89 protein-coding genes (1 of these 89 running past the window's edge) are annotated in these 115343 nt (G+C 67.3%); 54 read left to right on the top strand and 35 right to left on the bottom strand.

Annotated features, from left to right (window positions below; genetic code table 11):
• The 4 genes from DFQ59_RS08180 to DFQ59_RS08165 all read left to right on the top strand — a co-directional run.
• Positions 1-452, top strand: partial view of a succinate dehydrogenase cytochrome b subunit gene (locus DFQ59_RS08180; RefSeq protein ID WP_170142086.1) — the 3' portion only. It extends 244 nt beyond the left edge of the window; 452 of the gene's 696 nt are visible here — the last part of the coding sequence; its start codon lies off the left edge, out of view; its stop codon occupies positions 450-452.
• Positions 449-2377, top strand: a complete 1929-nt coding sequence (locus tag DFQ59_RS08175) for a fumarate reductase/succinate dehydrogenase flavoprotein subunit (RefSeq protein ID WP_114279155.1) — start codon at positions 449-451, stop codon at positions 2375-2377. Before DFQ59_RS08180 ends, DFQ59_RS08175 begins: the two co-directional genes overlap by 4 nt.
• Before the next feature lie 221 nt (positions 2378-2598).
• Positions 2599-3384 (top strand): succinate dehydrogenase/fumarate reductase iron-sulfur subunit, encoded by a 786-nt coding sequence (locus DFQ59_RS08170; protein ID WP_114279154.1) that lies wholly within the window; start codon positions 2599-2601, stop codon positions 3382-3384.
• Between the two features lie 318 nt (positions 3385-3702).
• Positions 3703-4311 carry a LysE family translocator gene (locus DFQ59_RS08165; protein ID WP_114279153.1) on the top strand — a complete coding sequence of 203 codons (609 nt, stop codon included), beginning with the start codon at positions 3703-3705 and terminating at the stop codon, positions 4309-4311.
• Positions 4312-4394: 83 nt separating this feature from the next.
• On the opposite strand, the gene cydC is transcribed toward DFQ59_RS08165, so the two are convergent.
• Both cydC and cydD read right to left on the bottom strand, forming a co-directional pair.
• Positions 4395-6125, bottom strand: a complete 1731-nt coding sequence (cydC, locus tag DFQ59_RS08160; protein WP_114279152.1) for a thiol reductant ABC exporter subunit CydC — start codon at positions 6123-6125, stop codon at positions 4395-4397.
• Positions 6122-7876 carry a thiol reductant ABC exporter subunit CydD gene (cydD, locus tag DFQ59_RS08155; protein ID WP_114279151.1) on the bottom strand — a complete coding sequence of 585 codons (1755 nt, stop codon included), beginning with the start codon at positions 7874-7876 and terminating at the stop codon, positions 6122-6124. Before cydD ends, cydC begins: the two co-directional genes overlap by 4 nt.
• A gap of 126 nt (positions 7877-8002) precedes the next feature.
• Here cydD and DFQ59_RS08150 point away from each other — a divergent pair, with 126 nt between their 5' ends.
• Positions 8003-8863 carry a CoA transferase gene (locus DFQ59_RS08150; protein WP_211314830.1) on the top strand — a complete coding sequence of 287 codons (861 nt, stop codon included), beginning with the start codon at positions 8003-8005 and terminating at the stop codon, positions 8861-8863.
• A gap of 304 nt (positions 8864-9167) precedes the next feature.
• On the opposite strand, the gene DFQ59_RS08145 is transcribed toward DFQ59_RS08150, so the two are convergent.
• From DFQ59_RS08145 to DFQ59_RS08135, 3 genes are all read right to left on the bottom strand, one after another.
• Complete coding sequence (locus tag DFQ59_RS08145; protein ID WP_114279150.1) at positions 9168-9485, bottom strand: sulfur globule family protein; 318 nt, start codon at positions 9483-9485, stop codon at positions 9168-9170.
• 253 nt (positions 9486-9738) lie between these two features.
• Positions 9739-10680: an electron transfer flavoprotein subunit alpha/FixB family protein gene (locus tag DFQ59_RS08140; RefSeq protein WP_114279149.1), complete on the bottom strand. Its 942-nt coding sequence runs from the start codon at positions 10678-10680 to the stop codon at positions 9739-9741.
• Between the two features lie 2 nt (positions 10681-10682).
• Positions 10683-11432, bottom strand: a complete 750-nt coding sequence (locus tag DFQ59_RS08135) for an electron transfer flavoprotein subunit beta/FixA family protein (protein WP_114279148.1) — start codon at positions 11430-11432, stop codon at positions 10683-10685.
• A 186-nt stretch (positions 11433-11618) separates the two neighbouring features.
• Here DFQ59_RS08135 and DFQ59_RS08130 point away from each other — a divergent pair, with 186 nt between their 5' ends.
• Together DFQ59_RS08130 and DFQ59_RS08125 are read left to right on the top strand one after the other, a co-directional pair.
• Positions 11619-13253 (top strand): electron transfer flavoprotein-ubiquinone oxidoreductase, encoded by a 1635-nt coding sequence (locus DFQ59_RS08130; RefSeq protein ID WP_114279147.1) that lies wholly within the window; start codon positions 11619-11621, stop codon positions 13251-13253.
• Positions 13254-13481: 228 nt separating this feature from the next.
• Positions 13482-14351: an MBL fold metallo-hydrolase gene (locus tag DFQ59_RS08125; protein ID WP_114279146.1), complete on the top strand. Its 870-nt coding sequence runs from the start codon at positions 13482-13484 to the stop codon at positions 14349-14351.
• Positions 14352-14552: 201 nt separating this feature from the next.
• Here the strand turns inward: DFQ59_RS08125 and DFQ59_RS08120 are convergent, their stop codons facing one another.
• Positions 14553-15464 (bottom strand): LysR family transcriptional regulator, encoded by a 912-nt coding sequence (locus DFQ59_RS08120; RefSeq protein WP_114279145.1) that lies wholly within the window; start codon positions 15462-15464, stop codon positions 14553-14555.
• 171 nt (positions 15465-15635) lie between these two features.
• On the opposite strand from DFQ59_RS08120, the gene DFQ59_RS08115 reads away from it, so the two are divergent.
• A complete protein-coding gene (locus tag DFQ59_RS08115) occupies positions 15636-15863 on the top strand; it encodes a DUF1127 domain-containing protein (RefSeq protein WP_211314829.1) in 228 nt (75 codons plus the stop codon).
• A gap of 74 nt (positions 15864-15937) precedes the next feature.
• Here DFQ59_RS08115 and DFQ59_RS08110 read toward each other — a convergent pair whose 3' ends face one another.
• Together DFQ59_RS08110 and DFQ59_RS20045 are read right to left on the bottom strand one after the other, a co-directional pair.
• The gene (locus tag DFQ59_RS08110; protein WP_245937216.1) at positions 15938-16147 is read right to left on the bottom strand and encodes a PaaI family thioesterase; all 210 of its coding nucleotides are present in this window, start codon (positions 16145-16147) and stop codon (positions 15938-15940) included.
• Complete coding sequence (locus DFQ59_RS20045) at positions 16144-16629, bottom strand: PaaI family thioesterase (RefSeq protein WP_211314845.1); 486 nt, start codon at positions 16627-16629, stop codon at positions 16144-16146. The genes DFQ59_RS08110 and DFQ59_RS20045 overlap by 4 nt, the downstream gene beginning before the upstream one ends.
• Positions 16630-16775: 146 nt before the next feature.
• Between DFQ59_RS20045 and DFQ59_RS08100 the strand changes: the two genes are divergently transcribed.
• A complete protein-coding gene (locus DFQ59_RS08100; protein ID WP_114279142.1) occupies positions 16776-18563 on the top strand; it encodes an acyl-CoA dehydrogenase C-terminal domain-containing protein in 1788 nt (595 codons plus the stop codon).
• A gap of 221 nt (positions 18564-18784) precedes the next feature.
• On the opposite strand, the gene DFQ59_RS08095 is transcribed toward DFQ59_RS08100, so the two are convergent.
• From DFQ59_RS08095 to DFQ59_RS08050, 10 genes are all read right to left on the bottom strand, one after another.
• Positions 18785-19366 (bottom strand): DUF2889 domain-containing protein, encoded by a 582-nt coding sequence (locus DFQ59_RS08095; protein ID WP_114279141.1) that lies wholly within the window; start codon positions 19364-19366, stop codon positions 18785-18787.
• 317 nt (positions 19367-19683) lie between these two features.
• Complete coding sequence (locus DFQ59_RS08090; RefSeq protein ID WP_114279140.1) at positions 19684-20160, bottom strand: YbhB/YbcL family Raf kinase inhibitor-like protein; 477 nt, start codon at positions 20158-20160, stop codon at positions 19684-19686.
• A gap of 313 nt (positions 20161-20473) precedes the next feature.
• Positions 20474-21373, bottom strand: a complete 900-nt coding sequence (locus DFQ59_RS08085) for a hydroxymethylglutaryl-CoA lyase (protein ID WP_114279139.1) — start codon at positions 21371-21373, stop codon at positions 20474-20476.
• A complete protein-coding gene (locus DFQ59_RS08080; RefSeq protein WP_114279138.1) occupies positions 21360-23378 on the bottom strand; it encodes an acetyl/propionyl/methylcrotonyl-CoA carboxylase subunit alpha in 2019 nt (672 codons plus the stop codon). The genes DFQ59_RS08085 and DFQ59_RS08080 overlap by 14 nt, the downstream gene beginning before the upstream one ends.
• A 133-nt stretch (positions 23379-23511) precedes the next feature.
• Positions 23512-24300: an enoyl-CoA hydratase/isomerase family protein gene (locus tag DFQ59_RS08075; protein ID WP_114279137.1), complete on the bottom strand. Its 789-nt coding sequence runs from the start codon at positions 24298-24300 to the stop codon at positions 23512-23514.
• A gap of 239 nt (positions 24301-24539) precedes the next feature.
• Positions 24540-26147 carry a carboxyl transferase domain-containing protein gene (locus DFQ59_RS08070; protein WP_114279136.1) on the bottom strand — a complete coding sequence of 536 codons (1608 nt, stop codon included), beginning with the start codon at positions 26145-26147 and terminating at the stop codon, positions 24540-24542.
• A 188-nt stretch (positions 26148-26335) separates the two neighbouring features.
• The gene (locus DFQ59_RS08065; protein WP_114279135.1) at positions 26336-27472 is read right to left on the bottom strand and encodes an acyl-CoA dehydrogenase family protein; all 1137 of its coding nucleotides are present in this window, start codon (positions 27470-27472) and stop codon (positions 26336-26338) included.
• A gap of 210 nt (positions 27473-27682) precedes the next feature.
• Positions 27683-28867 carry an acetyl-CoA C-acetyltransferase gene (locus DFQ59_RS08060; RefSeq protein ID WP_114279231.1) on the bottom strand — a complete coding sequence of 395 codons (1185 nt, stop codon included), beginning with the start codon at positions 28865-28867 and terminating at the stop codon, positions 27683-27685.
• Positions 28868-29180: 313 nt separating this feature from the next.
• A complete protein-coding gene (locus DFQ59_RS08055) occupies positions 29181-30347 on the bottom strand; it encodes an isovaleryl-CoA dehydrogenase (protein ID WP_114279134.1) in 1167 nt (388 codons plus the stop codon).
• Positions 30348-30637: 290 nt separating this feature from the next.
• Complete coding sequence (locus DFQ59_RS08050) at positions 30638-31057, bottom strand: MerR family transcriptional regulator (RefSeq protein ID WP_211314827.1); 420 nt, start codon at positions 31055-31057, stop codon at positions 30638-30640.
• A 164-nt stretch (positions 31058-31221) separates the two neighbouring features.
• Here DFQ59_RS08050 and DFQ59_RS08045 point away from each other — a divergent pair, with 164 nt between their 5' ends.
• The 10 genes from DFQ59_RS08045 (at position 31222) to DFQ59_RS08000 (ending at position 43863) form a co-directional block, all read left to right on the top strand.
• Entirely contained in the window at positions 31222-32247 is a 1026-nt protein-coding gene (locus DFQ59_RS08045; RefSeq protein WP_114279132.1) for an MBL fold metallo-hydrolase, read from the top strand.
• 363 nt (positions 32248-32610) lie between these two features.
• Positions 32611-33228 carry a TetR/AcrR family transcriptional regulator gene (locus DFQ59_RS08040; RefSeq protein WP_114279131.1) on the top strand — a complete coding sequence of 206 codons (618 nt, stop codon included), beginning with the start codon at positions 32611-32613 and terminating at the stop codon, positions 33226-33228.
• A 211-nt stretch (positions 33229-33439) separates the two neighbouring features.
• Complete coding sequence (locus DFQ59_RS08035) at positions 33440-33700, top strand: hypothetical protein (protein WP_114279130.1); 261 nt, start codon at positions 33440-33442, stop codon at positions 33698-33700.
• A 304-nt stretch (positions 33701-34004) separates the two neighbouring features.
• On the top strand, positions 34005-36230 hold the full coding sequence (gene nosR / locus DFQ59_RS08030) for a transcriptional regulator NosR (protein ID WP_114279129.1): 2226 nt from the start codon (positions 34005-34007) through the stop codon (positions 36228-36230).
• A 79-nt stretch (positions 36231-36309) separates the two neighbouring features.
• Positions 36310-38181, top strand: a complete 1872-nt coding sequence (gene nosZ, locus DFQ59_RS08025; protein ID WP_114279128.1) for a TAT-dependent nitrous-oxide reductase — start codon at positions 36310-36312, stop codon at positions 38179-38181.
• Between the two features lie 29 nt (positions 38182-38210).
• Positions 38211-39533, top strand: a complete 1323-nt coding sequence (locus tag DFQ59_RS08020; protein ID WP_114279127.1) for a nitrous oxide reductase family maturation protein NosD — start codon at positions 38211-38213, stop codon at positions 39531-39533.
• Between the two features lies 1 nt (position 39534).
• Positions 39535-40473, top strand: a complete 939-nt coding sequence (locus DFQ59_RS08015; protein ID WP_114279126.1) for an ABC transporter ATP-binding protein — start codon at positions 39535-39537, stop codon at positions 40471-40473.
• Complete coding sequence (locus tag DFQ59_RS08010) at positions 40458-41288, top strand: ABC transporter permease (RefSeq protein ID WP_114279125.1); 831 nt, start codon at positions 40458-40460, stop codon at positions 41286-41288. The genes DFQ59_RS08015 and DFQ59_RS08010 overlap by 16 nt, the downstream gene beginning before the upstream one ends.
• 4 nt (positions 41289-41292) lie before the next feature.
• Positions 41293-41883 carry a nitrous oxide reductase accessory protein NosL gene (locus tag DFQ59_RS08005; RefSeq protein WP_114279124.1) on the top strand — a complete coding sequence of 197 codons (591 nt, stop codon included), beginning with the start codon at positions 41293-41295 and terminating at the stop codon, positions 41881-41883.
• A 186-nt stretch (positions 41884-42069) separates the two neighbouring features.
• The gene (locus tag DFQ59_RS08000) at positions 42070-43863 is read left to right on the top strand and encodes a PHA/PHB synthase family protein (RefSeq protein WP_114279123.1); all 1794 of its coding nucleotides are present in this window, start codon (positions 42070-42072) and stop codon (positions 43861-43863) included.
• Between the two features lie 353 nt (positions 43864-44216).
• On the opposite strand, the gene DFQ59_RS07995 is transcribed toward DFQ59_RS08000, so the two are convergent.
• The 6 genes from DFQ59_RS07995 to ectA form a co-directional block, all read right to left on the bottom strand.
• Complete coding sequence (locus tag DFQ59_RS07995) at positions 44217-44945, bottom strand: hypothetical protein (RefSeq protein WP_114279122.1); 729 nt, start codon at positions 44943-44945, stop codon at positions 44217-44219.
• A complete protein-coding gene (locus DFQ59_RS07990) occupies positions 44942-45754 on the bottom strand; it encodes a helical backbone metal receptor (protein ID WP_211314825.1) in 813 nt (270 codons plus the stop codon). Before DFQ59_RS07990 ends, DFQ59_RS07995 begins: the two co-directional genes overlap by 4 nt.
• A 182-nt stretch (positions 45755-45936) precedes the next feature.
• A complete protein-coding gene (locus DFQ59_RS07985) occupies positions 45937-46491 on the bottom strand; it encodes a cytochrome b (protein WP_170142085.1) in 555 nt (184 codons plus the stop codon).
• A gap of 386 nt (positions 46492-46877) precedes the next feature.
• Complete coding sequence (locus DFQ59_RS07980) at positions 46878-47276, bottom strand: ectoine synthase (RefSeq protein WP_114279120.1); 399 nt, start codon at positions 47274-47276, stop codon at positions 46878-46880.
• Positions 47273-48550 carry a diaminobutyrate--2-oxoglutarate transaminase gene (gene ectB / locus DFQ59_RS07975; protein WP_114279119.1) on the bottom strand — a complete coding sequence of 426 codons (1278 nt, stop codon included), beginning with the start codon at positions 48548-48550 and terminating at the stop codon, positions 47273-47275. The genes DFQ59_RS07980 and ectB overlap by 4 nt, the downstream gene beginning before the upstream one ends.
• Positions 48551-48700: 150 nt before the next feature.
• Complete coding sequence (ectA, locus tag DFQ59_RS07970; RefSeq protein ID WP_114279118.1) at positions 48701-49225, bottom strand: diaminobutyrate acetyltransferase; 525 nt, start codon at positions 49223-49225, stop codon at positions 48701-48703.
• 604 nt (positions 49226-49829) lie between these two features.
• Between ectA and icmF the strand changes: the two genes are divergently transcribed.
• The 13 genes from icmF (at position 49830) to DFQ59_RS07905 (ending at position 67948) form a co-directional block, all read left to right on the top strand.
• On the top strand, positions 49830-53099 hold the full coding sequence (icmF, locus tag DFQ59_RS07965; RefSeq protein ID WP_114279229.1) for a fused isobutyryl-CoA mutase/GTPase IcmF: 3270 nt from the start codon (positions 49830-49832) through the stop codon (positions 53097-53099).
• 232 nt (positions 53100-53331) lie between these two features.
• A complete protein-coding gene (locus DFQ59_RS07960; RefSeq protein ID WP_114279117.1) occupies positions 53332-54183 on the top strand; it encodes a 3-hydroxybutyryl-CoA dehydrogenase in 852 nt (283 codons plus the stop codon).
• A 264-nt stretch (positions 54184-54447) separates the two neighbouring features.
• Positions 54448-55233 (top strand): enoyl-CoA hydratase-related protein, encoded by a 786-nt coding sequence (locus DFQ59_RS07955; RefSeq protein ID WP_114279228.1) that lies wholly within the window; start codon positions 54448-54450, stop codon positions 55231-55233.
• A 262-nt stretch (positions 55234-55495) separates the two neighbouring features.
• A complete protein-coding gene (locus DFQ59_RS07950) occupies positions 55496-56317 on the top strand; it encodes a universal stress protein (protein WP_114279116.1) in 822 nt (273 codons plus the stop codon).
• Between the two features lie 298 nt (positions 56318-56615).
• On the top strand, positions 56616-57428 hold the full coding sequence (locus tag DFQ59_RS07945) for an ABC transporter ATP-binding protein (protein ID WP_114279115.1): 813 nt from the start codon (positions 56616-56618) through the stop codon (positions 57426-57428).
• Positions 57428-59395 (top strand): long-chain fatty acid--CoA ligase, encoded by a 1968-nt coding sequence (locus DFQ59_RS07940; RefSeq protein WP_114279114.1) that lies wholly within the window; start codon positions 57428-57430, stop codon positions 59393-59395. The genes DFQ59_RS07945 and DFQ59_RS07940 overlap by 1 nt, the downstream gene beginning before the upstream one ends.
• Before the next feature lie 101 nt (positions 59396-59496).
• Positions 59497-60390 (top strand): branched-chain amino acid ABC transporter permease, encoded by an 894-nt coding sequence (locus tag DFQ59_RS07935; protein ID WP_114279113.1) that lies wholly within the window; start codon positions 59497-59499, stop codon positions 60388-60390.
• Positions 60391-60393: 3 nt separating this feature from the next.
• Entirely contained in the window at positions 60394-61455 is a 1062-nt protein-coding gene (locus DFQ59_RS07930; protein ID WP_114279112.1) for a branched-chain amino acid ABC transporter permease, read from the top strand.
• Between the two features lie 114 nt (positions 61456-61569).
• Positions 61570-62811, top strand: coding sequence for an ABC transporter substrate-binding protein (locus DFQ59_RS07925; protein WP_114279227.1), 1242 nt, complete (start codon positions 61570-61572; stop codon positions 62809-62811).
• A gap of 301 nt (positions 62812-63112) precedes the next feature.
• Entirely contained in the window at positions 63113-63934 is an 822-nt protein-coding gene (locus tag DFQ59_RS07920; protein WP_114279111.1) for an ABC transporter ATP-binding protein, read from the top strand.
• Between the two features lie 163 nt (positions 63935-64097).
• Positions 64098-64472 carry a GxxExxY protein gene (locus DFQ59_RS07915; protein ID WP_211314823.1) on the top strand — a complete coding sequence of 125 codons (375 nt, stop codon included), beginning with the start codon at positions 64098-64100 and terminating at the stop codon, positions 64470-64472.
• Between the two features lie 35 nt (positions 64473-64507).
• Positions 64508-65743 carry a phenylacetate--CoA ligase family protein gene (locus DFQ59_RS07910; RefSeq protein WP_114279109.1) on the top strand — a complete coding sequence of 412 codons (1236 nt, stop codon included), beginning with the start codon at positions 64508-64510 and terminating at the stop codon, positions 65741-65743.
• A 252-nt stretch (positions 65744-65995) separates the two neighbouring features.
• A complete protein-coding gene (locus DFQ59_RS07905; protein WP_114279108.1) occupies positions 65996-67948 on the top strand; it encodes an acetoacetate--CoA ligase in 1953 nt (650 codons plus the stop codon).
• 118 nt (positions 67949-68066) lie between these two features.
• Here the strand turns inward: DFQ59_RS07905 and DFQ59_RS20640 are convergent, their stop codons facing one another.
• The 4 genes from DFQ59_RS20640 to DFQ59_RS07885 all read right to left on the bottom strand — a co-directional run bounded on the left by DFQ59_RS20640 (position 68067) and on the right by DFQ59_RS07885 (position 74568).
• Positions 68067-68339 carry a GxxExxY protein gene (locus DFQ59_RS20640; RefSeq protein WP_211314843.1) on the bottom strand — a complete coding sequence of 91 codons (273 nt, stop codon included), beginning with the start codon at positions 68337-68339 and terminating at the stop codon, positions 68067-68069.
• A 58-nt stretch (positions 68340-68397) separates the two neighbouring features.
• Entirely contained in the window at positions 68398-71265 is a 2868-nt protein-coding gene (locus DFQ59_RS07895) for a bifunctional diguanylate cyclase/phosphodiesterase (RefSeq protein WP_114279107.1), read from the bottom strand.
• Complete coding sequence (locus DFQ59_RS07890) at positions 71262-72299, bottom strand: sugar ABC transporter substrate-binding protein (protein ID WP_211314822.1); 1038 nt, start codon at positions 72297-72299, stop codon at positions 71262-71264. Before DFQ59_RS07890 ends, DFQ59_RS07895 begins: the two co-directional genes overlap by 4 nt.
• Positions 72300-72450: 151 nt before the next feature.
• A complete protein-coding gene (locus DFQ59_RS07885; protein ID WP_170142083.1) occupies positions 72451-74568 on the bottom strand; it encodes a M1 family metallopeptidase in 2118 nt (705 codons plus the stop codon).
• Positions 74569-74931: 363 nt separating this feature from the next.
• On the opposite strand from DFQ59_RS07885, the gene DFQ59_RS07880 reads away from it, so the two are divergent.
• From DFQ59_RS07880 to soxB, 5 genes are all read left to right on the top strand, one after another.
• Entirely contained in the window at positions 74932-76128 is a 1197-nt protein-coding gene (locus DFQ59_RS07880) for a ChaN family lipoprotein (RefSeq protein WP_170142082.1), read from the top strand.
• A gap of 242 nt (positions 76129-76370) precedes the next feature.
• A complete protein-coding gene (locus tag DFQ59_RS07875) occupies positions 76371-78320 on the top strand; it encodes a sensor histidine kinase (protein ID WP_114279105.1) in 1950 nt (649 codons plus the stop codon).
• The gene (locus DFQ59_RS07870) at positions 78313-79668 is read left to right on the top strand and encodes a sigma-54-dependent transcriptional regulator (RefSeq protein ID WP_114279104.1); all 1356 of its coding nucleotides are present in this window, start codon (positions 78313-78315) and stop codon (positions 79666-79668) included. Before DFQ59_RS07875 ends, DFQ59_RS07870 begins: the two co-directional genes overlap by 8 nt.
• A gap of 374 nt (positions 79669-80042) precedes the next feature.
• Positions 80043-80486 carry a DsrE family protein gene (locus DFQ59_RS07865; RefSeq protein WP_211314821.1) on the top strand — a complete coding sequence of 148 codons (444 nt, stop codon included), beginning with the start codon at positions 80043-80045 and terminating at the stop codon, positions 80484-80486.
• Positions 80487-80921: 435 nt separating this feature from the next.
• Positions 80922-82685 (top strand): thiosulfohydrolase SoxB, encoded by a 1764-nt coding sequence (soxB, locus tag DFQ59_RS07855; protein ID WP_114279102.1) that lies wholly within the window; start codon positions 80922-80924, stop codon positions 82683-82685.
• Positions 82686-83529: 844 nt separating this feature from the next.
• Here the strand turns inward: soxB and DFQ59_RS07850 are convergent.
• Entirely contained in the window at positions 83530-84666 is a 1137-nt protein-coding gene (locus DFQ59_RS07850) for a PilT/PilU family type 4a pilus ATPase (RefSeq protein ID WP_114279101.1), read from the bottom strand.
• A 223-nt stretch (positions 84667-84889) separates the two neighbouring features.
• Between DFQ59_RS07850 and DFQ59_RS07845 the strand changes: the two genes are divergently transcribed.
• From DFQ59_RS07845 to DFQ59_RS07795, 11 genes are all read left to right on the top strand, one after another.
• On the top strand, positions 84890-85354 hold the full coding sequence (locus tag DFQ59_RS07845) for an NUDIX domain-containing protein (RefSeq protein WP_114279100.1): 465 nt from the start codon (positions 84890-84892) through the stop codon (positions 85352-85354).
• 73 nt (positions 85355-85427) lie between these two features.
• Entirely contained in the window at positions 85428-86474 is a 1047-nt protein-coding gene (locus DFQ59_RS07840; protein WP_114279099.1) for an AAA family ATPase, read from the top strand.
• Positions 86475-86667: 193 nt separating this feature from the next.
• Complete coding sequence (locus DFQ59_RS07835) at positions 86668-87081, top strand: GxxExxY protein (RefSeq protein ID WP_114279098.1); 414 nt, start codon at positions 86668-86670, stop codon at positions 87079-87081.
• Positions 87082-87122: 41 nt separating this feature from the next.
• A complete protein-coding gene (locus DFQ59_RS07830) occupies positions 87123-88385 on the top strand; it encodes a vWA domain-containing protein (RefSeq protein WP_114279097.1) in 1263 nt (420 codons plus the stop codon).
• A 364-nt stretch (positions 88386-88749) separates the two neighbouring features.
• Positions 88750-89919 carry a sulfur reduction protein DsrS gene (locus DFQ59_RS07825; protein WP_342768432.1) on the top strand — a complete coding sequence of 390 codons (1170 nt, stop codon included), beginning with the start codon at positions 88750-88752 and terminating at the stop codon, positions 89917-89919.
• Positions 89920-90044: 125 nt separating this feature from the next.
• Positions 90045-90584 carry a hypothetical protein gene (locus tag DFQ59_RS07820; protein WP_114279096.1) on the top strand — a complete coding sequence of 180 codons (540 nt, stop codon included), beginning with the start codon at positions 90045-90047 and terminating at the stop codon, positions 90582-90584.
• A 334-nt stretch (positions 90585-90918) separates the two neighbouring features.
• Positions 90919-91269 carry a hypothetical protein gene (locus tag DFQ59_RS07815; RefSeq protein WP_114279095.1) on the top strand — a complete coding sequence of 117 codons (351 nt, stop codon included), beginning with the start codon at positions 90919-90921 and terminating at the stop codon, positions 91267-91269.
• A gap of 5 nt (positions 91270-91274) precedes the next feature.
• Positions 91275-92321 (top strand): NAD-dependent epimerase/dehydratase family protein, encoded by a 1047-nt coding sequence (locus DFQ59_RS07810; RefSeq protein ID WP_114279223.1) that lies wholly within the window; start codon positions 91275-91277, stop codon positions 92319-92321.
• Between the two features lie 31 nt (positions 92322-92352).
• Positions 92353-93810, top strand: a complete 1458-nt coding sequence (locus DFQ59_RS07805) for a UbiA family prenyltransferase (RefSeq protein ID WP_114279094.1) — start codon at positions 92353-92355, stop codon at positions 93808-93810.
• On the top strand, positions 93807-95630 hold the full coding sequence (locus tag DFQ59_RS07800; RefSeq protein ID WP_147275198.1) for a hypothetical protein: 1824 nt from the start codon (positions 93807-93809) through the stop codon (positions 95628-95630). Before DFQ59_RS07805 ends, DFQ59_RS07800 begins: the two co-directional genes overlap by 4 nt.
• A complete protein-coding gene (locus tag DFQ59_RS07795) occupies positions 95627-96640 on the top strand; it encodes an SUMF1/EgtB/PvdO family nonheme iron enzyme (protein ID WP_211314820.1) in 1014 nt (337 codons plus the stop codon). The genes DFQ59_RS07800 and DFQ59_RS07795 overlap by 4 nt, the downstream gene beginning before the upstream one ends.
• 250 nt (positions 96641-96890) lie before the next feature.
• On the opposite strand, the gene DFQ59_RS07790 is transcribed toward DFQ59_RS07795, so the two are convergent.
• Together DFQ59_RS07790 and pdxR are read right to left on the bottom strand one after the other, a co-directional pair.
• Positions 96891-97772, bottom strand: a complete 882-nt coding sequence (locus DFQ59_RS07790) for a hypothetical protein (RefSeq protein ID WP_114279092.1) — start codon at positions 97770-97772, stop codon at positions 96891-96893.
• A gap of 446 nt (positions 97773-98218) precedes the next feature.
• Positions 98219-99709, bottom strand: a complete 1491-nt coding sequence (gene pdxR / locus DFQ59_RS07785) for a MocR-like pyridoxine biosynthesis transcription factor PdxR (protein ID WP_114279091.1) — start codon at positions 99707-99709, stop codon at positions 98219-98221.
• 282 nt (positions 99710-99991) lie between these two features.
• Between pdxR and DFQ59_RS07780 the strand changes: the two genes are divergently transcribed.
• The 4 genes from DFQ59_RS07780 to DFQ59_RS07765 all read left to right on the top strand — a co-directional run bounded on the left by DFQ59_RS07780 (position 99992) and on the right by DFQ59_RS07765 (position 104333).
• Positions 99992-101710 carry a multiheme c-type cytochrome gene (locus DFQ59_RS07780; protein ID WP_114279090.1) on the top strand — a complete coding sequence of 573 codons (1719 nt, stop codon included), beginning with the start codon at positions 99992-99994 and terminating at the stop codon, positions 101708-101710.
• Positions 101710-102735, top strand: a complete 1026-nt coding sequence (gene haoB, locus DFQ59_RS07775) for a hydroxylamine oxidation protein HaoB (RefSeq protein ID WP_114279089.1) — start codon at positions 101710-101712, stop codon at positions 102733-102735. The genes DFQ59_RS07780 and haoB overlap by 1 nt, the downstream gene beginning before the upstream one ends.
• A 496-nt stretch (positions 102736-103231) precedes the next feature.
• Entirely contained in the window at positions 103232-103792 is a 561-nt protein-coding gene (locus DFQ59_RS07770; RefSeq protein WP_114279088.1) for an endonuclease dU, read from the top strand.
• A 67-nt stretch (positions 103793-103859) separates the two neighbouring features.
• Positions 103860-104333: a DUF302 domain-containing protein gene (locus DFQ59_RS07765; protein WP_114279087.1), complete on the top strand. Its 474-nt coding sequence runs from the start codon at positions 103860-103862 to the stop codon at positions 104331-104333.
• A 124-nt stretch (positions 104334-104457) separates the two neighbouring features.
• On the opposite strand, the gene DFQ59_RS07760 is transcribed toward DFQ59_RS07765, so the two are convergent.
• Together DFQ59_RS07760 and DFQ59_RS07755 are read right to left on the bottom strand one after the other, a co-directional pair.
• Positions 104458-105885 (bottom strand): O-antigen ligase family protein, encoded by a 1428-nt coding sequence (locus DFQ59_RS07760; protein WP_147275197.1) that lies wholly within the window; start codon positions 105883-105885, stop codon positions 104458-104460.
• Positions 105882-106583 (bottom strand): hypothetical protein, encoded by a 702-nt coding sequence (locus DFQ59_RS07755; protein WP_147275196.1) that lies wholly within the window; start codon positions 106581-106583, stop codon positions 105882-105884. Before DFQ59_RS07755 ends, DFQ59_RS07760 begins: the two co-directional genes overlap by 4 nt.
• A 679-nt stretch (positions 106584-107262) precedes the next feature.
• Here DFQ59_RS07755 and DFQ59_RS07750 point away from each other — a divergent pair.
• Positions 107263-112992, top strand: a complete 5730-nt coding sequence (locus DFQ59_RS07750; RefSeq protein ID WP_114279084.1) for an RHS repeat-associated core domain-containing protein — start codon at positions 107263-107265, stop codon at positions 112990-112992.
• Positions 112993-113092: 100 nt separating this feature from the next.
• Positions 113093-113533 (top strand): A-kinase anchor protein family protein, encoded by a 441-nt coding sequence (locus DFQ59_RS07745; protein WP_147275195.1) that lies wholly within the window; start codon positions 113093-113095, stop codon positions 113531-113533.
• Between the two features lie 164 nt (positions 113534-113697).
• Here DFQ59_RS07745 and DFQ59_RS07740 read toward each other — a convergent pair whose 3' ends face one another.
• Both DFQ59_RS07740 and DFQ59_RS07735 read right to left on the bottom strand, forming a co-directional pair.
• Positions 113698-114417 carry a tyrosine-protein phosphatase gene (locus DFQ59_RS07740; protein ID WP_114279082.1) on the bottom strand — a complete coding sequence of 240 codons (720 nt, stop codon included), beginning with the start codon at positions 114415-114417 and terminating at the stop codon, positions 113698-113700.
• A 373-nt stretch (positions 114418-114790) separates the two neighbouring features.
• On the bottom strand, positions 114791-115147 hold the full coding sequence (locus DFQ59_RS07735) for an endonuclease domain-containing protein (RefSeq protein WP_114279081.1): 357 nt from the start codon (positions 115145-115147) through the stop codon (positions 114791-114793).
• Positions 115148-115343 lie beyond the last annotated feature (196 nt).

Below are 115343 nucleotides of genomic sequence, written 5' to 3'. Positions count from 1 at the left end.
TGGAGAACCGGGAGGCCCGGCCCGCGGGCTACCGGCGCCGCCAGCTCCGCGAGGCCGGCTACGCCTCCCGGACCATGATCCTGAGCGGAGGGCTGGTGCTCGCCTTCCTCGCCTTTCACCTGCTGCACCTCACCCTGGGCGTGGTGGAGCCGGAGGCCTTCCGGGCCGTTGATCCCAGCGGGCGCGCCGATGTCTACGGCCGCGTCATCCACGCCTTCGGCCAGTTCTGGCTGGTGCTTCTCTACCTGGCGGGCCTCGCCCTGCTCGGACTGCACCTGCGCCATGCCATCGGCAGCCTGTTCCAGACCCTGGGCTTCAACCACGAGAGCTATGAAACGCTGCTGTGCCTGTTCTCGGGACTGCTGGCGCTGATCATCGTGGCGGCCTTCGCCACCATCCCCCTGGCCGTGGCGGCCGGGTGGGTGGGTGGCGCGCCGGGAGGCGCCGGATGAGCGCGGGGCGCGGCACACTGGACGCCCGGGTACCATCCGGTCCCCTGGTGGAGAAGTGGGACCGCCACCGCGACGTGCTGCGCCTGGTGAGTCCGGCCAACAAGCGCCGTTACCGGGTCGTGGTGGTGGGCAGCGGGCTGGCGGGCGCCTCGGCCGCGGCCAGCCTGGGCGAGCTGGGCTACCAGGTGGAGTGCCTGTTCTTCCACGACACCCCGCGCCGCGCCCACTCCGTGGCCGCCCAGGGCGGCATCAACGCCGCCAAGGACTACCAGAACGACGGCGACAGTGTCTGGCGGCTGTTCCACGACACCATCAAGGGCGGCGACTTCCGCGCCCGCGAGGCGAACGTCTACCGCCTGGCCCAGCTCAGCAACAACATCATCGACCAGTGCGTGGCCCAGGGCGTGCCCTTCTCGCGGGAGTACGGCGGCCTGCTGGACAACCGCTCCTTCGGCGGGGCGCAGGTCTCGCGCACCTTCTACTGCCGCGGCCAGACCGGCCAGCAGCTGCTGCTGGGCGCCTACGGGGCGTTGATGCGCCAGGTGCAGGCGGGCACCGTGCGGCTCCATTCCCGCACCGAGATGCTCGACCTGGTGGTGGAGGAGGGGCGCGCGGTGGGGGTCATCAGCCGCAACCTGGTCAGCGGGGCGGTGCGCCGCCACGCCGCCCATGCCGTGGTGCTCGCCACCGGCGGCTACAGCAACCTCTACTACCTCTCCACCAACGCGCTGGCCTCCAACGTCACCGCCACCTTCCGGGCCTGGCGCCGGGGGGCGTTCTTCGCCAACCCCTGCTTCACCCAGATTCACCCCACCTGCATCCCGGCCGGCCACGCCAACCAGCGCAAGCTCACCCTGATGTCCGAGTCGCTGCGCAACGACGGCCGCATCTGGGTGCCGCAGGCGGGCGGCGACACCCGTCCGCCGGGCCGCATTCCCGAGGCCGAGCGGGACTACTACCTGGAACGCCGCTACCCGGCCTTCGGCAATCTCACCCCGCGCGACATCGCCTCCCGGGCCGCCAAGCAGGTGTGCGACGAGGGACGCGGCGTCGGCCGCACCGGCCGCGGCGTCTACCTGGATTTCGCCGAGGCCATCGGACGCCTGGGGCGCGACAGGATCGCCAGCCGCTACGGCAACCTCTTCACCATGTACCGGCAGATCACCGGCGAGGATCCCTGGTCGGTGCCCATGCGCATCTACCCGGCCGCCCACTACACCATGGGCGGGCTGTGGGTGGACTACGACCTGATGAGCACGGTCCCGGGCCTGTTCGTCATCGGCGAGGCCAATTTCTCCGACCACGGCGCCAACCGGCTCGGGGCGAGCGCCCTGATGCAGGGGCTGGCAGACGGTTATTTCATCGTGCCCAGGACCCTGGGCCACTACCTGGCGGCCGTCTCCCGCGATCCGCCCCGCGACGACGGGGACGCCTTCGCCGCGGCCGAGGAGCGGGCGCAGGGCCGCATCCAGCGCCTGGTGAAGACCTGCGGTAGGCGGTCGGTGGAATCCTTCCACCGGGAACTGGGCGAAATCATGTGGGAGCACTGCGGCATGTCCCGCAGCGCCGCCGGCCTGCGCGAGGCCCTGGAGCGCATCCCGCCGCTGCGGGAGCAGTTCTGGGAGACGGTGGGGGTCTGCGGCAGCAGCCTCGAGTTCAACACATCCCTGGAGAAGGCCGGCCGGGTGGCGGACTTCCTGGAGTTCGCCGAGCTGGTCTGCCGCGACGCCCTGGCCCGGGAGGAGTCCTGCGGCGGCCACTTCCGCGAGGAGCACCAGACCGCCGAGGGTGAGGCCATGCGCGACGACAGCCGTTTCCGGCACGTGGCAGCCTGGGAGTGGGCGGGTACGGACAGGGAGCCGGTCCGGCACACGGAGCCGCTGGAGTTCGAGGCGGTCAAGCCATCGGAAAGATCATATAAATGAAGGTATTGGGTATTAGGTTTTATGTATTACTCAAGCATGTTGGCTGTGGCATCACGCGACGGCAGGGCGTTTCTGGATAAGGGATAAGGGATAAGGGATAAAGGATAAAGGATAAAGGATAAAGGTATTCGTTGCCGTACAGGCGGTTACACTGTTTATTAACCATTAACCATTAACCATTAACCATTAACCATTAACCATTAACCATTAACCAACGCCCAATGAACGTCATCCTCCACATCTGGCGCCAGGCGGGGCCCGCCACGCCGGGGCGGTTCGAGACCTACCCGGTGGCGGACCTGAGTCCGGACATGTCCTTCCTGGAGATGCTGGACGTGCTCAACGAGACGCTCGTGGCGCGGGGGGAGGAGCCCATCGCCTTCGACTCCGACTGCCGCGAAGGGATCTGCGGGGCCTGCTCGCTGGTCATCGACGGGATTCCCCACGGACCGGTCCCGGAGACCACCACCTGCCAGCTCTACCTGCGCCACTTCCCGGACGGGGCCGAGATCACCGTGGAGCCGTTCCGGGCACGGGCGTTTCCGGTCATCCGCGACCTGGTGGTGGACCGCGGCGCGCTGGACCGGGTGCTGCAGACGGGCGGCTACGCATCGGTGAACACGGGTTCCGCCCCCGACGCCAACACCCACCTGGTGGCGAAGGAGGACGCGGAGACGGCGCTGGACGCGGCCGCCTGCCTTGGCTGCGGCGCCTGCGTGGCCGCCTGTCCCAACGCCTCGGCGATGCTGTTCGTGGCCGCCAAGATCACCCACTTCAGCCTCCTGCCCCAGGGGCAGCCCGAGCGCATCCATCGGGCCATCGCCCTGGTGGAGGCCATGGACCGGGAGGGATTCGGCGCCTGCAGCAACCACTACGAGTGCGGCGCCGCCTGCCCCGAGGGCATCCCGGTGCGCTTCATCGCCCGCCTCAACCGCGACTACCTCCGCGCCGCGCTCACCTCGCGGGAGTTCACCGAGGCGCCGGGGACGCGGGCCCACGTGGAGTGACTGCAAGGATCGGAATAGACAGGATTTTCAGGATGAAAGGACAGGACCTGTTATCCGCAGATTACGCCGATCGCGCAGATTGTCCCTGCCCGCGGACAGGCCCATGCCAATTGCTGTCACTGCGGAGCGAAGAGGCGTGCGAGGAACGGCGCCACTGAGTCGCATTGCCGGGAACCCGGTCCTGCTTTCAAGTCAGGCTCTCCCAATCCGCACGAGAATCGTCTTCATCTGCCGCGCAATCTGCGGATAGATTCCGGTTTTTTTCATCCTGCCCGTCTGGGATCGCTTTCCAGACACTTGTCGGAGGCTGGTGCGGACATGGATGCGTTCATATTGTTCGTTGGCCTGATGGCGCCGCTCGCCTTCAGTCCGGGACCGGCCAATCTCGCGCTGGCGGGTTCCGCCTCGCTATTCGGGCTCCGGGGCGCCCTGCGGTTCTACGGGGGAATCCTCAGTTCGGCGCTGCTGATCGTAGGCTTTTCCGGGTACGGGTTGTATGAAATGCTACTCCGGCACGAGCTTTTGCATCGTTCGATCCGCCTGGCCGGACTCGCCTATATCTTCTACCTCGCGTTCAGGCTCTACCGAGCTACGGTCGAGCGTATGGAGAGACCGGAGCAGTGCCCGGGATTCACGGCAGGCTTCCTGCTCAACATGCTGAACGTGAAATTCTATCTGATGGTTGCGGCGGTTCTCGCCCAATTCCCGGACAGGACCGGGCATGGCTTTCCCCTCTTCATGGCCTGGTTCATGGCGATCAACATCACGGCGAACATCGGCTGGCTGGCGCTGGGGCGCGTAGCGGGTCGGGTTCTCGCATCCCGGCGGTCGATGAGGGTCCAGGGAATGCTGTTCTCGGCTACCCTGGCCGGAACCGGCCTCTATCTGCTGGCGGCGGAGCTGTCATCGGCGCTGGGCGCCGGGTGAGTCCCGACGGGCGGGGGCTTGCGCCGTACCGGATAAATCCCGTCAATCCTGTGAATCCTGTCTATTGGATTATTGGGTTTGACTCACTCCCCCAGCCGCGCGTGCATGCCGGCGTAGACGCCGCCGGCGGCGAGCAATCCGGCGTGGGTGCCCCGTTCAATCACCCGGCCGCGGTCGAGGACGAGGATCTCGTCCATCCGCTCCAGGCCCACCAGGCGGTGGGTGATGAGGAGCACGCTGCGGCCCTCCATGAGACGGTAGAGGGCTTCCATGAGGGCCTGCTCGGTGGGGGCGTCCAGACCCTCGGTGGGCTCGTCCAGGAGCAGGACGGGGGCGTCCTTGAGCAGCGCCCGGGCAATGGCCACGCGCCGCGCCTGGCCGCCGGAGAGAGTCAGCCCCGCCTCGCCCACCCAGGTGTCGAGTCCCTCGGCCCGGGTGCGGGCGAACTCCAGCAGCTGGGCCGTCTCCAGGGCCGCCTCCATGGCGCCGTCGGAGGCCGCCGGGGCGGCCACCCGCAGGTTCTCCCGCAGGGTGGTGGTGAACAGGTGGGTGCCCTGGGAGACCACGGCGAAATGGCGGCGCAGCGCCTCGCCGGGGTAGGCGCGCAGGTCGTGGCCGCCGAACCGGATGCTGCCCGCCTGGTAGTCCCAGAAGCGCAGCAGGAGGTTGACCAGGGTGCTCTTGCCCGAGCCGGTGGCGCCTACCACCGCCACCCGCCGGCCCGGGGGCAGGTCCAGGTCGAGGCCGCTGAGGGCCGGCGGAGAATCGGACCCGTAGCGCATCTCCACGCCCGCCAGCTCCAGGCCGTGGTGGGCCGGGATCGGCGCCGGCCCCCCCGGCTCCGCCACCTGGGGCCGGGCGTCGACGATCTCGAAGATGCGCCGGGCGGCGGCCAGCGTCTGGCCCAGCATCTGGAACGCCTGGGGCAGGGGCATGACCGCCTCGAAGCTGGCCAGGGCGAACAGCACCAGCATGGCGAGCTCGGGCGGCTGCAGCGTCCCGCTCCCCACCAGGGGGACGGCGATGAGGGCCACCAGCCACATGGCCAGGTTGGCGCACAGACCCAGCGCCGCCTGGGAGAGCCCGGACAGGCGGCTCATGCGCGCCTGGGCCGCGGTCAGCTCCCGGCTCAGCCCGTCCAGGCGCTCCGCCTGGGCGCCGGCGGCGCCGAACACGGTCAGCTCCGCCAGCCCCTGCAGTCCGTCCACCGCCGCGGCGCGCAGCTCGGCTCCGGTCCGCACCTGGGTCTCCCCGGGCTCGCGGCCCAGCCGGGTCACCAGCCACGGGACCGCCACCCCCGCCGCCAGCAGCAGCGCCAGGTTGGCCAGGGCCAGCCGCGGTTCGTAGCGCCACAGGAAGATGCCCGCCGCCGCCAGCCCCAGGGCGCCCACCGCCACCGGCACCAGGATGCGCAGGTAGAGGTTGTCGAGGGTGTCGATGTCGGCGCGGATGCGGCTCAGCAGGTCCCCGCTGCGGAATGACTGCAGCCGTGCCGGGGCCAGGGGCTCCAGGTGCTCGTAGAACCACACCCGCAGCCGGGCCAGGACCCGGAAGGTGGCCTCGTGGGTCACCAGCCGCTCGGCGTAGCGCCCCACGGTGCGGACGATGGCGAAGGCGCGGATGGTGGCGGCGGGGGAGAAGTAGTTCATGCTCGCGCCCGCCAGTCCGGCCAGGGCCATGGCGGCGATGAACCAGCCCGAGAGGGTCATCAGGCCGACGTTGGCCAGCAGGGTGACGAAGGAGACGAGCACCCCGAGGAGCATCCATTTCCAGTAGGGGCCGATCAGGCGGCCCAGGCGCAGCACCGTTTTCATGCCGTCCCCCCGTAGGCGGTCACCATGCGCCGGTAGAGGCCGCCAGCGGCCATGAGCTCCCGGTGGGCGCCGCTCTCCACCACCCGGCCGCCGTCCAGGACCACGATGCGGTCGGCGCCGCGCACGGTGGCCAGGCGGTGGGCCACCACCAGCAGGGTGCGGCCCACCGCCAGCCGCTCGATGGCCGCCTGCACCAGCGCCTCGCTGTCCGGGTCGAGGCTCGCGGTGGGCTCGTCCAGCACCACCAGCGGGGCATCCTTGAGAAAGGCCCGCGCCAGCGCTAGGCGCTGGATCTGGCCACCGGACAGTCCCTGCCCCCCCTCGCCCACGGGGGTCGCGTAGCCCTGGGGCAGCCGGTCGATGAACTCCCCGGCCCGCGCCAGGCGGGCGGCCTCCCGCACGGCCGCCGGATCGGCGTCCGGCCGGCCCAGGCGGATGTTGTCGAGCAGCGTGCCGTGGAAGACCCGCGGCCGTTGGGGCACGAACGCCACCTCCCGCAGCCAGGCCTCCCGTTCCAGCCCGGCCAGGTCGACGCCGTTGACGAGAATCCGCCCCGCGTCCGGGCGCAGGAAGCCGAGCAGCAGGTTCACCACCGTGCTCTTGCCGGCCCCGCTCGGGCCCACCAGGGCCACCCGCTCGCCGGGGGCCAGGTCCAGATCCACCGCCTCCAGCGCGGTCCGGCCGCCGGGGTAGGCGAACCCCACGCCCTCGTAGCGCACCCCCAGTGGGCGTTCCGGGGGCAGCGCCAGGGGCGCCCCGGGCGCCGGCGGGAGCGGGGTCTCCAGCACCTCCACCAGCCGTTCGGCCGCCGCGATGGCTTCCATGCGCGCATGGTAGTGGGTGCCGAGGGTGCGCAGCGGGAGGTAGAACTCCGGCGCCAGCAGCAGCACGAAGAAGCCGTGGAGGAATGCCATCTCCCCCCACAGCAGGCGGAAGCCGATGAGCACCGCCACCACGGCGATGCTCACCGTGGAGAAGAACTCCAGCACCAGGGCGGAGAGGAAGGCGACCCGCAGCACGCTCATGGTACTGCGGCGGTGGGCCTCGGAGACCGCGGCGATGACCTCCGCCTCGCGGCGGCTGGCGTTGAACAGCTTGAGGGTGGTGAGGCCCTGGATGACATCGAGGAAGTGGGCGCTCATGCGCGCCAGCTGCCGCCACTGGCGCTGGTTGAGCCGCTCGGCGCCCTTGCCGATCAGGATCATGAACAGGGGGATGAGCGGCGCGGTGCCCAGCATCACCAGGCCCGAGATCCAGTCCAGCGGAAAGACGAAGGCGAGGATGGCCAGCGGCACCAGGGCGGTGAGGGCCATGTGGGGCAGGAAGCGGGCGTAGTAGGCCTCCAGCTTCTCCACCCCGTCGGCCACCAGGTTGGTGAGCTCGCCGCTGCGCTCGCCGGAGAGATAGGCGGGGCCGAGGGCCTGCAGGTGGCGATAGAGCCGATCCCGCAGGGCCACCTTCACCCGGGCCGCGGCGGTGAAGGAGACCTGCTCGGCACTCCAGGCGATGGCCGCCCGCAGCAGGAAGATCGCCGGCAGGGCCAGCAGCAAGGGCCAGAGCGTCTCCAGCGGCGCCCTGTCCACCACCACTCCGTTCACCACCCGCGCCAGCAGGTGGGCCTGCCAGATGAGGAGCAGCCCGCCGACGAGGCCGAGTCCCACGGCCAGGTTCAGGGCCGTGCCGGCGAGGTGGCGCTGGCCTGCCAGCCAGCGGCCCGGGGTGGGTTCCTGTTCCTTGTCGGAAGACGCCATGGGAGTCCCGGTATGATCGATGCCTGAAGTCGCCGGGCGGAGGCTGGTCGACTGGCTGCCCGGCGCCCAACTATACCAAGGGAAGTGCAGGTCGCGTCCTGACAAATCTCAAACACGGGAGTCCACATGGAACTGCTGACGAATGGTGGCGAGGCGCTGCGTCCCCTGGCGGGCGTGCGGGTGATCAATCTCGCGGTGAACGTGCCCGGCCCGGTGGCGGCCCGGCGCCTGCAGGCGCTCGGGGCGGAGGTGATCAAGGTGGAGCCGCCGGCGGGGGATCCCCTGGAGAGCTACAGCCGCGCCTGGTACGAGGCGCTGCTGAGCGGACAGGCGCTGCTGACCCTGGACCTGAAGGCCGAGGGCGGGTGGCTGCAGCTGGAGGAGCTGCTGACGGAGGCGGACCTGCTCATCACCGCCAGCCGTCCGGCGGCGCTGGCGCGCCTGCAGCTGACCCCGGGCGCCGTGGCCGCGCGTTTTCCGCGGCTGTGCTGGGTGGCGGTCATCGGCTACGCCGGATCCCGTGCCGACGAGGCGGGACACGATCTCACCTACCAGGCCGTCGAAGGCCTGCTCACACCGCCGCACCTGCCGCGCACCCTGCTGGCGGACCTGGCGGGTGCCGCCACCGCGGTGACCGCGGCGCTGGCCCTGCTGCTGGGCCGGACGAACACCGGCGCGGGCGGGTACGCGGAGGTGCCGCTGTCCGAGGCGGTGGCCGGGTTCGGCGATCCCTTCCGCTTCGGGCTCACCGCGGCCGGCGGGCTGCTGGCGGGCGCGCTGCCTGAATACGGCCTCTATGCCGCGCGCACCGGCTGGGTGGCGGTGGCGGCGCTGGAGCCCCATTTCCGGGCCCGCCTGCAGGCACAGCTGGGGCTGGCGGAGCTGACCCGGGAGGGGCTGGAGCAGGCGTTCAGGGCCCGTGACGCCGAGTCCTGGCAGGCCTGGGCGGTGGAGCGGGATCTGCCCTTGGTCGGGTTTCGGGAATAGACGGAGTGGAAAGATGAATAGACAGGATTTACAGTATTAACATGATGTTGTGCGCGAGACTTTATGTGGCAGGCCATAAGGTCTGGGTGGCCGGATGGACCCCCGTCCCGGCATCGGAATGGGCGAGGACCGGCTTCGAATATCTTTGGGTAAAGCCTGAGTTCTTCGAAAGAACGTGAAATTTAAAACCTGACACTCTCGGAAATCCAGTTAATCCAGTTAATCCTGTAAATCCTGTCTGACAAACAAAAAAGGGGGTGGCCGAAGCCACCCCCTTTCGCTACCGGATGGACCGGTACGGGTCTTACTTGGTTTCGGCCTGCGGGGCCTGCGGGGCCACAGCGACCGGGGCGCCGTAGGGAGCGCCGTAAGGGGCGGCACCGTAAGGGGCGGCGCCGTACGGGGCATAACCGTAGGGGGCGTAGCCGTAGTAGGGGTTGTTGTAGCCGTAGCCGTTGCCGCGGGCGTTGCCACGCATGCTGAAGGAGAAGTCGCCGTCGCCGTAACCGTTGCCGTTGCCGAAGAACGGGTTGCCGCCCCACCAGGCGCTGGCGGAGGTGGCGGTCAGGGAAGAGGCGCCCAGGACGGCGGCGATGGCGATGGCCTTGGTCAGCTTGTTCATGGTCTATCTCCAGTTGTTGTCTGTCGGTTTGGTGTGCAACTGGGAAGAGAGACTATCAGTAATAACTAATATTAGCAACCGCTAAATTATTTATTTTTTCGTACTGCCTGGTGGTTTGCCAAACCCGGCACCAGGTGCCGCTACCCCAGCCCTGGGACAGGCGTCGGCCTGCCGGCCTCGTCCAGGGCCACCATCACGAAGTGACCCTGCGTGCAGAGCCGCCGCTCCCCGCCCCATCGGCGGCCGCCAGGGGTCAGCCGTCGCCGGCCAGCGCCGCATCGAGCTCCGGCAGGGCCTGGAACAGATCGGCTACCAGCCCGTAGTCGGCCACCTGGAAGATGGGCGCCTCCTCGTCCTTGTTGATGGCGACGATCACCTTGCTGTCCTTCATGCCGGCCAGATGCTGGATGGCGCCGGAGATGCCCACCGCGATGTAGAGTTCCGGGGCCACCACCTTGCCGGTCTGGCCCACCTGGCAGTCGTTGGGCACGAAGCCGGCGTCCACTGCCGCCCGCGAGGCGCCGATGGCGGCGTTGAGGTGGTCGGCCAGCGACTCCAGGAGCCGGAAATTCTCCCCGCTGCCCATGCCGCGCCCGCCGGAGACCACGACCCGGGCGCTGGTCAGCTCCGGGCGCCCGGAGACGGTCAGCTCCTGGCGGACGTAGCGGGAGACGCCCGCCGCCGGCGGTACCTCCAGGTACTCCAGGGGTGCGCTGCCGCCGCTGGCCGGCGCCGGGTCGAAGGCGGTGGTGCGCACGGTCATGACCTTCACCGGGTCGTCCGAGCGGACGGTGGCCAGGGCGTTGCCGGCATAGATGGGACGCACGAAGGTGTCGGGAGACTCGATGGACACCACCTCGGAGATCTGCGCCACGTCCAGCAGCGCCGCGACCCGGGGCAGGAAGTTCTTGCCGAAGGTGGTGGCCGGGGCGAGCAGGTGGGTGTGACCCCCGGCCGCGGCGACGGTCACGGCCGCCAGGTCCTCCGCCAGGGGATGGTCCAGGTGCGGGGCGTCCGCCACCAGGACGCGGCTGACGCCCGTCACGGCGGCGGCGGACTCGGCCAGGGCGCCGCAGTCGCGCCCGGCGACGAGCACCGTCACCTCCCCGCACACGCGGCGGGCGGCGGTGATCGTATTCAGGGTGGAGGGCCGGAGGACCCGGTTGTCGTGTTCGGCGATGACGAGGGCACGCATGATCAGATCACCTTCGCTTCGTTGCGCAGCTTGTCCACCAGCTCGGCGACGCTGGCCACCCTGGTTCCGCCCTGGCGCTTCGGCGGCTCGGCCACCTTCAGGGTGGCGAGGCGGGGGGCGATGTCCACGCCCAGCTCATCGGGCGTCAGGCGATCGAGGGGCTTGCGCTTGGCCTTCATGATCTCCGGCAGCTTGGCGTAGCGGGGCTCGTTCAGGCGCAGATCGGTGGTGATGACCGCCGGCAGGTCGAGCGCCAGGGTCTCGAGGCCGCCGTCCACCTCGCGGGTGACCTCCACGCCGTTCTCGCCGAGGGCGACCCCGGAGGCGAAGGTGCCCTGGGGCCAGCCGAGGAGGGCGGCCAGCATCTGCCCGGTCTGGTTGCTGTCGTCATCGATGGCCTGCTTGCCGAGAATGACCAGCCCGGGCTGCTCCCGCTCCACCAGCGTCTTCAGCAGCTTGGCCACCGCCAGGGGCTGGAGCTCGGCGTCGGTTTCCACCAGCAGGCCGCGATCGGCGCCCAGGGCCATGGCCGTGCGCAGGGTCTCCTGGCACTGGGCCGGTCCGAGGGAGGCGACGATGACCTCCCCGGCCTTGCCGGCCTCCTTCAGGCGCACCGCCTCCTCGACGGCGATCTCGTCGAAGGGATTCATGGACATCTTGACGTTGGCGGTCTCCACGCCGCTCTGGTCCGCTTTCACCCGGACCTTGACGTTGTAGTCCACCACGCGCTTGACTGGGACGAGTATTTTCATGCTGCGGGCTCGCTCTGGCATAGGGGGCGGGGGTGCCGCAGGGAGTGTTGCCGGCGCAGTCCCTGGCCGGGCCCCGTCAGGTTGCATTGACAGCAGGTGTTGGCCAGTATAATGACGTTAACGTAAACGTCAATCAAGCGCCGGGTCCGGCGTTTCGGCCGCCGGCCAGTGGCAGAGGAGGAGTGCGTGGAGCGGGACGTGATGGAGTTCGACGTGGTGATCGTGGGCGCCGGTCCCGCCGGCCTGGCCGCCGCGATCCGGCTGCGCCAGCTGGCTGCGGAGCAGGAGAGCGCGCTCTCGGTCTGCATCCTCGAGAAGGGTTCCGAGGTCGGTGCCCATATCCTCTCCGGCGCGGTGCTGGAGCCGCGGGCGCTCGACGAGCTGCTGCCCGACTGGCGCGAGCGCGGCGCGCCGCTGAACACCCCGGCCGGGCACGACAGCTTCCTCTACCTGACCCGGGAGCGGGCCGTACGCCTGCCCACCCCGCCGCAGATGCACAATCGCGGCAACTATATCATCAGTCTCGGCAACTTGTGCCGCTGGCTGGCGGAGCAGGCCGAGGCGCTGGGGGTGGAGATCTTTCCCGGCTTCGCCGCGGCCGAGGTGCTCTACGCCGGTGACGGCAGCGTGCGCGGGGTGGCCACCGGCGACATGGGGCGCACCCGTGACGGCGAGCCCGGTCCCAACTTCCAGCCGGGCGTGGAGCTGCATGCCCGGCAGACACTGTTCGCGGAGGGTTGCCGCGGCTCACTGACCCGCGAGCTGGAGGCGCGGTTCGGCCTTCGCGAGGACGCTGGGCCCCAGACCTACGGCATCGGCATCAAGGAATTGTGGGAAGTGGCTCCGGAGCGCCACCGGCCCGGCACCGTGATCCACACCGTCGGCTGGCCCCTCGACATCCGCACCTACGGCGGCTCCTTCCTCTATCACCTGGAGGAGAACCTGGTGGCGGTGGGGTTCGTGGTGGGGCTCGACTACGAGAATCCCCACCTCAGCCCCTTCGAGGAGTTCCAGCGGTTCAAGACCCACCCGGCCATCCGCGACACCTTCGCCGGCGGGCGCCGCGTCAGCTACGGCGCCCGCGCGCTGTCGGAAGGCGGGCTGCAGTCGATTCCGAAGCTCGCCTTCCCGGGCGGGGCGCTGGCGGGGGACGGCGCCGGCTTTCTCAATGTGGCCAAGATCAAGGGCATCCACACGGCGATGAAATCGGGCATGGTGGCCGCCGAGGCGCTGTTCGACGCGCTTTGCGGCGACGCCGGCGGCGGCGCCGAGATCGGGGACTATCCCGAACGTCTGCGCGGAACCTGGGTCTGGGAGGAGCTGAACCGGGTGCGCAACATCCGCCCCGCCTTCCGCTGGGGGCTGTGGGGCGGCATCGCCTACAGCGCCCTGGATACCTGGCTGTTCCGTGGCCGCGCCCCCTGGACCCTGCGCCACCACGGCGCGGATCATGCCCGGCTGAGGCGCGCCGCCGGGATGCCCGTCATCGAATACCCGAAACCCGACGGGGTCCTCACCTTCGATCGCCTCTCCTCGGTCTACCTGGCCAACACCGCCCACGAGGAGTCCCAGCCGGATCACCTCCGGCTCCGGGACCCGGAGGCGGCCATCCGGGTCAACCTGGCCGAGTACGGTGCGCCGGAGCAGCGCTACTGCCCGGCCGGCGTCTACGAAATCGTGGACGATGAGAGCGGCCCCCGGCTGCAGATCAACGCCGCCAACTGCGTCCACTGCAAGACCTGCGACATCAAGGACCCCACCCAGAACATCCTCTGGACCGTCCCCGAGGGCGGCAGCGGCCCCAACTACCCGAACATGTGAGGGTGATTATTATCCGCAGATTACGCAGATTACGCAGATTACACAGATTGACTTCAGATAGGGCCAGGGTGCATTGAAATCATCTGCGTGAGGTGACCTGCCTGGAAACAGCCGTATTGAATGGTGCTCGTGAAGCGGAAGAACGTCAGGTGAACCTTACCCGGCAGTTCAAAGTATCAAAATAATCTGCGTAATCTGCGTAATCTGCGGACAAATCAAAACTGATCAATGAACCAGCGCACGTTGACATCACTGGAAGGGAACCGGCAGCGGCTCGACGGCGGGGCGATGTTCGGCAACGCGGCGCGGGGGCAGTGGAGCCGCTGGTACGCCCCGGACGGGGAGAACCGGGTGGAGCTGGCCTGCCGCGCGCTGCTGGTGCGGGAGGGGGGGCGCAACATCCTGCTGGAGACCGGCATCGGGGCCTTCTTCGAGCCGCGGCTGCGGGAGCGCTACGGCGTGATCGAGGCCCGGCACGTGCTGCTCGACTCGCTGGCCGAAGCCGGCCTTACCCACGACGGGATCGACGCGGTGGTGCTCTCCCACCTGCACTTCGACCATGCCGGCGGCCTGCTGGCGCCGTGGGCGGAGGGGGAGCCGCACCGGCTGCTCTTTCCCAACGCCACCTACGTGGTGGGCGCGCGGGCCTGGGAGCGGGCGCTGGCGCCCCATCCCCGCGATCGGGCCTCCTTCATCCCCGAACTCGCCGGGCTGCTCGCCGCGAGCGGGCGCCTGGAGGTGGTGAGCGGGGAGGGCACCGAAACCCTGGGACCGGGATTCCGTTTCCGCACCAGCGACGGCCACACGCCCGGCATGCTGCTCACCGAAATCGACATGCCCGCCGGCCCGGTGGTGTTCGCCGCCGACCTCGTCCCCGGCACCCCCTGGGTCCACCTGCCCGTGACCATGGGCTACGACCGCTTCCCCGAACGGGTCATCGACGAGAAGCAGGCGCTGTTCGCAGAGCTCCAGGAGCGCGGCGGCCGGATCTTCTACACCCACGACCCGGAGATCGCCCTCTCCGGCCTCGCCCGCGACGAACGCGGCCGCTACGCGCCCGCCGACCCCATCCCACGCCTCGAGAGTCTCGCCCAGTAAGGGGAAGGGACTGGTTAACCGCAGATTGACGTTGATTTGCGTTGATTGTTGAACCAAATCTGAAGCCTTCTCATATCGCTGCCGTGAACGGAGAGAGCGAGGGATCCAGTTTTCAAGTGGCGATCAGATGCCCGGATCGAACCATCAGGTCCGGGAATAATCCACGTCAATCGACGTCAATCTGCGGTTAATAAAGAAGGCTCAAACCGCATCGGTGGCGGCCGGCACGTCCGCCTCCAGGTTCCAGGTGGTGCGGACGGCATCCACCAGGGCGCGGGTCAGGGGATCGCCGGCACGGCGGGCGGGGTAGCCGAAGCACAGCGGGAGCGTGTAGACGTGCCCTTCCAGCAACAGGAGGCTGCCGTCGGCCAGCCCCTCGTCCGCCTCGTCTTCGCGGATGAGGGTGAGCCCGGCGCCGGAGCGGACGAGAGTGTTCATGGCCGATTCCCCGGAAGCCACCACCACCTTGCAGGGCTGCGGTCCCCCGGCGGGAAACAGGGATCGCATCAGGTCGATGTAGGGACACTGCTCGGTGGGGAAGATCCAGGGCAGTGTGGCCAGTGCCTCCCAGTCGGCGTCCAGCACGCGGTCGCGCCAGGCGGCGGGCGCCGCGATGCGCAGGCGGGCCTCCCGCAGCTTCAGCGTGGTGATGTCGCCGGCGGCGGGCAAACCGAAGAAAAATCCGGCCTCCAGCCTGCCGCCGCGGATGTCCTCCACGATGCAGCCGGAGATGTTCTGGATCAGCTCCAGGACCAGGTCGGGATGTTCCCCGGCCAGGCCGCCGTGGAGCTCGGGGACGCGCAGGTAGCGTGAGTCGGTGTTGAGACCGATGCGGGCGGTGCCGAGCACCTTGCCCTGGATGGAGCGCGCCGTCTGGCTCACCCGCCCCAGGGCGTCCAGCGCGTCCCGCGCCTGCGCCAGCAGCCGCTCCCCGCCGCGGGTGAGCACCATCCCCCTGGGGGTCCGTTCGAACAGCGTAACGCCGAGCTCCTCCTCGAGCGCCTTGATATGGGCGCTGATGGCGGGTTGGCTGGTGAACAGCCGTTCGGAGGCGCGGGTGAGATTGCCTTCCTCGGCCACCGCAACGAACGTCCGCAGGTGATGGAAATCCATGGCTGCCTGACCGGTCGGAAAGAGGGGACAGTCCGGAATATGGCACAGGAATCGCGGAAGCGGCAATCACGATTCCTGAAGGGTGGGTTCCTGAAAAACGATTGGATCGGATCGGGCGTGCCGCCCTAGCGTAGGCCTCGAACGCAACACGGACACAGCGAGGTAGACGCCATGAACGTTCGAGTCCTGGAAATGCAGTCCCGCCGGGGGTGGTGGTCGGGCGCGGCGGAATCCGCCACGCGAGTCCTGCATCGGGGGATCGTCCTGCTGCTGGAATGGAACCAGCGCGCCCGCCAGCGCCGCCAGCTGGCCCGCCTCGACGATTATCTCCTGCGCGACATCGGCCTCAGCCGTGTCGACGCCGAGCAGGAGGCCCGCAAGCCGTTCTGGCGGGGGTGATTGTTCATTTGACCGCAGATTAACGTGAATTAACGTCAATCTGCGGTTGAAAGTGTTCCGTGTACACGTGTGGATCAGGAAGGCGGCAGCGCGTAGGTGCCGGTGACGTGGGCGACGGGGTCGGGGCGGCCCACGGAGTAGAGGCTCACCTCCATCACCGCCAGGCGGCGGCCGAGCTTGAGCACCTGGCCCTCGGCGAGCAGGTCCACGGCCGCGGGTTTCTGCAGGAAGTTGATGGTCAGGCTGGTGGTGACGGCGCCCGCGGCGTCGGGCAGTCGGCTCAACTGGTGTACTGTTTCACCCTTGACGGTGCTTTCAGAGCCCCCCAGGAACGCCAAGGCAAGGCGCAGTCCGCAGGCAATGGCGCGCCCTTGGCAAGGACTGCAACGCAGCATTGGCGTTCCTGGGGGGCTCCCTTCGGGCGAGCCGCTGGCCGGACATCTGCGGCGTTGCGCTCTCTTGAAAGGGACCTGCCATTCCTGCGCGAGCGCGCCTTGCATCTGACCAGCCAGAGACTCGCTGAAAGCGCCGCCAAGGGTGAAACAGTACACCAAAGCCCGTACATGGCGGTATCGGCGAGCCCCATCATCGCCGGTCCGGAGATGGTGCCGCCCGGGCGCAGGGCGTTGTCGCGGCAGGGCATGCGCAGGGTGATGTTGCCCGGGGACAGGTGCACCACCTCCATCTCCATGTCGCTGGCGAAGGGCAGCGCCTCGTCGATGATGCGCTGGAAGGTCGCCGCGTTCATCCCGTCTTCCACGCTCATGGGGCACCTTTCTCCGGGGGTTTGCGTTCGGACACCCGGGTGGCGGCGACCGGGTGAGGCGTCGGGCTTGCTACATTGACGTTAACGTAAACGTAATGGAAAATCGGGCCTGATGCAATGCGACACGGCCGCACAAGGAGATGCCCATGCCCACCTATCGTGCCCCCCTGCGCGATATGCGCTTCGTCTACACCGAACTGCTGGAGGCCGACCGGCGGCTGACCGCGCTCGAGCCCTTCGCCGAGGCGAGCGCCGACCTGGTGGAGGCGGTGCTGGAAGAGGGGGCGAAGGTCTGCGAGGGGGTGCTGTTTCCCCTCAACCAGGCCGGTGACGTCGAGGGCTGCCGGCTCGAGGAGGGCGCGGTGCGCACGCCGGCGGGCTTCCCGGAGGCCTACCGGACCTGGTGCGGGGGGGGCTGGACCGGGCTCGCCTGCGATCCCGACTACGGCGGCCAGGGCCTGCCCGAGACCCTGGGCTTCATGGTGGAGGAGATGCTCTGTTCGGCCAACGTCTCCTTCAGCCTCTACCCGGGCCTGACCCGGGGCGCCTACCATGCCCTGCGCGCCCATGGCCCCGAGGCGCTCCGCCGGCTCTACCTGCCGCGCCTGGTGAGCGGGGAGTGGAGCGGCACCATGTGCCTCACAGAGCCCCATGCGGGCACCGATCTCGGCTTGCTTCGCACCCGTGCGGAACCGGCGGAGGACGGCGCCTGGCGCATCACCGGCACCAAGATCTTCATCACCAGCGGCGAGCACGACCTGGCGGAGAACATCGTCCACCTGGTGCTGGCGCGGCTGCCCGACGCCCCGCCCGGCATCAAGGGGCTGAGCCTGTTCCTGGTGCCGAAGTTCCTGCCCGACGGCGACGGCAATCCGGGGGAGCGCAACGCCGTGGCCTGCGGGGCGCTGGAGCACAAGATGGGCATCCGCGCCTCCAGCACCTGCGTGATGAACTTCGACGGCGCCACCGGCTGGCTGGTGGGCGAGCCCCACAAGGGCGTGGCCTGCATGTTCACCATGATGAACACCGAGCGCCTGGCCATCGGCATCCAGGGGCTGGGGCTGGCCGAGGTGGCCTACCAGAACGCCGCCGCATACGCCCGCGAGCGGCTGCAGAGCCGGGCGCTGTCCGGGCCGAGGCAGCCGGAGCAGGCGGCCGACTCCATTCTCGTCCACCCGGACGTGCGGCGCATGCTGCTCACGGCGCGGGCCTGCAACGAGGGAGCGCGGGCCCTGGCCGGCTGGACGGCGATGCAGATCGATCTCTCCCGCCACCACCCGGAGCCGGAGGCGCGGGAGGCGGCGGAGGACCTGGTGGCGCTGGTCACGCCCGTGGTGAAGGCCTTCTTCACCGACTACGGCTTCGAGGCCGCCAACCACTGCCTGCAGGTGCTGGGCGGCCACGGCTACATCCGCGAGTGGGGCATGGAGCAGTACGTGCGCGACGCCCGCATCGCCTCCATCTACGAGGGCACCAACGGCATCCAGGCGCTGGACCTGGTGCGGCGCAAGCTCTACCTGCACGACGGCCGGCTGCCGGAGCGGCTCTTCGCCCTCATGGAGGAGACGGTGTCCGCCCACCTCGAGGAGGCGGCGCTGGCGGAGTTCGTCGGGCCGCTGGCGGCGGAGGTGGCGCGCCTGCGCGCGCTCACGGACTGGCTCAGGACGCGGGCCGGAGAGAACCCCGAGGAGCTGGGCGCCGCCGCGGTGGACTACCTGCGCCTCACCGCCCTGACCATCCTCGCCTGGCTCTGGACCCGCATGGCCGCGGTCGCCGTCAACAAGCAGGACGGGGAGGAGGGTGGCTTCTACCGCGCCAAGCTCGCCACCGGCCGCTTCTACATGCAGCGCATCCTGCCCCAGAACCTGGCGCTGGATGCCGCCATCCGCGCCGGCGCCGCCCCCCTCATGGCCCACGACGAGAGTTGGTTCTGAGCTCAGACAGTTATGGATTTATCCGCAGATTACGCTGATTAGACCGAAAGAGCGGCAAAACTCTGACCGTGATCAAGCACGCCAGGCCACAGCCACCAGCCTTCCTGGAAGGGTTGTATCGGGGACAACTCCCCGTGAGCCGGACACCCGGAAAGTTGCACGAAGGTCTCAGGTTGCCGGAAAAAGAATCTGCGTAATCCGCGTAATCTGCGGATAAACAATCAGGAAGCGGCCTGGTCGGGCTCCCCGGAGGGGCGGTAGAGCTCGGGCCAGTGGAGCTTGACCACGGGGCCGTCGCTGCGCAGGGCGTGGCAGGTGTCGAGGATGGCCTTCCGGTTGCCGCGCACCTTGCTGCCCTCCTCGCGCTTTTCCCGGGCGGGCCAGAGGGTCTGGTAGGCGGTGGTGGCGAGCGGGCCCAGGAGCTCGGTGACGTGGGTGCAGCCCTCGGCGCCGCCGAGCCGCTCCTTGACCTTGCGGTTCCAGCCCGGGCCGATGCGCAGTCCCACGATGCGCTGGAAGGTCGCCGTCGCCTCGGGGCAGATCCGGTAGGGGGAGGCATCCGTCACCGCCACCGCGTCATGGACATGCAGGTCGAGATCGATGGTGAGCCGCACCCACATCTCGTGGATCGCCTCCCCGGCGTTGATGCGCCCGCCCCGATCCCGGTTGGGGAAGGAGAAGGGCTTGGTGTCCACCAGGTGTCCCTCGATATCCCACAGCCCGTCCTCCCGCTCGTAGCCGCGGCAGGTGACGGTGCGGGTGTGGGCGAGCTTGCGCGGGCTGGGCGGGGAGGGCAGCGGCATGGTTCGATTCCTGCGGTGAACAAGACAGATTATTGCACCGCAAAATTCTACACCCGGACCACTCGGGAATCCACACAACCGGAAGCATTGTGCATGTATCGGCTTCCGCTGATGCACTTTGTTATATCCGCAGATTACGCAGATTACGCAGATTAACCTGAAAGGCGGGGAAGCGTCCCGTCGACAATACCACGCGCCAATTCGGCGAATGCCATAGGCAGTTTCATCGACGCAGTGGTCAGGATTTTCACGCGATCCCGTCAACTGGCAAACAGATAAATCTGCGTAATCTGCGTAATCTGCGGATAAAAAAAGTTCTACCGTGATTTTTCGTAAGTGCCCATGAGCTCGGCCTTGCCGAGGATGTGGCCCTGCATGGCGCCCTCCAGCTTGGTCTTGGTGGGGGTGCCGAGATCGGGCAGGGTGACGTCCAGGGCGTAGAGCTTGTGGAAATAGCGGTGGCGTCCCACTGGCGGGCAGGGTCCGCCGTAGCCGGTGCGCTTCCAGTCGTTGAGCCCCTGGCCGGTGTGGTTGGGCAGGGTCTCCTCGTCGACGGCCTCCGGCAGTTCCGTCAGGCGGGTGGAGAGGTTGTAGATCAGCCAGTGAACCCAGGTCATCCGCGGCGCCTTCGGATCGGGGGCGTCCGGGTCGTCCACGATGAGCACCAGGCTGGCCGTTCCCTCGGGCAGATCCGACCAGGCCAGGGGCGGGGAGACATCCTCGCCGTCGCAGGTATAGCGGACCGGGATCGCCTCTCCGTGGGTAAAAGCGGTGGAAGAGAGCGTGAAGGTCATCGTCGTACCTCCCTCGGGTGCGATGGCCTGCCCGGCGCCGGCCGCAACGGGCAGCAGCAGGGCGCACAGGCAGGCGCAAACCGGGCTTCGCAGGGTCGCCATGGACGCGGCTCCCGCTGTTGGCTATCTGTGGCCAGGCGGACTGTGGCCCGTCGACGGATTCAGGGAGACCCCCGGTCGTGCAATGCCTGCAGCCGCCCAACTGCGAAATGTCGGGTTGCCAGTCACCGGTTGCCGGTGATCAATGGCACACTAACTGTAGCACTACCGGGAGGGGAGGGTGTGAATGTTCCGTGGCAGCTGCGGGGTGCCTTCACTCCGTGCGCCAGGCGCGGGCCACGCGGGAGGCGGGCGGGCGGTCGAGGTGACCGCTGATGAAGCGGGCGGTCGCCACCACCGCGCCCAGGTCCACGCCCGTGGCGATGCCGAGTCCGTCGAGCATGTAGACCACGTCCTCGGTGGCCACGTTGCCGGAGGCACCCCGGGCATAGGGACAGCCGCCGAGCCCACCCACCGAACTGTCGATGACCGAAACCCCGAGCTCGAGCACGGCGAACAGGTTGGCGAGCGCCTGGCCGTAGGTGTCGTGGAAATGGACCGCCAGCCGTTCCAGTGGCACCCGCTGCGCCACCGCCTCCACCATCTGCCGGGCCCGCAGCGGCGTGCCCACGCCGATGGTGTCCCCGAGGGAGATCTCGTAGCAGCCGAGCTGCGCCAGGTCGGCGGCCACCCGGGCCACGACGGCGGGGTCCACGTAACCCTCGTAGGGACAGCCGAGCACGCAGGAGACATAGCCGCGGACCCGCAGCCCCCGCTGCCTGGCCGTGTCACACACCGGCGCGAAGCGCTCCAGGCTCTCGGCGATGGAGCAGTTGATGTTCTTGCGCGAGAAAGTCTCGGAGGCGGCCGCGAAAACGGCAATCTCCTCCGCTCCGGCCGCCAGCGCCGCCTCCAGCCCCCGGGCGTTGGGCACCAGCACCGGGTAGGCGGTGCCGGGCCGGCGGGTGATGCCCGCCAGCACCCGGTCGGTGTCGGCCATCTGCGGCACCCACCGGGGTGAGACGAAGCTGCCCGCCTCCACCGCCGGCAGACCGGCCGCGCTGAGACGGTCCACCAGCTCCACCCGGACCGCGACCGGGACCGCCCCGGGCTCGTTCTGCAGGCCGTCCCGCGGCCCCACCTCGACGATGCGCACCCGTTCAGGCAGGTTCATCGGTCGCCTCCCCGGTCTCCAGCACCAGCAGCTCGGCCCCCTCCTGCACCTGGTCGCCGACCGCGAAGCGGATGACGCCCACCACCCCGTCGGTCTCGGCGGTGATGGTGTGTTCCATCTTCATCGCCTCCATCACCAGCAGCGGTGCGCCCCGGCGCACCGGTTCGCCGGTCTCGACCAGCACCGCGATGATCGTCCCGGGCATGGGCGCGGTGAGTCCACCGCCCCCGCCCTCGGCGGGCAGGGCCGCCGCCACCGGATCATGAACCCGCAGCCGATGGCTGGCCCCGTTGCAGAGGATGTCCAGGGTCTCTCCCACCCGGACCACGCCGGCGCGTAGGCGCACCCCGTCCAGGTCGGCGAGCACCGCGCCGTCGCCGGTCGCCTCTCCGCGCACCGCCATGGGGCCGCCCGGGAGCTCGAGCAGGAAATGGCCGGGGCGGAAATGGGCGTTCACCGTCACCTCGTGCTCGCCGTCCAGGAAGGCGAGGGTGTGGTGGTTGTCATCGTTGAGTCGCCAGCCGGTCACCGCGTGCCAGGGCGACCAGGGGTCCCGGGACAGCGCCTGGCAGGCCCCGGCCCGGGCTTCCACCCGCAGCAGCTCGGCCAGCGCGGCGATGGCCAGCACCCGGTCCGGGACCGGCGCGGAGGGCTGGAACAGCTCGGTGCGGTGGCGGTCGATGAAGCCGGTGTCGAGCTCGCCCCGGGCGAAGGCGGGGTGGGCGGCGAGGTCGCGGAGGAAGCCCAGGTTGGTGGTGACGCCCACGGCGTGGCTTTCGCCCAGGGCGCGCCGCAGCCGCCGCAGGGCGTCGTCGCGGTCCTCGCCCCAGACGATGAGCTTGGCCAGCATGGGATCGTAGTGGGGGGAGATGGTGTCGCCGCTGCGCACCCCGGTGTCCAGGCGCACGTGGGCATCCTCCGCGGGCAGCTGCAGGTGATCGAGGGTGCCGGTGGCGGGAAGGAAGTCGCGGGCCGGGTCCTCGGCGTAGATGCGCGCCTCGAAGGCGTGGCCGTTGATCTCCAGCGCCTCCTGGGCGGCGGGCAGCGGCTCGCCGGCGGCCACCCGCAGCTGCCACTCCACCAGGTCCTGGCCGGTGACGAACTCGGTCACCGGGTGCTCCACCTGCAGCCGGGTGTTCATCTCCATGAAATGGAAGCTGCCCGCCGGGTCGGCGATGAACTCCACCGTGCCCGCGCCCACGTAGCCGATGGCGCGGGCCGCGGCGCAGGCCGCCGCGCCCATCTCCCGGCGTCGCGCCGGCGCCATGCCCGGGGCCGGGGCCTCCTCCACCACCTTCTGGTGGCGGCGCTGCACCGAGCAGTCGCGCTCGAACAGGTGCACCACGCCGCCGTGGGTGTCGGCGAACACCTGTACCTCGATGTGGCGCGGCCGCTCCAGGTAGCGCTCCACCAGCAGCCGGTCGTCGCCGAAGGCCGCGCGGGCCTCGCGCCGCGCCGAGGCGGCCGCCGCTTCCAGCTCCGCGGCGTCGCGCACGATGCGCATGCCCTTGCCGCCGCCGCCTGCGGACGCCTTCAGCAACACCGGGTAGCCGAGGGCGGCGGCCTCCCGCGCCAGGACCGCGGGCGACTGGTCCTCGCCGTGGTAGCCCGGCACCAGCGGCACGCCGGCCCGCTCCATGAGGGCCTTGGCGCGGCTCTTGTCACCCATGGCGCGGATGGCCGCGGCCGGCGGGCCGATGAAGACGACGCCGGCCGCGGCGCAGGCCTCGGCGAACTCGGCATTCTCCGACAGGAAGCCGTAGCCGGGATGGATGGCCTCCGCGCCGCTGGCCCGGGCCACGGCCAGGATGCGCCCGGCGTCCAGGTAGCTCTCGCGCGCCGCGGGCGGGCCGATGAGGTGGGCCTCGTCGCACAGCGCCACGTGCAGCGCGCCGGCGTCGGCCTCCGAGTAGACGCCCACCGTGCGGATGCCGAGGCGCCGCGCGGTGCGGGCGATGCGGCAGGCGATCTCGCCGCGATTTGCGATCAGGATGGTGTGGAACATTGGGTGTCCCTGTGGCTGTGGACTCGTGCCTGTCGGTGGCGTACGGCCGATCTCATCACCCCTGCTGCGATCCCCGGGATATACCGGTGGAGCGGATATGCGCGCCGCGGAGGGCACCGGCGCCTGCCGCGATTCACTCCGGGAACCACCGTGGTTTCCGCTTCTCCAGGAACGCGCCCACCCCCTCGCGCGCCTCCTCGCCGGCACGGATGTCGGCGATGCGCCGGGCGGTGTCCGCCATGAGCGCCGTGTCCACCGGCCGGCCGGCCACGGCGGCCACCAGGTTCTTGGCCGCGCCGATGGCCCCCGGGCCGCCGCGCAGGAGCTCCGTGGCGATGGCCGTCACCCGCGCCTCCAGCGCCTCCGGCGTCGTCACCTCGTGCACCAGCCCCAAGCGCCGCGCCTCCCCGGCGTCGAACCGCTCGGCGGTGAGAAAGTAGCGCCGCGCCTGGCGTGCGCCGATGGCCGCCACCACATAGGGGCTGATGACCGCGGGGATGAGGCCGAGGCGGACCTCCGACAGGCTGAAGGCGGCCGTTTCGGCGGCCACGGCGATGTCGCAGGCGGCCACCAGTCCCACGCCGCCGCCGAAGGCCGCGCCGTGGACGGCCGCGATGGTGGGGCGGGGGAGGGTGTCCAGCGTGTGCAGCAGCTGCGCCAGCCCCATGGCATCGGCCAGGTTCTGGGTGCGCGAGTAGCCGGCCATGCGCTGCATCCAGTTGAGATCCGCCCCGGCGGAGAAGCTCTTGCCGGCCCCGCGCAGCACCACCACCCGCACCCCGGGATCCTCCCCGACCTCGCGCAGCGCCTCGGTGAGCCGGGCGATGAGGGCGTCGTCGAAGGCGTTGTGCACCGCCGGGCGGTTCAGCGTCACCGACGCCACCCCCTTCTCCACCGCCACCTTCACCGTCTCTTCGCTCATCTCCACCCCTCACTTCGTTTCTGATTATCCGCAGATTACGCGGATTACGCAGATTCTGTTTTGTACCGTTTGGACCTGTCCGGTGGAAATCAGGATCCCGTGGTCGTCCGACGCGGACATGGCCCTTGACGTCTCAGGTGACTCCTTGCCGGTGCATCCATTCGGGTTTTCCGATAACAATCTGCGTAATCCGCGTAATCTGCGGACAGTTGATAAACGTCCCCGGACGTGCGTGCACGCTACATCCGGAACACGCCGAAGCGGGTCGGCTCGATGGGGGCGTTGAGGGCGGCGGACAGGCCCAGGGCCAGGACGGTGCGGGTCTCGGCGGGGTCGATGATGCCGTCGTCCCAGAGCCTCGCGCTGGCGTAGTAGGGATGGCCCTGGGTTTCGTACCGGGCCCGGATCGGCGCCTTGAAGGACTCCTCGTCCTCGGGCGACCACTGCTCTCCGCGCGCTTCCATGCTGTCCCGGCGCACCTGGGCGAGCACGTTGGCGGCCTGGTCGCCGCCCATCACCGAGATGCGGGCGTTGGGCCACATCCACAGGAAGCGGGGATCGTAGGCGCGGCCGCACATGCCGTAGTTGCCGGCGCCGAAGCTGCCGCCGACGATGACCGTGAACTTGGGCACCCGGGTGGCGGACACGGCGGTGACCATCTTCGCCCCGTCCTTGGCGATGCCACCGGCCTCGTACTTGCGCCCCACCATGAAGCCGGTGATGTTCTGCAGGAACACCAGCGGGATGCCGCGCTGGCTGCACAGCTCGATGAAGTGGGCGCCCTTGAGCGCCGACTCGGAAAACAGGATGCCGTTGTTGGCCACGATGCCGACCGGGTAGCCGTGGATGCGGGCGAAACCGGTGACCAGGGTGGCTCCGTAGAGAGGCTTGAACTCGTCGAGCTCGCTGCCGTCGACGATGCGCGCGATGATCTCGCGGGCGTCGTAGGGCTTGCGCGGGTCGGCGGGCACCACGCCGTAGATCTCCCGCGGGTCGTAGTTCGGCGCCACCGGCTCGCGCAGGTCGATCTGCGGGGCCTTGACGGTGTTGAAGTGGCTGACGATGCCGCGGGTCAGCTCCAGCGCGTGGAGATCGTTCAGGGCGTAGTGATCGGTCACGCCGGAGACCTTCGCATGGACATCGGCCCCGCCCAGTTCCTCCGCGGTCACCACCTCGCCGGTGGCCGCCTTCACCAGCGGCGGGCCGCCGAGGAAGATGGTGCCCTGGCCCTTCACGATGACACTCTCGTCGGACATGGCCGGCACGTAGGCGCCGCCGGCGGTGCAGGAGCCCATCACCACCGCCACCTGGGGAATGCCCTGGGCGGAGAGGTTGGCCTGGTTGAAGAAGATGCGCCCGAAGTGGTCGCGGTCGGGGAACACCTCGTCCTGCAACGGCAGGTAGGCTCCCCCCGAGTCCACCAGGTAGATGCAGGGCAGGCGGCAGGCCTCGGCGATGGCCTGGGCGCGCAGGTGCTTCTTGGCGGTCATGGGGTAGTAGGTGCCGCCCTTCACCGTGGCGTCGTTGGCCACCACCATGCACTCGCGGCCCATGATGCGGCCCACGCCGGTGATGATGCCCGCGCCGGGCACCTCGTTGCCGTACATGTCCCAGGCGGCGAGCTGGGAGAGCTCCAGGAACGGCGACCCCACGTCCAGCAGCCGCCGCACCCGCTCATGGGGCAGCAGCTTGCCCCGGGCCAGGTGCTTCTCCCGCGCCCGCTCCCCGCCGCCGAGCTTCACCTGCGCCACCTTCGCGCGCAGGTCCGCCACTAGCGCCTCCATCGCCGCCGCGTTGCCCCGGAACGCCTCCGAGCGGGTATCCACCTTGCTCTGCAGAACTGTCATTGATGATGACCTTTTTTATTAACCGCAGATTGACGTTGATTGACGTTGATTGACGTTGATTCCCCGGATGGCCTGGGCAGAACGCTTGGCATCGCCTGCAGCCAGAGCAGGCGCCTCCTGTATGCTGATCGCTTCGTCCCTGAAAAATCAGTGTTAATAATGCAAATCTGCGGTTAACTGGTTTTAACTCACTCGTCCGCCAAAGCACGGGCGATGACCAGGCGCTGGACGTCGCTGGTGCCTTCGTAGATCTGGGTCACGCGCACGTCGCGCCAGATGCGCTCCACGGGGAAGTCGCGCAGGTAGCCGTAGCCGCCGTGCACCTGGATGGCGGCGGAGCAGACCTGCTCGGCCATCTCCGAGGCGAACAGCTTGGCCATGGAGGCCTCCTTGAGGCAGGGCGCGCCGGCATCGCGCAGCGCCGCGGCGTGCAGCACCAGCTGCCGGGCCGCCTCGATGCGGGTGGCCATGTCCGCGAGGCGGAAGGCCACGGCCTGGTGCCCGATGATGGGCCGCCCGAAGGCCTCCCGCTCGCGGGCGTAGGTGAGCGCCGCCTCCAGGGCCGCGCGGGCCATGCCCACCGACTGGGCGGCGATGCCGATGCGGCCGCTCTCCAGGTTGGCGAGCGCGATGCGGTAGCCCTGGCCTTCCGCGCCGAGGCGCAGTGCGCCTGGCAGGCGCAGGTCCTCGAAAATCACCTGGCAGGTGTCGGAGGCGTGCTGGCCGCTCTTCTCCTCCACCCGCGCCACCTGGTAGCCGGGGGTGTCGGTGGGGATCACGAAGGCGCTGATGCCCTTCTTGCCGGCGGCCGGGTCGGTGACGGCGAAGGCGATGGCCACGTCCGCATGCTTCCCGGAGGTGATGAACTGCTTCACCCCGTTGAGGACGTAGTGGTCGCCGTCGCGCACGGCCCGGGTGCGCAGCGCGGCGGCGTCGGAGCCCGCCTGGGGCTCGGTGAGGCAGAAGCAGCCGAGCTGCTCGCCGCGGGCGAGCGGACGCAGGAAGCGTGCCTTCTGCTCCTCGCTGCCGAACTTCAGCAGCGGGCCGCAGACCACCGAGTTCTGCACGCTGACGATGGTGGAGCAGGCCCCGTCGCCGGCGGCGATCTCTTCCAGCGCCAGGGCCAGGGAGACGAAATCGGCCCCGGCCCCGTCCCACTCCGGCGGCACGACCATGCCCATGAACCCGAGCTCACCCATCTCCCGCAGCGCCCCGGCCGGGAACTCGCCCGTGCGGTCCCACTCCGGCGCGAAGGGCGCCAGCCGGTCCCGCGCGAACTCCCGCGCCATGTCCCGGATCATCCGCTGCTCTTCGGTCAGGATCATTTTCGGATTTCCTGTATCGATTAACCGCAGATTGACGTTGATTTACGTGAATGTCCTCTGTCCGCATGAGCGTAGTGCAATCGATGCGGAAGGGACTGAAAACCTGACACAGTGCACGGGGCGTCCCGGTTGTCGCTACGGGAACGCACGGGTCTTCGAAATCCAGTCAACGCCAATCCACGCAAATCTGCGGTTCATTGGGTTCTCCGGTCAAAACCGCTCGATGGCGATGGCGGTGGCTTCGCCGCCGCCGATGCAGAGGCTGGCCATGCCGCGCTTCAGGTCGTACTTTTCCAGGGCCGCCAGCAGGGTGACCATGATGCGGGCGCCGCTGGCGCCGATGGGGTGGCCCAGGGCGCAGGCGCCGCCGTGGACGTTGACCTTGTCGTGGGGGAGGGCGAGCTCCTCCATGGCGGCCATGGTGACCACGGCGAAGGCCTCGTTCACCTCGTAGAGATCCACCTCGGCGGGGCTCCAGCCGGTGCGTTCGAGCAGCTTGCCCATGGCGAACACCGGGGCGGTGGTGAACCAGGCCGGCTCCTGGGCGTGGGTGGCGTGACCGAGGATGCGCGCCAGCGGGGCCAGGCCGCGGCGCTCCGCCTCGGACTGGCGCATCAGCACCAGCGCCGCGCCGCCGTCGGAGATGGAGCTGGAGTTGGCGGCGGTGACCGTGCCGTCCCTGCGGAAGGCCGGCCGCAGGGTGGGGATCTTCTCGATGCGCGCCTTGAAGGGCTGCTCGTCCCGCTCCATCACCACCTCGCCCTGGCGGGTGGCCAGCGTCACCGGGGTGATCTCACGCTCGAAGCTGCCGTCCTCGATGGCCTGCTGGGCCCGCTTCAGGGAGGTGATGGCGAAGTTGTCCTGCTGCTCGCGGGTGAAGCCGTACTTGTCGGCGCACTCCTCGGCGAAGGTGCCCATCAGCCGGCCCTTGTCGTAGGCGTCCTCGAGTCCGTCGAGGAACATGTGATCCTTCACCTCGCCGTGGCCCATGCGCAGCCCGGCCCGGGCCTTGGGCAGCAGGTAGGGGGCGTTGCTCATGCTCTCCATGCCGCCGGCCACCATCACCGCGGCGCTGCCGGCGAGCAGCAGGTCGTGGGCCAGCATGGCCGCCTTCATCCCCGAGCCGCACATCTTGTTGACCGTGGTGCAGCCGGTGCCCAGCGGCAGGCCGGCGCCCAGGCTCGCCTGCCGCGCGGGCGCCTGGCCCATGCCGGCCGGCAGCACGCAGCCCATGATCACCTCGTCCACCGCGCCGGGCTGGATCCCCGCGCGCTCCACCGCGGCGCGGATGGACGCGGCCCCGAGATCGGGCGCCGTCAGCGGCGCCAGCTCGCCCTGGAAGCCGCCCATGGGCGTGCGGGCGTAGCCGACAATCACCACCGGGTCGTTCTGCATCATTCCGCTCCTTGTCCGGTTCTAAAACTTTTCACCACGAAGGCACGAAGGACACGAAGAAAGACTTAAAAACTATCAACCGCAGATTGGCGTTGATTGACGTTGATTTCAGGTCAGGCATCGAGTGCTGTTTGCCGGAGTTACCGGCTGGAGCCGGCGAGTTGTTCCCCTCCGGCAGTGCCTTCCCGGCAAGGTCGGCACAATAAACGTAAATCACCGTCAATCTGCGGTTTGTCAGGTTCTTTTCTTCGTGTCCTTCGTGCCTTCGTGGTGAGATTTTTTACACGTTAACCTCCCGACCGGGGAAAATCCCTCAGGCCGTTTCGTTGAACAGTTCGCGGCCGATGAGCATGCGGCGGATCTCGGAGGTGCCGGCGCCGATCTCGTAGAGCTTGGCGTCCCGCAGCAGGCGGCCGGTGGGATACTCGTTGATGTAGCCGTTGCCGCCGAGGCACTGGATCGCCTCCAGGGCCATCCAGGTGGCCTTCTCGGCGGAGTAGAGGATGGCCCCGGCGGCGTCCTTGCGGGTGGTCTCGCCGCGGTCGCAGGCGGCGCCCACGGCGTAGACGTAGGCGCGGCAGGCGTTCAGGGTGGTGTACATGTCGGCGAGCTTGCCCTGCATCAGCTGGAAGGTGCCGATGGCCTGGCCGAACTGCTCCCGCTCGTGCAGGTAGGGCAGCACCGTGTCCATGCAGGACTGCATGATCCCGAGCGGACCTCCCGCCAGCACGGCCCGCTCGTAGTCGAGTCCCGACATGAGCACCCGCACGCCCTTGTTCAGCTCCCCGAGGACGTTCCCCTCCGGAACCTCGCAATCCTCGAATACCAGCTCGCAGGTGTTCGAGCCGCGCATGCCGAGCTTGTCCAGCTTCTGCGCGGTGGAGAAGCCCGGGAACCCCTTTTCGACCAGGAACGCGGTGATGCCCCGCGGCCCGGCCTCGGGGTCGGTCTTGGCGTAGACCACCAGCACGTCGGCGTCGGGGCCGTTGGTGATCCACATCTTGTTGCCGTTGAGCACGAAGCGATCGCCCTTTCTCTCCGCCCGCAGGCGCATCCCCACCACGTCCGATCCGGCGCCCGGCTCGCTCATGGCCAATGCGCCCACGAGCTCGCCGGTGACCAGCCCCGGCAGGTAACGGGCTTTCTGATCGTCCGTGCCGTTGCGGCGGATCTGGTTCACGCAGAGGTTGGAGTGGGCGCCGTAGGACAGCCCCACCGAGGCCGAGGCCCGGCTGATCTCCTCCATGGCGACGATATGGGCCAGGTAGCCCATGGCACTGCCGCCGTACTCCTCCTCCACGGTCACGCCCAGCAGGCCCATGTCGCCGAGCTTGCGCCAGAGATCGGCGGGAAACTCGTTGGCGCGATCGATGTCCGCGGCGCGCGGGGCGATCTCCTCGGTGGCGAAGGACTGCACCGCGTCACGCAGCATGTCCGCCGTCTCGCCAAGACCGAAGTTGAGGCTGGGGTACTGGATCATGTCACTCTCTCTTCTCGACCGGGTGGGCGTGGCGGTGCCACCATTTCCGCTAAAATTATATGACGTTTACGTAAACGTCAATACAAGGGGAGGGAGATTCCCCGCGGCTTGCGGGTCCGGTGTTGCGCTTGCGCGGGATGTGGGGGGAGAGGTGTCTGGCCGGTGCTTCCGGGGCGGTTCCCGATGGCGTCCCGGACCCCCGGGCCGGGCGGTCTCATCCGCAGGCGTCGACGGTCATGGAGCCGCGCCCGGTGCCATGTCGGGGCGGCCGCTGCCTGCCCGTCCGCGGTTCAGGCCTTGGCGGTCTTGCGGTGGCGGGCGGCCGACGCCTTCTCCTTTTCACTGAGCAGGTCGCGGCACTGGCGCTCCACGGCGGTGATCTCCTGCAGCACCACCTCGATGTCCTGTTTCTGCTGCTCCAGGATATCCTTGCGCTCGCCGAGGATGTTGATGAAGCGCTGCAGCTGCGGTATCTCGCTCGGGGCGTTGTCGTAGAGATCGAACAGCTCCTTGATCTCGCCCAGACTGAAGCCCAGGCGCTTGCCGCGCAGTATCAGCTTCAGCCGCACGCGGTCCCGTTTGCGGTACACTCGCCGGCGGCCCTCGCGCAGCGGCGTGAGCAGACCCTGGTCCTCGTAGAAGCGGATGGCCCGGGTGGTGACGTCGAACTCCTTGGCCAGTTCGGTAATGGTATAGGTGGTTTTTTCCATGATTTTGTTGTGATTGACCCCGACAATCATTATTTTTACCTGCCCGTCGCCTTGCCGTTTGCATCCGCTTCGCAGGCGGGCACTCCAAGACTACTTCCTCTTTACGTAAACGTAAATCCCGGATATGGTTCCTGACCCACCCAGCGGAGCAGGGATTCAGGGTCATGCCGTCCATCGATTACCCCTTTGCGACAACGCCCGAGCACGGCGGCGTACTGGAAGTGGCTCCCGGTGTGTACTGGGTCCGCATGCCGCTTCCCTTCGTGCTGGACCACATCAACCTGTGGCTGCTGCGCGACGGCGACGGGTGGACCCTGGTCGATACCGGCATCGGCGGCGGGGAGGTGATGGCCCACTGGGAGGCGCTGTTCGATTCGGTGATGGAAGGGCGGCCGCTGAAACGGGTCATCGTCACCCACTTCCATCCGGACCATGTGGGGCTGGCCGACTGGCTGACGGAGCGCTTCGGTGCCCCCCTGTACATGTCCCAGGCCGAATACCTGACCGCCAGCCTGGCGCGCAACGACCTGGGGCCCGGGAACCGGGCGGAGCTGGCGCGCTTCTTCGCCCGGCACGGCCTGGATTCGGAGCGGGAAGCCGCCTTCGTCGCCCGGGGCAACACCTATGCCCGCGGCGTGCGCGGTCTGCCCGGGGGCTACATCCGGCTGCAGGCGGGCGATCGGATCGGGATCGACGGTCGGGAGTGGCTGCTGCGGGTCTGCCGGGGCCATGCCCCGGAGCACCTGACGCTGTACTGTCCGGAACTCGGCGTACTCATCTCCGGCGACCAGGTTCTGCCCCGCATCTCCACCAATGTGAGCGTCTGGCACTTCGAGCCCGAGGCCAACCCCCTGCGGCAGTTCATGGATTCCCTGGAGTCGTTCCGTGAACTGCCCGGGGAGACCCTGGTGCTGCCTTCCCACGGCCGGGTGTTTCGCGGCCTCCATACCCGCCTGGACGAGTACGCCGCCCACCACGACGAACGTCTCGAGCAGGTGCTGGCGGCCTGCGGCGAGCCGGTGAGCGCCTGTGGCCTGCTGGAGCGCCTCTTCCCGCGCCAGTTGGATCTCCACCAGCTCATGTTCGCCATGGGCGAGGCCATCGCCCACCTCAACTATCTCCACGCCGAGGGCCGCCTGGTCCGGGCGGCGGGCGGCGACGGCGTCTACCGCTTCGTCCGGGTTGAATAGGGTCTCCAGGAGCACTCGGCAGAGACGCCCATGACTCAGTTTTTCTGAATCAACCGCAGACTTACGCCAGGCCCTGGGCAGGGGTCCGGAGGCCCCTCATGGCAGGAGGGACTCCAGCGCATCGGACGAATCAACGAAAATCAACGCCAATCCGCGGTTACCGGCCGGGCAGAATTCCCGCGTGCACGGTAACGGGTTCTCAACGGGCCTCGCCGAATCCAGGCGGGCGAATCTGCGTCATCCGCGTAATCTGCGGATAAACCCGCACCTCGGACACATGGCCGCGGTACTGCCGCCACCCGTCGCCGGGGAGGGTGGTATCATGCCGGGGTTTCCGTTGTTCCGATCGTGGAGCTCTCCCTGATGTCCGCAGCCGCCAGTCCCTCTCCCGCCGGGCGCGAGACCATCCTCGCCGCCGCCGCCGAACTCTTCGCCGCCAAGGGTTTTGCGGGGGTTTCCGTACGCGAGGTGGCGGAGCGGGCAGGGGTATCCAAGGCCAACGTCTTCCACCATTTCAGCTCCAAGGACACCCTCTACCTGGCGGTCCTGCGCAGTGCCGTGTCCCGCTTCGAGGCACTGCTGGACGACTATGCCGGGGAGCGCGACGGCTACGAGGCCCGGCTGCGCGGCATCTCCCGGGAACACCTGCAGAACATCCTGGCCAACGAGGGGGTCTCGAGGCTCATCATCCGTGAAGTGCTGGAGAGCGACCTGCGCCGGGGCCAGGAACTCACCGAGCGGGTGCTGGGCGACGGCTTCACCCGGCTGGTGGAGGTTATCCGGGAAGGGCAGTCACGCAGTGAACTGCGCACCGACGTCGACCCGGTCCTCATCGCGAGCCTGATGGTTGCCGCCAATGTCCACTTCTTCCAGTCCCGAACGGTGATGCGGGCCCTGTCCGGGGTCGCTTACGCCGATGACCCTGAGAGTTATTCGGTGCAGGTGATGGATATCCTGCTGAACGGCATCGCCTCCCGCTGAGACCGGCGTGCAGGTCCGAAGGTGAGGGAGGCCGGTGGAGCGCTGCCGGGGAAAGGTGTCCTGGCAATAGCTGTCTCCTACCAGAACGAATCCATAGTCCTCCAGTTGCCTATCCCACACGAATCGTCCTAGATTCTAATTTGATGGCTCGGATATCAATGACGCCTAGCTACCCGTTCCGCCGACGGGAATGACAGACGGGGAGATAACAATGTTGACCTTTGAAGACTGCCTGGGACTGTGCGACCTGACCGAAGAGGAGGTGGATGCCATCGCCGAGCATGAGCATGTCCCGGAGATGGTGGCAATGGAGCTGGGCAACTACCTCGTGCATACGGAGAAGGGGGTGCCCCGGATCAGCCGCATCATCGTCGAGGACATCGAGCTGGCCGAGTCCCGGGGGGATCGGGACCGGGTCCTGCGGCTCAAGCTGGTACTGAAGCACTTTGTCGAGACACACCCCGTGGTCTGAACTACCAGGAGACGAACTGTTCGGCCGCTGACCGCGCCGGAACGCATCGTTCCAGCGGCTGCCCGTCCCAACAGTACGGCAGTCTCCACCCGGATCAGGTCCCTGCTCCGGACGGTAAATCGCGCTACCATGCGCTGTCCTATTTTCATCCCGCCACCTCGCTGAGACGATGATCCCGGCCTAGACTTGTAGAGGGCGCGAAGGCTTGCACCCGAAAAGGGTTTTCTGGCTCTGAAAAGCCGCCGTCTGCAGTTTTTCAGATATCCGGCAACGTCCAGCACGGTCTTTTCAGCAGCCGTCGGCTATGTATTCAGGGCACCTGAAATTGCCTGACCGGGAGAAACCGAGCCGCATCATTCGCGGTGTCATCATTTGGGGCCTGTTGTTCATCCTCCCGCCGTCCTGCCTCTTCGCGGCACTTCCCGCTTCGGGGATCGAAGCCCGATACCCCCAGGTCCGACAGTTCTTTCCCGATGCCGACCGGTTTGGTCCTGTGGAGGGTGAAGCGCCCGCGGCGCCGGTTTACCGGAACGGAGCGATCGTGGGGTACGTACTGCGTACCCAGGACATCGCCCCGATACCCGCCTACTCGGGCAAGCCGGTCAATGTGCTGGTCGGAATCGACCTGGAGGGCAGGATTACCGGCGCCGAGGTCATCGAACACCATGAACCCATCCTGCTGGTGGGCATCCCGGAGCAGCGCCTGTTCGACTTCACCCGCCAGCACGTGGGGAAGTCAATCACCGATCGCATCGAGGTGGGCGGAAGGGAGGCGGAAGGCAGCGTCAGCCTCGATGCGATCTCCGGCGCCACGGTCACGGTGAAGGTGGTCAACCGCAGCATCATGCGCGCGGCTCGGCGCGTGGCCGAGGAGCGTGGAATTCTCGAGACCGGAGCCGACACCGCCGCGGTCCAGGCACGGGTCCGGGAGGAACTGTACCAGCCCGCCGACTGGGTGCAGCTGACCGGGGACGGGTCCATCCGCCGATTGCTGATCGAGCGCGAGGAGGTGGAGGCGGCCTTCGGGGGGACGGCGGGCGAGGGACGCGGCATCTCCACAGGTCAGCCGGAGTGCCTGCCGGGTGAGCCCTGCGGGACGTTCATCGACCTCTACTACACCTATCTCAATCCGCCCATGGTGGGGCGCAACCTGCTGGGCCAGCGGGAGTATGAGCGGCTCATGGCGGATCTCGGGGAGGGTGGACACGCCATCGCATTGATGGCCAACGGGATCTACTCCTTCAAGGGCTCCGGCTATGTCCGCGGCGGCATCTTCGACCGCATCCAGGTGGTGCAGGGGGATCAGACCATCCTGTTTCGGGATACCGACTACCAGCGCCTTATGGACCCCGAGCTGGAAGGAATGCCGGAATTCGGAGAGAAGGAGATTTTCATCATCCGCGAGGGTTACGACTTCGACCCGGGCCGGCCCTGGCAGCTGGAGCTGCTGGTGCGACGCCAGGTGGGCGCGCTGGAGAGCGTGTTCACCACCTTCACTGCCGAGTATGAAACGCCGGAGGCGTATATCGTGCGGCCCGCCCCGGCCGGGCCCGCACCGGAGGCCGGGATCTGGCAGTCCATCTGGGCGGATCGGGCGCTCGACATCGCCATCCTGGGCGTGCTTCTCGCCGGCCTGACCCTGATCCTGATCTTCCAGGACGCGCTGGCGCGTCGCGCGCGGCTGCTCGTCGTCCTGCGCACGGGGTTCCTGCTGCTGACCCTGCTGGTCATCGGCTGGCTCTTCCGGGGCCAGCTCTCGGTGGTGAACACCTTCACCTTCGTGAACGCGCTGCGGGGCGAGTTCCGCTGGGAGACGTTTCTCACCGACCCCGTCCTATTCATCCTCTGGACCTACGTGGCCGCCACGCTGCTGCTCTGGGGGCGCGGGGTCTACTGCGGGTGGCTGTGCCCCTTCGGTGCCATGCAGAAGCTGGCTAACATGGCGGCCCAGCGGCTCCATGTGCCTCAGCTCAAGCTGCCGGCCGCGGTCCACGAGCGCCTGTGGGCGGTGAAGTACCTCATTCTCCTGGGGCTGTTCGGGATCTCCCTGCAGTCCCTGGCCACCGCCGAGGTCTATGCCGAGGTGGAGCCGTTCAAGACCGCCGTGACCCTGCGCTTCCAGCGGGAGTGGACCTACATCGCCTACGCCCTGGCGCTGGTGCTCATCTCCGCCTTCAACTGCAAGTTCTACTGCAAGTATCTATGCCCGCTGGGGGCGGCGCTGGCGGTGCCTGCGCGCCTGCGCATTTTCGACTGGCTGAAGCGCCACAAGGAGTGCGGCCGGCCCTGCCAGGTGTGTGCCAACGAGTGCGAAATTCAGGCCATCGATCCCATCGGCCGCATCAACGTCAACGAATGCCACTACTGTCTCGACTGCCAGGTCACCTACTGGGATGCGCACAAGTGTCCGCCCATGGTGGAGCGGCGCAAGCGGCGGGAAAAGGCCCCGGAGGCCCGGGCGGCAGCGGAGCGCATGGAGGCGGCGCTGGGGGGCGTCCGCCCCGTGACGATGGGGAAGGAATCCTCGTAAGGCCATCATTGGAACCGGGGATGCCGGCGAGCAACGGGCCGTCGACCGGCGCACTGAACTGAACGAGGAGGGGACTGTCATGTCACAGGACAAGAAAGATCGAGTCGGTTTCACCCGACGCACCTTCCTGGGCGCCGGTGCTGCGGTTGCGGGTGCCGCCGGGGTCGGCTATGCGAGCAGCCTGTTCCGGACGGTGGCGGATGTCCGGGCGGAGACGGAGGGGGCTCCCAAAACCCACGTGGCGCCGGGCGAACTGGACGAGTACTACGGATTCTGGAGCGGTGGACAGACCGGGGAGCTGCGCATCTACGGGATTCCGTCCATGCGCGAGCTGAACCGCATCCCGGTGTTCAACTTCGACGGCGCCATCGGCTGGGGCATCACCAACGAGAGCCGGCGGGTGCTGGGGGAGAATTTCCCCCTCAACGGCGATGCCCACCACCCCCACATGAGCCAGATCGACGGCCATTACGACGGGCGCTACATCTACATCCAGGACAAGGCCAACACCCGGGTGGCGCGCATCCGCTGCGACATCATGCGCACCGACCGGATCGTCACCATCCCGAACGTCACCGCGCTGCACGGCCTGCGGGTGCAGCGGGTGCCGAAGACCGGCTACATCTTCGTGAACGCCGAGTTCCGGGTGCCCCAGCCCAATGACGGGCGCGACCTGGAAAATCCCGAGAAGTACGGCACCCTGTTCACGGCCATCGACGGCGAGACCATGGAGATCGCCTGGCAGGTCCAGGTGGACGGCAACCTGGACAATACCGACGCCGACTACTATGGCCGCTATGCCGCCTCCTGCTGCTACAACTCGGAAGGCGGGACGGTCCTGGCGGAGATGATGCGCAACGAGCGCGACTGGGTGGTCATCTTCAATACCGAGCGGATCGAGGCGGCGGTGAAGGCGGGCAACTACACCACTATCGGGGATTCCGAGGTGCCGGTGGTGGACGGCCGCCACGGCTCCGATCTGACCCTGTACGTTCCCACCCCGAAAAGCCCCCACGGCCTGAACACCTCGCCGGACGGGAAGTACTTCTGCGCCAACGGCAAGCTTTCGCCCACCTGCACGCTCATCGATATCGACCGGGTGGACGAGTGGTTCGCGGGCAAGCTGAAGGAGCCCCGGGACGTGGTGGTGGCGGAGCCCGAGCTGGGCCTCGGCCCGCTCCACACCGCCTATGACGGCCGCGGCAACGCCTACACCACCCTGTTCATCGACAGCCAGATCGTGAAGTGGAACATCGCCGACGCCATCCGCGCCTACAACGGGGAGCCGGTGGACTATATCCGCCAGAAACTGGACGTCCACTACCAGCCCGGCCACAACCACACCACCCTCGGCGAGACCCGGGACGCCGACGGCAAGTGGCTCGTGTCGCTGAACAAGTTCTCCAAGGACCGCTTCCTGGCCACTGGCCCCCTGCACCCGGAGAACGATCAGCTCATCGACATCTCTGGCGAGACCATGGAACTGGTCCACGACGGGCCCGCCTACGTGGAACCCCACGACGCCGTCCTGGTCCACCGCAGCATGGTGCGTCCCCTGCGCCGCTGGCGGCGCGACGATCCCTACTTCGCTGAGACCGTGGCCATGGCCGCGCGCGACGGGATCGAGCCCACCCGCGACAACAAGGTGATCCGCGACGGCAACCGGGTCCGCGTCTACATGACCACCGTCGCGCCGGTCTACGGCCTCACGGAGTTCAGGGTGCGCAAGGGCGACGAGGTGACCGTGGTGGTCACCAACGTCGACCAGGTGGAGGACCTGACCCACGGCTTCTGCCTCACCAATCACGGCGTCAACATGGAGATCGGGCCGCAGCAGACCTCCTCGGTCACCTTCGTTGCCGACAAGCCCGGGGTGCACTGGTACTACTGCACCTGGTTCTGCCACGCCCTGCACATGGAGATGCGTGGCCGCATGCTGGTGGAGGTCTGAGGGGCGTGACGTTGCGGCCCGCATCCGATATGACCCCCAGCCGGCCCGCCGTGGGCGGTTGGCGCCGGCTCTGCCTCGCCCCGTTGCTGGCCTGTCTCGCCGGGAGCCTGCCGGCGGCGCAGTGGGTGATACCCGGCGGGGACGCGGCGGCGCTGGAGGCGGCCCTGCAGGACGCTGCGCCGGGCGATACGGTGCTGCTGGACCCGGGCACCTTCACGGTCAATCTCAGGGTTGACCGGCCGCTGGTGCTGGAGGGCCGTCCGGGCGCCGTGCTCGACGGCGACCGCCGGGGCCGGGTGGTGACCATCGCGGCGCCGGAAGTCACCCTGCGCGGCCTGGAGATTCGGCGCTCGGGCATCGATCTGACCGCCATGGACGCGGGTGTCTTCGTGGAGCGGGCCGGTGCGGGGGCGCGCATCCTGGACAATACGCTCGCGCGCTCCCTGTTCGGCATCTGGGTGGATGGCGCGCCCGGCGTGCTTGTGCGCGGCAACCGCATCCAGGGGGAGCCGGAGCTGCGCTCCCAGGATCGCGGCAACGGGATCCACCTCTTCAATACCCGCGACAGCCGGGTCGAGGGAAACGAGATATGGGAGGCCCGCGACGGCATCTACATCGACAACAGCGCCGACTGCATACTGGAGCGCAACCGCATCCATCACCTGCGCTACGGCATCCACTACATGTACTCCCACGACAATACCGTGCGCGACAACCTGACCTGGGAGACGCGCACGGGCTACGCGCTGATGCAGTCCCGTTCCCTGACGGTCACGGGCAACCGCTCCGAGGGCGACACCAACTACGGCATCCTGATGAACTTCATCACCTACAGCGAGATCGCCGGGAACCGGGTGCAGAGCGTGGCCCGGGGACAGGCCTACATCACCGGGGGATCCGACGTGCCCGGGGCCGAGGGCAAGGGCATCTTCATCTACAACTCCCTCTACAACGAGATCCGGAACAACCGTTTCGCCGATGGCGACATCGGCATCCACCTCACCGCCGGATCGGAGGACAATCACCTGTACGGCAACGACTTTGTCAACAACCGCGTCCAGGTCAAGTACGTGGCCAGCCGCGAGCAGGAGTGGTCCCACGAGGGGCACGGCAACTTCTGGAGCGACTATCTCGGCTGGGATCTCGACGCCGACGGGGTGGGTGACCGCCACTACGAGCCCAACGACGCCGTGGACAAGCTGCTGTGGAAATACCCCCTGGCGCGACTGCTCATGAACAGCCCCGCGGTGCAGGCCCTGCGCTGGGTGCAGCGGGAGTTTCCGGTATTCCGTTCGCCGGGGGTTCGAGACAGTCATCCGCTGATGATGCCGGCCGGACTACCGGAGCATTGAGATGCCAGTCCCCGTCAAACTGGAGAACCTCCACAAGCGTTACGGCCGGGTCCAGGCCCTGGACGGGGTGAGTCTTTCCGCCCGCGAGGGCGAGGTCCTGGGCCTGCTGGGTCACAACGGAGCGGGCAAGACCACCATCATGAAACTGGTGCTGGGGCTCACCCGGCCCGATTCGGGGAGGGTGGAGGTGCTGGGACGCGATCCCTGCGGCAGGGACGTGCGCCGGCTTCGGCACCGGCTCGGCTACCTGCCGGAGAGCGTGGTCTTCTACGGCGAACTGACGGGGCGGGAAGTGTTGCGCTACTTCGCCCGCCTGAAGGGGATCGGCCGCGGTGCATCGGAACCGCTGCTCGAGCGCCTGGGCTTGGCCCAGGCGGCCGACCGGCCCGTGAAGGGCTATTCGAACGGAATGCGCCAGCGCCTCGGGCTGGCCCAGGCGCTGCTGGGAGAACCCGCCCTGCTGCTGCTCGACGAGCCCACGGCGGGCCTCGACCCCGACGCCACCCGAGATGTCTATTCCATGCTTGACGAATTGCGGCGGCGGGGGGCGACGGTAATGCTCTCCTCCCATGTCCTCGCCGGCATCGAGCGGCACATCGACCGGGCCGCCATCATCGGCGCGGGCCGGCTGCTGGTGTCCGGAAACCTGGAAGAGCTGGGACGGCGGGCGGGCCTGGGCGTGACCATCCGGGCCGGGGGCGACTGGGCCGACGAAAAACGGGTGGATAGGGTGATCGAGCGGGGGGCGGTGGTGCACCGCAGAAGCGCCACGGAGCTGGAGCTCAGGGTCCCCGGCGCGGCCAAGCTGGACGTTCTGCGCGTCCTGCTCGCGGTCGATGGAATCCGTGACGTGGCGGTGGAGCCGCCGTCGCTGGAGATGCTCTACGATCACTTCGGCCCGTCGACTCGTCCGGCGGAGGCCCCATGCACAGCATCCTGATCGTCGCCGGCAAGGAGTTCCACGACGGGTTGCGCAACCGCTGGGTGCTGGCCATCACCGTCGTGTTCGCCCTGCTGGCCGTGGGCCTGGCCTACTTCGGCTCAGCCGCATCCGGCTTCGTGGGTGTCACCTCCCTGGCCACCACGCTGGTCAGTCTCGCGAGCCTGGCGGTATTCCTGATCCCGCTCATCGCCCTGCTGCTCGCCTACGACACGGTGGTGGGTGAGCGGGAGCGCGGGACACTGGATCTGCTTCTCTCCTATCCGCTCTCCCGCTCCCAGCTGCTGACCGGCAAGCTGCTCGGTCACGGCCTGATCCTCGCCGTCTCGACCGCTGTCGGTTTCGGCAGCGCCGGTGTTCTGGTGACCCTGGTGGCGCGTGAGAGTGCGAACCTGCAGCTGCTGTTCTCATTCGCCTATTTCATTCTCTCGGCCACCCTACTGGGGCTCGCCTTCGTGGCAATCGCCCACCTCATCAGTGTCACCGTGGATGAGAAGTCCCGGGCGGCGGGCGCGGCGCTGGTGGTCTGGTTCCTCTTCGTGCTGGTGTTCGATCTCCTCCTGCTGGGTGGGCTGGTGGCAACCGGAGGGGCGGTGGGCAAATCGGTCTTTCCCTACCTGCTGCTGCTCAATCCCACCGACGTGTTCCGGCTCGCCAACCTGGGGGGATTCGAGCCGGTGAAAACCTATGCGGGGCTCGCATCCATCGTTGTCGAGGGGACCTTCACGCCCGCCCGGCTGCTGCTGGTGCTGGGACTTTGGGTGGCCGTCCCCTTCGGACTGGCCCTGTGGCGGTTCCAGGGACGGGAGCTCTGAGAGGATGCGGGCAACACCGCTTGCTGCACGACGCCGACGGGTCCTCGGGGCCCTGGTGGGGGTGTTCCTGCTGACGGCGTGCGACCCGCAGGTCGATAGCCGGGCTCCGGGCGGGCCCCGGCCCATCGAGGCCGGGGATGAGTGTCACGTCTGCGGCATGATACTCGCCCGTTTCCCCGGACCGATGGGAGAGGTCATTGCCGATGGGCAGCCACGGGCGCTCAAGTTCTGCTCCACCCGGGATCTTTTCGCCTACCTGTTGCAGCCCGAGGCGGGTGCGGTGGTGCGCGAGGTGTATGTCCATGACATGGCGGGTGGACGCTGGGATCTTCCGCTGGATGCCCCCCTGGTGGATGCACGCAGGGCATGGTACGTGGCCGGCCATCCCCTGCGTGGGGCCATGGGTCCCACCCTGGCCTCTTTCCGCGAGCGGGAGGACGCCGAGGTTTTCGCCCGCCGGTTCGGCGGACAGATCCTCGCCTTCGACCAGATCACCCTGGAGCTGGTCGGACACCTCGGCTACGGGGAGGGGCAAGCGGGGGAGGGCGGGGCTGACCGGCCCGCGTCGCCACCGTCCCGGTCCGGTCTCGAATAGACCGTCCGCGCTGCCCACGGTCCCGGGCCGGGGGTCTGCAGGTTCTCCGTAAGCCCCCATTCCGGCTCGCATTCGTGCGCCGTTCATACTAGAATGCTGCATAGCACAATAATGGCCGGGCACGCCTCCGAAGCGTCCCGGCACACAGGCCAAGAAGTGCCGGAACCCAGCGGAGATACCAGATCCATGAGCGAGCAGACGGCCGGTGCCCAGAGCGCGCCCAATCCCATCGAGTTGTCCCAGAACCTGATGCGCATGTCGCTGCTGAGCCAGCAGTTCTACGGCAAGTGGCTGAGCCAGCAGCTGCAGCAGCGCAAGACCCTGCCCATGGACGACAGCCTGGGGCTGGGGCGGGCCTTTTCCCAGCTGGCCATGAGCCTGGCCGCCAATCCCGCCGCGCTGGCGGGGACCCAGGTGAGCTTCTGGCAGGACGCCTTCAGCCTCTGGCAGCAGGCCGGCATGCGCATGCTCGGCGCAAGTTCCGAGTCGGTGATCCAGCCGGCCCGCGACGATCGCCGGTTCAAGGACGAGGCCTGGCAGGACAACCCGCTGTTCGACTTCATCAAGCAGGCCTACCTGCTCACCGCCAAGTGGATGCTGGCGGTGGTCCGCGGCGCCGAGGGGCTCGAACCCCAGACCGCCCGGAAGGTCGATTTCTTCACCCGCCAGTTCCTCGACGCCCTCGCGCCCACCAACTTCCTGGCTACGAACCCGGAAGTCCTGCGCACGACCCTCGAGAGCAACGGCGGCAACCTGGTGCGGGGCATGGAGCACCTGCTCAACGATCTGCAGGACGGCCAGCTGCGCACCCGCATGACCGATCTCGAGGCCTTCACCCTGGGCCAGAACATCGCCGTGACCCCGGGCAAGGTGGTGTTCCAGAACGAGCTCATGCAGCTGCTCCAGTACACCCCCACCACGGAAAAGGTGCGCAAGCGCCCCCTGCTCATCGTGCCGCCGTGGATCAACAAGTTCTATATCCTCGACCTGCGGGAGAAGAACTCCTTCATCCGCTGGGCCGTCGCCCAGGGGCACACGGTGTTCGTCATCTCCTGGGTCAACCCGGATGCCCGGCTGGCGGAAAAGAACTTCGACGACTACCTCACCGAGGGTCCCCTGGCGGCCCTGGACGCCATCGAGAAGGCGACCGGCGAGCGCCAGGTGAACGCCGTGGGCTACTGCCTGGGCGGCACCCTGCTGGCCTCGACCCTGGCCTGGCTGGCGGCCCGCCGCAGCAAGCGCATCGCCAGCGCCACCTTCCTCACCACCATGCTCGATTTCTCCGACCCGGGCGAGCTGGGCGTGTTCATCGACGAGGATCAGCTGGTGGCCCTGGAGGAGCGCATGGACGCGGCAGGCTATCTGGACGGCCGCGCCATGGCCACCACCTTCAACATGCTGCGGGCCAATGACCTCATCTGGTCGTTCGCCATCAACAACTACCTGCTGGGCAAGGAACCCTTCCCCTTCGACCTCCTGTACTGGAACTCCGATTCCACCCGCATGCCGGCGCGGATGCACAGCTTCTACCTGCGCAAGATGTACCAGGAGAACCTGCTGAAGGAGCCGGGCGCGCTGAAGCTGGCCGGCAGCCGCATCGACCTGGGACGGGTCCAGGTGCCGGTCTACTTCCTCTCCACCCGCGAGGACCATATCGCCCCCTGGCAGGCCACCTACCGCGGCACCCGGCTCTTCTCCGGCCCGGTCCGGTTCGTGCTGGGCGCCTCCGGCCACATCGCCGGCGTCATCAATCCCCCGGTGGCCAACAAGTACGGTTACTGGACCGGCACGGAGCTGCCGGAGGAGTCCGACGCCTGGCTCGAGGGCGCCGAGCGGCACGACGGCTCCTGGTGGAGCGACTGGGACGGCTGGGTGGGCGAGTTCGCCGCGGGCGAGGTGGAGGCCCGTGAGCCCGGCAAGGGCTTGGCGGTGCTGGAGGATGCCCCCGGCAGCTACGTGGCCGTGCGCGCCGGCGACTGAGCGGGCTGCGTGACCGGTCCGGAGAGTCCGGACCGGTCAGTCCCGTCCTGTTCGGCACAAGAATCCTTCACCACGAAAATCCTACACCAGAAAAATCCTTCACCACGAAGGCACGAAGGGCACGAAGTTTGTCCTGGTCCGACGGGGCCGGTCCTGCTGCCGTAACGAAACCCGGTGTTGGGGATAACCTGCATCCTGCCGGCGCATACCGCCGGCGCCTTTGGTGCGCACGGCGCACTCTACGCCGCGCGCCGGGAAGGGGGCGGGCGGTCCAGCCGTAGGGTGCGCCGCGCGCACCGCATGGACCGCCTCCCAAACCAGCCCCTCCGTGAACTCCGCGCCTCCGTGGTGAATCAGTCCCTCCACCCCTCCAGGAACCGCCGCGAGACACCGTAGTGATAGGCCCTGACCTCGACCGGGTAGCGGAACGCCGCGCCCACGGGGCAGGCGACCCGTGCCGGGCAATCCCGCGTACAGGCGGATCCGGCCTCCAGCCGGTAGGTCGTGCAGCGTCTCCAGTCCCAGCCCCCCGGGCCGACCGCGCCGGCCGGGCAGGCGCGGGTGCAGGGACGAGCACAGCCCGGGCAGGGGTCCGCACCGAGCGGTTCGGCCACGGTGTCGGGAATCATCGCCCCGGCGCCGGCATCCACCGCGATGAGCGCACGTACGGCCCACCAGCTGCCGAAGCGCCGGTGCAGCGCCTGCATCAGGGGCGAGGGCCGGTGCAGGCCGGCGGCCCCCAGGATTGCGACCAGGGACGCCTGCGGCTCTTCCGCCGCCCGCGGGTACAGAAAACGGTGCCCGCGGTCCCCCAGCAAGCCGCCGAGTTCGGCCCGGCAGAAGTCATCCAGGGGGCCGCAGGAGCCGGGAGCCGGATCCGCGCCGGCCGACGCCAGGGATTCGGGATCGCGGCCCGCGAGCCAGCGCCGCTGCACCCGGGCGCCGGTATTGCACACCAGCCACAGGTGGCTGAATCCCCCCGCCTCCTCGCACCCTTCAGGGAGGCATGCGGACGACAGCAGGGCCTGCAGCCCGTAGCCGAGCCGCCCGGCGTCCACGAAGACCCGAGCCAGGCCGCTCATGCCTCCGCCACCCTTCGCGCGAGCTCCGCCAGGTAGTCGAGACCGCGGATGGCGCGGCTGCCGTACCAGGAAACCATCTCCGCATCGAGCCGCAGCAGGCGGGCGCCGCACAGCGGGTGGTCGGCCCGGAACTCCTCCAGGTCCCGCTCGCCGAAGGCGTAGGGTTCGCTGGCGAACAGCACCAGTTCGGCTGCGGCCAGCAGGCGCGCGTCCAGTTCCACCACCGGATAACGGCTGGCCGGATCATCACCCAGGGTTTCCCATCCCACCAGCGCCAGGGTGCGGGCGATATAGGTATCCCGGGAGACGGTCATCCAGGGCGCCTTCCAGATGAGGTAGAGGACCCGCCGCGGCGGAAGATCCATGGCAACCCCGCGCAACCGCTCCAGGGCGGCGTCGAAGCGTTCGCACAGCGCCTCCGCCGCCGGTTCGCGGTGGAAGATGTGACCGAGCAGCCGGTAGAGCGCGGGGTTGTCGCCCGGGGCGTTGGGGTGGGTGACGATGACATGGGGGATCGAGCCGGCCAGGGACTCCACCAGTTCCCGCGGGTTTTCGTCCACGTTCACCAGCAGGTGGCTGGGGCGCAGTTCGAGCAGGCGGGAGCGGTTGACCTTCTTGGTGCCGCCGACGGCGGGAACCGCTTCAACCGCCGGCTGGGGATGAACGCAATAGCGGGTGCGGCCCACCACCTGCCCGCCCAGCCCCAGGTCGAACAGCAGCTCGGTGAGGCTCGGGACCAGGGAGACGATGCGCACCTCGCCCGCGGCGGGTGGATGGGCGATCCCCAGTGCATCGGTGGGGGTGGCCAAAAAAAGTCCTCCGGCACAGGCTGGAGGACTCATCATACCGCCGTCCGTGGCAAACCGTGTCACAGCGAAGCGGAGACCCGAGCGGGTCTCCAGGGAACCACCGCGGGATCCTGGCGGATGCCTCGGTGGCTGCCCGGATGCGGGCCGCCCGCCAGGGGGGTGGCGGGCGGCCCGCGGAGGGATCAGGCGCTGGCGCCGCCGGGGAGCATGCGCCGCAGTATGCTGTCCTTGGCCACGAAGTGGTGGAACAGGGCGGCCGCCGCGTGCAGGCCCACCAGGACCATGATGATGACCCAGATGGCCTTGTGTGAATCCTCGGCGAACTCCTTCAGGTCGTGGCTCTGGCCGACCAGGTCGGGCAGGGAGAAGAGGCCGAACACCTCGATGGGGTGACCACCGGCCATGGACATCACGTAGCCGGTGAGGGGCATGGCGAACATGCAGATGTACAGAAGGATGTGCAGGGCGCCCGCCACCTTCTGCTGCATCGGGTTCAAGTCGGCGGCAGTGGCGGGCGGGGGGCTCATGAAGCGCCAGCCGACCCGGGCCAGTACCAGCAGCAGGGCGGTGACGCCGAGTGACTTGTGCAGGCCGATGAGTTCGAGCTTGTCCGGGCCCTTGGGCATTTCTTCCATAGACTCGGCGATGAGGTAGAGCGCGATGAACAGGATCAGCATGCCCCAGTGCAGAAGCTGGGCAACGGCGCCATAACGATCTTCCGAGTTACGCAGGTTCATGACGGTTTCCTTGGTTTCCGGGAGAAGGGCGCACCGCGGCGTGCGGCGGTTGGAGGCAAGCTTACCCGGGAAATATGAAACGAAGCTGAAAGGCGCTTCCAGCAATCGGGCACGGTGGCGCGCGCAGCCGGGTTGTTCGCCGGTGGGCATGGCAGGCCGGGCCCCGGATTGGTCCGGACACGCACCCGGGGGCGGCGGGCGGTCGTCGGTGCCGGAGGAGCCTGCCGGCTGCGACAGGGTGGAGGAAGGGTTCCGGCGGACGGGTAGGGGGGCGCGGTGGCGGTCCGGAGGATCGAGCGCCCGGGACGGGGCCGGGCGTTCCACCCCGGTTGCCGGTGTGGCGATGAAGGTGTCCCGCCCCGGGGTGCCCGGGGCGGGACGGTGTCTCAGGCGCTGTCGCTCAGCAGCGGATAGGCGCCATCCTCGTCGTGCACCTCGGCGCCCGTCAGCGGCGGATTGAACACACAGATCAGGCGCATGTCCTTGCGGGCGCGCAGGTAGTGGCGCTCGTTGCCGTTGAGGGCGTACATGGTGCCGTCGGAGATGGGGTGGGTGATGCCGGTCTCCAGGTCCTCGATCTCGCCCTCGCCGGCCACGCAGTAGACCGCCTCGAGGTGGTACTTGTACCAGATGTAGGTCTCGGTCCCGGCGAAGATGGTGGTGTCGTGGAACGAAAACCCCATCCCGTCCTTCTTCAGCAGGAAGCGCCGGCTCGCCCAGTTGCCGTTCTCGGCCTTGACGTCGTTTTCGGTTCCGACAATCTCGCTCAGCTGCTTGACTATCATCGTACCGCTCCACTGCGCAGGGCCTGCTTGCGGGTCAGCAGGGTGTCGATTGCCTTTTCGATGATTCCGAAACCCTCCCGCAGGGTCTCCTCCTCGATGGTCAGTGCCGGGAGGAACTTCAGCACCTGGTCGTCGGCGCCCGCGGTCTCGATCACCATGCCGTTCTCGAAGCACTCCTTGGAGAGCTCGCCGGCGAAGCCGGTGCGCGGAAGCTCCAGGCCCCAGACCATGCCCACGCCGCGGACCTCGGACTCCAGGTCGGGGAACTTGGCGGCGATGCGATCCAGTTCCTCCTTCATGATCGCGCCCTTGTACCTGACCGCCTCGGAGAGATCGTCGTTCTCCCAGTAGGCCAGCGCCTCGGTGGCGGCCACGAAGGCGAGATTGTTGCCGCGGAAGGTGCCCGTGTGCTCGCCCGGCTTCCACTGGTCCAGGTCGGGGCGCATGAGCAGCAGGGCCAGGGGCAGTCCACCGCCCACCGACTTGGACAGGGTCACCATGTCGGGCTTGATGCCGGCGCGCTCGAAGCTGAAGAAGGTGCCGGTGCGGCCGTTGCCCACCTGGATATCGTCGATGATGAGCAGGATGTCGAGCTCCCGGCTCAGCGCCTCCAGGCCCTGGAGCCACTCGTCGCTGGCCACGTTCACGCCGCCCTCGCCCTGGACCGTCTCGACGATGAAGGCCGCGGGCAGGTCCACGCCGCTGCTGCCGTCGGTCAGGAACCGGCGCAGGTAGTCGATGGTGTTCACGTCCTTGCCGAAGTAGCCGTCATAGGGCATGAAGGCGGTGTTGCTGCGCACGCCGAAGAACTCGTCGCGGTAGAAGTTGTTGCCGGTCACCGCCAGCGAGCCCATGGTCAGGCCGTGATAGCCGTTGGTGAAGGAGATCACGGTGGAGCGGCGCTTCACCATCCGCGCCAGCTTCAGCGCGGTCTCCACCGCGTTGGTGCCGGTGGGGCCGGTGAACTGCACCTTGTACTCGAGATTGCGGGGCGCGAGGATGGTGTCGTAGAACTTCTGCAGGAAGTTCTTCTTCGCCACCGTGGCCTTGTCCAGGCCGTGCACGATGCCGTCACGCTCCAGGTATTCGATCAGGGCCCGGTTGAAGGCGGGGTTGTTGTGCCCGTAGTTCAGGGTCCCGGCGCCGGCGAAGAAGTCGATGTACTTGTTGCCCTGGTCGTCGTAGAGAAAGGAGCCCTTGGCAGTGTCGAAAATGGCGGGGAAGGACCGCACGTAGCCGCGGACTTCGGATTCCAGCTGTTCAAAGATACGCATGATTTGGTCTCTCGGTCTGGTTGATATCGATTCGTTGACGATGGTTGCGAGTCGAACGCCAGAGCCTGTCAGGGTGACGGGAGCCGGGTATGGGGCGCGCGGCGCCGTGGCCCGGTTCGGCATCATTCGGCCAGGTTCTGGTAAGGGTGATCAGGCGCCTCCCAGCGGCCCGATGCGCAGCAGGGGCTCCGCTTCATGGCCGCTGTCGCCGAAGTGTGCGGCCTCCAGGAAGGGGAGTTCCTCCAACCGGGCTCCATGGCGCTCGGCGAACCGTTCGAAGAGCCGGCGCGAGGCGCGGTTGGACGGGGAGACGGTGGTCTCCAGCCAGCGCACGCCGGCACATTCCGTTCGCGCCATGATGGCGTCAAGCATCCGCCCGGCCAGCCCGGTGCCGCGCTGCGACTCGGCCACGGCCACCTGCCAGACAAAGACGGTGTCCGGAGCGGAGGGCTCCAGGTAGGCGGAGATGAAGCCGGTGATGGCGTCACCGGACTCCGCCACCACGCTGGTGCCGGCGAAGTGGCTGCACAGCAGGAAGTAGCAGTAGCAGGAGTTCACATCGAGCGGCGGGCAGTTGCGAATCAGTTCGCAGACCGCGGCGCCGTCTCCGAGCACCGGCTTGCGGAATGCGGTGCTCACGGGGGTGGTGCGGCGTTCGCTTGTCTGTTTCTCCATAATGAATTCTGTCCATGAGCGCACCCGGGTGCGCTTTCTGGTTGTCTTGAGTGCCGTGCGGCCTGTGGCGCCACGGGCATGGGATTGTTCATCCCGGGGACTCAGCGGGGACGGCCGCGTCCTGCCCATGAGGGTGGGCGAGTGCGACTGAAGGCGGGGACTGCGTAATGCCGGGGTGCATCGCCTGCATAGGGCGCTGCTGTCATGTTTCTGTAAATAAACATCTTTTTTACCATACCGGTCTCGGCCCGCCATTTCAAGTCCATAAGCGCATTCTGATTGAACATGCGGCAACCTGTTGCCTTGGTTTATGGAATGACCCGCCGGCACGGCGGGGAGGGCGGGCAGGTGCGCCGGCGTGGTCCAGGGTCTCCCACGGGGCATCCCTGTCGGTGTCGACAGCAGCCTGTATTGACGTTTACGTAAACGTTATGTAGCTTCATTTCTCTACCGGGACGCTCCGTTGCCGGCTCCGCCCGGGTGACAGTCCACCCCCTCACCGCGCGGGGCCGGATCTGTGGGCGGGGCATGGGAAATGAAGGGACTGAACACGAACTCGGACCGTGGAATCCTGCCGGAGGCGGACCACGGCGCGGAGGGAAAGATGCCAGACGATGTGCGCCCGCGGGCGAGTGCGGAAACCGGCCACCAGGCTCCGCCCGGACCGCTGCGGTTCGTGACGGCCGCGAGCCTGTTCGATGGACACGACGCCTCCATCAACATCATGCGCCGGATACTCCAGGCCGGGGGCGCGGAAGTCATCCACCTCGGCCACAACCGCTCGGTGGAGGAGGTGGTGGACGCGGCCGTCCAGGAGGACGCCCATGCCATCGCCGTGAGCTCCTACCAGGGGGGCCACGTGGAGTACTTCCGCTACATGGTGGACAAGCTGCGTGAGCGCAATGCCGGTCACATCCGGGTCTTCGGGGGCGGCGGCGGGGTGATCGTCCCGGAGGAGATCCGGGCCCTGCACGAGTACGGGGTCGCACGCATCTACTCGCCGGAGGACGGCCAGCACCTGGGACTGCAGGGGATGATCCACGACATGCTCGCCCGGGCCGGGTCGGACCTCACCCGCGACACCGGGGTGGATCTCGATCGGCTTGACGCGGACGGCTGGCGCGGGCTGGCCCGGCTCATCACCCTGCTCGAGTCCGGGACCGCCCCCGGGCCGCTGCGCACGGACCTGCGGGAGCGGGCTGCCCGGCGCCGGGTGCCGGTGCTCGGCATTACCGGCACCGGCGGCGCGGGCAAGTCCTCCCTGACCGATGAGCTCATCCGCCGCATCCGCCTCGACCAGCAGGATCGGCTGCGCATTGCGGTCATCGCCGTGGACCCGAGCCGGCGCAAGAGCGGCGGCGCCCTGCTGGGGGACCGTATCCGCATGAACGCCATCGGCGGCGGCGCGGTCTACCTGCGCTCCCTGGCCACCCGCTCCGCGGCCAGCGAGGTGCCCGCCTGCCTGCCCGGGGTGGTGGACGCCTGCAAGGCGGGAGGATTCGACCTCGTCATCGTGGAGACGCCCGGCATCGGCCAGGGCGACGCGGGCATCGTGCCCCTCGTGGACCTGTCGCTCTACGTCATGACTCCCGAGTTCGGCGCCGCCAGCCAGCTGGAGAAGATCGACATGCTCGATTTCGCCGACCTGGTGGCCATCAACAAGTTCGATCGCAAGGGCGGCGAGGATGCCCTGCGTGACGTGCGCAAGCAGTACCAGCGCAACCACGAGCGCTTCGGCGAGCCGGCCGAGGCGATGCCGGTGTACGGCACCACCGCCTCCCACTTCAACGATGACGGCGTCACCGCGCTCTACCAGGGGCTGGCGCTGAGCCTGCGGGAGAAGGGGCTGGCGGAGTGGGAGATCGGCGGCCCGACCGTAAATACCCGCCACTCCACCGGCCGGGCCGAGATCGTGCCCACCGCCCGCGCCCGCTACCTGGCGGAAATCGCCGCGGTGTCGCGCGGCTACCGCGATCATGCGCGGGCGCAGGCGCGGCTGGCCCGCGAACGTCAGCAGCTCCGGGCCGCCGCGGCCATGCTGGAGGCGGAGCAGGCGGGCGATCCGGCCGCCCTGGCGCGCCTGGCCACGGGCCGGGAGCAGGCGCTGGAGCCCCGTTCCCTGCGGCTGCTGGAGCAGTGGCCGAAGGTGCGCGAGAGCTATTCCGGGGATGAATACGTGGTGCGCATCCGGGATCGCGAGCTGCACATCCCCCTGACCACCACCACCCTCTCCGGCACCCGGCTGCCGAAGGTGGTGCTGCCGCGCTGGGACGATCACGGCGAGCTGCTGCGCTGGCTGCTGCTGGAGAACCTGCCGGGCAGCTTCCCCTATACCGCCGGCGTGTTCGCCTTCAAGCGCGCCGACGAGGACCCCACCCGCATGTTCGCCGGGGAGGGCGACGCCTTCCGTACCAACCGCCGCTTCAAGTACCTGTCGCGCCACTCCGAGGCCAAGCGGCTCTCCACCGCCTTCGACTCGGTGACCCTGTACGGCTTCGATCCCGACCGGCGGCCGGACATCTACGGCAAGGTGGGCAACTCGGGGGTCTCCATCGCCACCCTGGATGACATGAAGGCCCTCTACGACGGTTTCGATCTCACCGATCCGATGACCTCGGTCTCCATGACCATCAACGGCCCGGCGCCCACCATCCTGGCCATGTTCTTCAACACCGCCATCGACCAGCAGCTGGCGAAATTCGAGCGCGACAACGGCCGGCCGGCCACCGACGACGAGGCGGAGAAGATCCGCGAGTGGACCCTGGAGACCGTGCGCGGGACGGTGCAGGCGGACATCCTCAAGGAGGACCAGGGCCAGAACACCTGCATCTTCTCCACCGAGTTCGCCCTGCGGATGATGGCCGACATCCAGGAGTGGTTCGTCCACCACCGGGTGCGCAACTTCTACTCCGTCTCCATCTCCGGCTACCACATCGCCGAGGCGGGCGCGAATCCCATCACCCAGCTCGCCTTCACCCTGGCCAACGGCTTCACCTACGTGGAGGCGTACCTGGCCCGGGGCATGAACATCGACGATTTCGCCCCCAACCTGTCGTTCTTCTTCTCCAACGGCATGGACCCGGAGTACTCCGTGCTGGGCCGGGTGGCGCGGCGCATCTGGGCGGTGGCCATGCGCGAGAAGTACGGCGCCAACGAACGCGCCCAGAAGCTGAAGTACCACATCCAGACCAGCGGCCGCTCCCTGCATGCCCAGGAGATGGACTTCAACGACATCCGCACCACCCTCCAGGCGCTCATCGCCGTCTACGACAACTGCAACAGCCTGCACACCAACGCCCACGACGAGGCCGTCACCACACCCACCGAGGATTCGGTGCGCCGGGCGCTGGCGATACAGCTGATCATCAACCGCGAATGGGGGCTGGCCCAGAACCAGAACCCCAACCAGGGCAGCTTCATCATCGAGGAGCTGACCGACCTGGTGGAGGAGGCGGTGCTGAAGGAGTTCGAGCGCATCGCCGAGCGCGGCGGCGTCCTGGGGGCCATGGAGACCGGCTACCAGCGCGGCAGGATCCAGGAGGAGTCGCTCCACTACGAGACCCTCAAGCATGACGGCCGCCTGCCCATCGTCGGCGTCAACACCTTCCTCAAGGAGAACCCGGAGGAGGCTCCGCAGACCATCGAGCTGGCCCGTTCCACCGAGGAGGAGAAGGAGAGCCAGATCCGCCGCCTGGCCGAATTCCAGTCGCGCCACGCCGGGGCCTCGGGACCCATGCTGGAGCGCCTGCAGCAGGCCGCCGTGAACAACGAAAACCTTTTCGGCGTGCTGATGGACGCCGTGCGCTGCTGCTCCCTGGGCCAGATCACCCGCGCCCTGTTCGAAGTGGGCGGGCAGTACCGGCGGAACATGTGAAGGGTGAAGGGATAAAGGTGAATGGATAAAGGTGAAGGGTGAAGGGCACCATTCACGCACTCACGCACTCACGCACTCACGCACTCACGCATTCACGCACTCACGGAACACGGAACACGGAACACGGAACACGGAACACGGAACACGGAACACGGAACACGGAACACGGAACACGGAAAACTCTTGGCGTTCTTCGCGCCTTGGCGGTGAAAACTGAAATGCGGAGATGAGGATGGAGATTAAGACCGTAGGGGTGGTGGGCGCCGGGACCATGGGCCATGGCATCGCCCAGGTGTTCGCGGCCCACGGCTTCGACGTGCGCCTGGCCGATACCTCGGATGCCGCTGTGGGGCGCGGGCTGGCGGGTATCGAGAGCAGCCTCGAACGGCTGTTGGCCAAGGAGAAGATCACCGCCGCCGACAAGACCTCCACCCTCGGGCGCATCGGCGCCACCACCGACCTGGCCACCCTGGCCGGGGCGGAGCTGGTGGTGGAGGCGGTGACCGAGAACCTGGTGGTCAAGACCGAGCTGCTGCAGACCCTGGACCGCGTCTGCGGCCCCGAAACGATCCTGGCCTCCAACACCTCATCCATCTCCCTGACCCGCCTGGCCGCGGCCACGGGGCGGCCCGACCGGGTCATCGGCATGCACTTCATGAACCCGGTGCCGCTGATGGAACTGGTGGAGATCATCCGTGCCCTGCAGACGGCGGAGGAGACCTACCGGCGGATCCACGACCTGGCACTGCGGCTGGGCAAGACCCCGGTCAGCGTCAGGGACAGCCCGGGCTTCGTCTCCAACCGCGTGCTCATGCCGATGATCAACGAGGCGATCTTCGCCCTCCACGAGGGGCTGGCCACGGCCGAGGACATCGACACGGTCATGAAGCTCGGCATGCACCACCCCATGGGCCCCCTGGCGCTGGCCGACCTCATCGGCCTGGACACCTGCCTGTCCATCCTCGAGGTGCTCCAGGACGGCTTCGGCGACCCCAAGTACCGCCCCTGCCCGCTGCTGCGCCAGATGGTCGACGCCGGCTACCTCGGCCGCAAGACCGGCCGCGGCTTTTACCGGTATGACTGATTTGTCCGCAGATTACGCGGATTACGCAGATGCCAAATACGATCAAACCGCAGATTTACGTTCATTTTCGTTTATTGGCCTGATGACTTTCCGGGTTCCAGGACAAGCCACAGGCAGTGCCTGCGTTCGCTTCTCTCCGGTCGGAGTTTCTGTCCTACAGATAAATCAACGAAAATCAACGTAAATCTGCGGTTTAACCAAAAGAAGGTATCTGCGCAATCCGCGTAATCTGCGGATAAATATAAAACAGAGATGGAGGTGGGCATGGCCTACGACAACGTGGTGCTGGAGGAGGTGGAGGCGGGGATCTGGCGGCTGACGGTGAACCGGCCGAAGTCGCTCAACGCCCTGAACTCGGCGACGCTGGACGAGATCGGCGCGGCCGCCGCGGAGGTGGGGCGCGACCCCGGGGCGCGGGTGCTGCTGCTGACCGGCAGCGGCGAAAAGGCCTTCGTGGCCGGGGCCGACATCAGCGAGATGCAGGCCTTCACCGCCGACGAGGGGCACCGCTTCTCGATGCGCGCCATGGCCGCCTTCCGGACCCTGGAGACCCTGCCCATCCCGGTCATCGCCGTGGTCCGCGGCTACTGCCTCGGCGGCGGCCTGGAGCTGGCCATGGCCTGCGACTGGCTGCTGGCGGGGGCGAGCGCGGCACTGGGCCAGCCGGAGGTCACCCTCGGCGTCACGCCGGGGTTCGGCGGCAGCCAGCGCCTGCCGCGCCGCATCGGCACCGCGATGGCCATGGAGCTGATTCTCACCGGCCGCCGCATCGACGCCACCGAGGCCCTGCGGCTGGGGCTGGTCAACCACGTCCATCCCGACGACCGGGTCATGGACGAGGCGATCGCCATGGCGCGGGATATCGCCGCCCGGGGGCCCATCGCCGTACGCCTGGCGAAGTCGCTGGTGGTCCGCGGCCAGGATCTCGATCTCGACAACGCCTGCGCCCTCGAGAGCCAGGCCTTTGGACTATCCTTCTCCACGGAGGATCAGAAAGAGGGCATGGCCGCCTTCCTGGCCAGGCGCCCGGCGGCATTCAAGGGCCGCTGAGCGGCCGGGAAGCGACTTTCACCACGAAGGCACGGAGGACACGAAGAAAGGCAAAAGATCTTAAACCGCAGATTGACGTTGATTTTGCATCAGGCATCGCGGGCGCTCCGATAAGATTCACGTCCGGATCCGGAATGAGGCACAACGGAGGTTCCTGAACAATCAACGAAAATCAATGTAAATCTGCGGTTCATTTGTTCCTTTCTTCGTGTCCTCCGTGCCTTCGTGGTGAACAGGGTTTTTCACACAACAGGGGAAAGCAATGGCGCTGAAAGACATCCTGGTGCACGTGGACAACACGCCGCCGTGCAAGCGGCGGCTGGAGTTCGCGCTGGCGGTGGCGCGGCAGCACGACGCGCACCTCACGGTGCTGTTCGCCAGCAACATCTCCAACCTCCAGGGCTTCGGCAGCCGCAGCGAGAGCGTGCTCAAGGCGGCGGAGGAGGCCCAGGCGCGGTTCAAGGCGCTGGCCGCCGACAGCGGCGTGACCGTGGAGTGGCGCCAGGCGCTGATTCCCGGCTCCGACCAGGCGCTGATCCAGGAGGTGCGGACCCATGGCCGCCATGCCGACCTGGTGATCCTGGGGCAGCAGGATCCGGAGGCGCGCAGCGACGTGATTCCCCCCGATCTCCCCGAGCGGCTGATGCTCGAACTGGGCCGCCCCGTCCTCGTGGTGCCCTACGCCTGGCGGTTCAGCGGCCGTGTCGGCCGGGCGCTGGTGGCGTGGAACGGGGGCCGCGAGGCGGCACGCGCGATCAACGACGCCCTGCCCCTGCTGCAGAAGGCCGACTGGGTGCAGGTGCTGGCGGTCAACCCGGCCGAGCGCGACCGGGAGCACGGTCCCATTCCCTGCGCGGATATCTGCCTGCACCTGGCGCGGCATGGAGTGAAGTCCGAGTCGAGCTACCTGGTCGCCCATGACATCGACGTGGGCAACATGCTGCTTTCCCGCGCGGCGGACGAGGCGGCCGATCTGCTGGTCATGGGCGCCTACGGCCGGGCCCGCTTCACCGAACTGGTGCTCGGCGGGGCAACGCGGCACCTGCTGCGTCACATGACGCTGCCGGTGTTGATGTCGCACTGACGTTCCGGGCCTCTGACGGGGCGAGAAACCATTGACCCCGTAGGCCAGTTAATTTAACGTTTACGTAAACGTAAGATAGGCTTCCGTTGACGTACGCGAAAAGACGCGCGGGGAAGCGCAGCGTTCGGCGGACCACCGCCGACACTGAACAGACAAGAGCGAGAGAGGGCGGGACTGTGATACGAGTGACAGATCCCCATCCGGGACAACGGCTTGTCCACGGATACGGGCGGGCCGGCGCCGTACCCGGCTTTGCGCCGCCGGGTCAACCCTGCGGCTCGACGCCGGAGGTGGGCCGATGAGCGATGCGGCACCGCTGCTGGAAGTGAACGATGTCTCCCTGGTCTTCGGCGGCGTACGGGCGCTGACCGACATCAACTTCAGCGTGGATCGGGGCGAGCTGTTCTCCATCATCGGTCCCAACGGGGCCGGCAAGACCTCGATGCTCAACTGCGTCTCCGGTCGCTACAGCCCGAACCAGGGCCGGATCCTGTTCCAGGGTCGCGACGTGACCCGCCTCAGGCCCAACCAGCGCTGCCAGCTGGGCATCGGGCGCACCTTCCAGAACCTCGCCCTGTTCAACCACATGACGGTCCTGGACAACATCATGGTGGGCCGCCACCACCTGATGCGGAACAACTTCCTCACCGGCTCCCTGTACTGGCTCACCGGAGCCCAGCGGGAGGAGCTGGATCACCGCCGGGCGGTGGAGGACATCATCGACTTCCTCGAGATCAGCCACATCCGCAAGGCCGTCGCCGGAACCCTCTCCTACGGTCTGCGCAAGCGGGTGGAGCTCGCCCGCGCCGTGGCCCTGAAGCCCGACCTCATCCTCCTCGACGAGCCCATGGCGGGCATGAACCTGGAGGAGAAGGAGGACATGGCCCGCTATGTCATCGACCTCAACGAGGAGTGGGGCATGACGGTCATCATGATCGAGCACGACATGGGCGTGGTGATGGACATCTCCCACCGGGTCATGGTGCTGGACTTCGGCAAGAAGATTGCCGACGGGCTGCCGGAGGAGGTGATGCGCAACGAGCACGTGCGCACCGCCTACCTGGGCGAGGAGGCGGCGGGCGATGCCGACCCGAACGAGCGAGTGGCGTGATGGCTGACCAGACTACCGACTACGGCGACGTCCGGACCTTCGACACCTTTCCCCGCCTGCTGGCCCACAATGCCGCGACCCATCCCGACGCGGTGGCCATGCGCGAGAAGGACTTCGGCATCTGGAATGAATACACCTGGGCCCAGTGCAACGAACGGGTGCGCCTGTTCGCGCTCGGCATGCACGCGCTCGGCATCCGCCGCGGCGAGGTGGTGGGAATCATCGGCGACAACCGGCCCCAGTGGCTGTTCGGCGAGATCGCCGCCCATGCGCTGGGGGCCATGAGCCTGGGCATCTACCAGGACTCCATGAACCAGGAGGTGGCCTACCTCATCAACTACGCCCAGGCGCGCATCATCATCGCCGAGGACGAGGAGCAGGTGGACAAGCTGCTCGAGCTTACCGCGGAGTGCCCGTGCGTCGATCACATCGTCTACTGCGATCCCCGCGGCATGCGCAAGTACAAGGACGAGCGGCTGATGAGCGAGGAGGAGCTGGTCGCGCTCGGGAAGAAGGCCGGGGAGTCCGAACCAGGCCTCTACGAGCGCCTGCTCGGCGAGGGCAGCAGCACGGACGTCGCGGTGCTCTGCACCACCTCGGGCACCACCTCGAATCCCAAGCTCGCCATGCTCCAGGCCGGCCCCTTCCTGGACCACTGCAGCGCCTACCTGCGGGCCGATCCCAAGCTGCCGGGCGACAACTACGTCTCGGTGCTGCCGCTGCCCTGGATCATGGAGCAGGTGTATGCCGTGGGGCAGTGGCTCATCGCCCGCACGGTGGTGAACTTCGTCGAGGAGCCCGAGACCATGATGGCGGACCTGCGCGAAATCGGTCCCTCCTTCGTGCTCCTGGCGCCCCGGGTCTGGGAGTCCATCTCCGCGGATGTGCGCGCCCGGATGATGGATGCCACCCGCTTGAAGCAGAAGATGTTCGAGCTCGGCATGCGGCTCGGCATGAAGTCCCTGGAGGAGGGCCGGCCCTCGCGCCTCGCCCACTGGATCCTGTTCCGCGCCCTCAAGGACCGCCTCGGCTTCACCTACCTCCGTTCCGCCGCCACCGGCGGCGCGGCCCTGGGGCCCGAGACCTTCCGCTTCTTCCAGGCCATGGGCGTCCCGCTGCGCCAGCTCTACGGCCAGACCGAGCTGGCGGGCGCCTACACCATCCATGCCGCCGACGACGTGGATTTCGACAGCGTGGGGGTGCCCTTCGACAATGCCGAGATCCGCATCGACAATCCCGACGAGAACGGCGTGGGCGAAATCGTCGCCCGCACCAGCGGCATGTTCCTCGGCTTCTACAAGAACGAGGAGGCCACCCGGGCCGATGTCCGCGACGGCTGGATGCACACGGGGGATGCCGGCTACATCAAGCAGAAGAGCGGCCACCTGGTGGTCATCGACCGCATCAAGGATCTGGCCACCACCAGCGGCGGCGCCCGGTTCTCGCCCCAGTTCATCGAGAACAAGCTCAAGTTCTCGCCGTTCATCGCCGAGGCGGTGATCCTCGGCCACGAGCGCCCCTATCTTTCCGCCATCATCTGCATCCGCTTCGGCATCGTCGCCAAGTGGGCGGAGCAGCGGGGCATCAGCTTCACCAACTACACCAACCTCTCCGCCAACTCCCATATCTACGGGCTGCTGGAGGAGGAGGTGCGCAAGGTGAACGCCACCCTGCCGGAGGCCCAGCGCATCCGCAAGTTCCTCCTGCTGTACAAGGAGCTGGACCCGGACGACGGCGAGCTGACCCGTACCCGCAAGGTGCGCCGCGGCGTCATCAACGAGAAGTACGCCGACATCATCGACGCCATCTACACCGACCGCGGTTCCGTGCACGTGGATACCGTCATCACCTTCCAGGACGGAACCCGGTCCCGCATCGAGACCGACCTGCCGGTGGTGGACCTGATTCCCGGCCACGGCGGCGGTGCGACGGAAGCGCAGCTCCCGCGCCAGCGGGCGGTGGGCTGACACCGTCATGGCCATGGAGGATGCGGAGATGAACAGTACCGAATTCAGGGGCGCGGCGACGCGCTGCCTGTGGCAACCGAACCCGGCCGGGAGATGAATGCATGAATCTGGACCTGCTGCTGCAGCTGGTGGTCAACGGGCTCATCGTGGGCACCCTATACGGCGTGGTGGCCATGTGCTTCGTGCTGATCTACAAGTCCACCCAGATCGTGAATTTCGCCCAGGGCGAATTCCTGCTCATCGGCGCCTGGGTCTGCTGGTGGCTCATGACCAGTTTCGAGGCGCCCATCTGGATCGGCTTCCCGCTGACCTTCCTGTTCATGCTGATCTTCGGCGTATTGCTGCAGGTGGTGGTGCTGCGGCCGATGATCGGCGAGCCCATCATCTCGGTGATCATGGTCACCATCGGCCTGTCCATCTTCTTCCAGAGCCTGATGGGCTGGATCTTCGGCGTGTTCGCCAAGCCCTTCCCACGGGTGTTCGAGACCGAGTCCATCAACATCCTCGGGCTGCAGGTGCAGACCGCCTACATGATGAGCCTGGTGATTTCGCTGGTCATCATGGTGGGCTTCTACTACTTCTTCAAATACTCGCGCCTGGGCCTGGCCATGCGCGCCACCGCCTTCAACCAGCAGGTGGCCCAGAGCCTGGGCATCTCGGTGAAGCAGGTCTTCGCCATGTCCTGGGCCATCTCCGCCATGGTCTCGGCGCTGGCCGGGGTGGTGGTGGGCATGGTCAACGGCGTCTCCTCGGCGCTCTCGTTCTTCGGCATCAAGGTCTTCCCGGCGGTGATTCTCGGCGGTCTCGACTCCATCGTCGGCGCCATCGTCGGCGGGCTGACCATCGGGGTGCTGGAAAACCTGGCCGAGTACTTCGACGCCCAGTGGCTGCACCTGGGCAATCTCTACACCGTGGCGCCCTTCTACGTGCTGGTGATCATCCTCATGATCAAGCCCTACGGGCTGTTCGGCACCAAGGATATCGAGAGGATCTGACCCATGGCCGGACACGCCACCATGCGCTGCGGCGAATTCCGCACCAGCTACCGCGCGGACACCACCATCTTCCCCACACCCATGTCGCGCAACTTCGCGCTGGGCGGGGTGGTGCTGCTGGTGCTGGCGCCGCTGGTGCTGAACGCCTACTACCTCAACCTGCTGATCCAGATCGGCTACTACGGCATCGCCGCCCTGGGGCTCAACATCCTGGTGGGCTTCACCGGCCAGATCTCCCTCGGCCACGCCGCCTTCTTCGGCTTCGGCGCCTTCGCCTCGGCCTGGATCAACAACAGCTTCGGCATTCCGGTCATCCTGTCCATACCGCTGGCGGGCGTGCTGACCACCGCCGTGGGGATGATCGTGGGCGTGCCGGCCGGACGCATCAAGGGGCTCTACCTGGCCATCGCCACGCTCGCCTCCCAGTTCATCCTCGAGGACTTCTTCGCCCGCGCCGAGTGGTTCACCGGCGGCTCATCCGGCTCGCTGGCCAACTCCATCTCCCTGTTCGGCTATTCGATGAGCTCCGACCAGAGCTATTTCTACGTGGTGCTGTTCTTCGTGGTGGTGATGTTCCTGTTCGGCGCCAACCTGCTGCGCACCCGGGACGGGCGCGCCTTCGTGGCGGTGCGCGACCACTATCTCTCCGCCGAGATCATGGGCATCAACCTGACCAAGTACCGCATCCTCTCCTTCGGCATCTCCTCCTTCTATGCCGGCATCGGCGGCGCCCTCTACGGCCACTACCTGGGCTTCGTCTCCGCCGAGGGCTTCACCATCCTGCTCTCCATCCAGTTCCTGGGCATGGTGATCATCGGCGGGCTGGGATCGGTCATGGGAGCGCTGCTCGGCACCACCTTCATGGTGCTGCTGCCGGAGGTGATGACCAGCCTGGTGGGGAGCGTCGGCGACATGCTGCCCGGGCTCAGCCAGGGGGTGGCCTATATCAAGCAGATGGCCATCGGCCTGGCGATCATCCTGTTCCTGATCTTCGAACCGGACGGCCTCGCCCACCGCTGGAAGATGGTCAAGGCGTACTGGAAGCTGTATCCGTTTTCCTACTAACGAAGTCTCGCAGCAGAAATCTCCCGCCGGCAGCGCACGACGCCGGTCCGGGAGCGGAAGGACTCTCGGCAACAGAGAGCCAATACAACCGAAGGAAGCAGAGGAGTGATGGATATGAACAAGTGCGTTATCCCGGCTGCCATGGCGGCGGCGCTGGCCGGCCTGATGGCGGGCACCGCCTCCGCCGCCGATTCGATCACGGTGGGCCACCTGGCCGCCTACACCGGTCCCACCTCGGACGTGGGCAAGCCCTACGGGCAGGGCATCGCCGACGCGATGAACTACATCAATGCCAACGGCGGCATCGACGGCAGTCAGCTCAGCTTCGAGACCGTCGACTACTCCTACAACGCCCCCCAGGCCATCGCCACCTACAAGCGGTGGATGGCCTCCAACCCGGCGCCGGTAGCCATCCAGGGCTGGGGCACGGCCGATACCGAGGCGCTGGTGAAGTTCGTCACCAATGACGAGGTCTTCTTCATGTCCGCCTCCTACTCCGGCCACCTGACCGATCCCATGGGTAAGTCGGAGCGCACCAAGGCCGCCGCGCCCTACAACTTCTTCTACGGACCGTCCTACTCCGACGGCTGCCGCGGCGTGGTGCAGTGGGCGTCCGAGGACTGGAAGGCCAAGGGCGGCGAGGGCAAGCCCAAGTTCGTGCACATGGGCGACAACCACCCCTACCCGAACGCCCCCAAGGAGGCCTGCGCCGCCTATGCCGAGGAGCTCGGCTTCGAGGTGCTCAATCCCATCGTCTACTCCCTCAAGCCCGGTGACTTCAAGGCCCAGTGCCTGTCCTTGAAGGAGTCCGGCGCCAACTACGCCTACCTGGCCAACACCTCCGGCTCCAACATCTCCCTGGTGAAGTCCTGCGCCACCGTGGGCGTCGACACCCAGTTCATCTCCAACGTCTGGGGCTGGGACGAGAATGCCCAGGCCGCGGCGGGTGACGCCGGCTACGGCATCGCCTGGGTGGTGGGCGCCGCCGGCTGGAACTCCGACGCGCCCGGCATGGAGACCGTGCGCGCCGTGTCCAGGATGTCCGATCCTTCCGGCAACGAGGCGCGCGTGCTTCACTACATGCGCGCGGTCTGCGGCGTATTCTTCATGCATGACGCCATGCTCGCGGCCGAGAAGATGGACGGCGGTGTCACCGGCACCAACATCAAGGCGGCCATGGAGCAGATGACCGACCACGTCCCGGCCGGGCTGGAAGGCGTCTGCCTGCCCTCCACCTGGACTCCCGATGATCATCGCGGCACCAACCAGGTGCTGGTCTACAAGAGCACCCCGAACGGCTTCGAGAACGTCTACACCGCGACCCTCGAACGCCGCCCCGAGTGGCTCGGCTGGTAAGCGACCGGCGGGCGGCCCCGCGCCGCCCGCTTTTCTTTAGGGATTCAACCGCAGATTTGCGTTGATTGGTGTTTGCATGGTGGTGTCCGCGAGAACTGTGGAAGAGAGACAGCTTCCGAGGGTGGTTGGCGTTGTCCATCGCCATGACAGGACAAGCGGCCTGCGTGTGCCGGGCGAGGATCCGGCAGCGGCCCCGTTTGAAGCGAGTGCAAAATCAGCGCAAATCAACGCCAATCTGCGGTAGATCGATTGTTCCCCAATCTGCGGTTTGCGGTTGGATCAGAACCCACTGAGGTGGCATATGGCTGAAGCGGCGACCCGGGCGGAGACGAAGGAGCCGATCCTTACCGTCAACAACATCGAGGTGGTCTACGACGAGGTGATCCTGGTGCTGCGGGGCGTGAGCCTGGAGGTGCCGGAGGGAGCCATCGTGACCCTGCTCGGCCCCAACGGCGCGGGCAAGTCCACCACCCTGAAGGCCATCTCCGGGCTGCTGCGCACCGAGGACGGGGAGGTGACCCGGGGCCAGGTCACCTTCATGGGCGAGACCATCAACAACCGCGCTCCCGAGGAGATCGTCCGGCGCGGCATCTTCCAGGTGATGGAGGGCCGGCGCATCGTCGAGGACATGACCGTCATCGAGAACCTCCGCCTCGGCGCCTATACCCGCCGGGACAAGGGGGTGAAGGACGACATCGAGATGGTGTTCGACTACTTCCCCCGCCTCAGGGAGCGCACGGGCCTCGCCGGCTACCTCTCCGGCGGCGAGCAGCAGATGCTCGCCATCGGCCGCGCCCTGATGGCGCGTCCGCGCATGATCCTGCTCGACGAGCCCTCCATGGGCCTGTCTCCGCTGCTGGTCAAGGAGGTGTTCAACATCATCCGGACCATCAACCGCGAGCAGGGCATCACCATGCTGCTGGTGGAGCAGAACGCCAACATGGCCCTGCGCCAGGCCAGCTACGGCTACATCATGGAATCGGGCAAGATCGTCCTCGACGGCACCCGCGAAGAGCTCCTCAACAACGAGGACGTCAAGGAGTTCTACCTCGGCGGCGGCGACGACGAGCGCAAATCCTTCAAGAACCTCAAGTCCTACCGCCGCCGCAAGCGCTGGCTGTAGGGAGGGGCTGACCGTTGGTGATCAGGAATTAACCGCAGATTGACGTGAATTAACGTTGATTCTCAGGGTGTGCCTGCCAAGCATGTTCAAGGCTGAAATTTAAGTGAATCAGCGCTAGTCTGCAGTCTGCAAGACCTCTCACCGGCATCCAAGGATGGATGGCATGGCACGGGACGAACAAACCTATGCAATCGTCGGCGCGGCAATGGCGGTACATGGGGAACTGGGGGCGGGTTTTCTCGAAAGCGTTTATCAGGATGCTCTGGAAATAGAGCTGACTCAGCGCCAGATACCGTTCAGACGAGAGGCAACTCTGCAGGTATTCTACCGCGGGAGGCCACTGCCCAGCCGCTATCGGGCCGATTTCCTATGCTATGAGCAGCTCGTTGTAGAGCTAAAGGTCAGCAGAGGAACCGGTGATGCGGACATGGCCCAGGTGCTGCACTATCTCAAATCGACAGGGCTGAAGCGGGGATTGTTGTTGAACTTCGGCAGGGAGTCGCTCCAGTTCCGACGATTTGTCCTCAACCCGGGATAATCAACGTCAATCAACGCCAATCTGCGGTTAACAAAATGACCGACTTCTATGACGAGCTCGAGACGCGCAGTCCGGAGGCGCGCGCGGCGGCGCTGATGGCGGCGCTGGCGCGGCAGGTGGCCCATGCCCGGGCCCATGCGCCGGCGTTCGCCGCTTCGCTGGCGGGCGTCGATGCCGCCGCCGTGGCGGGCATGGAGGCGCTGGCGAGGCTGCCCGTGCTGCGCAAGGCGGAGCTGACCGAGCGCCAGGGGAAGTCGCCGCCCTTCGGCGGTCTGGCGGCGGTGGAGCCGGGACGGATCACCCGGGTGTTCCAGTCGCCGGGGCCCATCTACGAGCCGGAGTCGGGACGGCCCGACTACTGGCGCTTCGCGCGGGCCCTGCACGCCGCCGGCTTCCGGCGCGGCGACATCATCCACAACTGCTTCAGCTACCACTTCACCCCGGCCGGTTCCATGGTGGACACCGGCGCCCATCTCCTCGGCTGCGGCGTCTTTCCCGCGGGGCCGGGGCAGCTGGAACTGCAGGTGCGGGCCATCGCCGATATCCGGCCCGCCGGCTACGTCGGCACCCCCTCGTTTCTGAAGATGATCCTGGACAAGGCGGCCGAAACCGGCGCGGACACAGCCAGCCTCCACTGCGCCCTGGTGTCGGGCGAGGCCCTGCCGGGATCACTGCGCGATGAGTTCGCGAAGCGGGGCGTGGCGGCCCTGCAGTGCTACGCCACGGCGGACCTGGGGCTCATCGCCTACGAGTCCTCAGCCCGCGAGGGACACATCGTCGACGAGGGGGTCATCGTGGAGATCGTGCGCCCCGGAACCGGTGACCCGGTGCCCGAGGGCGAGGTGGGGGAGGTGCTGGTGACCACCCTCAATCCCGACTATCCCCTGATCCGCTTCGCCACCGGCGATCTCTCCGCGGTGCTGCCGGGAACGAGCCCCTGCGGACGCACCAACCAGCGCATCCGCGGCTGGATGGGGCGGGCGGACCAGACCACCAAGGTCCGCGGCATGTTCGTCCATCCCTCCCAGGTGGCCGCGGTCGCCGCCCGCCACCCGGAGATAGGGCGCTTCCGGCTGGTGGTGGACCGGATCCAGCACAACGACGTCATGACCCTGCGCTGCGAAGCCGGGGAACGCCCCGAAGGCCTGGCCGAGGCCGTCGCCACCAGCGTCCGCGAGCTGTGCAAGCTCCGCGGCGAGGTGGAACTGGTCGACCCCGGCACCCTGCCCAACGACGGCAAGGTCATCGACGACATCCGGACCTACGAGTGAGGGTTTGTATTAACCGCAGATTATCGTGAATTGACGTTCATTTATTGCTTCTTCCCTGTTCGACGAGACTCTCGGGCTGTCCGGGTGCACCAAGGCTGGGAAACATGCAGAGCTGCAACAACCCGGTTGTACATAATCCCGCGCTTGGTACCTCGAACCGGGTTTTTGTCCAGTCGTTTTTCTGGAATCCACGTCAATCAACGCCAATCTGCGGTTGAACTGTTCTTTTCGATGGAAACACAGGAGTGATGAATGAGTGAGCCTCTGTGGCGGCCGAGCGCGGAGCAGGTGAAGCGGGCCAACATGACGGCGTTCATGGAGCGGGTGAACGGGGCGCACGGCACGGCGCTGGCGGATTATTCCGCCCTCTACCGCTGGTCGGTGGAGAATCCCGCGGATTTCTGGAGCATGGTGTGGGAGTTCGGCGGAGTCGTCGGCGAGCGCGGTGCCGATCCGGTACTGATGGACGGCGACCGGATGCCGGGCGCGCGCTGGTTCCCCGATGCCCGGTTGAACTTCGCCGAGAACCTGCTGCGCCGGCGCGACGACACCCCGGCCATCCTCTTCCGCGGGGAGGACAGGGTCCGGCGCGAACTGACCTGGGCGCAGCTCCACGATCAGGTCTCGCGCCTGGCCCGCGCCCTCGAGGACATGGGCGTGGGGGCGGGGGACAGGGTGGCGGGCTACCTGCCCAACATGCCCGAGGCGGTCATCGCCATGCTCGCCGCCGCGAGCCTGGGCGCCATCTGGTCCTCCAGCTCCCCCGATTTCGGCGTCCAGGGCGTGCTGGATCGCTTCGGTCAGATCGAGCCCAAGGTGCTCTTTTCCGCCGATGGCTATTTCTACAACGGCAAGACCTTCGACTCCCTGGGCAAGCTGCGGGAGATCGTCGCCCGGCTGCCCACCGTGGAGCGGGTGGTGGTGGTGCCCTACGTCTCCACCCAGCCCGATGTCTCCGGTGTCGAGCGGGCGGTGACCCTGGGGGCGTTCATCGATCCCTGGCCCGCCGGGGAGCTGGCCTGCCGGCGCCTGCCCTTCGACCATCCCCTCTACATCATGTACTCCTCCGGTACCACCGGCGTGCCCAAGTGCATCGTCCACGGGGCCGGCGGGACGCTGCTGCAGCACCTCAAGGAACACCGCCTGCACACCGACATCCGTCCGGGCGAACGGCTGTTCTACTTCACCACCTGCGGCTGGATGATGTGGAACTGGCTGGTCTCCGGGCTGGCCTCGGAGGCCACGCTGCTGCTCTACGACGGCTCACCGTTCCACCCCGACGGCAACGTGCTGTTCGATTACGCCCAGGAGGAGGGGATGCACGTCTTCGGCACCTCCGCCAAGTACATCGACGCCTGCAGCAAGGCGGGGATCGAGCCGGCCCGAACCCACGATCTCTCCACCGTGCGGGCCATGCTCTCCACCGGCTCGCCCCTGGTCCCGGAGAGCTTCGACTATGTCTACGGGCGGGTGAAGCCGGATATCCAGCTCGCCTCCATCTCCGGCGGCACCGACATCATCTCCTGCTTCATCCTCGGCTGCCCCATCCTACCGGTCTGGCGCGGCGAGCTGCAGAGTCGCGGCCTCGGCATGAAGGTGGAGGTCTACGACGAGTCCGGCCGGCCGGTGACGGGGCAGAAGGGGGAACTGGTCTGCACCGCGCCGTTCCCGTCGATGCCGGTGGGCTTCTGGAACGATCCGGACGGGAGCCGCTACCGCGCCGCCTACTTCGAGCGCTTCCCCGGTGTCTGGCACCACGGTGATTTCGTCGAGCTCACCGGGCACGGAGGGATCATCATCTACGGCCGCTCCGACGCCACCCTCAACCCCGGTGGCGTGCGCATCGGCACCGCCGAGATCTACCGCCAGGTGGAACAGCTCGAAGAGGTGATCGAATCGCTGGTGATCGGCCAGCGCTGGGAGGGGGATGTGCGCGTAGTCCTGTTCGTGCACCTGCGCGAAGGGCTGGTGCTGGACGCCGGACTCGAACAGCGCATCCGCGACCGCATCCGCCGCAACACCACCCCGCGCCACGTCCCGGCGCGCATCCTCCAGGTGACCGGGATCCCCCGCACCAAGAGCGGGAAGATCGTCGAGCTCGCCGTCTCCAACGTCGTCCACGGCGAGCCGGTCAAGAACCTCGAGGCCCTCGCCAACCCCCAGGCCCTGGAGCAGTACCGCGACCGTCCGGAGCTCGGGATTTGATGGTTTTTTTGGACCGCAGATTAACGTGAATTAACGTTAATTTTGGCTCGTCAGCAGAGCTTCGTGGGTGCAGAGAGAAGAAGTTTCCTCTCGCCAAGACGCCAAGAACGCCAAGGAGTCAACGATTCTCTTCCAGCCGATTAACGCTGCGAGTGATCCCGTGCTGCATGAGTGCCTCGCCGAAATTGAGCAAGTAGCCGAGCCTCTTGTCGGCAAGTTGCAAGTACGTGAGGAGCTGCTTCTTGTGACCGTTGTTGATCTTTTCGACACATTGATTTCGAGAACGATCTTGCTTTCGACAGGGAGGTCGGCCCGATAGGCATCGTCGATCTTGTAACCTTGGTACTCGACTTTCCTTGGCGTTCTTGGCGCCTTGGCGAGATCCAGAAATTAACGTTAATTCACGTTAATCTGCGGTAGGGAAAAGTCTTTTCCAACAGCCCGGGAAGTCAGCTGCCGGCGTCGGCGGCGCGGGTGTCGATGCTGCGGGAGAGGTAGCGTTCGGCGTCCTGGGGGGAGAGGGGGCGGGAGAAGTAGTAGCCCTGGCCGAAGTCGCAGCCGAGCTTGCGCAGGGTGTCGGCCTGGGAGTCGCTTTCAACGCCCTCGGCGATGACCGGCAGGCCCAGCTCGTGGGCCAGGAGCAGGCTGGTGCGGACCATGCCCGTCTCCGTGCGGCCGAGATTCAGCCCGGCGATGAGGCTGCGGTCGATCTTGACCGCATCCACCTGGTTCTGGCTCAGCATGCTCAGCGAGGTGTAGCCGGTGCCGAAGTCGTCCAGGTGGATGCGCACCCCGAGCGCCTTGAGCTCGCTCACCACCTGGGCCGCCGAACCGCTCTCGTGCATGAGCGCGTTTTCCGTCACCTCCAGGACCAGCAGCCTGGGCTCGTACTCCGTCTCCCACAGGGTCTCGGTGATCTGCTGGACCAGGCTGCCGTCCATCACCTGCTTTGACGAGAGGTTGATACCGACGCTCAGCGGCGGATCGAGAGGGTAGCGATCGTTCCAGGTCTTGACCTGGCGGCATGCATCCACCATGACCTGGTGACTCATCCGCTCCAGCTGGCCGGTCTCCTCGGCAACCTTGAGGAAGGACTCGGGGCTCAGCAGTCCGCGCTCCGGGTGCTGCCAGCGCAGCAGCGCCTCGAACCCGGTGATTCTGTTGCTCGTCAGCTCGATGACGGGCTGGTAGTGCAGCAGGAACTCTCCTGCATCGATGGCGCGCCTGATCTCGCTCTCGAGACCCTGCCGGGAGACGATCTGCTCGCGCATTCCCACATCGAAGAGCTCGTAACGGTTCTTGCCCAGGTTCTTGGCCCGGTACATCGCCACGTCCGCATCGCGCAGCATCAGTTCCGGCTGGCTGTAGTCCGTGCTGCTCAGGCAGATGCCGATGCTGGCCGAGGTGGTCATGGTCTTGCCCTGGAAGGTGACCGGCGCGGCGATTAGCGACAGGATGCGATCGGCGGCGACGCCGATGTGCTGGAACTCCTCCAGGTCCTCCAGCAGGATGACGAACTCGTCGCCGCCCAGCCTGGCCACGGCATCCACCGTGCGCAGGGATTCATTGAGCCGCTGCGCCACCTCCCGCAGCAGGTGGTCGCCCGCCTCGTGGCCCAGGCTGTCGTTGATGCGCTTGAAACCGTCCAGGTCCAGGAACATGACGGCGAAGAGGTATTCTCCGCGCCGCTTGTGGCGTTCGATGGAGTTGTCCAGCCGGTTGATGAACCAGGCCCGGTTGTGCAGGCCCGTCAGCGGGTCATGCAGCGCATCGTGGCGGAGCTGTTCCTCGGTGGTCTTGCGATGGGTGATCTCCGTGAGCGAGCCGGCCATCCGGTAGGCCTTGCCCTGGGCGTCGCGCACGGCGAGGCCCCGGCCCAGCAGCCAGCGGTAGACACCGTCCTTGTGCAGCAGCCGGTGCTCGCTCTCGAAGTGGGCGCGCTGGCCCGACATGTGCGCGGCCAGCTCGCTCTCGACCCTTCCCCGATCCTCGGGATGGATGCGTCCGAACCAGGAGTCGGGGATGTTGCCAAGCTCCTCGTCGGTGAATCCCAGCATGGCCTTGAAGCGTGGCGAGAGATAGAGCATGTCGGTGCGCAGATCCCAGTCCCACAGGCCGTCGTTGGCGCCGCGCACCGCGAGGCTGTAGCGCTCCTCGCTCTCCCGCAATGCCGCCTCGGAATGACGCTGAGCGGCGAGCGTTTCCATGAACACGTTGAACCATTGCACCAACTCGCCCACCTCGTCGCGGCTGGGCGGCTCCAGGCGGGCATCGAGGTCCAGGGCGCCGGAGCGGAACCGCTTGAAACTGCCGATGATGGTGCGGATGGGACGGACGACGTTGCGGGAGTAGAGCAGTGCCGTCAGCAGCATGATGAACAGCGCGATGAACAGACCGATTGCGGTCGCCTGGGTGATGAACCGGGTTCCCCGGGTCAGGGTGCTCACGGGCACCACGCTGGTTAGGCTCCAGCCGAGCTCGGGAAGATGAAGGTGGTTCAGCACCACCGGAGTGCCGTCCTGGTCGACCGCGTTCCAGTTCGCGGACTGGTGCTTGGCCTGGTGTCCGAAGTCCGCCTTGAGCGGCATGCCGATGCGCGTGGGGTCAGGGTGGTAGATCACGCGATTCTCCTGATCGGTGACCAGCAGGTAGCCACTCCGCCCCAGGTTGATTCTGCTGAACTGCTCGTAGAGGTACTCGGTACTGTAGTTGACCACTATCAGCGCCAGGGGCTGTGACTGTAGCGTGTCACGGTCCACCCGGCGCACCAGCTTCGCCGCCGTGACGACGTAGTGGTGGCTGGAGTTGAAGTTGACGTTTTCCTGCACCCCGGCCCAGTTGATCAGGCGATCGCTCTCCAGTGCCCGCCGGAACAGGGCGTCCCGGGTTTCCACCCGGATATGGGCCGCGTCGAGGGTGTCGCCCACGTGGTAGTGGCGGCCGTCCACCGAGAAGATGTCGATGGAGACCAGGCCATCCAGGTTGGTGTAGTTGTTGAGGATGTAGCCGATGCGGGCCTGGGTGGAGAGTTCGGTGAAGCGGTCGCCGGGTCCGGTGGGTGCGGCGAGGGAGTTGATGATCTCCTCCATGCCCGAGATGTTGGCGATCAGGTTCTCCACCTGGGTGAGCTGGAGCAGCAGGTTGGACTTTTGCGCCTCGAGAAGTTCGACCTGGTAGTCGCTCGCCTGTTTCTCCAGGGCCTGGCTCGACACCTGGTGGGAGACGATGCCCAGCAGCAGCAGCGGAAGAATGCTGATGAACACCAGAAAGACGATGTACTTCAGCGTAATTCCGGGATGCCACTGCATTCGATTCATGGCGCCGGCCGGTCGGCGGTGTTCCGGTTGACCAGGCGGGTGTCCACCAGCGTGACCGGGGGATACGGCTCGCCCCGCAGTGCGCGGACCGCGTACTCCACGCCGAGTTTTCCCTGCAGCGCGGCCTGCTGGTCGACCGTGGCCAACAGCTGTCCTTCGCGGACGGATTCCAGCGCCTCCTGCAGGGCGTCGTAGCCGGCGACCAGCACATCCCGCCGACCGCTCTCCTTCAGGTAGCGCACCGCACCCAGCGCCATCATGTCATTGGCGCAGAACAGGGCCCCGATGTCGGGATGGGCCCGGAACAGGTCGGCCGCGACGTTATAACCCTCATCGATCTTCCAGTGCGCGGTTTCCATGGCCACCACGGTGGCGTTCGGGTTCTCGCTGAAGGCCCTGAGGGCGCCCCGCTTGCGCTCCTCGGCATTGGAGGCGCCCCGGATCCCCTCGATGATCGCAACGGCCGTGGGGCGGGTGATGAACCGGTTCAGGTAGCTCACCGCGCTGTAGGCGCCCTGCTCGTTGTCGACGCTGATGTAGGCCACATTCCTGAGCCCGAGTTTTTCGGAGAAGCCGGGATCCAGGCGATTGTCGATGTTGATCACCACGATACCCGCGTCCTGGGCGGTTTTCAGCACCGGGATCAGTTCCAGCGAGTCGCCGGGGGCGATGACGATGGCGTCCACCCCGTCACGAATCAGGGCATCCACGATTTGAATCTGCTGTTCGATGGAGGTTTCCTGGGCGGCGGTGCGGACCAGCAGCTTCACGTCCAGTTCCCGTTCCGCCTCCCGTGCGCCCCTTTCCATCTCGATGAAGAACGGGTTGGTCAGGGTCTTCATCACCAGCGCGACGGTGGGCCTGGCGGCCCGGGCGGCGGGTGGTGCGGGGCGGGGCATGTCCGCAGCGGCAGGCTTGCCGTCCGGGTCCGTGACCGCGGTGGGTGACGGGTCCTCGCCGCAGCCGGTCAAGGCGACTGCGGCGAACAGCATCAGCGTGAAAAGCAGCCGTGGGATTGTCTTCTGTTCGAGCATAGGAGTGACCTGGTAGGTTCCTGTCCTCACATTACCTTATTCCAACCGGGTCTGCGGAACCTTGCGGGAGGTCATAAAACGGCGCGGCGGGACGGGGTGGCCGCGGTCGGTTCCTCCTCGTATGCCCCGTGCCGTTCCGAAGGACGGTGGCTCAGGGAATGGCCAGCGGCGGACGCGGCGGGAGGGATGCGCCACCGGCGCCGGGCGCGAGCGGGACCTGCAGGACCGACCGGGTCACCGGCCACTGGCCCTTGAGCACGTTGCGCCCGTCGTCGTTGCCGAAGGCGAGGTAGCCGTACTTGCCATAGTGGGGAACCCTCCGCGCCAGCCCCTTCACCATGGCGGGGTCCTCGCTGCCGAACCAGCCCAGCACCCGATCCGCGCCATCCCGGGCGGTGAGCACGAGGCTGTGGCTCGACAGGGGGTAGCGCCGTTCGTCCAGGCGCAGGCCCTCCCCGTCCAGGGCGGCGCCGGTCAATGCCTTCCGGAAAGCGGGCAGGAAGCGGTTCTCGCGGCCGAACAGGAACACCGCCGAGCCGACCGGCAGCCGCTGCAGATCGGCGTCCTCCACGATCCGCACCTGCGGCTGGCCCTCCGCCCAGGCCTGCGCCAGCGCGCGGTAGGCCCCGCGCAGCGGCTCCGGGGCCGCTGCCGGCAGCACCAGCAGCAGCCGTTCGGCGCCCAGCACACGGCCCAGGGCCGGCGGGCGTTCACTGGGCGCAAGCTGGCGGAAGAGATCGAAGCGGGGGTCCACCGCCAGGAACAGGGGGCGCCCGGGCAACTCCAGTCGCACCGTCGCCTCGGGCCCCGTCATCTCCACCCGGCCGGAGCGCGGCGCGGCTTCCCCCGTCAGGGTGAGCGCGTAAGGCACATCGAGCCGGTAGGCAAAGCCCGCCTGGGCCTGGCGCAGCCGGAAGCGGAGCTCCCAGCCGGCCGCCGCCGGCTCGGCCGCAATCCGGTCCAGCACCAGTTGCGGCGCTCCGCTCTCCGCCACCCACTGGCGGAAGAACCCGGAAAGGTCCTGCCCGGAAACCGTTTCGAAGGCTTTCCGCAGCTGGGGGAAGCCGGCCGTGCGGAAGCGGTTCTCGGCGTAGAAGCGGCGCAGGCCGGCCACGAACACCGGGTCGCCCAGCTTCAGGCGCAGCATGTGGTAGAGCATCATCCCCTTGTCGTAGCCCACCGCCTGGGTGGAGCCCCCGTGGCGGCCATGGAACTCCGCGAGGGGAAAGTCCCGTTCGCCCGCGGCGGAGTCGGCATAGCGCTGCAGTGCCGTGCGCCGGTACTCCGCCCCCTCGCCCCGCTCCTCGGCCAGCCAGTGGTCGGCGAGATAGGTGGTCAGGCCCTCGGCCCAGTTGCCGTGCGCATAGTCGATGTAGACGCTGTTGCCCCACCAGTTGTGGAGAATCTCGTGGGGGTAGGAGGTGTGCACGATGAAGGGCAGCCGGATCACCTGCGAGCCCAGCAGGGTGAAGGAGGGCATCCCGTAGCCGCTCTGCCAGAAGTTCTCCACCAGGGCGAACTTCGCGTAGGGGTAGGGGCCGAGGAGGGCGCTGTAGCGCGCCAGGTAGGCCTCCGTAGCCGCCAGGTAGGTCTCCGCCAGCGCCGGGTCCGGCTCCCGCAGGTAGACCTGGCCCTCGGCCACGTCGCCGGGGTGCCGGTAGAGGGTCCACCGGGCCGCCACCAGGTAGATGTCGTCCTGGGGCTGTTCCTCCCGCCAGCGGACCCGGATCCGCTTCCCCTCGGTCTCCGCGCCCGGTCCCGCGCCCTGGCTCACCGCCAGCCAGCCCGCCGGCAGGTCCACCTTCAGGGTGAAGGCCTGCAGCGTCTCCGGCAGATAGGGATACCAGGCCGCCGCTCCATCGAGGAACACCCCTTCCGGGCCGATGTTGCCGCGGCTCGAGGCCCGCTCGCGTCCCACATCCTCGTTGCCGCGGGTCACGCCGTGGCGGATGCTCCCGCCGTAGCGCAGGGTGATCCGCCGGACCCCGGGCGGCAGATCCAGGCGGTAGGTCGCCACCGAACCGTCAGCGGACAGCCGGGTTTGGGTGATGCGCGCGCCGGGCGTCTCCGGCTGCGGGTCGAGACCGGCGTGGAGCAGGAACCCGACCCGGTCTCCAGCCGTATCGGGGAGGCTGAGCGTGGCGCGCACCTGGAGGGTGCCGGCCTCCGGTTCCAGCCGCACGTCCAGGTCGTGGTGCACCACCTCCAGAGCCACGGCGGGCGTGGCCGCCAGGGCGAGACCGATGATCAGGATGAAACGTGCGAGCATGGTGATAACCAGTACACTACGGCAAAACCGGATTGTAGCCCTCACCACGGAGACACGGAGCCCACGGAGAGAACCAGGTGAATGTCATTGCCGCTCATCAGCTGCCGCAATCACCCCTGAAGATAACGCATTCACCCGCCCTGTCACCCTCCGTGTCTCCGTGGTGGATGCGCATGACCCGCGTGGTTCGGGTGCTTCTGATGTATGTTCAGGCCGCATTGTGCGGACCGTGGGACCCCCGGCCCGCAGGCCCCGGGGCGGCCACACGAACCCCGACCATGGTCCGTTGTCTACAGTTGAGGTGACAATCCCCTTTACAGACCCCGACCGGGCCCGTCAGTGCGGCCCGAACAGGAGAACAGCGTGTCCAGAACGATACCCGCAGCCCTGGCTGTCCTGATAGGCGTGCTTTCCAGCCCGCCCCTGTTCGCCACGCCTGCCGCCGCCGCGGAGGAGGGCGGGGCGGAGGTGCTGACGCCGGACGTGAATCCCGATTTCGAGGCGCTGGCCGCGGGACACCGGGCCCGGGCCCTGGATCTCAAGAGCGTCACCACGCTGGAGGGCATCATCTGGCCCCTGTCCAAGGTACGGGTGGTCTACGTGGGGGAGAGCCATGACCGCTACGAGCAGCACCTCAACCAGCTCGAGATCATCCGCAGCCTCCACCAGGGCAAGCCGGACCTGGCCATCGGCATGGAGTTCTTCCAGTGGCCGTTCCAGTCGGTGCTGGATCGCTATATCGCCGGCGAGATCGACGAGCGCACCTTCCTGCGGGAGACCGAGTACTACAAGCGCTGGCGTTTCGACTACCGCCTCTACCGTCCCATCCTGCAGTACGCCCGCGAAAACCGCATACCGGTCATCGCCCTCAACGTTCCCGCCGAGCTGACCCGGAAGGTGGCGGAGGGCGGGTTCCAGTCGCTGACGCCGGAGGAGCGCGCCAGCCTGCCGGCGGAGATCGACCGCAGCGATACCGCCTACCGGGAACGGCTGCGGAAGATCTTCGAAATTCATGCCCGCAGCGACGAGCGCAGCTTCGAGAACTTCGTCAGCGCCCAGTTGCTCTGGGACGAGGGTATGGCCGAGACCGCGGCCAACTGGCTGCGCGCGAACCCGGGCCGGAGCATGGTGATCCTGGCCGGCTCCGGCCACGTCATGTACGGTTCGGGGATCCCCGATCGCCTGCAGCGGCGGGTTCCGGACAAGCGCCTCATCGTGCTCAACGGCGTGGAGGCGGCCCTGACCCCCGAGGCCGGCGACTATGTGCTCATCCGTCCCGAGGAGGAGCTGCCCCGCGGCGGACTCATGGGTGTATTCCTCGATGACCGGGAGGAGGGCGTCTACGTCGGCAAGCTGGACACCGGGAGCGGCGCCGCCGCCGCCGGCATCCACAAGGGCGATCGCATCCTCAGCGTGGACGGCTTCGACGTCAACGACTACGCGGACATCAAGATTGCCCTGCTCGACCGCAAACCCGGCGACCGGATTGCGGTGAGCGTGGAACGCGACGGCCTCTTCTCCTCCTCCCACCAGCTCGATTTCGAGGTGGAGCTGAAGTAGGGGTGAGGGGTGAGGGGTGAGGGGTGAGGGGTGAGGGGTGAGGGGTGAGGGGTGAGGGGTCACGCACTCACGCACTCACGCACTCACTGAACACTGAACACTGAACACTGAACACTGAACACTGAACACTGAACACTGAACACTGAACACGGAATCCCTTCGCCCCGTCCCCTGACGAGCCGAAAACCCTACAACCGCACTGGGACTTGCGCCCATTCCCCGATTCGGCTTAATGTTGCGCTATGCAACTGCGTCGCAAGCTGTTTCTGGTCCTCGGTACCCTCACCCTGGTGCCCCTCCTGGTGCTCCAGTTCGGTGTCGTGGAGCGCAACAAGCGCTCCCTGGAGGAGCGGGCCGGGCGCGAGGTGCTGGCCGGCCTGGACAAGCTGGCCGGCGAGCTCGACACGCTGATCAACGCCCAGAAGTCGGTGGTCCGCGGCCTGGCGGCCGTCCCCTCCGTGCAGCACTTCGCCGAGGTGCTGGGCGAGCCGGGCGACTCCCCCCGCTACATGGAGCGCAAGGAGGAGCTGCAGCGCTTCTTCCTCAACTACCAGGCGGCCGTCCCCAGCATCCAGGGGCTGCGGGTGTTCGACACCTCCGGCCGCACCCTGGCCAAGGTCAAGGAGGGCAAGATCATCCCGCCCGTGACCCACGACGCCCAGGGCCGGGGCATCATCGCCCACCAGGGCGAGCGCCCCTTCTTCCAGACCGTGGCGGCGGCGTTGCGGCCCGGCGATGTGGGCATGTCCAACTTCGAGCTGGGCCAGGTCGCTCCGGAGGCGGAGTTCTGCCCCTCCATGGTCCGCTACATGACACCGTTGAACGTGGAGGGCCGGCTGGCCGGCTACCTGGTGGTGAACATGTGGGGCAGCCGCATCGACGAGATCATCACCAGCACCCTCGGCGCCTATGACGGCCGGGTGCAGATGGCCGAGCTCGCCCCCGCCGACCCCGACCGCGACGGCGTCTACCTGTTCCACTCCGACCGCAACAAGCGCTTCGGCAACCAGATCGGGATCCCGGACCGGCTCTCCGCCGACCTGGGGAACGCGGCCTGGCGCGACATCGCCGCGGGTCCCGCCGAGGGCATGCTGCAACTCGGCGAGCGGCTGGTTTTCTATCGCAAGGTCCAGCCCTACCAGGACCGCGCGAACCAGTGGCTGCTGGTGGTCCAGCGCGACCGGGCCGAGGTGCTCGCGCCGGTCATGGAGGTGAGCCAGACCATCTGGGCGCTGCTGGGCGTGGCCGTGCTGTTGTGCCTGCTGCTGGCGCGCTGGGCGGCGGTGCGCATGGCCCGGCCGGTACAGCACCTGGCCGAGATCATCACCCGCTACGCCGACGGCGAGCGGGTCCGCTACCGGGACAGCCGCAAGGACGAGATCGGCCAGGCGGGGCGGGCCTACAACTATCTCATCGATACCCTGGCGCGGGCCGAGCAGGATCGGGAGCGGGCCGAGGCCGTGGCCTGCCAGGCGGCCAAGATGGCCACCGTGGGCGAGCTGGCCGCCGGGGTCGCCCACGAGATCAACAACCCCCTCAACAACATGACCGGGCTGGCCGAGCTGATGGAGCAGGCGGTGAAGGAGGGGGTCGATCCCCGCGTCCTGCTCGAGGACCTCGAGGTGCTGCGCCAGGAGCAGCGCCGCTGCGCCGACATCGTCCAGGGACTGCTGGACTTCGGCCGGCCGCGGCCGCCGACCCTCACCCGGGTGGAGCTGCCGCGCCTGGTGCAGGAGAGCATCCGCCTGCTGGCCCGCCGCGCCCGCAGCGCCGGCGTGCTGCTGCGTTTCGCCCCGCCGGGAGAACTGCCCCCCGTGGAGGGTGACCCCGGCCAGCTGCAGCAGGTGCTGGTGAACGTCCTGCTCAACGCCATCCAGGCCACGCCCTCCGGCGGCTGGGTGGAAGTGACCCTGGATCAGGTGGACGGCCGGCTGCGCTGCCGGATCGAGGACACCGGCGAGGGCGTTCCCGAGAGCCAGCTCGCGCGCATTTTCGAGCCCTTCTACTCCACCAAGCAGGATCGCCAGGGCACGGGTCTCGGGCTCTCGGTGAGCTACTCCATCGTCCAGCGCCATGGCGGGCGCATGAGCGCCGAGCCGCGTCCCGGCGGCGGCCTCTCCATCTGGTTCGCGCTCCCGCTGGCCCAGTCCGGCTCCGGGCATGAGCGCCTGCCGGAGGCGGTGAATGCCTGAGCGTCCGCTGCTCTATTTCGTCGACGACGACACCGTTGCCAACCGCCTGTTCCTGCGTGCCGGTGAACGCCTCGGCTACCGCTGCGAGGTGTTCACCTCCGCCACCGAGTGCCTCGAGGCCCTCGAGCGGCAGGTGCCGGCGCTCGTGCTCACCGATCTCAACATGCCCGGCATGGACGGCTTCGAGCTCATCCGCACCCTCGCCGAGCGGTTCTCCCAGCTGCCCATCCTCGCCATCACCGGACAGAGCACGGTGGAGCGGGCCGTGCAGGCGATGCAGGCCGGCGCGGCCGACTTCCTCAAGAAGCCCTACGAGCTGCGCGAGCTGGACATGGCCATCCAGCGCACCCTGCGCTTCTCCGCGGTGAGTGCCGAGAACCGCCGCCTGAAGCAGCGCCTGCAGCGGGAGAAGGGGGCGCGGGACATGGCGGGGGAATCCCCGGCCATGGACGAGGTCAACCGCATGATCGACAAGCTCGCCGCCGTGGACTGCTGCGTCATCCTCCAGGGCGGTTCGGGGGTGGGGAAGGAACTGGTGGCGCGGGCCATCCACGAGCGCGGGCCGCGCAGTGACGAGCCATTCACGGTCATCGACTGTGGCGCCATCGCCGACACCCTGCTGGAAAGCGAGCTCTTCGGCCACCGCAAGGGCGCCTTCACCGGTGCCGAGCGGGACCGCACCGGGCTGCTGGAGTCGGCGGGGGCGGGGACCGTGTTCCTCGACGAGATCGGCAACATCTCCGACGCCATGCAGGTGAAGCTGCTGCGGGTACTGCAGGAGCGCACCGTGACCCCGGTGGGCGGCACCGAGGTGATTCCCATCCGCGCCCGCTTCATCGCCGCCAGCAACCGCGATCTCGCCGCCCTCGTGGCCCGGGGCGAATTCCGGCACGACCTCTACCATCGGCTCAACGTGGTCACCCTGGCCATCCCCTCCCTGGCCGAGCGGCGCGAGGACATCCCGCTCCTGGTGCGCCGCTTCGCCGAGGAGTTCGCCCACAAGTACGATCGTCCGGTACGCCACTTCACGGGATCGGTGCTGCAGCGGCTCCAGCAGCGCCCCTGGGAAGGCAACGTGCGCGAGCTGCGCAACTTCGTCGAGCGCTGCGTCATCATGTCCGACGGCGATCACCTCGAGCCGTTGGACGAGCCGGCCGCGCCGGCCGCCCGGCCCGCCAATGTCTTCGGTCCTGGTGGCGGCTCGCCGGAGACCCTGGAGGAGATGGAGCTGCGCTATATCCGCGAAGTGCTCGACAGCGTCGGCGGCAACCAGCGCCAGGCCGCGGAGATACTGGGCATCAACCGCACCACCCTCTGGCGCAAGCTGCGCACCGTGGAAGAGGCCTAGAAGCCTGTCGGACTTGAGCGATCGTAGCGAGCCGAGTGGGAGAGCGAGGACAGATGGGCCCGATTTTGAGGCGCTTAGTGGGTCTATGTAACGAAAAATCGGGCTCATATGGGCCGCTGTCCCGCCGGCGCAGTAGATCAGCCTCAAGTCCGACAGACTCCTAGCCTCGCTTCCGGCGGTCCCCGGCTTTTCCCTGCCGAATTCTGCAAACCTGCTGCAACCTGCAACATCCGGCGAATGCGCTATGCAATGCCGGGTGTTCCAACCCATTGAATCGACTGAATTACAAGCCTGGCATGTCAATTGCTTTGGTGAGGGTGCCCCATTCAGAAAACAGACAACGAGCAGTTCAACTGCCAGACGGAGGAACAACCATGACCCGAGTGATGACCCTGCTGTTCACCGCCGTATTCCTGCTGACCGCCGGGACCGCCGCCATCGCCAACGAGCGCTACGGCAAGCAGAAGGTGGTCTACCACATCAACTACGACAACCAGAAGCAGCAGATCGGCGCCATGCGCAACATCCAGAACCACATCAACGCCGTGGGTGCCGAGAACATCGAGGTTGCGATCGTGATGCATGGCAATGGCGTTTCCCTGCTGAAATACGCCAAGGAGGACGCCGACATGGAAAGCAAGGTGGTGAGCCTCAAGAGCCAGAACGTGAAGTTCCAGGTCTGCAACAACACCCTGGTGGGCCGGAAGATCGACTACAAGACCGACCTCTTCGACGTCTACGAAGAGGATATCGTGCCCAGCGGCGTGGCCGAGCTCTCCCGCCTGCAGGCCATGGGTTACACCTACATCAAGCCCTGACAGGGCGGTAACGATTCCTTAGCGATTGACAGCAAGCTGCTGAGAGCCGGTCACCGTAAAGCGGATGGTGGAACCGCAGGTGGCCGGCCTTTTTTTATGATGGGCAATGGGTGATGGGCAATGGGTGATGTGTGATGGGTGATGGGTGATGGGGCGTGAACCGGTTTTCTGGTAGGTTCTGGCACGGATGAGTGATGAGTGATGAGTGATGAGTGATGAGTGATGAGTGATGAGTGATGAGTGATGAGTGATGAGTGATGAGTGATGAGTGATGAGTGATGAGTGATGAGTGATTAGTAAGGCGCCGTTTTTCTCCCATCACCCATGACTCATCACCCATCAGCAGGAGTGTGTAGGGCCGGATTAATCCGGCCATGCCGGATCATGCAAACCTGACACGAAATTCATATAACAAACTGCCCCAGGAGGAAGAAGATGTCCCTGAACCGCCGCGAGTTCCTGCGACTCCTCGGCCTGGCCGGTGCCGCCGGCATGCTGCCGCGCACCGTGCTGGGCGCCATGAAAGGCCCCTCGGATCCCTACGAGATCCCGAAATTCGGGAACGTGTGCCTGATGCACATCACCGACACCCACGCCCAGCTCAACCCGGTCTACTTCCGCGAGCCCAACGTGAACATCGGCATCGGCGATGCGTTCGGCAAGGCTCCCCACCTGGTGGGTGAGGCGCTGCTGAAGCACTTCGGCATCGAGGCCGGCGGCATGGACGCCCACGCCTACTCCTACCTCAACTTCGAGGAGGCGGCGCGGCAGTACGGCCGCGTGGGCGGCTTCGCGCACCTGGCCACCCTGGTCAAGCGCCTGCGCGCCGAGCGCGGCGACGGCAACAGCCTGCTGCTGGACGGCGGCGACACCTGGCAGGGCTCCGGCACCGCCCTGTGGACCCGCGGCATGGACATGGTGGGCGCCTGCAACCGGCTGGGCGTGGACATCATGACCGGTCACTGGGAGTTCACCTACCTGGAGGAGGAGGTGCTGAAGAACATCGAGGCCTTCTCCGGCGAATTCGTCGCCCAGAACGTGAAGGTGCGCGAGGAGGCGCTGTTCGAGGGCGTTCCGGTCTTCGACGAGGACACCGGCCACGCCTTCAAGCCCTACACCCTGCGCAACGTGGGCGGGGCCAAGGTGGCGGTCATCGGCCAGGCCTTCCCCTATACCCCCATCGCCAATCCCCAGCGCTTCATCCCCAACTGGACCTTCGGCATTCGCGACGAGGCCCTGCAGAGCCTGGTCAACCAGGTGCGCGAAACCGAGAAGCCCGACCTGGTGGTGGTCATCTCCCACAACGGCATGGACGTGGACCTGAAAATGGCCTCCATCGTCACCGGCGTGGACGTGGTCCTCGGCGGCCATACCCACGACGGCATGCCGGCCCCGACCATCGTCAAGAACGCCTCGGGCCAGACCCTGGTCTGCAACGCCGGCTCCAACGGCAAGTTCCTCGGCGTGCTGGACCTCGACGTGCGCGACGGCCGGGTGCGCGACTTCCGCTACCGCCTCGCCCCCATCTTCTCCAACCTCATCGAGCCGGACGCCGAAATGGCGGCCTACATCGCCGAGGTGCGCGCTCCCTACAAGGACAAGCTGGAGGAGAAGCTGGCGGTGGCCGACACCGTCCTCTATCGTCGCGGCAATTTCAACGGCACCTTCGACCAGCTGATCTGCGACGCCCTGCGCGCGGTGAACGACGCCCAGATCTCCCTCTCGCCCGGCTTCCGCTGGGGCACCACCGTCCTGCCGGGCGACGCCATCACCATGGACAACGTCCTCGACCAGACCTGCATCACCTACCCGGAGACCTACGCCCGGGAGATGACCGGCGAGGAGATCAAGCTCATCCTCGAGGATGTCTGCGACAACCTCTTCAACAACGACCCCTACTACCAGCAGGGCGGCGACATGGTCCGCCTGGGCGGCCTCGACTACGTCTGCGACCCCGCCGCGGAGATGGGCCAGCGCATCCAGGCCATGCAGCTGGATGACGGCACCCCCATCGAGGCCTCGAAGAAGTACAAGGTGGCCGGCTGGGCCACCGTCGGCTCCCAGTCCCCCGGCGAGCCCATCTGGGAGACGGTCGCCACCTATCTCCGCGACCAGAAGACCGTCAGCCTGAAGAAGATCAACACCCCGAAGCTGAAGAACGTGGAGGGGAACCCGGGCATCGCCGACTATTCGGCCTGAGGGGCTTCCCTGGAAGACGGGAATAGACAGGATTAACAGGATTTACAGCCATTGCAGGATGCGGTGAGGAACGAACCGCTTTGTTCGGGTTGATATATTCCCCCTCCCCCCAACCCCCTCCCGCGAGGGGAGGGGGAGCCGGCCGTGCCGCAGCCCGGCCGCGTGGCTCGGGCTTTTACTCCCTCCCACTCAGGGGGAGGGTTGGGGGTATGCGGCGTTCGGGTTGACCCGCTCCCCCAACCCCCTCCCGCGAGGGGAGGGGGAGCCGGCCGTGCCGCAGCCCGGGCAGGCGGTTTGGGCAATGTCCGGCATTTGCTCCCTCCCCCTCAGGGGGAGGGTTGGGGAGGGGGTGTGCGGCGTTCGAGTTGACGGGCAATCTCTTCCAGCACGGCCTCGGGGTTCTGCATCCCGCTTCTTCCGGCAAGCCGCCCCGAACCACAGAAAATCCTGTCAATCCTGAAAAATCCAGTAAATCCTGTCCATTTCATAACTCGCCGCGAGGGCGCGCCTCCCACAAGGGTTTCACTCCCCGGCGGCCGGAGCGAAGCCTGTGGGAGGCCCGCCCCCGGGGCGATGGGGCATTGGCCGGTGCCCGGGCGCATGCTCGTACTGAAAACTGAAAACTGAAAACTGAAAACTGAAAACTGAAAACTGAAAACTGAAAACCGGCAACGAATCATTGCAGCCTGACCGATGCCTCCGAGAAACCATTACCCCCCTTCACGCCCTTCTTCGTGCCCTTCGTGGTGAGAATTGATTGGGCAGTCCCATTGAACGCATGGCGCGAAAGGTTACCCGGTACGTGCCCGAAAAATCCTGTAAATCCTGTCCATTCACCCCCCCCTCAGCCCTCGATGACGTTCCCGGGCTTCTCCTCCTGCACCAGGCTCATGCCCTCTTCGTCCTGCATCGCCTTGCGCCCGCCCTGGAGGCGGATGAGCAGGGCGAGGTTGTTGGCCGACTCGGCATTGCGCAGAGCCTCCTCGCGGCTGATCTTGCCGGCCATGTAGAGCTGGAACAGGTAGCGGTCGAAGGTGACGGTGCCCTCCACCGGGCTCTTCTCCAGGGCCGAGCGCACCAGCTCGATCTCGCCCTTCTGGATCAGGTCGGCAATGCGCGGGGAACTGATGAGAATCTCCATCGCCGGCACCCGCTTCCCGTCCACCCCGGTGATGAGGCGCTGGGAGACGATGGCGCGCAGGTTCAGCGACAGGTCCATGAACAGCTGCCGGTGCATGGACTCGGGGAAGAAGGTGACGATGCGCTCCAGGGCCTGGTGGGCGTTGCTGGCGTGCAGGGTGGTGAGGCAGAGGTGGCCGGTCTCGGCGTAGGCCACGGCGTGCTCCATGTTGGTCCGATCGCGCACCTCGCCGATGAGGATGACGTCCGGCGCCTCGCGCATGGCGTTCTTCAGGGCATCGGCGTAGGAGAGGGTGTCGAAGCCCACCTCGCGCTGCTCCACCACCGAGCGCTGGTAGCTGTGGACATACTCGATGGGATCCTCGATGGTGACGATGTGGCCGGTCGTCTGCTGGTTGCGGTAGTTGATCATGGAGGCGAGGGTGGTGGACTTGCCCGAGCCGGTGGCGCCCACCACCAGCACCAGCCCGCGGGGATCCATCACCAGCTGCTTGAGGATGGGCGGCAGGTTCAGCTCCTCCAGGCTCGGGATGACCTCCTTGAGGTAGCGCACCACCATGGAGACCTCGCCCCGCTGGCGGTAGATGTTGACCCGGAAGCGTCCCCCGTGCTCGCCGGCCAGCGCCAGGTTCATCTCCGGGCGCTCGTGGAACGCCTCCGCCTGGCGCGGGTTCATGATGGATTGCGCCAGCGCCTCCACGGAGCCGGGCGGCAGGGGCGCGTCGGTAATGGGGCTCATCACCCCCTCGATCTTGATATGGATGGGCGCGCCCACGCTCAGGAAGATGTCCGAGGCGTTGCGCTCCATCATCAGCGCCAGCAGTCGCTTGAGGTCTATCATTCCGGTTAACCTGTGAAAAAGACTATATAAACCGTAGATTACGCTTATTTTCGCAGATTCTGCATTAACCATTCCGGGGCCCCCGGGCTGACTCTACGAGGTACGAGTCAAGTGGACGTCCGGATGGGGCGCACCGGAAAATCAACGCAAATAACGTTAATCTGCGGTTCCTGAAAAGATACTAGCAGAGCGTTGGAGATGTCCGGTTGAAGAGGAGTGAACGATGGCGGCACCGGTGACCCCGCGCGTGGCGGTGGACATCATCATCGAGCTGGAGGATCGGCCCGGGCGGCCCGTGGTCCTCATCCGCCGCGGCCATCCGCCCCTGGGGCGGGCGCTGCCGGGCGGGTTCGTGGACGTGGGCGAGACCCTGGAGGCGGCCGCCATCCGCGAGGCGCGGGAGGAGACCGGTCTCGAGGTCACGTTGCGGGTCCTGCTCGGCTGCTACTCCGACCCGGCGCGGGACCCGCGCGGGCATACCGTGAGTCCAGTCTACGTGGCCACCGCCCGGGGCGAGCCGAAGGCGGGGGACGACGCGGCGGCGGTGGAGGTGCACGCGGCCGAGGCGCTGCCGCGCGACACCGTCTTCGACCACGGGCTCATCCTGGAGGACTACCGCCGCTGGCGAGCCACCGGCGAGCCCGCGCCGCTGCACCGCCGCATGCAGCGTGGAAAAAGTTCGCACTAGACTGACAAAAACAGTAAGGAATAGGTAATATTGGTATTCAATCCAATTCTTATAAGCAGACGACGGAGGAGGCATGCGCCCGGCACAGGTCCTGACCATTCTTGACCGCGAGTTCCTCGGGACCCGCACCGGACACCACACCCCGGTGATGATGTGGGGCCCGCCCGGCGTGGGCAAGTCGCAGATGGTGGCCCAGGTGGCCGCGAAGCATGATGTGCCGGTGATCGACATCCGGCTCTCGCAGATGGAGCCGAGCGATCTCCGCGGCATCCCGTTCCGCTCCGGCGAGCACGTGGTGTGGGCGGTGCCGGCCCTCCTGCCGGACGTGGAGCGCCACGGCGCGGAGGGAATCCTGTTCCTGGACGAGATCACCTCGGCCCCGCCCAGCGTCTCCGCCGCCGCCTACCAGCTGATCCTCGACCGGCAGCTGGGGGAGTACGAGGTGCCCGCCGGCTGGGCCATCTTCGCCGCCGGCAACCGCCAGGGCGACCGCGGCGTCACCTACTCCATGCCCGCCCCGCTGGCCAACCGCTTCTCCCACTTCGAGGTGGAGGCGCACCTGGACGACTGGGTGGCCTGGGCCTACGCCAACGACATCGACGACCGGCTCATCGCCTTCCTGCGCTTCCGGCCCGAGTTGCTGTTCTCCTTCGACCCGGCCCACAACCCGGTGGCCTTTCCCTCGCCGCGCTCCTGGGAGTTCGCCCACCGCGCCCTGCAGAAGTTCGCCGACGTGCCCGACCTCATGACCCGCGCCCTGCAGGCCTGCGTCGGGGATGCCGCCGGCATCGAGCTGGCCGCCTTCGTGGAGAACCTCGACCGGCTGCCCGACATCGACGCCATCCTCCGCGGCGAGGAGGTGCCGGTGCCGAGGGACACCGATCTCCAGTACGCCGTGGCCAGCGCCCTGGTGGCCCAGTCCATCCGCGCCCGCACCCGCGAGGACGCCCAGGAGACCTGGGGCCGCATCCTCGACTACGCCGGCCGCTTCCCCCACCGCGAAATGGGGGTGATGCTCGTCTCCGACATGCACCGCGCCATCGGCCAGGACATCTTCCGGGTTCCCCAGTTCAACGACTGGGCCAAGGCGGTGGCCGACGTGATGCTTTTTGAACAGTGAATGGGGGAATAGACAGGATTTACAGGATTGACTGGATTTTCGTGTCGGAACTCCGGCCTGGTTATTGGTCGCCCCCGCTTCTCAGTATTCTGATGCGCCTGCTGGGGAGATCGTGAGGCGAAGCACTGGTGAGTAGGGGAGAGCAATCGGTTATCCGGCCATATCCGGAGAATTCGTACACTCGGAGGGCGCCATGGATGGAACCCGGGACCGGGAGTTGACGCACCGGATCATTGGTTGCGCTTTCAAGGTGCACAATGTGCTGGGTGCAGGCTTCCTCGAGAAGGTCTACGAAAACGCGCTGGTCATAGAACTGCGGGGCTGCGGGCTGGAGGTGTCTCAGCAGGTGCCGCTCAAGGTCATGTACGGAAGTGAGGTGATTGGCGAGTATTTTGCCGATCTCCTGGTGGAAGGGCGAATCCTCTGTGAACTGAAGGCGGTCCGACGAATAACGACGGAACACGAGGTACAGTTGGTCAACTACCTCACGGCCACGGGGACAGATGTGGGATTGCTCCTCAACTTCGGACCCAGTGTCGAGGTGCGCAAAAAGTTCTTGCGCTATCAGCCGGGAACGCGTGGCCACACCGCACGGTTGCCCCATTAATCCTGTGAATCCTGTAAATCCTGTCCATTTCACAACAAACCATGAAAAGAGACATCGAGACGAAGCTCAGCGCGGCCCGCACGCGCCTGGTCCTGGACAAGCCGTTCCTGGGGGCGCTGGTGCTGCGGCTGCCGATGATCGAGGCGGATCCGAAGTGGTGCCAGACCACTGCGACGGATGCACGCAGCTTCTACTACAACCCCGACTACATCGACGCCCTCAGCCTCGACCAGACCCAGTTCGTGCTGGCCCACGAGGCCCTGCACTGCGCGCTCTCCCACTTCGCCCGGCGCCTGCACCGCAACAAGTTCCGCTGGGACGTGGCCTGCGACTTCGCCGTCAACCCGCTGCTCGTCAACGACGGTCTCACCCCGCCGCCCGGCGCGCTGTTCGAGGAGAGCTACGAGGGGATGACGGCGGAGGAGATCTATCCCTACATCGACGAGAACAACTCCGACGAGCCCATGGACCGGCACGTCTACGACGACGAGCAGGAGAGCGGCAAGGGCCAGGGGCGGAACGATAGCCGGACCGAGCACGACGAGGACCGGGAGCAGGGTGAGCAGCCCGACCAGGGCGGCGACCGGGGGTCCGGGCCGGAGGAGGGCGGCGAGCAGGCCGAGGAGGACAGCGAAGGCGGTGGCGCGCCCCAGCCGCCTCCGCTCAGCCCCACGGAGACCGAAGCCCTCAGCACCCAGTGGCAGCAGCGTCTGGCGGGCGCGGCCCAGACCGCCATGCAGGCGGGCAAGCTCGGCGGCGCCATGGCGCGCATGGTGGAGCACCTGCTGCAGCCCCAGCTCCCCTGGCGCATGCTGCTGGCCCGCTACATGACCGCCGAGGGGCGCGAGGACTTCAGCTACTTCCGCCCGTCCCGGCGGGAGGGCGACGCCATCCACCCGAGCCTGCGCAGCAGCCAGCTCAACGTGGCGGTGATACTCGATGTCAGCGGCTCCATCAGCGAAGGCGAGATGACCGAGTTCCTGGCCGAGGTGAACGCCATCAAGGGCCAGATGCGCGCCCGGGTGCTGCTCCACGCCTGTGACGCCGGGATGGTGGAGGACGGCCCCTGGGAGTACGAGCCCTGGGAGGAGTTCAGCCTGCCGCGGGAGTTCACCGGCGGCGGCGGCACCAGCTTCAAGCCCCCCTTCGAGTGGATCGAGCGGGAGGGCCACCGTCCCGACCTGATGCTCTACTTCACCGACGCGGAGGGGGAGTTTCCGAAGCATCCGCCCCTGTTCCCGGTCATCTGGCTGGTGAAGGGCAAGCACAAGGTGCCCTGGGGCCAGCGCATCCAGCTCAATTGATGTCGCCGGTTGAACGTTTCCCCCCTTGGCGATGCCCCCTCCCCCGTAGGAGCGGCTTCCAGCCGCGAACCGGCCGGTGCCAACGCCCATCGCGGCAGGATGCCGCTCCTACGGGGGGGAATGGTCCGGTGGCAACGCCCATCGCGGCAGGATGCCGCTCCTACGGGGGATAAGGACTGATTGAAGCCCATGGGAGACCCGCCCCGGGACGGTTCGGCCGGGTCTGTCGCGAAAGCGCCGGCGGGAGGCGCGGAGACAACGCGGCCGCCCCTTGATAAGGTGTGAACACGGCACCCGACATCTGCCATGCATCACCATCACAGAACCGGCCCGGTGCCGGTCGAAGGCAGAATCCAAAACTGACATGATGGAACTTTCCCCGGAAGACAACCTGCGCCTCAATGTCCTGCTGGCCCAGCAGCTGCAGGCGGTGCGCATCGATGAATCCTCCATGACCCTCTACGGACTGGCCGAAACCGGCGAGGCGAAGGTCAAGCTCAATCCCAACTGCCGCGACGAGCTCTACGTGCGCCGGGTGCGCGAGCTGCTCTCCGGGCAGGTGCTCGGCTCCCCCGAGGGCTACCCGGTGTTCCTGCGCCGCTGGACGCGCATGGGCCAGATCTCCGGCGTGCGCCTGGAGGACATGCTCAAGCTGGGCGAGCCAGAGGCGGTGGTGGCGGTGGCCTGCTCGCCCAACCTCAGCGACGAGCTGGCGCGGCGGGTCTGGTGGGCCTACCCCGATGCCGAGGTGGCGCGGCGGATGCTGGCGTGCCCCGCGGTGGCCGCCGGCAGCATGGGTCCGGAGCTGGCCGGGTACCTGGTGGAGTTCCTGCCCTTCGAGGAGGATCCCGCCCTGGTGATGGAGAGCGTGCGGCTGGTCCTCCAGCCCGGGCTCATCAACGACGCCCAGGTCGAGCTGCTCTGGAGCCGCGGCAAACGCAAGAACGCCTACCTGGTGGGCTTTCTCGCCACCACCCCCGACAACCTGCCGGAGGCGGCGGCGCCGCGGGAGCCGGGGGAGGCGGGTGCCGCCCTGGAATCGCTGGCGGAGGCGGGGAATCCCTATGCCGCAGCCCTGCAACGGGTCTTCAGCGGCCCCGGCCAGGCCTTCCTCGACACCGCCGAGACGGTGATCCGCAAGCCCCCCAACCAGGAGGTGGTGCTGGGGCTGTTCGAGGCCATCGCGGGCTACTTCGAGTCCATCGCGCCGGCGCGACCCGTGGGCGGGGACATGGATGCCCTCGCGCAGACCGCCGCGGCCCTGGCCGGCGGCCGGGCGGACCCCGGGCAGGAGGGCTGGCCGGAGGGCCTGGCCGCGTTCCGCGCCGCACTCCCCGGACTGGAGGCAGAGCTGGAGGCGCTGCTGGTGCTGGCGCGCCTGGGCGAGCCGGTGCTGCGCTCCATCTTCGCCGGCACCGACGCCATCGGCTCACTCATGCGGCGCAAGCTGGAGCCGGTCACCGGTCCGGTCCTGGAGCATCTCCGCGTGCTGCGCGGGCGCGCCCAGGCGCCTGTCGGACTTGAGCGATCGTAGCGAGCCGAGTGGAAGAGCGGGAACAGATGGAGCTGATTCTGAGGCGCAGAGTGGGTCTGTTTGACGAACGATCGTCCACCTATGGGTCGCTGTGCCGCCTGCGCAGTGGCGCAGTACACTAGACCATGTCGCAGATTCACATTGCCCGGGTCTCCCTCGTCCTGCAGCTGACGGTGCCCACCGCGGTCTACGCCCAGCACCTGGCCGCCTCGCCCGAAGTGGTGGGAGGCGAGCTGGCCCGCCAGGTGGACGAGTACACCCGCACCAACCGCCTGGGCTACTACCCGCCACTCGACTTCTTCCGCCGCCAGGGGGGCATCGACCCGGAACTCATCCAGGCCGCCGACGACATCGCCTGGTTTTCCGCCCAGTACGCCCGCAGCGAGATCACCCGCCGCCTGCGCAGCGTCTTCTCCACCGTGGCCGTGGAGGCCGTCACCCCGCAGGCCTTCAGCATGCCCACCATCCGTCCCAGCCAGCCCAACGCCCTGGACAACCTGACCCGCCACTACACCCCCGACACCCTGCGCATCGAGTTGCGGGTGAGCATGATCCACCGCGACCCCGAAGCGGAAAACATGGACCGTCTCGCCGTCCGCCAGACCCTGCGCATGCTGGGAACCGGCGTGGGGACGGTGGAGGTGATCAACGCGCGGCTGGTTTGATGGGGGTAATGGATGATGGATAAGGGTGAAGGGTGAAGGGTCATTGCAGCCCGACCGAAGCCTGTGGGAGACCCGCCCCGGGCGATGGGGCTACCGGCCAGAACCCCGAACCCGCATATACCCGCAGCCCCTCAACCCTGAGGGAAACATCCTGTCAATCCTGAGAAATCCCGTAAATCCTGTCCATACTCAATCAAACATAGTGCGGGTGGCCGGATGACTGAAACCCGGTTGGCTGCAGCCAATCGGCCACCACCTATACTTTCCTGTAGGCCTTCCGGCCGGTTTCGCCGGCTGGCCATCGTGCCGTTTCGCTGACAGGGACAAGGGTGTGATGGGATACCTGCTGCTCACAGTCGCGCTCACCTTCAACGCCGTCGCCAACATCCTGTTGAAGCTTGGCGCGGGGCGCCTGGGCGCGCTCGGCGAGCCGGGATTCGCCGGTCGTCTGCTGGTCAACTACCAGCTGCTGGCGGGGCTGGCCCTGTTCGCCCTGAACGTTGTGTTCTACGCCGCCGCGCTCAGCCGACTGAACCTCTCCGTCGCCTACCCGGTGATGATGGGGGGCAGCCTCTTCATCGTGGTGACCGTGTCCATCCTCCTGCTGCGGGAGCCGGTGTCGGCAACCCAGGTGACGGGCCTGGTGCTGCTCGTCCTCGGCATGACACTCGTCACCCACAGGTAATGTCCATGACCTCTTCCCTCTATCTGGTCACCGGCGGCGCGGGCTTCCTGGGCATCAATCTCTGCCGCCACCTGCTGGCCCACGGGCAGCGGGTGCGCTCCCTCGACATCGCCCCCTTCGACTACCCCGAGCGCGACGCGGTGGAGGTGGTCCAGGGCGATATCCGCGATCGCGAGACGGTGGAGCAGGCCATGGCGGGGGTGGACCTGGTGGTGCACTGCGCCGCGGCCCTGCCGCTGGACAGCGAGGACAACATCCTCTCCACCGAGGTGGACGGCACCCGCATCCTGCTGGAGAGCGCGCTCGATTTCGGCGTGTCCCGCTTCATCTACATCTCCTCCACGGCCGTCTACGGCATCCCCGACCACCACCCGTTGCGCGAGGACGACCGCATCGAGGGGGTCGGTCCCTACGGCGAGGCGAAGATCCGGGCCGAGGCCCTGTGCCGGGAATACCGCGGCCGGGGGTTGTGCGTTCCCGTGCTCCGGCCCAAGACCTTCGTCGGCCCGGAGCGGCTGGGTGTCTTCGCGCTGCTCTACGGCTGGGCCGCCGAGGGGCGGAACTTCCCGGTGCTCGGTTCCGGAAACAACCGCTACCAGCTGCTCGACGTGGAGGACCTGTGCACGGCCATCGAGCTCTGCGCCACCGCCGACGACGAGGACAGGGTCAACGACACCTTCAACGTGGGGGCGCGGGAGTTCGGGACCATGCGCGAGAACTTCCAGGCGGTCCTCGACCGGGCGGGCTTCGGCAGGAAAATCATCGGGTTTCCCGCCCGGCCGGTGATCTGGACCCTGAAGCTGCTCGAGCGCCTGCATCTCTCGCCCCTCTACCGGTGGGTCTACGAAACGGCCGCCGAGGACAGCTTCGTCTCCATCGAACGCATCGAGAGCCGGCTCGGGTTCCGGCCGCAGTACTCCAACCGGGACGCCCTGATCCGCAACTACGAGTGGTACCTGGCCCACCGGGACGAGTACCGCGGAACCACCGGCATTTCCCACCGGGTACCGTGGAAACAGGGCATCCTCGGATTGGTGAAGCACTTGTTCTGACGCTGTGACCACATGGACAGGAGCAGGGCGGGTGGAAACCGGACACGTTCCAGACAGCCATGACCCGGGTGCACAGGCGGTGCCGCTCGTGGTGGATCTGGATGGTACGCTGGTGCGTACCAACCTGCTGCTGGAGTCGGTCTTCATGCTGGCCCGGCAACATCCCGCACGCATCCTGCAATTGCCACTGTGGCTCGCCCGGGGGCGGGCGCACTTCAAGCAGCAGTTGGCGAAGGTGGTTCTGCCCGATGCCCATACCCTGCCGTACCACCCCGGCCTCATCGCCCTGCTCGAGGCGCAGCGGGAGGGGGGGCGCCCCCTGGTACTGGCCACCGGGGCGGACGAGCGGGTGGCGCGGGCGGTGGCCGCGGAAATCGACATATTCACCGAGGTCCTCGCCAGCGACGGCCACACCAACCTCAGCGGCGGGAACAAGCGGGAGAAGCTGGTGGCGCTCTACGGCGAGCGCGGGTTCGACTACGCGGGCAACAGCTACCGGGACCTGCCGGTGTGGCGTTCCGCCCGCCGCGCCCTGCTGGTCCGGCCCGTGCCCGGCCTGGCCGCCGCCGCCGCCCGCACCACGCCCATCGAGCGGATATTCGAGGACGGTGTCCACCATCCGCGCGCCTACCTGCAGGCCCTGCGCCCCCACCACTGGCTTAAGAACCTCCTGATCCTCGCCCCCCTGGCCGCCTCCCACAAGTTCTATGACGGCCATCTCCTGGGGCTGGTGCTGCTGGCCTTCGCCGCCTTCACCCTGTGCGCCTCCGCGGTCTACCTCTTCAACGACCTGCTCGACCTGCCGGCCGATCGCCACCACCCCCACAAGCGGGAGCGGCCCCTGGCCTCCGGGCGCCTGCCCCTCGGCCACGCCCTGGCGCTGATACCCCTGCTGCTGGCCGGCGCCGTCCTGATCGGGCTATGGCTGCCGCCGCTGTTCCTGGCGGTGCTCGGGCTCTACATCACCCTGACCCTGGCCTATTCACTGGGGCTCAAGGATGTGGCCATCCTCGATGTGCTGATCCTGGCGGCCGGCTATACCCTGCGGGTCCTGGCCGGCGCGGTGGCGGCCGGCATCCCGCCATCGCCCTGGCTGCTGGCCTTCTGCGTCTTCATCTTCTTCAGCCTGGCGCTGGTGAAGCGCTACGCGGAGCTGATGGCCATGCGCGCCGTGGAGGGCCGGCGGGCCCACGCGCGGGGCTACCTGCTGGAGGACAGCGAACTCATCGCCGCCCTGGGGGTGGCGAGCGGCTACCTGTCGGTGCTGGTGCTCGCCCTCTACATCACCAGCGATCTCGCCCACAGCCTCTATCGGCACTACGAGCTCATCTGGCTGGTCTGCGTCCTGCTCCTCTACTGGGTCAGCCACATGTGGCTGCAGGCCCACCGCCGCCGGATGCACGACGATCCCCTCATCTTCGCGGGCCGGGATCGCCTGAGCCGGGTCCTCGTGCTCCTGATGCTGCTGCTGCTGGTGCTGGCCATATGAGCGACCGGATTCCACTCCAACGGGATAGGGGGGAGCATCTCCGCCCCGGCCGGAGCCGGCCCCGCCGCGGGGCGGTGGCGGCCTGCCTGCTGGTCGCGCTCCTGGCGGTACCCGTTGCCCGCGCCGCGGAGACCGGCACGACGCCGGAGGATCAGGCCCGGGAGTACGCGGCGCCGGGCCCGAAGAGCATCCTCCAGCTGCAGCCCTTCCGCCAGAGCGAGACCCGCCCGTTCGGGGCGCCCGGCGGGCGGCCGGGCAGCGCCACCCTCGTCAATCTCAATCCCCGCCTCAACAGCTGGTTCCTGCTGCTGCTGGACCGGGACGGGGGTGACGCTCCGCTGGCCTTCCACCTGGAGAACCCGGACCCGGGGCGGCAGCGGATCCGGCTGGCGGATGCGCCCGCCCGGGGGGTGGTCATCACGACGGCGGGCGAGAGCCGCGACTGCGTTCTGTGGACCGACGACCTGCGCGGCCCGCTGGCGGAGGCCCGGCGCAGCGCGCTGCCCTACGCGCCGCTGTGCGGCGACCGGCTCTACCTGCGCAACCCGGTCAGCGGTGCCCGGACCCGGCTGGAGAGCGTGACCGACTTCCTGCGCGACCACGTCTGGGGGGGCGAGCGGATCGTCGGCTTCGTGCGCCAGGAGTTCTATCGCGACGCCTTCCTGGTCCAGGGCGTGCCCGCGGAGGACGGGGAGTGCCCGCCGGTGCCTGGCGGTGCGCCGCCCCAGGCAGCCATGGGCGAGGCCTACGCCCGCCGCAGCGTCGTGCCCGAGCACCTCGGCATCGAGGTGGCTGCACCGCGGGGCCCGCTGACCCTCGGCTGCTGGTATCCGGTCCGTGACCTTCCCGGTGTGTGGCTGAGCGCCATGCAGCCGCGGGCGGTCGATCCCCTGATCCTGGGCAGCCACCGGCGGCGGGTGAGCAACCTGGACAGCGTGGAGTCGGCCGCCCTCGACTACCTGGTCGCCTTCGATCTCGACGCCTTCGAGCTGGAGTTCGAGCTCGGCACCGACCACCCCCGGCTGGGCTGGTCCGATCGCACGCTGCCGGCGCAGCGCGACGAGAGCCTGCCGGGTCCGGACGGCGTGGGCGGCCCCGCACCCCTGGTGACCACCGGCATGGTCGCCCCGGCGCTCGCCAGCCGCACCGTGGCCGCATTCACCGGCGGCTTCAAGCGCGACCACAGCGCCTTCCGCTACGGCGAGCTGTCCCTGCGCAACCACGGCAGCCACTACGGCTTCATCGAGCACGGCGTCGTCTTCAGCAAGCTCCAGCCGGGTCTCGCCACCCTCTATGTGCTCGACGACGGGCAGGTGGGGCTGAAGACCTGGACCGGGGTGGACAACGGGCTGCTCGGTCGCATCCGCCTCGCGCGCCAGAACGGCGTGCCGCTGATCGAGGCCGACCCGGAATCGGGCGCCGCCGTGCCCGGCGCCCTCGTCACCCGCTGGGGCGCGGGCAACTGGTCCGGCTCGGCGGAGGGCAAGCTGCGCACCCTGCGCGCCGGCGCCTGCCTGCAGGAGAGCCCGGCCGGCCGGTTCCTGGTCTACGGCTACTTCTCCAGCGCCACCCCCTCGGCGATGGTGCGGGTGTTCCAGGCCTACGGCTGCAGCGGTGCCATGCTGCTGGACATGAACGCCCTGGAGCACAGCTACCTCGCCCTCTATGCCCGCCAGGGCAGCGAGGTGAAGGTCATGCACCTCATCACCGACATGACCGAGGTGGACAAGAGCGTCGGCGGGCGGCTGATTCCACGCTTCCTCGGCTTCCCGGACAACCGGGATTTCTTCTACCTCGTGCGTCGGGAGCAGACGCAATGAAGCGATTCCACGCCTGGATCCTGATGACGGCCCTGCCGGCCTGCCTGGCGCTCACCGCGGCCGGGGCCGAAACCTTTGCCGAGCAGAACGAGCGTCTCTTCGCCCGGCTGCAGGCGGTGCACGGTCTCAGCGACGGGCAGATGACGGAACTGCGCGCCATCTTCGGGCGCTCGGGATTCGTGGGGCAGGGCAATCCGGCCGTGGCGCGGCACCCGCAGACGGAGGAGCAGTGCCAGGCCCGGCTCGAGGCGCAGTCCATCGACTACGCCAACCCGGAGTACGAGCGCATCTGCGGGGCGAAGTACATGGCGCCCCTCTATGATCCCGGCACCGAGCGACCCGAACAGGCGCGGGCCTGCATCGACCAGTTCGAGTTTCCGGACATCCCCTGCGCCTATCCCGTGGTCTGGGTGCGGGCGCGGGAGGCGGAGGAGATCTGCGCCGCGGTGGGCAAGCGCCTGTGCGATGCCCACGAGTGGGAGGGCGCCTGCGACGGGGCGCTGGAGCCGCCCGACTACCGCTTCGACCTGGCCCGCGGGGTGAGCCCGGAGGCGGCGGTGAGCCGCATGCGCGCGGCCCACAACCGGGCCCATGGGGCGGACAAGCGCTGGAGCTACGGGCCCGCCTACCGGAAGGGAATCTGCGCCGCGGGCAGCAGCAAGAGTCCCGGCTGCGACGGGGGCGGCTGGAACCGCTGCGGGTCCAACACCTACCCGACCGGCGCCTTTCCCGAGTGCCGCAGCCCGCTCGGGGTCTACGACCTCAACGGCAATGCGGCGGAGCACATGAACCTGCCGCTGAACGAGGCGCAGATGGCGAGCCGCGGCAGCAGGGAGCTCGGCTACACGGAGATGAAGGGCAGCTGGTTCATCTTCGACAGCTACCGGGCCCACGAGGACTGGTGCCGCTGGCGCGCGCCCTACTGGCACGGCAGCCGGGTCATGGATGAACACAGCCACGCCAACTACCACCTGGGATTCCGCTGCTGCAAGAGCATCGGGCCGCCCTAGCCGGGATTTTTTCTCGCCAAGATTGCCAAGAACGCCAAGGCTAATAATGATCAAGACCTGACGAATGGAGCGTCGAGCATCGTCCCGGGCGAGGGCCGCTGCGGTACAAGACCATCAATCCTTTGTTTTCCTGGCGTTCTTCGCGTCTTGGCGAGAGATATTAAGAAGTATTGGGGCTGGGAAGCGAATGAAGCGCCACCCGCCCGGAGCAGCCCGGGCGGGCGGGGAGAAGCGGGGGTGATGCGGCGGATCAGCGCAGCTGGCTGGTCGACACCGGCAGGCTGGCGAGCTGCTCGGCCTTGGCCGGGCCGAGGGCGGCGATCAACCGGTCGAGTTCCGGAATCGGCCCCTCGTCGTTCAGCACCGGGGCGAGCCGCGGGTCCTCCAGCAGGCGGACGAGGGGGCGCGGCTCGCCGTCCACGTAGGCCACGTCGCTCACCAGGCGCACGCCATGGCTGTAGTCGGCGTAGCGGGCCCCGTGCACCGTGCTCAGGGGCTGGATCGGCTTGCCGTTGGTCCGGTGCCAGCCGTAGATGGCCACCCGGCCCGGAATGCGCCGCAGCCGCTCGGTGATGACCAGGTCCTTCTTGTGGCCGGCGATGAGGGCCCCGGGGGCGGCGGTCCGCTCCTGCATCTGCGCCTCGACCCGCTGCTCATGATCCAGGTAGTAGGCGGTGGTGCGCATCCGGCTGCCCGGCGGGAGGGGCTGGGGCGGGAGCTTCACCGCCGCCTGCCGGTAGATGGCGTCCACAATCTTCGCGGTGGGCAGCACGAAGCCGAACCGGTCCGCAACCACCAGGGCCGTCTCCAGCCCCATGGGGATGCGCAGGAAGTCCTGGTCCGAGCCGATGGCGAGATAGTCCGGCAGGACGCAGAGCGTCACCTCCACCGGCCGGCCGTCGGCGCCCTTGCCGTTCAGGGTCACCGGGGTGAGCCGGCGGAGAAAACGGGGGAGGTTGCCCGCGAGCAGCTCGGAGCGGATGACCTTCTCCCGCCCCGCCTCGTTCATCCCCTTCACCCGCTGGACGAAGCCCTCGGCGGGCAGCGCCGCCGCGGAACGGACGGGAATCTGACGCAGCTGTGATGGATTGCAGAGGGAATCGGCGGCTGCCGTGCCCGGCAGACCGAGCAAGCAAAACACCAGCAAAACACCTGCCCGGCTCAACAAAGCGCGTGCCGTCACCCTCACCCCCAGGATTCACAATATTTCCACAGATGCCCTTTTAATACAAAAACATGAGCAGAGTCAAGCAGTTCCGTCACGTGTGCGAAATGAGGGATGGGGCGTGGGTCGGAGCCGGAGCGCGCGGACGGCCCCCGCACCAACAGAAGCAACCCGACAGAAAGCCTGTCCATCCTGAGAATCCTGTCCATTCAAAACCAATCGCTGCGAGAGCGCCCCTCCCGTAGGTGCAGATTCATCTGCTCACCCCCGCGGCCCGACCGAAGCCTGTGGGATGCCCGCCCCGGGGCGATGGGGCCTCTGCTGCATCGACCACGCAGACTGGTGACTGGTGACTGGTGACTGGTGACTGGTGACTGGTGACTGGTGACTGGTGACTGGTGACTGGTGGCCGGTCAGGTACCACCCGCCGCTGCATTCTCCAGCACCGCGGCAATTCGGGCCACGCCCTCCTTGATCTCGCTCTCCGCGAGAGAGGAATAGCCCAGCATGATGGAGCGCCTGACCGCCGCCTCCCCGGGCTGGCAGTAGGCCGCGCCGCCGGGGAGGGTGTAGACGGCCACACCCGCATCCCGTACCCGGCGCTCCACCTCCGCCGCCGGGGGGAAGCCGGCCGGGAGGTGCCAGACAATGTGCATGCCTCCCTCCAGTCCGGAGATCCGCACCTCGCCGAAATGCCGCCGCAAGGCGCTTACCAGGCAATCCCGGCGCAGCAGGTAAACACGGCGTATCCGCCGCAGGTGGTTGCCGAATCCACCGCCGCTCATGAACTCCGCCACCACGGCCTGCTCAAGCCAGGGTTGGCCGTTGTTGAGCAGCGTCTTGACATCGGTGGCGGGTTTCACCAGCGGCCTGGGAAGCACCATGTAGCCCAGCCGCAGGCTCGCCCCGATGGACTTGGAGAATGTGCCCAGGTAGATGACTGAATCGTAGCGGTCCAGGCCCTTCAGCGCCGTGAGCGGTGATCCGTGATGGCGGAAGTCGCTGTCGTAATCGTCCTCGATGAGGTAGGCGCCGGTTCCGGCCGCCCACTCCAGCAGTCGCAGGCGGCGCTCCAGGGACAACGTGGCGCCCATGGGGTACTGGTGCGAGGGGGTGAGATAGGCGAGGGTGACCGGACTGTCGGGCAGCCGGTCCACCTGGATGCCCTGGTTGTCCACCGGTATCGGATAGAGGTCCGCGCCGTAGCTTTCGAACAGGAAGGCCGCGCCCTGGTAACAGGGGCATTCCGTGACCACCTGCGTGCCTTTGGTCACGAACAGCCGCGCGACGATGTCCAGGGCCTCCTGGCAGCCGGCGACCACCAGTACCTGTTCGGGGGTGGTGGCAATTCCGCGTGCGGGGCCGAGATGCTCGGCGATGGCCTGGCGCAGTTCCCACAGCCCCGCGGGATCGCTGTACTCGGTGAGGTTCTTCCCGGCTTCCTCCAGCTTTTTCACCAGCAGGCGTTGCCAGAGCCGGGCCGGAAACGAGTTCGGATCGGGGCGGCCCACCTTGAAGTCGATGGACACGCGCTGTCCCGGCGGCGTGTATACGCCATGGGGCTGGCCGTGGAACAGGATTGTCCGGTGACGCAGGGCCCGGTCGTGCCGATCGATCGCCCGGGCCGGGCGCTCCGTCAGCATGAGTGAATCTTCCGGCAGGTGGGCGGATACGAAGGTGCCCACCGCCGGTTCGGTCTCCAGGTAGCCTTCCGCGATGAGCCGATCGTAGGCGAGCAGCACGGTGTTGCGCGAGACCTCGAGCTGCCGGGACAGTTCACGGGTGGCCGGCATGGAGGTCCCGGGCTTGAGCTGGCCATCCAGGATAAGCCGCCGCACCCGGTGGAAAATCTGGTCCTGGAGCGATTGGGCCGCGCCGTGCTCCACGTTGAACGGGAGTTGCATGGTGGAAAATCCTCCAGCCTTGCCGAGCCGCCTTGGTCCCATTATAGGAATGGAAACGCGCTCATGAGTAATACCAGTCTGGAGTAGGGCAATAGGGCCAGAGGCAATAAATATCAATTAGTTGGAGATTCCATTCCGAATACCGCAAAAAATGCCCTGGTACCAGCCCACCGGTTGGAACTGGTTCTTTACCCGACCGGACACGGGGTCCCCAATGGCACTGCATCATCGCGCAATTGCGCATGCCAGATGAGGCGAGTCACTCGCCGAGGAGGGGGCATCATGGGAAGCAGTAGGGTGTTCAGGATCCTGTCCACACTGTGCATTGCACTGTCCGTGGCGCTGTTCTCGGTTCCCGCCGTGGCCGACATTCCCGCCGAGACATTCGAAGCGCTGGGCGTGTCGGAGCATGCGGCTCCGAAGGAGCTGTATGACAAGCTGGTGGAGAGATACGAGGATCCGAAGCAGGGCGCCGGCAAGGGCAAGTACGCGGACAAGTGGCAGCCGCTGGCCATCGACCAGTACTTCAATCCCAATCTTTTCTACCAGCCGCCGACCTCGGTGACCAAGACCACCGATGGAGCCGGTTGCATCACGTGCCACGAGGACTCGGACGAAACCCCGGGGGCCGTGGCGGCCTGGCGCAAGAGCGTCCACTCGAACCTGACCGCGATCCGCAACCTGCCCGCATCAGATCCGCGTTTCTACAAAAAGGAGCTGCTGGAGAAGGCGGAGGAGAATTTGCGCTCCCTGGGCAAGCTGGGGCAGCACGAGCAGCTCACCCAGGTGGGCTGTATCGACTGCCACGTCGGCATCGGCGCGAAGGAGGGCAAGCACGACAAGGACCTGCGCATGCCCGATGCGAAGATATGCGGAACCTGCCACCTGCAGCAGTTCGCCGAGCGTGAGTCCGAGCGCGACACCATGAACTGGCCCCATGACCAGTGGCCCGCGGGGCGGCCCTCCCACGCCCTGGGATACCAGGCCAACGTGGAGCTGGCCACCTGGGCGGCGATGGAGGAACGGGAGATCGCCTCCGGCTGCACCATGTGCCACATCAATGCGCCGAAGTGCGACACCTGCCACACCCGCCACCAGTTCTCCGCGGCGGAGGCGCGCAAGCCGGAGGCCTGCGCCACCTGCCACAACGGCGTGGATCACAACGAATACGAGCAGTTCCTGCTGTCGAAGCACGGCACGGTGCTCAAGGCTCATGGCGACTCCTGGAACTGGGACGTGCCGCTGAAGGACGCCATCGCCAAGGGCGGCCAGACCGGGCCCACCTGCGCGTACTGCCACATGGAGTACGAAGGCAAGTTCGGCCACAACGTGGTGCGCAAGGTGCGCTGGGCCTTCAATCCAACGCCCGCAATAGCCGACAACCTGGACCACGAGTGGTTCCAGAAGCGCAAGGCCGCGTGGGTCAAGACCTGTACCACCTGCCACTCGGAGAAGTTCGCCAAGGCCTACTTCGACATCATCGACGGCAGCATCAAGCAGGGCCTGTCCAAGGAGCAGGAAGCGAAGGCGGTGCTGGACAAGCTCTACGAGGACGGCCTGCTGGTGGGGCAGAAGACCAATCGGCCCACGCCGCCGGAGCCCATGAAGGACGCCCCCGGCGGATTCTTCCAGCTGTTCTGGGCCAAGGGCAACAACCCCACCGCCATCGAGCGCGACCACGCCCAGATGTGGGAGCACGACCTCATCAAGCTCTACAAGGGCGTGTCCCACGGCAGTCCGGGCGGATACACCTACACGGAAGGCTGGTCGCCGCTCATCGGCGACTATGCCCGCATCATGGACGAGAACACCAAGCTGCGTGAAATGGCCGCGCTGCAGGAGCGCGTGGACAAGCTCGAGGCCGGCGCCAGGCAGACCCTGCTCAACCTGGATTCCACCGGAAAGCAGGCCTCGGTGGGCGGCATCGGCGGCGGCATGCTGCTGTTCGGCGGCCTGGCGCTGTGGGGCTGGCGGCGCCGCAACAGGGAGCTTGAAAGCTAGTGCCATACGCGAACCCGGCCCTGCCGCGCAGGGCAAACCCCCTGGTCCTCCCGCTCACCGGCGTGCTGCTGGTGACGGGAGGACTGTTCCTGTTGGCGTGGCTGGGCTGGACGCTTGTCCAGCCCGCCCCGCCCCTTTATCGCTACGTGCTCGACACCCGGGGCGAGGCCGGGGATTTCCCGGAGCTGAAGCCGGAGGGCTTCGAGACGCTGCCGGTCAGCCGCTACCGGCTCATGACCGAGGGAATCGATGAGCCCCTGGCAAGGGCCTATGTGACCGACAGCCCCGACAGCCGTCCCGTGCTGCTGCACTGGGACAACCGCGTGGCCGCCCCCCTGCTCTACACGTCGACCGCCCCGGCCGAATTGAAGGCGGTGGCCGACACGCTTGCAGCGCATGAGACGGATAGCGCCGGCGTGCTGGGCTGGTGGGATGTCTTGCAGCGTCTGGAGGCATTCACCAGACAGCAGTACCGGTTTGGTGAAACCCTGCTCGAGCCGCTGCTGATCCCGTCTCATTGGCAGCCGCGCAGCGGGGATATCGCGGCGCTGGAGAGGTCCTTCTGGCGCGTTCCCGGGGCGGGGACGGAGGACGCCGGATTCTCGTCATTCACCGAAGCGCTGCTGGCAGGGGAGGACGAGGCGGCCGAACGCCTGTTGCAACTCACCGGCAGCGATACCGTGACACTGGTTCTGCACGTATCGGACATCTACAAGCTGGGCATGCTGTACCCCGGGCGCCTGAGCGTGGGATACAAGGATTTTCCCAATACGGGAGACATGCACGGACTCATACAGCGGGTGAAGGACTGGCTGCAGAGCGAGGGGTACAGCAATTACCTGGTGGAAAACCGGGGCGCGGAGGTGGTCCGGGTCTATTTCCTCACCGACGAGAAATCGACACGGACGCTGATTGCGAAATTGCTGCCCTTCAGCAAGGCGGGCCCCATCCACCTGGAGCATTTTGAACTGGTATACCAGCAGGGTGGTTTCTGGGTGTATCAGTTGACCCCCGTTCCAGGGTAGGGCCTGTCGTGTCCAGCTGACAGAACATGCAGGAACGGCTTTCCGCCCCGAAAGGGACGGATTGCAACCCGGCTCGGCAGGAGCGGCTTCCTGCCGCGAATCTTCCCGGCGCAGATGCCCATCGCGACAGGATGCCGCTCGCCCCCCCGTAGGAGCGGCTTCCAGCCGCGAATCTTCCCGGCGCAGATGCCCATCGCGACAGGATGCCGCTCGCCCCCCCGTAGGAGCGGCTTCCAGCCGCGAACCTTCCCGGCGCAGATGCCTATCGCGGCAGGATGCCGCTCGCCCCCCCTGTAGGAGCGGCTTCCAGCCGCGAACCTTCCCGGCGCAGATGCCTATCGCGGCAGGATGCCGCTCGCCCCCTCTGTAGGAGCGGCTTCCAGCCGCGAACCTTCCCGGCGCAGATGCCTATCGCGGCAGGATGCCGCTCCTACCGGGGGATAAGGCCCGACCGGCGGCTGGAACACCCCCCTCCGCCACCTGCCATAATTTCCCCATGCGCCTCTCCCACGTCATCGGCTTCGACGACGCGCCCTTTCCCCGGGAACGGCAGGCGCCGGTGCTGGTGGTGGGCGCGGTGTACGCCGATGCGCGCCTGGAAGGGGTGATCAGCACCTACGTCCGGCGTGACGGCGACGATGCCACCCGGGCGCTCGCCGGGGCCGTCGCCGGCTCCCGCCTCGCCGCCCATCTCCACTGCATCCTGACCCAGGGGATCGCCTTTGCCGGATTCAACGTCGTGGACCTGCAGGCGCTCAACCGGGAGCTGGGAGTCCCGGCCATGGCGGTCATGCGCAAGGCGCCCGATCTCGACGCGGTCCGATCGGCGCTGCTCGGCCATGTGCCGGGCGGAGCGGAGAAGTGGGCCATCATCGAGCGCACCGGCACTCCCGAACCCCTGGCCGGCGTCCTCGTCCAGCGCGCCGGCATCGACCGGGAGACCGCCGCCGGACTCATCAAACGGCTGGCGCTGCACGGCGCGCTGCCCGAGCCTCTGCGCACGGCCCACCTGATCGCCGGCGGGGTGGTACGGGGCGAGAGCCGCGGCCGGGCCTGACAGCGCCGGCCGGGCGTGGTCAAATAACCGGCAGATGCCCGTACAAAAACCAGATGGAGACACGATCATGCACAGAACACTCAACCGCTGGCTCGCACTGGCGCTCTTCGTCCCGGCCCTGGCGCTGGCCGAACCCGACTTCCGCGCCGTCTACAGCACCCAGGGCAGCTTCGAGGACGTCAAGCAGGGCGTCGAGCTCGCCATCACCGGCCGCGGCCTGGTCATCAGCCACTACTCCAACATTGGCGAGATGCTCGCCCGCACCGGCGAGGACGTGGGTTCAGACCGGCAGGTCTATCTCCAGGCGGGCGTCATCGAGTTCTGCAGCGCCGTGATGTCCCGCAAGATGATGGAAGCCGATCCCGGCAACATCATCTTCTGCCCCTACGCCATCTCCCTCTATGTCCTGCCCGATGCGCCCGACACCGTCCATCTCAGCTACGAGCGTCTTTCGAAGGTCGCCGAGGGCGGCACCACCGAGGTGCTGGCGGAGATCGAAGCCCTCCTCGACGGCATCGTCCAGGAAGCGATGGCGTTCTGAGCAGCTACAGCCAGCGGCACGACCGAAGCCCGTGGGAGGCCCGCCCCGGGGCGATGGGGCACTGGCCGGAACCCATGGGCTCGCCAACATCTGGCCCTGCCCAAAGCCCCCACACTGAATCCCGTCAATCCTGTAAATCCTGTCTGTTACCCGTTCCGGAACGCCGCCGCCCCAGCGTCAGCGCCAGCCATGGCAGCCCCATCAGCACCATGAACAGCGCGGCGTTGGCCGGAATCTGCAGATTGAAATCCACGCTGCTGTGAATCAGCAGGGCCATCAGTCCCATGACGGCGGAAAAGGCCATTCCCCGCAGCAGCGGGTCGTGCCGGCGGCGCATGGCGAGCAGCGCCGCGCCGAGGGAGAGGAGCACGCCGCCACCGAGCGGGAGGGCGCCGACGATGCCCGACTCGGTGAGAATCTCCAGGTAGTCGTTATGGGCATGGTCGTAGAAGGCGGTGCCCACGTCCGGTTGCCGGTAGCGGGGAAAGACCGCGGCGAAGGTGCCCGCGCCGCTGCCGGTGAGGCGGTAATCGCCCCACAGGTCCCAGGCATAAATATCCACCTCGTCGCGGGTTTCGGAGCTGAGCCGGGTCTCCTCCAGCCGCTGCTTAACCTTCTCGATGCCGAACCAGGCCCCGACGATGAAGGTGTCGATGACCACCAGGCTCACGATGAGCACCACCACCGGCCGCGGCGAGTTGCGGAACAGCAGCAGCGCCAGGAGGCCGGTGACGAGCATGCTGGCGAAGAAGGCGGAATTGCCCATGCGCGAGTGGGTCAGCACCAGGGTGATCACCATCACCGCCAGGTAGATGCGCAGCCGCGCCTTGGGCCCCAGCAGCAGCCGCGCCCACTCCCGCAGCCGCTGGCGCCAGTTGCGCCGGCTGCCGCCACCGGCCATGGAGGCGATGAGCAGCCCGATGCCGAGCGCCAGGCTCATCTCCAGGAACCCGGCCAGGTGGTTGCGGTTCACGAAAGTGCCGTGGGCAACCCCCTTGTTCTCGATAAACAGGAACTCCCAGCCGCTCAGTACCTGCATGCTGGCGAGCATCCCCTGGAATACCGCCGCCAGGATAAGGGTCGTGGCGAGCGTCCGCAGGCGCCGGCGGCTCTCGACCAGCGCCAGCACCAGCACCAGCACGCCCGCGTAGGCCAGCCCCTTGAGCCAGGCGGCCAGGGTGGCGTGCACGTCCAGCGACAGGGGCTGCCAGCCGTCGGCGGGGAGCCCCGCCGCAGCGCGCAGCGCCGCAGCCGCCGGCGAGAGCAGTTCCACCAGCGGCGCCGGCAGCGGCATGGCCTGCAGCAGCCCCCAGCCGAGCCACACCCCGAGCAGCGTCAGCACCCAGCGGGCCTCGCGCAGGGCCGGCGTCGGCTGCCACCGTCCACGCGCCACACCCGCCAGCCACAGGGCGCAGAGCAGGAACACGGCCGTCTCCATCAGCGACCAGGCCCAGGGGCGGTTGCTGCCCAGCGGGATGGGCAGCCACACCAGCAGCGCCAGCAGGGCGAAGAACAATCCCCGCGGTGTCGTTGCCTCCGGCCGCGTGCTCATCGGGCGTTCCCCGCCGCGGACCGTCGTGCCTCGCGCTCCAGCTGCTTCTCCAGGGCCTTGTCGCCCGCCAGCCGGGGACGCAGCCGATCCGCCTGACCGAGCCGCGCGGCGAGCCGGATGACCTCCCGCGGCTGCTGGCGCAGGGCCCGTTCCGTGGCCGCCGCCACCCGGGCGCTGGCCGTCTCCGCCAGCAGCGGCTCCGCCAGCAGGTCGATCTCGGTCAGCGCCAGCAGCACCTCCGGCTCCCAGGGGCCCAGCGCGCCGGCCCGCTCCACCGCCCGCTCGAACTCGGCGTCCAGTTGCAGCAGCCGCAGCTTCGCCCGCGCCAGCCCGGCCCAGGCATAGGGCCAGGTGGGCCGCAGGGCGATGGCATCACGATAGGCCGCCAGCGCATCCTCCAGGCGGTCGCGGGTCCCGGTTTCCCAAGGCGGCAGGCCTATGGCAGCCCATTCCCGCACCCGCGCCGACTCCTGCACATAGCGGGGGTTCAGGGGATCCAGCGTGCGCGCCAACGCCAGCGCCGCCCGCGCCTGTTCCAGTGCTTCGGCGCCGGGCGCGCTGCCCGCGGCCTCCCAGCGCGCCAGGGCCGTTCGCGCCGGCTGCCACGCCACATCGGCCACTCCATTGGCCAGGGCCCACAGCGCCAGCACCAGCAGCAGCGCGGCCCCGCCGTATCCAAGGTTTCGGCTCAGATTCATCATCCGAGGGCTAATCGTCCATGTTCGAAAACCGTGCGGGCATTGTAGGGTCTCGGGCAAAGATGGGAAGAGATTGGGTCACTGAATTCGCATTTCCCCGCAGAAGTCATTGCAGGGTGCGGCGAGGGACGAACCCCATTCAACGTTCGGCCCGGTGCAATCCATTCCGAGAAAAGAAATCGCCGCGAGGGCGCGCCTCCATGTAGGTGCAGATTCATCTGCACACCCCGGCGGCCCGACCGAAGCCTGTGGGAGGCCCGCCCCGGGGCGATGGGGCGCTGGCCGGTGCGCCGAATAGGCGACCTGCCACTGCCTCAACCGAAGCCACCAGACAGAAATCCTGTCAATCCCGTCTATTCAACAAAATCGCTGACGATCGCCCATGACTTACAAACCCGTCATCAATCACCCATTTTGAACAGGTGAATCGGTGTGGTACTAATCGGCACATCAAGCCAGCGGCCCGGAACGGATTCCGGTCCGCCCGGGGACCGGGTGTGTCCCTGGAAAACCGTGAACACAGGGAACGTGTCATGAAATCACCGCTGCATCTTCTGCCCCGTCCAACCTGCCGCCGGTCCCGGCCGATCCACCGTTCCCGCGGAGGGCTGCGCCGCTGTCCGGGGGGATCAGCAACGGCACGCCCGCTGAATCCACGCCACACCTGACCTCCGGCACGATGCTGTCCGGACTCCGGCGCCAGCGGGGCGCCGTGCTCGCGGAGACGGTGGTGGTGCTGCCCGTCCTGGCGCTGCTCGGGCTCAGCGTCATGCAGTGGGCGTTCATCTACGAGGCGAAATCCGCCCTCAACCACGCCACCTTCATGGCCACCCGTGCCGGCACGACGACCCAGGCCGATCCCGCCGCCATCCGGCTGGAGCTGGCCCGCAGCCTGGCGCCCCTCTACTCGCCGGACCGGAACCTGGCCGGCCTGCTCAGGGCCCGGGCGCGCGCCGCCGCGGACATTGCCCTGAGTGCCCGACTGCGCATCCTCAACCCCACCCGCGAGGCCTTCGACGACTTCGGCGTGGACAGCCAACGGGACGGTGTGCGGGAGATCCCCTTCGAACGGCTGCACGTGGCCGACACCCGGGTCGGCCCGGCCAGCGGCGTCAACATCCAGGACGCCAACCTGCTCAAGCTGGAGGTGGTCTACGGCTACGAGCTGAAGGTCCCCTTCGCCGGTCCGGTCATCGCCAACCTGGCCAGCTGGTTCAACCGCGATCCCTATGCCCGCACACTGCTTGCCCGCGGCCGCCTGCCCATCCTCGCCACCGCCACCGTGCGCATGCAGAGCGCCGCGCGGGAGAACGACCTGGTCGCCGAACGGGCCGAAGTCAGGGACGCCTACCGCAGTGATCCCACTGTTGTCGCCGATGCCTCGCGGCCCGGCCACCGACCCTGGGAGAGCGGCCCCACGGGCAGCGGTTCGGATGGCGCCAGCGGCTTCGTTCCGGTGGCGGACGGCCCCGGTGGTGCGGAGGGGGGAGGGACCGGCGACAGTGATGGCGACGACAGCGCCGACGAGGGGGATGCCGGCGGCGGCACCGGCCTCGGCTCCCCCGACAGCTGCGACGAGAACGACGCGCCCGCCGCGACGGCCGCGCCGGGCCAGGGGCGCGCCGTCGGCAACCCCATCGACGTGGTCACCGGCAACAAGTACCAGGCCGAAACCGACCTCTCGCCCCTGCCGGGTCCGCTCGGCCTGCGCTTCGTGCGCCACTACAACAGCCGCCTGGAGCAGGACGGCGCGCTCGGTTACGGCTGGCGCCACAGCTACATGGCGGCGCTGGAGCGGATCGATGGGGAGATCATCCGCCTGCGCCAGTCCGACGGACGGCTTCTCGTATTCCGGCGCGAACCCGGCGGGCGGGTCTACCGTGCCACCGCCGCCACCGACGGCGCAATCGAACCGCTGTCCCACGGCTACGACTGGGTCTGGCACGACGGCCGCCGGTTGCTGTTCGATCGTGAGGGCCGCCTGACGGACATCCGCCAGGCCGACGGCCGCAGCGTGCGCCTCGCCCACGACGCCGAGGGGCGTTTGGCCGGCATCACCGATCCCCAGGGTCGGCGCCTCACCTTCCTCTACGGCGACGGGGGTCGCCTCGCCGGCGTCATCGACCCGGGCGGGCGGCGGGTCCTCTACCGCTACGATCGGCACGGCAACCTGGAGTCGGTCACCTATCCCGACGGCGCCGTCCGCACCTACCACTACGAGGACAGCAGCGATCCCCACAACCTGACCGGCCTCACCGACGAGCGCGGCGTGCGCTTCGCCACCTGGGCCTACGACGGGTACGACCGGGCGGTGCTGAGCACCCATGCGGAGGGCGTGGGGCGGGTGGAGCTGGAGTACCGGTCAGGCCAGACCCTGGTCACCGACACCACTGACCGCACCAGCCGCTACTACACGGCACTGCGCGGGGGTATTCCCTTGGTGACACGCGTCGTCGGCCCGGGCTGCGCCGTCTGTAGCCGGGGGGACGTGGCCTACAGCTACGACGAGCGGCTGCGGCTGACGCAGATCACCGGGAAAGGGGGCAGGGCGCAGGCGTTCGCCTACGACGGGCAGGATCGCCTGAACCGGGTCGCCACACTGCTTCACGGTGAGGTCCTGGACTGGACCGCCTTCGAGTATAGAGGGGGCGCTCGCCACCCCAGCGCCATTGTTCGCCCCAGCGTGAAGCCGGGGGCGGAGTACCGTACCGAGATCAGCTATAACGACGACGGCCAGCCGGAGGCCATGACGGAGACCGGTTTTGCTCCGGCCGTCAGGGAATTCGTGTCCATCAGCAGAACCCTGCGCATCGAGTACCGGGAGGGGCTGCCGGTGGCCGTGGACGGCCCGCGCGAGGTGGCACCGGATCGCATCGGCTTCAGCTATGACAGCGCGGGCCGGTTGGTGGCAGTGGAGAGTCCCATCGGAGTGGTGGTGACAGTGCGGGCCTTCGATGCCTACGGGCGTCCTGAGCGCGTGGTTGTGGCGGGGCAGCCCGAGCGGCACTTCACCTACGACGTCCGCGGCCGCCTCAGCAGCATCGACGACGGTTCGCGGCAGCGGGTCTACGCTTACGACCCTGCCGGGCGGCTCCAGGAGTTGGGGGAGCAGTGGGGCACGGGTTACCAGGGCTTGGTTCGCTGGGGTTACGACGCGGCGGGCCGCAACACCTGGATCGCCGAGGCGGGCGGTGTGCTGCGGCGTTTCGTATTCGATGACGCCGGCCGACTGCACGAGGCGACACGCCTCTCCGGCCGGATACTGGAAAGAGAGCGCTATGGCTACGACCAGGAGGGGCGTCTCAGCCGTGTCACCGACGCCTCCGGGGCCGTGCGGCGTCTGGCTCACGATGACCTTGGGCGGCTGGTCGGGCTTATCGATCCCCTGGGGCGCGCGACCCGCTACAGCTACGATCGTCGGGGCCGGCTGGCCCGGGTGGTGAAGGCCGCCAACACCCCCTTTGCCGCGCTGGTCGCCTATGGCTACGACAGGGCCGGACGGTTGGCCTCCGTGACGGCCCCCAATGGTGCGCTGACCAGCTATGAGCACGATGACTTCGGGCGCATCGTCGCCGTCGACTCGCCCGACAGCGGACGGACCGTGCTGGGCTACGATCCTGCGGACAACCTGGTGGCGCGTACCGATGGGCAGGGCAATCGCGAGACCTGGCGCTACGATGCCGCCGGGCGGGTGGTGGCCGCCACTGTCGCCACAGCGGGGGAGGCGGAGGCCACGGAGACCACCGCTTATCGCTGGTGCGGAACGTTGCTCTGTGCCGTAGTCCATCCCAATCAGCGCGAGCACTACGAATACGATGCCCGCCAGCGACTGGTCCGCAAGACCGTCGCTCTGACCCTGGTTTCGGGCCGGGAGGTGGAATATGCCACCCGCTACCGTTGGGACCCGGAGCGCGGCACGCTCCGGGCCCGCACGCTGCCCGACGGCACGGAGCTGCGGTACGTGGCCGATGGCCTGGGGCAGATCGTGGCCCTGGAACGCCGAACCGAACCCTTCACTGCGCCGCGGGTGCTGGTCTCCGGCCTGGAGCGCGACCTTGTGGGCATGCGCACACTGCGCTACGGCAACGGTGTCGAGGGCCGGTACGAGCGCAGTGCCCAGGGCCGGCTTGCCCGCCTGCTCTACCGGAACCCCGGCCCGCGGGAGCCGGTCCTGCGGCCTGCTGTGCACAATGGGCCGGGCCTAGTTGGAGTTGAGGGCTCTCTCCCGAAGTGGCGGTGGGCGGGCCTCACCGGTCCAGCGCCAGGGGATGATGCACCCGGTGCACTCAGCCTGCCGCCGGCCGCCAACGCCCTGGCGGACACCCGTTACCTCTGGGACCTCAACGGCAACCTGCTCCACACGGAACGGCTGCCGGGCAAACGTGCCGGCGACACCCGCCGGGACTACGCCTACGACCCCCACGATCGACTCATCGGTGCCCGAAGCGAGGGGCGGGCCACCGATGCCACGTTCTGGCGCTATTTCCACGATGGCAACGGCAACCGGTTGCTCGCCCAGGAGGGCGGGGGCAGTGAGGACGGCCAGAACCCCACGGAGCGGCTGCGCTACGCCCCGGTGAGCAACCAACCGATTGTCCTGGCCGGCGACGCGCGCAGCGACATGCCATTCACCCACGACCGCGCGGGTCGCCTGGTGGCGCAGGCGGGCAGGCGCTACGCCTGGGATGGCGAGGGTCGGCTAACTGCCGTGCGTGAGGGTGGCCGGACCCGGGCCACCTACCGCTACAACCACCGCGGGGAGCGGATCAGCAAGACCGTCTGGCAGGACGGGGCGCCGATTACTACCCACTTTATCTATGAGAACCGCCGGCCAGTGGCCGAACTCGACGGCGAGGGCCGGATCCTTCGCCAGTATCTCTACGTCGCTGGTCACCCACTGGCCACAGTGGACACGCCCTGGGGAAAACGTCTCAGCAGTGATACACCGGCAACGGGCTTTGACTTGAACGGAACCCTGCGTACCGTCTTCAATCGGTTGTCGGCAAGGAACGAGAGAATTACCTACCTCCACCTGGACCACCTGGGTGCGCCCGAGGCGGCGACCGACGCCGATGGCAACGTGGTCTGGTGTGCCGACTACAGCCCCTATGGCAGGGCGAAGATCGATATCCCGGACGGATCTTACCAACTCAACCTGCGGCTCCCGGGCCAGTACGAGGACCTGGAGACAGGCCTCCACTACAACGACCACCGCTACTACGACCCGGACCAGGGGCGCTACCTGAGCCCTGATCCATTAGGTCTTCGCGGCGGTATAAATCCCTATGGGTATGTGTCAGGAAATCCCTTGCGGTATGTGGATCCGCAGGGGTTGGTGCTATTCGCCTTTGACGGGACGTGGAACGACCGGAACAAGGTGCTGACGAATGTGGAGCTGTTCAGGCGGCATTATTTGGATGATGGCGAGGTGTCGTTTTATTCAGTAGGTGTTGGGACTGGGCGATTCCCGGATCCCTATATCGGTGGCGGATTGGGGCTGGGTGTGTTGAGGCAGGTACAGGAACACCTGAACAATTTGGACGAGTATTTAAGAGAGGGCGCACCTGGGTCGCAAAATGGAACACAGGTGATGATAGATATTGTCGGTTTCTCACGTGGGTCTGCGGCGGCCCGGATGTTCGCCAATCAGGTGCTGTCACGCCGAGACGCAGGATATTACATAAAGAACCATGGATATTGTATATCAATCCGGTTCATGGGATTGTTCGACACTGTGCCAATGACAATTGAGGAAATTGATACCAGGGTTCGGCCGGAAGTGATGTACACCGCGCAGGCAGTGGCGCTGAACGAGCACCGTAAGCTCTTCGCGCTGTATTCCATCGAGTTCGACCAGACCCTACCGGGTTTCGGTGCGCCGATGGTAGGTGGCGTTTCACCGGGGGTTATTATCGAGCGGGGGTTCATCGGGGCGCACTCGGATATCGGCGGTGGCTATTGTGGAAAAGACATCGTTAATTGTTCCGGTGGCGATCTTTCCGACGTGGCCTTGAACTGGATGGTGGAACAAGCGGAGAAGGCAGGTGTTCTCATGAGGGAATTGACAGAAGAATTGAAAACAATCAGCAATCCCATATTGCATGATGAAAGCTCACGGAAGAGGGTGTTGAGCCAGCCGCATACAGGCTTTGAATATGTATACCCAGAGGACCGGCGAATCTATTATCCCAATGCCGATAATCATAATGGCAACCCGAAGGTGTACCAGGATTCCATGGAACTGTTCGGTCTGACGACCCGGGATACGATTCGATATCTCACAGATCGAGTGAATCCAGTAAATGCAGGTTACAGCTACAGTCAAGTGGCTGATGTAAAAATGAAGGGGGTGGACGGGTATGCAGAATGGTTGCGGAAGAACTATGGAGTCACGGTCAATGTGCAGTGAAGACGGTGAGAAGGGTGTGCAGCGATACTGCCTTGCGCGGAGAGGCTTTCTGGGGTGCTTCGCAATCGGATTGGGTCTGCTCCTCGCGGGAGGCTGTTCGGTGTATAGGCTGGCAGTCGGTGAGCACTTCGCCTACGCGTTTACGAATGCCGGCGACGAGGAGATCGAGGACGTGAGTGCGGCGGTGCCGGGACACGGTGAGGTATACGGGCAGGCCGGAATGTCGGGTCACTCGAAGGCGTTTCACCTGATCAATGTATGGGCCGAGGAGGGCCGCAGGGTGCCGGAGGTGCTGCAGGTTCGCTGGCGCAAGCTGCCGGAGCCGGGGGGAAAGCCCTATACTGGCAAACCGGTGGGCCCCTACACGGTGAAGGTGAGGGAGCGCATTCCCCCGGAGATCCTGAAGCAGGTCCATAGCTCGGCTGATCTCCAGCTCCGGTTGATATTCGCCATTCAGAACCAGGGTGTCGATTTCCGCTGGGAGCTTCGAGAATATGGCTGGGAGGTTATCGGCACGAAACTGCTACGCAGCGGCGAATAGTCCGGTAGGATGGGCAAAGCGGCAGCGTGCCCATCGGATGCCCATCCGTCGCCGTGCCCGTCGCGCCAGGATGGCGCTCCTACGGGCGGGGTAAACGAGCTTTGTAGGGTGCGCTGTGCGCACCGCCTTACCCGGAGCTTCGGTTCGAACAGCGGCAACTCATGCTACGTGGCTTCAATAATCTTCTCCGGCACCTCCCTCACCATCCCCCACGCCGCCTTCTCACCCACGATCCTCGCCGCCGCATCCCGCCCGTGGTCCAGCCGTGGCGGGCGTGCTCCGAGGTTGTGGGCATCCGAGGCTAGTATCGTTACCCAGCCGTTGTGAAGGAACTGTTCGGCCCGTTCCCGGGCATAGGGACCGAAGTCGCCGGCGACGGAGCCGGCGGTGATCTGGAACAGGCAGCCGAGCTGGACGAAGGGTGCGATGCGGTTGAAGTCGCGGATGATGTCCTTGTTCCGTTCCGGGTGGGCGATCATCGGGCGGATCCCACGGTCCAGGAGCCACTTGACCAGTTTGTCGCTGCCGGGCGGGATGTGACTGTGGGGAAGCTCCAGCAGCAGCACTTTCTGACCCTGCCAGCTGCCCAGGTAGGGAATCCGCTCTTCCGCCACCATCCCGAGAATCTCGGCGCCGATACGGACCTCGGCGGCCATGCCGATCTCCAGCGGTATACCGGCCTCGTTAACCGCCTTCCGGAACGACTCCACGGAGACCGCGATGTTCTCCCGCTCGTTGTCGTACATCCCCGGCTGGATGTGGGGCGTGACCACGGACTTGCGGATGCCGTTGGCCACGGCCGTGCGGGCGAGGGCAAGCGCCTCGTCCAGGGTGACCGGGCCGTCATCGATGCCGGGCAGCAGGTGGCAGTGGAGATCGATCATCGACACGCTTCGTTGTTGTCAGGGTGCAAGGATTCAGGAACCGGCACGCATAGGTCAGTGGCAAGGTTAACATTTTAGCCATGGCCGTGATGGGAGGAGATCGCCGCGAGGGCTCGCCTCCCGTAGGAGCAGATTTATCTACACACCACAGCAGCCCGGCCGTAGCCTTTGGGAGGCCCGCCCCGGGGCGATGGGGCAGTGGCCGGGGCCCATGGGCTCATCACAACTCAGCCATTGCAGGATGCGGTGAGAAACGAACCGCATCGTTCGGGTTGATATGTTACCCCCTCCCCCCAACCCCCTCCCGCGAGGGGAGGGGGAGCCGGCTGTGCCGCAGCCCGGCCGCGAGGCTCGGGCTTTTACTCCCTCCCCCTCAGGGGGAGGGCTGGGGAGGGGGTGTGCGGCGTTCGAGTTGACGGGCAATCTCCTCCAGCACGGCCCCGGGATCCCGCAACACTTCGTCGTTCCAGAACCGCACCACCTCGAATCCCTGGTTGCGCAGCCAATCATCCCGTTGGCGATCGTGGTAGCGCCGTTCCATGTGTTGCCCACCGTCCAATTCAACGATCAGCCGTTTTTCATAGCAGAGAAAATCTGCGATATAGAGACCCACCGGCACTTGGCGGCGGAACTTATGCCCGTCTAGCTGTCTGCGTCTCAGACGTCGCCAGAGCAGTTGTTCGGCGTCCGTCATGTTTGCACGCAGCTTCCTTGCTTGCGCGATTCCCATTTTCTTTCCTGTCCCTTCCCATTACGAAGTGAATTGTACAATCCCCCTCCCCCCAACCCCCTCCCGCGAGGGGAGGGGGAGCCGGCTGTGCCGCAGCCCGGCCGCGAGGCTCGGGCTTTTACTCCCTCCCCCTCAGGGGGAGGGCTGGGGAGGGGGTGTGCGGCGTTCGAGTTGACGGGCAATCTCCTCCAGCATG

It is taken from the genome of Thioalbus denitrificans (assembly GCF_003337735.1).
In the GTDB taxonomy this organism is placed as follows: Bacteria; Pseudomonadota; Gammaproteobacteria; order DSM-26407; family DSM-26407; genus Thioalbus; species Thioalbus denitrificans.
Note: the sequence above shows the minus strand (reverse complement) of the source record. Positions and strands in the feature narration are given on the sequence as shown.

What these genes read in the sequence shown, in the direction of transcription:
- DFQ59_RS07825 (WP_342768432.1), top strand. Translation starts at nt 88,750, where the DNA reads ATGATGGAACTTTCCCCGGAAGACAACCTGCGCCTCAATGTCCTGCTG.
- DFQ59_RS08095 (WP_114279141.1), bottom strand. Translation starts at nt 19,366, where the DNA reads ATGCCGCTGCCCTCCCCGCCCAGCCCGCGCAAGCTCGCCCACACCCGC.
- DFQ59_RS08080 (WP_114279138.1), bottom strand. Translation starts at nt 23,378, where the DNA reads ATGTTCCACACCATCCTGATCGCAAATCGCGGCGAGATCGCCTGCCGC.
- soxB (WP_114279102.1), top strand. Translation starts at nt 80,922, where the DNA reads ATGTCCCTGAACCGCCGCGAGTTCCTGCGACTCCTCGGCCTGGCCGGT.
- DFQ59_RS07910 (WP_114279109.1), top strand. Translation starts at nt 64,508, where the DNA reads ATGACCGACTTCTATGACGAGCTCGAGACGCGCAGTCCGGAGGCGCGC.
- ectA (WP_114279118.1), bottom strand. Translation starts at nt 49,225, where the DNA reads ATGGAGAAACAGACAAGCGAACGCCGCACCACCCCCGTGAGCACCGCA.
- DFQ59_RS07940 (WP_114279114.1), top strand. Translation starts at nt 57,428, where the DNA reads ATGGCTGACCAGACTACCGACTACGGCGACGTCCGGACCTTCGACACC.
- icmF (WP_114279229.1), top strand. Translation starts at nt 49,830, where the DNA reads ATGCCAGACGATGTGCGCCCGCGGGCGAGTGCGGAAACCGGCCACCAG.
- DFQ59_RS07750 (WP_114279084.1), top strand. Translation starts at nt 107,263, where the DNA reads ATGCTGTCCGGACTCCGGCGCCAGCGGGGCGCCGTGCTCGCGGAGACG.
- DFQ59_RS07760 (WP_147275197.1), bottom strand. Translation starts at nt 105,885, where the DNA reads ATGAGCACGCGGCCGGAGGCAACGACACCGCGGGGATTGTTCTTCGCC.
- DFQ59_RS07740 (WP_114279082.1), bottom strand. Translation starts at nt 114,417, where the DNA reads ATGATCGATCTCCACTGCCACCTGCTGCCCGGCATCGATGACGGCCCG.
- DFQ59_RS08150 (WP_211314830.1), top strand. Translation starts at nt 8,003, where the DNA reads ATGGAACTGCTGACGAATGGTGGCGAGGCGCTGCGTCCCCTGGCGGGC.
- DFQ59_RS07960 (WP_114279117.1), top strand. Translation starts at nt 53,332, where the DNA reads ATGGAGATTAAGACCGTAGGGGTGGTGGGCGCCGGGACCATGGGCCAT.
- DFQ59_RS07935 (WP_114279113.1), top strand. Translation starts at nt 59,497, where the DNA reads ATGAATCTGGACCTGCTGCTGCAGCTGGTGGTCAACGGGCTCATCGTG.
- DFQ59_RS07890 (WP_211314822.1), bottom strand. Translation starts at nt 72,299, where the DNA reads ATGCTCGAACAGAAGACAATCCCACGGCTGCTTTTCACGCTGATGCTG.
- DFQ59_RS07755 (WP_147275196.1), bottom strand. Translation starts at nt 106,583, where the DNA reads ATGAATCTGAGCCGAAACCTTGGATACGGCGGGGCCGCGCTGCTGCTG.
- DFQ59_RS07865 (WP_211314821.1), top strand. Translation starts at nt 80,043, where the DNA reads ATGACCCGAGTGATGACCCTGCTGTTCACCGCCGTATTCCTGCTGACC.
- DFQ59_RS07770 (WP_114279088.1), top strand. Translation starts at nt 103,232, where the DNA reads ATGCGCCTCTCCCACGTCATCGGCTTCGACGACGCGCCCTTTCCCCGG.
- cydC (WP_114279152.1), bottom strand. Translation starts at nt 6,125, where the DNA reads ATGAAAACGGTGCTGCGCCTGGGCCGCCTGATCGGCCCCTACTGGAAA.
- DFQ59_RS07985 (WP_170142085.1), bottom strand. Translation starts at nt 46,491, where the DNA reads ATGAACCTGCGTAACTCGGAAGATCGTTATGGCGCCGTTGCCCAGCTT.
- DFQ59_RS07930 (WP_114279112.1), top strand. Translation starts at nt 60,394, where the DNA reads ATGGCCGGACACGCCACCATGCGCTGCGGCGAATTCCGCACCAGCTAC.
- DFQ59_RS08115 (WP_211314829.1), top strand. Translation starts at nt 15,636, where the DNA reads ATGAACGTTCGAGTCCTGGAAATGCAGTCCCGCCGGGGGTGGTGGTCG.
- DFQ59_RS07925 (WP_114279227.1), top strand. Translation starts at nt 61,570, where the DNA reads ATGAACAAGTGCGTTATCCCGGCTGCCATGGCGGCGGCGCTGGCCGGC.
- DFQ59_RS08065 (WP_114279135.1), bottom strand. Translation starts at nt 27,472, where the DNA reads ATGATCCTGACCGAAGAGCAGCGGATGATCCGGGACATGGCGCGGGAG.
- DFQ59_RS08060 (WP_114279231.1), bottom strand. Translation starts at nt 28,867, where the DNA reads ATGCAGAACGACCCGGTGGTGATTGTCGGCTACGCCCGCACGCCCATG.
- DFQ59_RS07980 (WP_114279120.1), bottom strand. Translation starts at nt 47,276, where the DNA reads ATGATAGTCAAGCAGCTGAGCGAGATTGTCGGAACCGAAAACGACGTC.
- DFQ59_RS07995 (WP_114279122.1), bottom strand. Translation starts at nt 44,945, where the DNA reads ATGAGCGGCCTGGCTCGGGTCTTCGTGGACGCCGGGCGGCTCGGCTAC.
- DFQ59_RS07835 (WP_114279098.1), top strand. Translation starts at nt 86,668, where the DNA reads ATGGATGGAACCCGGGACCGGGAGTTGACGCACCGGATCATTGGTTGC.
- DFQ59_RS08120 (WP_114279145.1), bottom strand. Translation starts at nt 15,464, where the DNA reads ATGGATTTCCATCACCTGCGGACGTTCGTTGCGGTGGCCGAGGAAGGC.
- DFQ59_RS07950 (WP_114279116.1), top strand. Translation starts at nt 55,496, where the DNA reads ATGGCGCTGAAAGACATCCTGGTGCACGTGGACAACACGCCGCCGTGC.
- DFQ59_RS07875 (WP_114279105.1), top strand. Translation starts at nt 76,371, where the DNA reads ATGCAACTGCGTCGCAAGCTGTTTCTGGTCCTCGGTACCCTCACCCTG.
- DFQ59_RS07870 (WP_114279104.1), top strand. Translation starts at nt 78,313, where the DNA reads ATGCCTGAGCGTCCGCTGCTCTATTTCGTCGACGACGACACCGTTGCC.
- DFQ59_RS07895 (WP_114279107.1), bottom strand. Translation starts at nt 71,265, where the DNA reads ATGAATCGAATGCAGTGGCATCCCGGAATTACGCTGAAGTACATCGTC.
- DFQ59_RS08135 (WP_114279148.1), bottom strand. Translation starts at nt 11,432, where the DNA reads ATGAAAATACTCGTCCCAGTCAAGCGCGTGGTGGACTACAACGTCAAG.
- DFQ59_RS08100 (WP_114279142.1), top strand. Translation starts at nt 16,776, where the DNA reads ATGCCCACCTATCGTGCCCCCCTGCGCGATATGCGCTTCGTCTACACC.
- DFQ59_RS08070 (WP_114279136.1), bottom strand. Translation starts at nt 26,147, where the DNA reads ATGACAGTTCTGCAGAGCAAGGTGGATACCCGCTCGGAGGCGTTCCGG.
- DFQ59_RS08000 (WP_114279123.1), top strand. Translation starts at nt 42,070, where the DNA reads ATGAGCGAGCAGACGGCCGGTGCCCAGAGCGCGCCCAATCCCATCGAG.
- DFQ59_RS08140 (WP_114279149.1), bottom strand. Translation starts at nt 10,680, where the DNA reads ATGCGTGCCCTCGTCATCGCCGAACACGACAACCGGGTCCTCCGGCCC.
- DFQ59_RS08010 (WP_114279125.1), top strand. Translation starts at nt 40,458, where the DNA reads ATGCACAGCATCCTGATCGTCGCCGGCAAGGAGTTCCACGACGGGTTG.
- pdxR (WP_114279091.1), bottom strand. Translation starts at nt 99,709, where the DNA reads ATGCAACTCCCGTTCAACGTGGAGCACGGCGCGGCCCAATCGCTCCAG.
- DFQ59_RS08020 (WP_114279127.1), top strand. Translation starts at nt 38,211, where the DNA reads ATGACCCCCAGCCGGCCCGCCGTGGGCGGTTGGCGCCGGCTCTGCCTC.
- DFQ59_RS07765 (WP_114279087.1), top strand. Translation starts at nt 103,860, where the DNA reads ATGCACAGAACACTCAACCGCTGGCTCGCACTGGCGCTCTTCGTCCCG.
- DFQ59_RS07955 (WP_114279228.1), top strand. Translation starts at nt 54,448, where the DNA reads ATGGCCTACGACAACGTGGTGCTGGAGGAGGTGGAGGCGGGGATCTGG.
- DFQ59_RS08035 (WP_114279130.1), top strand. Translation starts at nt 33,440, where the DNA reads ATGTTGACCTTTGAAGACTGCCTGGGACTGTGCGACCTGACCGAAGAG.
- DFQ59_RS07915 (WP_211314823.1), top strand. Translation starts at nt 64,098, where the DNA reads ATGGCACGGGACGAACAAACCTATGCAATCGTCGGCGCGGCAATGGCG.
- DFQ59_RS08055 (WP_114279134.1), bottom strand. Translation starts at nt 30,347, where the DNA reads ATGATCCAGTACCCCAGCCTCAACTTCGGTCTTGGCGAGACGGCGGAC.
- DFQ59_RS08075 (WP_114279137.1), bottom strand. Translation starts at nt 24,300, where the DNA reads ATGAGCGAAGAGACGGTGAAGGTGGCGGTGGAGAAGGGGGTGGCGTCG.
- ectB (WP_114279119.1), bottom strand. Translation starts at nt 48,550, where the DNA reads ATGCGTATCTTTGAACAGCTGGAATCCGAAGTCCGCGGCTACGTGCGG.
- nosZ (WP_114279128.1), top strand. Translation starts at nt 36,310, where the DNA reads ATGTCACAGGACAAGAAAGATCGAGTCGGTTTCACCCGACGCACCTTC.
- DFQ59_RS08045 (WP_114279132.1), top strand. Translation starts at nt 31,222, where the DNA reads ATGCCGTCCATCGATTACCCCTTTGCGACAACGCCCGAGCACGGCGGC.
- DFQ59_RS08165 (WP_114279153.1), top strand. Translation starts at nt 3,703, where the DNA reads ATGGATGCGTTCATATTGTTCGTTGGCCTGATGGCGCCGCTCGCCTTC.
- DFQ59_RS08085 (WP_114279139.1), bottom strand. Translation starts at nt 21,373, where the DNA reads ATGAACCTGCCTGAACGGGTGCGCATCGTCGAGGTGGGGCCGCGGGAC.
- DFQ59_RS07810 (WP_114279223.1), top strand. Translation starts at nt 91,275, where the DNA reads ATGACCTCTTCCCTCTATCTGGTCACCGGCGGCGCGGGCTTCCTGGGC.
- DFQ59_RS08175 (WP_114279155.1), top strand. Translation starts at nt 449, where the DNA reads ATGAGCGCGGGGCGCGGCACACTGGACGCCCGGGTACCATCCGGTCCC.
- DFQ59_RS07850 (WP_114279101.1), bottom strand. Translation starts at nt 84,666, where the DNA reads ATGATAGACCTCAAGCGACTGCTGGCGCTGATGATGGAGCGCAACGCC.
- DFQ59_RS07920 (WP_114279111.1), top strand. Translation starts at nt 63,113, where the DNA reads ATGGCTGAAGCGGCGACCCGGGCGGAGACGAAGGAGCCGATCCTTACC.
- DFQ59_RS07845 (WP_114279100.1), top strand. Translation starts at nt 84,890, where the DNA reads ATGGCGGCACCGGTGACCCCGCGCGTGGCGGTGGACATCATCATCGAG.
- DFQ59_RS07820 (WP_114279096.1), top strand. Translation starts at nt 90,045, where the DNA reads ATGTCGCAGATTCACATTGCCCGGGTCTCCCTCGTCCTGCAGCTGACG.
- DFQ59_RS08005 (WP_114279124.1), top strand. Translation starts at nt 41,293, where the DNA reads ATGCGGGCAACACCGCTTGCTGCACGACGCCGACGGGTCCTCGGGGCC.
- DFQ59_RS07840 (WP_114279099.1), top strand. Translation starts at nt 85,428, where the DNA reads ATGCGCCCGGCACAGGTCCTGACCATTCTTGACCGCGAGTTCCTCGGG.
- DFQ59_RS08125 (WP_114279146.1), top strand. Translation starts at nt 13,482, where the DNA reads ATGAACCAGCGCACGTTGACATCACTGGAAGGGAACCGGCAGCGGCTC.
- DFQ59_RS07780 (WP_114279090.1), top strand. Translation starts at nt 99,992, where the DNA reads ATGGGAAGCAGTAGGGTGTTCAGGATCCTGTCCACACTGTGCATTGCA.
- DFQ59_RS08040 (WP_114279131.1), top strand. Translation starts at nt 32,611, where the DNA reads ATGTCCGCAGCCGCCAGTCCCTCTCCCGCCGGGCGCGAGACCATCCTC.
- nosR (WP_114279129.1), top strand. Translation starts at nt 34,005, where the DNA reads ATGTATTCAGGGCACCTGAAATTGCCTGACCGGGAGAAACCGAGCCGC.
- DFQ59_RS07800 (WP_147275198.1), top strand. Translation starts at nt 93,807, where the DNA reads ATGAGCGACCGGATTCCACTCCAACGGGATAGGGGGGAGCATCTCCGC.
- DFQ59_RS07815 (WP_114279095.1), top strand. Translation starts at nt 90,919, where the DNA reads ATGGGATACCTGCTGCTCACAGTCGCGCTCACCTTCAACGCCGTCGCC.
- DFQ59_RS08170 (WP_114279154.1), top strand. Translation starts at nt 2,599, where the DNA reads ATGAACGTCATCCTCCACATCTGGCGCCAGGCGGGGCCCGCCACGCCG.
- DFQ59_RS07735 (WP_114279081.1), bottom strand. Translation starts at nt 115,147, where the DNA reads ATGGGAATCGCGCAAGCAAGGAAGCTGCGTGCAAACATGACGGACGCC.
- DFQ59_RS07905 (WP_114279108.1), top strand. Translation starts at nt 65,996, where the DNA reads ATGAGTGAGCCTCTGTGGCGGCCGAGCGCGGAGCAGGTGAAGCGGGCC.
- DFQ59_RS08050 (WP_211314827.1), bottom strand. Translation starts at nt 31,057, where the DNA reads ATGGAAAAAACCACCTATACCATTACCGAACTGGCCAAGGAGTTCGAC.
- DFQ59_RS07795 (WP_211314820.1), top strand. Translation starts at nt 95,627, where the DNA reads ATGAAGCGATTCCACGCCTGGATCCTGATGACGGCCCTGCCGGCCTGC.
- DFQ59_RS08090 (WP_114279140.1), bottom strand. Translation starts at nt 20,160, where the DNA reads ATGACCTTCACGCTCTCTTCCACCGCTTTTACCCACGGAGAGGCGATC.
- DFQ59_RS20045 (WP_211314845.1), bottom strand. Translation starts at nt 16,629, where the DNA reads ATGAGCGTGGAAGACGGGATGAACGCGGCGACCTTCCAGCGCATCATC.
- DFQ59_RS08145 (WP_114279150.1), bottom strand. Translation starts at nt 9,485, where the DNA reads ATGAACAAGCTGACCAAGGCCATCGCCATCGCCGCCGTCCTGGGCGCC.
- DFQ59_RS08015 (WP_114279126.1), top strand. Translation starts at nt 39,535, where the DNA reads ATGCCAGTCCCCGTCAAACTGGAGAACCTCCACAAGCGTTACGGCCGG.
- DFQ59_RS07830 (WP_114279097.1), top strand. Translation starts at nt 87,123, where the DNA reads ATGAAAAGAGACATCGAGACGAAGCTCAGCGCGGCCCGCACGCGCCTG.
- DFQ59_RS07885 (WP_170142083.1), bottom strand. Translation starts at nt 74,568, where the DNA reads ATGCTCGCACGTTTCATCCTGATCATCGGTCTCGCCCTGGCGGCCACG.
- DFQ59_RS07945 (WP_114279115.1), top strand. Translation starts at nt 56,616, where the DNA reads ATGAGCGATGCGGCACCGCTGCTGGAAGTGAACGATGTCTCCCTGGTC.
- cydD (WP_114279151.1), bottom strand. Translation starts at nt 7,876, where the DNA reads ATGGCGTCTTCCGACAAGGAACAGGAACCCACCCCGGGCCGCTGGCTG.